Annotated in this window: 100 protein-coding genes, 1 tRNA gene and 2 pseudogenes (1 of these 103 cut by a window edge); 48 read left to right on the top strand and 55 right to left on the bottom strand. The window is 68.2% G+C overall.

Translation table 11 applies throughout. The features are described from left to right. Positions 1-3716, bottom strand: partial view of an FkbM family methyltransferase gene (locus tag ACIRQF_RS30705; RefSeq protein ID WP_404097031.1) — the 5' portion only. It extends 658 nt beyond the left edge of the window; only the first 3716 of its 4374 coding nucleotides appear in the window; its start codon is at positions 3714-3716; the stop codon falls past the left edge of the window. Positions 3717-4754: 1038 nt separating this feature from the next. Between ACIRQF_RS30705 and ACIRQF_RS30700 the strand changes: the two genes are divergently transcribed. Both ACIRQF_RS30700 and ACIRQF_RS30695 read left to right on the top strand, forming a co-directional pair. Then, positions 4755-5759, top strand: a complete 1005-nt coding sequence (locus ACIRQF_RS30700; protein ID WP_404097028.1) for an XRE family transcriptional regulator — start codon at positions 4755-4757, stop codon at positions 5757-5759. A 264-nt stretch (positions 5760-6023) separates the two neighbouring features. Next, positions 6024-7490, top strand: a complete 1467-nt coding sequence (locus tag ACIRQF_RS30695; protein WP_404097025.1) for a peptide deformylase — start codon at positions 6024-6026, stop codon at positions 7488-7490. Between the two features lie 50 nt (positions 7491-7540). Here ACIRQF_RS30695 and ACIRQF_RS30690 read toward each other — a convergent pair whose 3' ends face one another. From ACIRQF_RS30690 to ACIRQF_RS30600, 19 genes are all read right to left on the bottom strand, one after another. Continuing rightward, entirely contained in the window at positions 7541-8512 is a 972-nt protein-coding gene (locus ACIRQF_RS30690) for an endonuclease/exonuclease/phosphatase family protein (RefSeq protein ID WP_404097022.1), read from the bottom strand. Between the two features lie 130 nt (positions 8513-8642). Beyond that, positions 8643-11168, bottom strand: coding sequence for a Helicase associated domain protein (locus ACIRQF_RS30685; protein ID WP_404097020.1), 2526 nt, complete (start codon positions 11166-11168; stop codon positions 8643-8645). A 1094-nt stretch (positions 11169-12262) separates the two neighbouring features. Beyond that, positions 12263-13240: an endonuclease/exonuclease/phosphatase family protein gene (locus ACIRQF_RS30680; RefSeq protein WP_404097017.1), complete on the bottom strand. Its 978-nt coding sequence runs from the start codon at positions 13238-13240 to the stop codon at positions 12263-12265. A gap of 347 nt (positions 13241-13587) precedes the next feature. Next, positions 13588-14454 (bottom strand): protein phosphatase 2C domain-containing protein, encoded by an 867-nt coding sequence (locus ACIRQF_RS30675; protein WP_404097014.1) that lies wholly within the window; start codon positions 14452-14454, stop codon positions 13588-13590. A 66-nt stretch (positions 14455-14520) separates the two neighbouring features. Next, the gene (locus tag ACIRQF_RS30670) at positions 14521-16008 is read right to left on the bottom strand and encodes a tetratricopeptide repeat protein (protein ID WP_404097011.1); all 1488 of its coding nucleotides are present in this window, start codon (positions 16006-16008) and stop codon (positions 14521-14523) included. A gap of 158 nt (positions 16009-16166) precedes the next feature. After that, positions 16167-16721: a GntR family transcriptional regulator gene (locus ACIRQF_RS30665; protein WP_404097573.1), complete on the bottom strand. Its 555-nt coding sequence runs from the start codon at positions 16719-16721 to the stop codon at positions 16167-16169. A 135-nt stretch (positions 16722-16856) separates the two neighbouring features. Next, positions 16857-18125 (bottom strand): hypothetical protein, encoded by a 1269-nt coding sequence (locus ACIRQF_RS30660; RefSeq protein ID WP_404097008.1) that lies wholly within the window; start codon positions 18123-18125, stop codon positions 16857-16859. A 341-nt stretch (positions 18126-18466) separates the two neighbouring features. Beyond that, on the bottom strand, positions 18467-19360 hold the full coding sequence (locus ACIRQF_RS30655) for an endonuclease/exonuclease/phosphatase family protein (RefSeq protein ID WP_404097004.1): 894 nt from the start codon (positions 19358-19360) through the stop codon (positions 18467-18469). Between the two features lie 69 nt (positions 19361-19429). Further along, positions 19430-20827, bottom strand: a complete 1398-nt coding sequence (locus ACIRQF_RS30650) for a glutamine synthetase family protein (RefSeq protein WP_404097001.1) — start codon at positions 20825-20827, stop codon at positions 19430-19432. Continuing rightward, positions 20824-22329, bottom strand: a complete 1506-nt coding sequence (locus tag ACIRQF_RS30645; RefSeq protein ID WP_404097570.1) for an amino acid permease — start codon at positions 22327-22329, stop codon at positions 20824-20826. The genes ACIRQF_RS30650 and ACIRQF_RS30645 overlap by 4 nt, the downstream gene beginning before the upstream one ends. A gap of 1166 nt (positions 22330-23495) precedes the next feature. Further along, complete coding sequence (locus tag ACIRQF_RS30640) at positions 23496-23756, bottom strand: helix-turn-helix domain-containing protein (protein WP_404096998.1); 261 nt, start codon at positions 23754-23756, stop codon at positions 23496-23498. A gap of 246 nt (positions 23757-24002) precedes the next feature. Next, the gene (locus tag ACIRQF_RS30635; protein WP_404096995.1) at positions 24003-24515 is read right to left on the bottom strand and encodes a LuxR C-terminal-related transcriptional regulator; all 513 of its coding nucleotides are present in this window, start codon (positions 24513-24515) and stop codon (positions 24003-24005) included. Positions 24516-24963: 448 nt separating this feature from the next. Continuing rightward, complete coding sequence (locus ACIRQF_RS30630; RefSeq protein WP_404096992.1) at positions 24964-26196, bottom strand: acyl-CoA dehydrogenase family protein; 1233 nt, start codon at positions 26194-26196, stop codon at positions 24964-24966. A gap of 68 nt (positions 26197-26264) precedes the next feature. Beyond that, entirely contained in the window at positions 26265-26801 is a 537-nt protein-coding gene (locus tag ACIRQF_RS30625) for a GAF domain-containing protein (protein ID WP_404096989.1), read from the bottom strand. Continuing rightward, positions 26798-27427 carry a GTP-binding protein gene (locus tag ACIRQF_RS30620; RefSeq protein ID WP_404096986.1) on the bottom strand — a complete coding sequence of 210 codons (630 nt, stop codon included), beginning with the start codon at positions 27425-27427 and terminating at the stop codon, positions 26798-26800. The genes ACIRQF_RS30625 and ACIRQF_RS30620 overlap by 4 nt, the downstream gene beginning before the upstream one ends. Further along, positions 27408-27773 (bottom strand): DUF742 domain-containing protein, encoded by a 366-nt coding sequence (locus tag ACIRQF_RS30615; RefSeq protein WP_404096983.1) that lies wholly within the window; start codon positions 27771-27773, stop codon positions 27408-27410. The genes ACIRQF_RS30620 and ACIRQF_RS30615 overlap by 20 nt, the downstream gene beginning before the upstream one ends. Position 27774: 1 nt before the next feature. Next, positions 27775-28251 carry a roadblock/LC7 domain-containing protein gene (locus ACIRQF_RS30610; protein WP_404096980.1) on the bottom strand — a complete coding sequence of 159 codons (477 nt, stop codon included), beginning with the start codon at positions 28249-28251 and terminating at the stop codon, positions 27775-27777. A gap of 88 nt (positions 28252-28339) precedes the next feature. Next, positions 28340-29974 (bottom strand): ATP-binding protein, encoded by a 1635-nt coding sequence (locus tag ACIRQF_RS30605; protein WP_404096977.1) that lies wholly within the window; start codon positions 29972-29974, stop codon positions 28340-28342. A gap of 450 nt (positions 29975-30424) precedes the next feature. Continuing rightward, positions 30425-31639 carry a helix-turn-helix domain-containing protein gene (locus tag ACIRQF_RS30600; protein ID WP_404096974.1) on the bottom strand — a complete coding sequence of 405 codons (1215 nt, stop codon included), beginning with the start codon at positions 31637-31639 and terminating at the stop codon, positions 30425-30427. A 109-nt stretch (positions 31640-31748) separates the two neighbouring features. Between ACIRQF_RS30600 and ACIRQF_RS30595 the strand changes: the two genes are divergently transcribed. Next, positions 31749-32309 carry a flavoprotein gene (locus tag ACIRQF_RS30595; protein ID WP_404096971.1) on the top strand — a complete coding sequence of 187 codons (561 nt, stop codon included), beginning with the start codon at positions 31749-31751 and terminating at the stop codon, positions 32307-32309. A 147-nt stretch (positions 32310-32456) separates the two neighbouring features. On the opposite strand, the gene ACIRQF_RS30590 is transcribed toward ACIRQF_RS30595, so the two are convergent. Then, entirely contained in the window at positions 32457-32831 is a 375-nt protein-coding gene (locus ACIRQF_RS30590) for a hypothetical protein (protein WP_404097582.1), read from the bottom strand. Positions 32832-33196: 365 nt separating this feature from the next. Continuing rightward, positions 33197-34324 (bottom strand): MFS transporter, encoded by a 1128-nt coding sequence (locus tag ACIRQF_RS30585; RefSeq protein ID WP_404097567.1) that lies wholly within the window; start codon positions 34322-34324, stop codon positions 33197-33199. 289 nt (positions 34325-34613) lie between these two features. Between ACIRQF_RS30585 and ACIRQF_RS30580 the strand changes: the two genes are divergently transcribed. Further along, positions 34614-34985, top strand: coding sequence for a hypothetical protein (locus ACIRQF_RS30580; protein ID WP_404096968.1), 372 nt, complete (start codon positions 34614-34616; stop codon positions 34983-34985). A 105-nt stretch (positions 34986-35090) separates the two neighbouring features. Further along, positions 35091-35366, top strand: coding sequence for a hypothetical protein (locus tag ACIRQF_RS30575; RefSeq protein WP_404096965.1), 276 nt, complete (start codon positions 35091-35093; stop codon positions 35364-35366). A 648-nt stretch (positions 35367-36014) separates the two neighbouring features. Here ACIRQF_RS30575 and ACIRQF_RS30570 read toward each other — a convergent pair. The 9 genes and pseudogenes from ACIRQF_RS30570 to ACIRQF_RS30530 all read right to left on the bottom strand — a co-directional run. Beyond that, positions 36015-36377 (bottom strand): annotated as a pseudogene (locus ACIRQF_RS30570) (TniQ family protein); the annotation flags it as partial. Beyond that, entirely contained in the window at positions 36374-37519 is a 1146-nt protein-coding gene (locus tag ACIRQF_RS30565) for an AAA family ATPase (protein ID WP_404096962.1), read from the bottom strand. The pseudogene ACIRQF_RS30570 and the gene ACIRQF_RS30565, both read right to left, overlap by 4 nt. Then, positions 37512-39656, bottom strand: a complete 2145-nt coding sequence (locus ACIRQF_RS30560) for a Mu transposase C-terminal domain-containing protein (RefSeq protein WP_404096959.1) — start codon at positions 39654-39656, stop codon at positions 37512-37514. Before ACIRQF_RS30560 ends, ACIRQF_RS30565 begins: the two co-directional genes overlap by 8 nt. Further along, positions 39653-40384 (bottom strand): TnsA-like heteromeric transposase endonuclease subunit, encoded by a 732-nt coding sequence (locus tag ACIRQF_RS30555; RefSeq protein WP_404096956.1) that lies wholly within the window; start codon positions 40382-40384, stop codon positions 39653-39655. The genes ACIRQF_RS30560 and ACIRQF_RS30555 overlap by 4 nt, the downstream gene beginning before the upstream one ends. Before the next feature lie 221 nt (positions 40385-40605). Further along, positions 40606-42405 (bottom strand): annotated as a pseudogene (locus ACIRQF_RS30550) (glycoside hydrolase family 15 protein); the annotation flags it as partial. 110 nt (positions 42406-42515) lie between these two features. Next, positions 42516-43322 (bottom strand): hypothetical protein, encoded by an 807-nt coding sequence (locus ACIRQF_RS30545; protein WP_404096953.1) that lies wholly within the window; start codon positions 43320-43322, stop codon positions 42516-42518. A 457-nt stretch (positions 43323-43779) separates the two neighbouring features. Then, positions 43780-44349 (bottom strand): hypothetical protein, encoded by a 570-nt coding sequence (locus ACIRQF_RS30540; RefSeq protein ID WP_404096950.1) that lies wholly within the window; start codon positions 44347-44349, stop codon positions 43780-43782. A gap of 113 nt (positions 44350-44462) precedes the next feature. Continuing rightward, on the bottom strand, positions 44463-44756 hold the full coding sequence (locus tag ACIRQF_RS30535; RefSeq protein ID WP_404096947.1) for a hypothetical protein: 294 nt from the start codon (positions 44754-44756) through the stop codon (positions 44463-44465). Between the two features lie 396 nt (positions 44757-45152). Next, positions 45153-45662: a hypothetical protein gene (locus ACIRQF_RS30530; RefSeq protein WP_404096944.1), complete on the bottom strand. Its 510-nt coding sequence runs from the start codon at positions 45660-45662 to the stop codon at positions 45153-45155. A 208-nt stretch (positions 45663-45870) separates the two neighbouring features. Here ACIRQF_RS30530 and ACIRQF_RS30525 point away from each other — a divergent pair, with 208 nt between their 5' ends. Together ACIRQF_RS30525 and ACIRQF_RS30520 are read left to right on the top strand one after the other, a co-directional pair. Next, positions 45871-47271 (top strand): Tat pathway signal protein, encoded by a 1401-nt coding sequence (locus ACIRQF_RS30525; protein ID WP_404096941.1) that lies wholly within the window; start codon positions 45871-45873, stop codon positions 47269-47271. A 75-nt stretch (positions 47272-47346) separates the two neighbouring features. Further along, positions 47347-47841, top strand: coding sequence for an SAM-dependent methyltransferase (locus ACIRQF_RS30520; protein WP_404096938.1), 495 nt, complete (start codon positions 47347-47349; stop codon positions 47839-47841). 83 nt (positions 47842-47924) lie between these two features. Here ACIRQF_RS30520 and ACIRQF_RS30515 read toward each other — a convergent pair whose 3' ends face one another. Further along, complete coding sequence (locus ACIRQF_RS30515) at positions 47925-48440, bottom strand: hypothetical protein (RefSeq protein ID WP_404096935.1); 516 nt, start codon at positions 48438-48440, stop codon at positions 47925-47927. A 282-nt stretch (positions 48441-48722) separates the two neighbouring features. On the opposite strand from ACIRQF_RS30515, the gene ACIRQF_RS30510 reads away from it, so the two are divergent. From ACIRQF_RS30510 to ACIRQF_RS30500, 3 genes are all read left to right on the top strand, one after another. Next, the gene (locus ACIRQF_RS30510) at positions 48723-49577 is read left to right on the top strand and encodes a helix-turn-helix domain-containing protein (protein ID WP_404096932.1); all 855 of its coding nucleotides are present in this window, start codon (positions 48723-48725) and stop codon (positions 49575-49577) included. Further along, a complete protein-coding gene (locus ACIRQF_RS30505; RefSeq protein ID WP_404096929.1) occupies positions 49574-49816 on the top strand; it encodes a DUF397 domain-containing protein in 243 nt (80 codons plus the stop codon). The genes ACIRQF_RS30510 and ACIRQF_RS30505 overlap by 4 nt, the downstream gene beginning before the upstream one ends. Before the next feature lie 534 nt (positions 49817-50350). Beyond that, positions 50351-51112: a hypothetical protein gene (locus tag ACIRQF_RS30500; protein WP_404096926.1), complete on the top strand. Its 762-nt coding sequence runs from the start codon at positions 50351-50353 to the stop codon at positions 51110-51112. 208 nt (positions 51113-51320) lie between these two features. On the opposite strand, the gene ACIRQF_RS30495 is transcribed toward ACIRQF_RS30500, so the two are convergent. Further along, positions 51321-52226, bottom strand: a complete 906-nt coding sequence (locus ACIRQF_RS30495; protein WP_404096923.1) for a carbon-nitrogen hydrolase family protein — start codon at positions 52224-52226, stop codon at positions 51321-51323. A 371-nt stretch (positions 52227-52597) separates the two neighbouring features. Between ACIRQF_RS30495 and ACIRQF_RS30490 the strand changes: the two genes are divergently transcribed. From ACIRQF_RS30490 to ACIRQF_RS30475, 4 genes are all read left to right on the top strand, one after another. Then, positions 52598-53140 (top strand): hypothetical protein, encoded by a 543-nt coding sequence (locus ACIRQF_RS30490; RefSeq protein ID WP_404096920.1) that lies wholly within the window; start codon positions 52598-52600, stop codon positions 53138-53140. A gap of 322 nt (positions 53141-53462) precedes the next feature. Next, positions 53463-54587, top strand: coding sequence for a helix-turn-helix domain-containing protein (locus ACIRQF_RS30485; RefSeq protein ID WP_404096917.1), 1125 nt, complete (start codon positions 53463-53465; stop codon positions 54585-54587). A gap of 654 nt (positions 54588-55241) precedes the next feature. Then, on the top strand, positions 55242-55523 hold the full coding sequence (locus tag ACIRQF_RS30480; RefSeq protein WP_404096914.1) for an HU family DNA-binding protein: 282 nt from the start codon (positions 55242-55244) through the stop codon (positions 55521-55523). 116 nt (positions 55524-55639) lie between these two features. Then, positions 55640-55713 (top strand) — tRNA-Met (locus ACIRQF_RS30475). Positions 55714-55901: 188 nt separating this feature from the next. Here ACIRQF_RS30475 and ACIRQF_RS30470 read toward each other — a convergent pair. The 3 genes from ACIRQF_RS30470 to ACIRQF_RS30460 form a co-directional block, all read right to left on the bottom strand. Continuing rightward, entirely contained in the window at positions 55902-56024 is a 123-nt protein-coding gene (locus tag ACIRQF_RS30470; protein WP_404096911.1) for a hypothetical protein, read from the bottom strand. 71 nt (positions 56025-56095) lie between these two features. Continuing rightward, positions 56096-56314 carry a hypothetical protein gene (locus ACIRQF_RS30465; protein ID WP_404096908.1) on the bottom strand — a complete coding sequence of 73 codons (219 nt, stop codon included), beginning with the start codon at positions 56312-56314 and terminating at the stop codon, positions 56096-56098. A 13-nt stretch (positions 56315-56327) separates the two neighbouring features. Then, entirely contained in the window at positions 56328-57137 is an 810-nt protein-coding gene (locus ACIRQF_RS30460) for a hypothetical protein (RefSeq protein WP_404096905.1), read from the bottom strand. Positions 57138-57461: 324 nt separating this feature from the next. On the opposite strand from ACIRQF_RS30460, the gene ACIRQF_RS30455 reads away from it, so the two are divergent. Next, positions 57462-58388, top strand: a complete 927-nt coding sequence (locus tag ACIRQF_RS30455) for a hypothetical protein (RefSeq protein ID WP_404096902.1) — start codon at positions 57462-57464, stop codon at positions 58386-58388. Positions 58389-58404: 16 nt separating this feature from the next. Here ACIRQF_RS30455 and ACIRQF_RS30450 read toward each other — a convergent pair whose 3' ends face one another. Further along, complete coding sequence (locus ACIRQF_RS30450; protein ID WP_404096898.1) at positions 58405-59910, bottom strand: nuclease-related domain-containing protein; 1506 nt, start codon at positions 59908-59910, stop codon at positions 58405-58407. Between ACIRQF_RS30450 and ACIRQF_RS30445 the strand changes: the two genes are divergently transcribed. Then, positions 59909-60310, top strand: coding sequence for a hypothetical protein (locus tag ACIRQF_RS30445; protein ID WP_404096895.1), 402 nt, complete (start codon positions 59909-59911; stop codon positions 60308-60310). The genes ACIRQF_RS30450 and ACIRQF_RS30445 overlap by 2 nt on opposite strands. On the opposite strand, the gene ACIRQF_RS30440 is transcribed toward ACIRQF_RS30445, so the two are convergent. Beyond that, positions 60280-61335, bottom strand: a complete 1056-nt coding sequence (locus tag ACIRQF_RS30440; RefSeq protein ID WP_404096892.1) for a DNA polymerase thumb domain-containing protein — start codon at positions 61333-61335, stop codon at positions 60280-60282. The two genes, ACIRQF_RS30445 and ACIRQF_RS30440, sit on opposite strands and share 31 nt — an antisense overlap. A gap of 4 nt (positions 61336-61339) precedes the next feature. Beyond that, entirely contained in the window at positions 61340-64780 is a 3441-nt protein-coding gene (locus tag ACIRQF_RS30435; protein ID WP_404097564.1) for a DNA polymerase III subunit alpha, read from the bottom strand. Between the two features lie 394 nt (positions 64781-65174). Here ACIRQF_RS30435 and ACIRQF_RS30430 point away from each other — a divergent pair, with 394 nt between their 5' ends. From ACIRQF_RS30430 to ACIRQF_RS30420, 3 genes are all read left to right on the top strand, one after another. Further along, complete coding sequence (locus ACIRQF_RS30430; RefSeq protein ID WP_404096889.1) at positions 65175-66107, top strand: hypothetical protein; 933 nt, start codon at positions 65175-65177, stop codon at positions 66105-66107. Positions 66108-66266: 159 nt separating this feature from the next. Beyond that, positions 66267-67349: a Ku protein gene (locus ACIRQF_RS30425; RefSeq protein ID WP_404096886.1), complete on the top strand. Its 1083-nt coding sequence runs from the start codon at positions 66267-66269 to the stop codon at positions 67347-67349. 22 nt (positions 67350-67371) lie between these two features. Further along, the gene (locus ACIRQF_RS30420; RefSeq protein WP_404096883.1) at positions 67372-68340 is read left to right on the top strand and encodes an ATP-dependent DNA ligase; all 969 of its coding nucleotides are present in this window, start codon (positions 67372-67374) and stop codon (positions 68338-68340) included. A gap of 424 nt (positions 68341-68764) precedes the next feature. Here the strand turns inward: ACIRQF_RS30420 and ACIRQF_RS30415 are convergent, their stop codons facing one another. From ACIRQF_RS30415 to lexA, 3 genes are all read right to left on the bottom strand, one after another. After that, positions 68765-69202 (bottom strand): hypothetical protein, encoded by a 438-nt coding sequence (locus ACIRQF_RS30415; RefSeq protein WP_404096880.1) that lies wholly within the window; start codon positions 69200-69202, stop codon positions 68765-68767. Positions 69203-69346: 144 nt separating this feature from the next. After that, positions 69347-70174, bottom strand: coding sequence for an SDR family oxidoreductase (locus ACIRQF_RS30410; RefSeq protein ID WP_404096877.1), 828 nt, complete (start codon positions 70172-70174; stop codon positions 69347-69349). Positions 70175-70374: 200 nt separating this feature from the next. After that, entirely contained in the window at positions 70375-71100 is a 726-nt protein-coding gene (gene lexA, locus ACIRQF_RS30405; protein ID WP_404096874.1) for a transcriptional repressor LexA, read from the bottom strand. 395 nt (positions 71101-71495) lie between these two features. Here lexA and ACIRQF_RS30400 point away from each other — a divergent pair, with 395 nt between their 5' ends. The 4 genes from ACIRQF_RS30400 (at position 71496) to ACIRQF_RS30385 (ending at position 75019) form a co-directional block, all read left to right on the top strand. Further along, positions 71496-71942, top strand: coding sequence for a hypothetical protein (locus ACIRQF_RS30400; protein ID WP_404096871.1), 447 nt, complete (start codon positions 71496-71498; stop codon positions 71940-71942). Between the two features lie 306 nt (positions 71943-72248). Then, on the top strand, positions 72249-74180 hold the full coding sequence (locus ACIRQF_RS30395; protein ID WP_404096868.1) for a hypothetical protein: 1932 nt from the start codon (positions 72249-72251) through the stop codon (positions 74178-74180). A 151-nt stretch (positions 74181-74331) separates the two neighbouring features. After that, entirely contained in the window at positions 74332-74679 is a 348-nt protein-coding gene (locus ACIRQF_RS30390; RefSeq protein ID WP_404097560.1) for a WhiB family transcriptional regulator, read from the top strand. A gap of 157 nt (positions 74680-74836) precedes the next feature. After that, positions 74837-75019 carry a hypothetical protein gene (locus tag ACIRQF_RS30385; protein WP_404096865.1) on the top strand — a complete coding sequence of 61 codons (183 nt, stop codon included), beginning with the start codon at positions 74837-74839 and terminating at the stop codon, positions 75017-75019. 3 nt (positions 75020-75022) lie between these two features. Here ACIRQF_RS30385 and ACIRQF_RS30380 read toward each other — a convergent pair whose 3' ends face one another. Beyond that, on the bottom strand, positions 75023-75367 hold the full coding sequence (locus tag ACIRQF_RS30380; RefSeq protein ID WP_404096862.1) for a helix-turn-helix domain-containing protein: 345 nt from the start codon (positions 75365-75367) through the stop codon (positions 75023-75025). A gap of 79 nt (positions 75368-75446) precedes the next feature. Here ACIRQF_RS30380 and ACIRQF_RS30375 point away from each other — a divergent pair, with 79 nt between their 5' ends. Continuing rightward, a complete protein-coding gene (locus ACIRQF_RS30375; RefSeq protein WP_404096859.1) occupies positions 75447-78158 on the top strand; it encodes a hypothetical protein in 2712 nt (903 codons plus the stop codon). A 192-nt stretch (positions 78159-78350) separates the two neighbouring features. Here the strand turns inward: ACIRQF_RS30375 and ACIRQF_RS30370 are convergent, their stop codons facing one another. Both ACIRQF_RS30370 and ACIRQF_RS30365 read right to left on the bottom strand, forming a co-directional pair. After that, positions 78351-78593 carry a hypothetical protein gene (locus tag ACIRQF_RS30370; RefSeq protein ID WP_404096856.1) on the bottom strand — a complete coding sequence of 81 codons (243 nt, stop codon included), beginning with the start codon at positions 78591-78593 and terminating at the stop codon, positions 78351-78353. 106 nt (positions 78594-78699) lie between these two features. Beyond that, positions 78700-79554, bottom strand: coding sequence for a hypothetical protein (locus ACIRQF_RS30365; protein ID WP_404096853.1), 855 nt, complete (start codon positions 79552-79554; stop codon positions 78700-78702). A 170-nt stretch (positions 79555-79724) separates the two neighbouring features. Between ACIRQF_RS30365 and ACIRQF_RS30360 the strand changes: the two genes are divergently transcribed. The 5 genes from ACIRQF_RS30360 to ACIRQF_RS30340 all read left to right on the top strand — a co-directional run bounded on the left by ACIRQF_RS30360 (position 79725) and on the right by ACIRQF_RS30340 (position 85776). Further along, the gene (locus ACIRQF_RS30360; protein ID WP_404096850.1) at positions 79725-79916 is read left to right on the top strand and encodes a hypothetical protein; all 192 of its coding nucleotides are present in this window, start codon (positions 79725-79727) and stop codon (positions 79914-79916) included. 542 nt (positions 79917-80458) lie between these two features. Next, complete coding sequence (locus tag ACIRQF_RS30355; protein ID WP_404096847.1) at positions 80459-82978, top strand: DEAD/DEAH box helicase; 2520 nt, start codon at positions 80459-80461, stop codon at positions 82976-82978. Between the two features lie 4 nt (positions 82979-82982). Beyond that, positions 82983-83357 (top strand): hypothetical protein, encoded by a 375-nt coding sequence (locus ACIRQF_RS30350; RefSeq protein WP_404096845.1) that lies wholly within the window; start codon positions 82983-82985, stop codon positions 83355-83357. Between the two features lie 450 nt (positions 83358-83807). Further along, positions 83808-84845 carry a tetratricopeptide repeat protein gene (locus ACIRQF_RS30345; RefSeq protein WP_404096843.1) on the top strand — a complete coding sequence of 346 codons (1038 nt, stop codon included), beginning with the start codon at positions 83808-83810 and terminating at the stop codon, positions 84843-84845. Between the two features lie 727 nt (positions 84846-85572). After that, positions 85573-85776: a cold-shock protein gene (locus ACIRQF_RS30340; RefSeq protein ID WP_069934205.1), complete on the top strand. Its 204-nt coding sequence runs from the start codon at positions 85573-85575 to the stop codon at positions 85774-85776. A gap of 111 nt (positions 85777-85887) precedes the next feature. On the opposite strand, the gene ACIRQF_RS30335 is transcribed toward ACIRQF_RS30340, so the two are convergent. From ACIRQF_RS30335 to ACIRQF_RS30300, 8 genes are all read right to left on the bottom strand, one after another. Further along, complete coding sequence (locus tag ACIRQF_RS30335; RefSeq protein WP_404096840.1) at positions 85888-86475, bottom strand: hypothetical protein; 588 nt, start codon at positions 86473-86475, stop codon at positions 85888-85890. 335 nt (positions 86476-86810) lie between these two features. Continuing rightward, positions 86811-88673 carry a type IV secretory system conjugative DNA transfer family protein gene (locus ACIRQF_RS30330; protein WP_404096837.1) on the bottom strand — a complete coding sequence of 621 codons (1863 nt, stop codon included), beginning with the start codon at positions 88671-88673 and terminating at the stop codon, positions 86811-86813. 163 nt (positions 88674-88836) lie between these two features. Continuing rightward, positions 88837-90195 carry an ATP/GTP-binding protein gene (locus ACIRQF_RS30325; RefSeq protein WP_404096834.1) on the bottom strand — a complete coding sequence of 453 codons (1359 nt, stop codon included), beginning with the start codon at positions 90193-90195 and terminating at the stop codon, positions 88837-88839. 6 nt (positions 90196-90201) lie between these two features. Beyond that, positions 90202-91692 (bottom strand): SCO6880 family protein, encoded by a 1491-nt coding sequence (locus tag ACIRQF_RS30320; RefSeq protein WP_404096831.1) that lies wholly within the window; start codon positions 91690-91692, stop codon positions 90202-90204. Positions 91693-91737: 45 nt separating this feature from the next. Beyond that, entirely contained in the window at positions 91738-92976 is a 1239-nt protein-coding gene (locus ACIRQF_RS30315; RefSeq protein ID WP_404096828.1) for a hypothetical protein, read from the bottom strand. A gap of 2 nt (positions 92977-92978) precedes the next feature. Further along, positions 92979-93368, bottom strand: coding sequence for a hypothetical protein (locus ACIRQF_RS30310; protein WP_404096825.1), 390 nt, complete (start codon positions 93366-93368; stop codon positions 92979-92981). Further along, positions 93358-94152: a hypothetical protein gene (locus ACIRQF_RS30305; protein WP_404096822.1), complete on the bottom strand. Its 795-nt coding sequence runs from the start codon at positions 94150-94152 to the stop codon at positions 93358-93360. The genes ACIRQF_RS30310 and ACIRQF_RS30305 overlap by 11 nt, the downstream gene beginning before the upstream one ends. Further along, positions 94152-94475, bottom strand: a complete 324-nt coding sequence (locus ACIRQF_RS30300) for a hypothetical protein (RefSeq protein WP_404096819.1) — start codon at positions 94473-94475, stop codon at positions 94152-94154. The genes ACIRQF_RS30305 and ACIRQF_RS30300 overlap by 1 nt, the downstream gene beginning before the upstream one ends. Before the next feature lie 361 nt (positions 94476-94836). Between ACIRQF_RS30300 and ACIRQF_RS30295 the strand changes: the two genes are divergently transcribed. The 3 genes from ACIRQF_RS30295 to ACIRQF_RS30285 all read left to right on the top strand — a co-directional run bounded on the left by ACIRQF_RS30295 (position 94837) and on the right by ACIRQF_RS30285 (position 97009). Further along, a complete protein-coding gene (locus ACIRQF_RS30295) occupies positions 94837-95928 on the top strand; it encodes a M23 family metallopeptidase (RefSeq protein ID WP_404096816.1) in 1092 nt (363 codons plus the stop codon). 48 nt (positions 95929-95976) lie between these two features. Continuing rightward, positions 95977-96678 (top strand): hypothetical protein, encoded by a 702-nt coding sequence (locus ACIRQF_RS30290; protein WP_404096813.1) that lies wholly within the window; start codon positions 95977-95979, stop codon positions 96676-96678. Positions 96679-96802: 124 nt separating this feature from the next. Beyond that, positions 96803-97009, top strand: a complete 207-nt coding sequence (locus ACIRQF_RS30285; protein WP_404096810.1) for a hypothetical protein — start codon at positions 96803-96805, stop codon at positions 97007-97009. A gap of 259 nt (positions 97010-97268) precedes the next feature. On the opposite strand, the gene ACIRQF_RS30280 is transcribed toward ACIRQF_RS30285, so the two are convergent. Next, positions 97269-97433, bottom strand: coding sequence for a hypothetical protein (locus ACIRQF_RS30280; RefSeq protein WP_404096807.1), 165 nt, complete (start codon positions 97431-97433; stop codon positions 97269-97271). Positions 97434-97890: 457 nt separating this feature from the next. Here ACIRQF_RS30280 and ACIRQF_RS30275 point away from each other — a divergent pair, with 457 nt between their 5' ends. The 3 genes from ACIRQF_RS30275 to ACIRQF_RS30265 are packed head-to-tail and all read left to right on the top strand — an operon-like array spanning position 97891 to position 101147. Further along, positions 97891-98256: a hypothetical protein gene (locus ACIRQF_RS30275; protein ID WP_404096804.1), complete on the top strand. Its 366-nt coding sequence runs from the start codon at positions 97891-97893 to the stop codon at positions 98254-98256. Beyond that, a complete protein-coding gene (locus ACIRQF_RS30270; RefSeq protein ID WP_404096800.1) occupies positions 98253-99941 on the top strand; it encodes a hypothetical protein in 1689 nt (562 codons plus the stop codon). Before ACIRQF_RS30275 ends, ACIRQF_RS30270 begins: the two co-directional genes overlap by 4 nt. A 30-nt stretch (positions 99942-99971) precedes the next feature. Then, positions 99972-101147, top strand: a complete 1176-nt coding sequence (locus ACIRQF_RS30265; protein WP_404096797.1) for a hypothetical protein — start codon at positions 99972-99974, stop codon at positions 101145-101147. 81 nt (positions 101148-101228) lie between these two features. On the opposite strand, the gene ACIRQF_RS30260 is transcribed toward ACIRQF_RS30265, so the two are convergent. Further along, positions 101229-101795, bottom strand: coding sequence for a hypothetical protein (locus ACIRQF_RS30260; RefSeq protein ID WP_404096795.1), 567 nt, complete (start codon positions 101793-101795; stop codon positions 101229-101231). Between the two features lie 248 nt (positions 101796-102043). Between ACIRQF_RS30260 and ACIRQF_RS30255 the strand changes: the two genes are divergently transcribed. From ACIRQF_RS30255 to ACIRQF_RS30195, 13 genes are all read left to right on the top strand, one after another. Further along, positions 102044-103699 carry a hypothetical protein gene (locus ACIRQF_RS30255; protein WP_404096792.1) on the top strand — a complete coding sequence of 552 codons (1656 nt, stop codon included), beginning with the start codon at positions 102044-102046 and terminating at the stop codon, positions 103697-103699. Between the two features lie 2 nt (positions 103700-103701). Next, the gene (locus ACIRQF_RS30250) at positions 103702-104292 is read left to right on the top strand and encodes a transcriptional regulator (protein WP_404096789.1); all 591 of its coding nucleotides are present in this window, start codon (positions 103702-103704) and stop codon (positions 104290-104292) included. A gap of 72 nt (positions 104293-104364) precedes the next feature. After that, positions 104365-104889, top strand: coding sequence for a hypothetical protein (locus ACIRQF_RS30245; protein WP_404096786.1), 525 nt, complete (start codon positions 104365-104367; stop codon positions 104887-104889). Between the two features lie 221 nt (positions 104890-105110). Beyond that, the gene (locus ACIRQF_RS30240) at positions 105111-105623 is read left to right on the top strand and encodes a hypothetical protein (protein WP_404096783.1); all 513 of its coding nucleotides are present in this window, start codon (positions 105111-105113) and stop codon (positions 105621-105623) included. A 254-nt stretch (positions 105624-105877) separates the two neighbouring features. Further along, positions 105878-106408, top strand: coding sequence for a PH domain-containing protein (locus tag ACIRQF_RS30235; protein WP_404096780.1), 531 nt, complete (start codon positions 105878-105880; stop codon positions 106406-106408). Continuing rightward, on the top strand, positions 106405-107664 hold the full coding sequence (locus ACIRQF_RS30230; protein ID WP_404096777.1) for a PH domain-containing protein: 1260 nt from the start codon (positions 106405-106407) through the stop codon (positions 107662-107664). Before ACIRQF_RS30235 ends, ACIRQF_RS30230 begins: the two co-directional genes overlap by 4 nt. A gap of 348 nt (positions 107665-108012) precedes the next feature. Then, positions 108013-108834, top strand: a complete 822-nt coding sequence (locus ACIRQF_RS30225; RefSeq protein ID WP_404096774.1) for a hypothetical protein — start codon at positions 108013-108015, stop codon at positions 108832-108834. A 211-nt stretch (positions 108835-109045) separates the two neighbouring features. Next, complete coding sequence (locus ACIRQF_RS30220) at positions 109046-109966, top strand: hypothetical protein (RefSeq protein ID WP_404097557.1); 921 nt, start codon at positions 109046-109048, stop codon at positions 109964-109966. Positions 109967-110190: 224 nt separating this feature from the next. Then, positions 110191-111111, top strand: coding sequence for a DUF6197 family protein (locus tag ACIRQF_RS30215; protein WP_404096771.1), 921 nt, complete (start codon positions 110191-110193; stop codon positions 111109-111111). 171 nt (positions 111112-111282) lie between these two features. Continuing rightward, positions 111283-112227, top strand: a complete 945-nt coding sequence (locus ACIRQF_RS30210; RefSeq protein ID WP_404096768.1) for a hypothetical protein — start codon at positions 111283-111285, stop codon at positions 112225-112227. Positions 112228-112458: 231 nt separating this feature from the next. After that, positions 112459-113100 (top strand): DUF6927 domain-containing protein, encoded by a 642-nt coding sequence (locus ACIRQF_RS30205; protein WP_404096764.1) that lies wholly within the window; start codon positions 112459-112461, stop codon positions 113098-113100. A 263-nt stretch (positions 113101-113363) separates the two neighbouring features. Next, positions 113364-114164 (top strand): hypothetical protein, encoded by an 801-nt coding sequence (locus ACIRQF_RS30200; RefSeq protein WP_404096761.1) that lies wholly within the window; start codon positions 113364-113366, stop codon positions 114162-114164. Positions 114165-114466: 302 nt separating this feature from the next. After that, complete coding sequence (locus ACIRQF_RS30195; protein WP_404096759.1) at positions 114467-115054, top strand: hypothetical protein; 588 nt, start codon at positions 114467-114469, stop codon at positions 115052-115054. The last annotated feature ends 289 nt before the right edge of the window (positions 115055-115343 follow it).

Below are 115343 nucleotides of genomic sequence, written 5' to 3'. Positions count from 1 at the left end.
TGTGCCGTCGCACGGACTTGCCGCACCACGTCCAGCCCCAGGGTGAACCGAAGGTGGCGCGGGTGGACGCCCTGGCCGCACTCGGTGGGCCACGGTCGGGCAGGGACGGCGCCCACCGTGGCCAGGATGTGGGCGATCCTGAGGTCGAATTCGCCGCGCCGGTGGCGGTCGGCCACCGTGCCGCTGTAGTCGGCAAACCGAGCCGTCGGCAGGGTGGCGAGCGCGGACGGATCAGCGTACGCGGCGCTCAGGTCGCGGTGGATCAGATCCATCGACCAGCCGTCGCAGGCGCTGTGGTGCACCATGACGAGCAGCAGGTGATCCTCCGCATGCAGACGGACCGCGGTTGCCCGGATCAAGGTGTCCTGTTCCAGGTCGAAGGGAGCGGCGAAGAACTGCCGTGCCACTCGGCTGGCTTCCTCCCCGCGGCGCCCGTGCGGCAGTCTGGCCAGGTCGACGACGGCGAGATCGAAGCTGGCGGGCGGCAGAAGGCGCTGACGGAGCAGTCCGTCGTGTTCGGTCAACGCCGTGCGCAGTGCCTCGTGGCGCTGGACGACGATGGTGAAGGCCTCGCGCAGCCGAGCCGTGTCCAGGGAGCCTGTGATGCGGTGTGCGGACGGAATGACCTGGGCATTGCCGCCATGACCGATCGCTTCGGCGGTCCAGATCCGCAGCTGCCCCGGAGACGCCGGCGCCGGAGTACCGTCGTCGGCCGCTCGGTGGAGGTTTTCGGCGGGGGGCGCGGCTGGCGAGACCGGGTGCGCCAGACGGGAAGCCTGCCGAACGGTGGGCTGGCGCAGCAGGTCCGGGAGTGCCACATCAAACCCGTCCTGGCGGAGGCGGGCGCAGATGACCGCCGCGGTGAGCGAGTCGCAGCCCAGTGCGAACAGATCGTCCACCACGCCAATGGGCCGTACGTCCAGGACGTCCTCCCACACGGCGGCGATGTGCCGTTCGGTCGCTGTCTCGGGGGCGATGTAGACCGTGGACACCTCCCGTTGCGTGAGAGGGAGATGGGCCGTAGCGGCGGCCTGCCGCGGTGCGGCCGAGACGGGCCAGTGCACCCGCGAAGCCCGCTGCACGGGTGCCGGCCCGTCGGCTCGAGTCTGAGCCGGGGCCTGCGGAGTGTCGATCAGCTGCCAGTCGAGCTTCGCGAGACCGCCCGCGTCCAGCAGGACGTCCTCGCTCGGCGCATCCCCTGCGAAACCCGCGCGGGCAGCATGGACGAAGGCACGCGCGGGCACATTGCGCCCTCCGATGACCGCCTCCAGCCGGACGCCGGTCAGTCCGGCACCGATGGCACGCTGTCCCAGCGCGCGCAGCAGGTACCACTCGACGTTGCGGCCCATGGCCCGGCAGCTGAGGAAGAAGTCACCGACCAGCAGCACACTGCCCACGGCGGCGGCCGACGCGAAACCGACAAGGCCATAGTCACCGAACCGGTCCCGGACCCGGACGGTCACGGCCACCTCGGGGCCGTTGATGAGGCCACGAACGCTGGCGTGTGTGTGGCGGCGCAGGCTTACGTTGAACTGGGTGGTACGGGCGGCAAGTTGAGTGATCCGGTCCGTGTCGCTGGCTGTGGCATCGGCGACATCGACCACGAGGCCGAGGTCGCGCAGGTATCCGCTGCGGCTGGTGGACCGTGCCGCCACCGCTTTGCGCTCGACCTCCTGGGCGAACCCGCGGACACGGGCGCTGTCCTCCGCAGTGGTGGGAGTGTCCAGCGCCAGTTGCCAGGTGGCCCGCAAGGCCTCCACAAAGCCCTGCGGGTTGTCCGGTAACTCCACGACCGTCAGACCGGGGTGGTGATGGGACACCTCCGCCCGCTCGGCCGGGCTGTCGTCGATGAACACCAGGCTCTCCACGGCAGAGCCGAGTTCGTCGGCGATCCTCGCGACTGCGTCGGACTTCGCCCCCCACGAGGCGTGGATGCACGCGAAGTCGTCCAGCGTCAGCGGCATGTCCGGGTGCGCGGCAAACACGGCCTCCAGGTCGGCGCGGTTGTTACGCGAGCACAGCGCGAGCATCCGCCCGGCCCGGGCCTGCTCGGACACGAACTCCTGCACCAGACGGAACGGCCCGGCGACGTCGACGTGGTCCGGTCCGACCTCGCCGCACACCCCACCCCACAGCGTGTTGTCGGCGTCCACGACCAGGGCTTTGGTCACCGGGCGATCCGCTGCCGTCATCTGCCGGAGTACCGCCTCCGCCCACACCAGAACGGAGCCGTTGGCCGGCGGCGCCGCCCATGCCAGACTGCGCGCCTCCGCCTCCCTCCGGACCCGCTCGATGTCCCCGTCCGGCATGCCCGGCGCCGCCGTGACAATCACGGGAAGCGAGGACACCTCCGCCCAGCGTTCCGCCGCCTCGACCTGCCGAACGACCCAGGGTGCAGACTTCTGGAACCCGCGCTGCGGTCGCCACGCGTAGAGCATCACGATCTCCGAGCCGACGAACAGTTCGTCCTGCTCCACGAGCGTGTCGAAGCCGTGCCCGGCGAGCAGCGCGCGCAGCCTCCGCAAGCGCCCGGTGATGTCATGGACCTCGACGACCACCTGGTCGATCAATGGCCAGTGCTCCAGGTCAATGCCTGCGAGGACATCCTCTTCGGCCCGCTCCGCATCCACCTTCAGCAGATGGATCCGATCGACCGCCCGTGTGCGGATCCAGTCCGACAGACGCAGCACCGGAACGGTCAGCCGCTGCCGATCCGAGAGCCGGCCATGCAGCTCCGGTGCGAGGGCATCCGCGACTTCCTGGGACGGTAGCGACGTCGGCGCAAGGCCATCCGCCCGGTGGCGGGCGTACCTGCGGGCGATCGCCTCGTCGATTACCGGATCCGTATAGAGCCCGGACTGGAGGGACGACTGCGGGTAGTAGGTGAATGAGCTCTCACCCGCGGTGCACCCGAGCGCCGCCCGCTCCACGTCCGCCCGAATGCCGTAGGCGCGCACGTTGGTCTCCAGCGCCTCGGCCGCGGCGGGAACAGGTTCGAACGCATGGATGCGGACATCCGTGGCTTGCGCGGCGGCGTACAGGGTGAATAGGCCGATGTTCGCACCGACATCCACCACGAGGTCGCCATCACGGATCTCGATGCCACCCCGCGAGTAGCGGGAGCGCACGACGATCTCGTCGAACAGTTCCCGGGTTTCGTTCGGATGGAGATCGGCGATCGGGGTTCCGTCGGGGAGCTGCCCGGTCAGGCCGGCGCCGTCGGCAGTACCCCCCGCTGCCACCATGCGTCTCAGGCCCGCCAGGTCGCGCGCAACAACCATGAGGTTGGCGCCCCACGGCTGCAGCAGGCTTGTCGCCGGTCCACGGACCTGGATCTCCTCCCCTTCTGTGCGCCGCACGGTGAGAGGCAGGCCGATCTCGCCGCCCCAGACTCGCAATGAGTTCTCGAACTCTGCGAACCGGGCCGGGGCGACCACCTGGATCTCGAACGTCGCCTGTCGAATGCCCGACACCAGGTCCCCGAGCGTCGCGTCCGGATCCTCGCACGCGGCCTGTATCAACCTGCTCGCTTGGCTGGCGAGGGTCTCCAAGAGTGCCCCGTCGGCAATGTCCCGCCGTGCGTCAAGCCACCACATCACTCCGTCGTCCATCACCCGAGCCACACAGCGCAGCGGTAGGTCGACCGGGAGCTCTGACCCGATCGCAGCTTCGGGGGTGGCGAGAACGAAACCTGGAATGACACTGGTCTCGATCAATTGGCGTAGATCATCGAGCGGGCCGCCAGCCGACTCTGTGATGGCCCGTCCTTCCCAGCGCCGTAACAGACGGCCGAGTGTGGCTTGGGGATCTATCCGGATTCTGGCGAGCTGCACTGACCCTTCTCCAGACGCAGCGAAAGCTACGGAAAGGGGCTCCATCGAATTGAAGTTGAGCGACAGTACGGCTGCGAACAACGTCCTCAGGAACAGGGCCACGTCCGTCGTCGCCGGTGGTGTGCGGTTGTCCGCGCCAGTGGGGAACGACCGCGAATCTGTGGCGTTGGCGTGCTCGAGAATGCGCCGTACCGAATCTAGTGAACCGACCAGGTGCGGGCCGGACTCAGCTCGAGCGGGTGGCCCGCTGTGCTGAACTACCTGAACCGGATTGGTACGAACGGGAATGGCGGGCGGCGTGGCGGTGGCGTCGTGGCAGTGGTGCGTCAAACCGGTCACGAGGATCTCTCCCGTCGAGACGAGGGATGGCGAAGCGTTGCGGGACCTGGTGCTGACAAGGCGGGGCTAGCGGAAAGTCGTCGTTCCTTGCCGTGCGGGCCGAACGTCCCGACCGCCGTCGGGGCACGCCCTAGATCGCTGGAGTGATCGAGTGTCGAGCAACTGTGCGTGGCGCGAAAGAGGTTGGCGGTAGTCCCGCGGTAGTCCCGGCTGGTTCGTAGCTACGCTCACCGCAGGCACGGTTGATTGGATGGCGACGTGGCCGAGAAGACGCACCCTCTGACGCAGGCCCGGATCGCGCGCGGGATGACAGGAGTTGATCTCGCCCGGGAGATCCGCGGCGCTGCGGAACGCCGCGGTCTGAGATCGGGCGTCGACAAACAGCGCGTCCACAAGTGGGAGACGCAAGGCGTCACACCCGACGCCGACTCCCAGACTTACATCGCCGAGGTACTCGAGGTCCCTGCAGGAGCGGTGGATCCGCGAGCGTGGCCGAATTGGCTGCCGGGCGTCGGCGGCATGGTGATCCCACTCGGTCCAGCAAGCCCGGTCCCGGCCCTCCGAGAGGCATTGCGAACAACCATGGAACGCTCTTCCCGCCGTACCTTCCTGACCGCGATCTCCGGTAGTGCCCTGGTCACGCTGGCCAGCACCTGGGCGTCGACCGATACCTGGGCCATGACGGCCGAGTCGGTGCAGGGCTCCAAAGCAGTCGGGGAGGAACTCGTCGCCCTGCTCGAAGAAACCAGCGCCCGCCTGACCGTCCAAGTAACCGAGCAGCGTCAGCACACCGCACCCCTGGTTGACGCGCTCCTGACCACGGTCACGGACATCATTGAAGGCAGCCGCTACAACCGGCCGGTCAAACTGCGCCTCCACGCACTCGCCGCGAGCCTGAGCCAGACCGTGGGCTGGCACCGGTTCGACTACGGATTGCACGCCGAGGCGAGCCAGTACTGGATCGCCGGCCTGCACAGCGCCCACACCGGTGGCGACCGCGACATGGGCGCGGCTCTGCTCGGCGACCTCGCCTACCAAGCCTCCTGGCGGGACGATCCGCGCACGGCCGCCGGCATTCTCGAACGGGCCCTTTCCGGGACCCGGCACCCGGCCGCCCGCTCCCTGCTCCAGCTCCGTCTCGCGCGGGCCCTGGCGGCACGAGGCGAGCGGCGAGCAACTCTGCGCGCCCTCACGGCAGCCGAGCACCTTCTCGATGCCTCGTCCGGAGAGCCGGTGCCGGCGTGGTGCGCCTGGATGTCCAGCGCCGATCTGGCCGTCGATTCGGGGCAGGCCCTTCTCGACCTGGGCGACACCCGCCGCGCCCACCAGCTCATCCGGGAGGGCAGGAAGTTGCTGCCGCCCAGCCGCGACAAGACCAGTAGTGTCTTCCGCGCCTACGAGGCCCGCAGCCACCTCGACCTGGGCGAGCCCGAACGCGCGGCCGCGGCCGCCCTGGAAGCACTTCAGGTCGCCCAGCGCATCGGCGCCCCCCGGTGCGTCGAGCTGGTGCAAGGGCTCGTTCCTCGTTTCGAGGACCACTCCAGCGTCGAAGGAGTGCCTGAGCTGCTGGCCCTCGCCGCTGCCTGATACACCGACGGTCTTCGTGAAGGTTGCCAGTCGGACGCGCGCTGCAGATACAGAACGAGTGGCGAAGTGACGTGATGCGAGGCGTGCCCGGCGCTTCAAGTACCCGACCTCCCGCAGGGACGAGTGAAGGGTGGCCGCTGGCGCGCGCCAATCAGGACACCACGCCCGCCTGCTAGCACTATTGAGCTCTCGCCGGGCAGGATGAGGCGACGGTGAGGGGCACTCACTCACGGTCTTGCCCAACTCCTGGAGAGAGAAGGCGCCTTGGAGAGCGAGGAGCGCGGCACGTTCGCCGCTGAACTCACGCATTGGCGCACTGTTCGCAGTCTGTCCAAGAAAGCTTTGGCGGCGCGACTCAACGTTGACCCCTCGTACGTCAGCCATCTCGAGGCCGGACGCGAGCATGGCAGTTCCCACTTCGCTCGCCGAGCGGATGCGGAGCTCGATGCCGGTGGCGCGTTGTGGGTTGCGTGGCAGCGGACCGACACGTCTTCGACGAAGGCTGAGCCTGTCGAGCTCTCTTCCCATACAGCTCTGCTGGTGTTGGAAGACGATGCGGCCCTGGAGCTCGACGGCGGTACCTTCCACCTGCGCATGCGTCGGCTTCTGCGTAATGAGGGTGCTGATCCAGTCACCAGATACCTCGTCCGCATCAATGTGGATCGCTACCCCTCCGAACCCGAGCGCTCCAACGCCCTGTACCGGCGCCACCCGTTGACCTGGGAGGAGCTCGGGCTGGAAGCCCACTGCGGCGACGAGCCCATGGGATGGACCGTCAAGCACGACCGCGACGCGTTCAAGGAGGTGTGGCTTCAGTTCCAGAGCGCCACCAGCCGTTTCCCTCTCTACCCGGGCCAGGAAACGGAGATCACTTACTCCTACAGCGTCAGCGCCGACAAATGGGGCCCCTGGTTTCAGCGGGCTGTGCGGCTGCCGACCCGGCGCCTTTCCGTGGAACTCGCCTTTCCGACCATGACCGCGCCGACAGTCTGGGGGACCGAGACCTCCATGAGTACGGACTTTGCGCCTCTGCGCACGCCGCCTCGACAGAGCGTCAGGGGTGACCGGACGGTCTTCGCCTGGAGCACGCTGGACCCACCTCTGCATGCCCGTTTCCGCTTGGAATGGCGTCTGAGGAATCCCGACACGAAAGAGAACAGCCCTGTGAGCACCCTCTCTGCGAGCCAGGCCATGGCGAATGCCGGCATCGTCCAGGAAGGCGCCCCTGTCCTCACGAGCCCGGTCCGTCCGTTCGACCTGCCGGCGGAAACTGCTGAGGCGCAGCGCATCGTCGGTGAACTCCTCGGCGCGATCGAACGGGTCCGCGAACTGCACACGTTCGGCAAGGGCATGGGCATCGCCGCCCCTCAGCTCGGTATCGACCGTTCCGCAGCCGTGGTCGTCCCTCCGGGTCCGGAGGCCGAGCCGATCGTGTTGCTCAACGCCACCATTGAGGAGACGTCCGCTGACCAGGACGAGCAGTTCGAGGGATGCTTGAGTTTTTTCGACGTCCGCGGCCGCGTACCCCGCCCCCTCACTATCGTCGTCGCGCACAGCGACCTCGACGGAAGCCCGCGGCTTTCCCGCTTCACCCAAGGGATGGCCCGTCTCGTCGCCCACGAGCTCGACCACCTCGACGGTGTTCTCTACCGCGAGCGCATGCGCCCCGGTGTCGAACCGATCCCGGTTGAGGAATACCGGGGGACCGGAGCACAGTGGAAGTACGGCTGAGCCAGGCCTCGGCGGCGGCAACTGAGCCAGCGGGTTGTAGAGCGGTATCTTCACGAGGCCAGCTCCCACGGCTCGAGCGGGGCGAACTCGCGACGGAGGGCCTGGATGAGCTTGCGGCGAGACAGGACGATGAGCACGATGTGGTGGTCGCTGATGCCGGACATGTCCAGCACCTGTACGTACTTGACGGCCTGAACCGTGAAGCCGTCCAGGTAGCCCCGGTCGATCCGGCACATGCCGCCCTGGCCGGCGGCACTGGGAGCGAAGCCGGCCGTGGGGTCCAGCGCGTGCGGTTGGTCGCAGTGCAGCGCGGCGAACCGGGCGGCATCGTGCATGCCACTGTCCATCATCACCTGGTCCACGGCCGTTCTGCTCGCCCAGAGTCCTTGGAGTCCTGCCGACTGCTTGACGGCCCGGTGGCAGCGGTGCACGACATCCGTGACGTCCGGGGAGTTCCAGGGGATGTCCGAGAGGCCCCACGGCTTTTGGTTCCAGTCGCCGAGAATCCAGGCAGCTGACCATTCGAGATCGGGACCGGCCGCACAGTGGTCGTCGACCTTGTCGACCACGGAGGTCAGCTCGTATGCCTCGAGCTCGTTCTGAGGCGGGTTGCAGTACGGCGCGTGATGCGAGAGCACGTTGATCGGAACTCGCGGCACATCGGGCAGGCGGACGACCACGTGGGTGGGTGGGGTCCGGTAGATCCGGGTGTAGTGGCGCTGAGGTTCCCGATCGAGGAGGAACGAGCCCCTGCGCACGAACAGACCGGTCGAGTTGCGGGCCTGGCCCTTGTCGGCCCGGAAACCGTGGCTGTCGAGCGTGCGTTTCCCGGCTGTGAACCGCCGGTTGGCGGCCCGCTTTTCGGCCCAAGGCGCATCAGGTCTGGTCTGGGAGAATGTGAACTCGGTGACCGCGACCAAGTCTGTTTCCAGCGGGACCAGGATTCCTTCGTACGCCCGGTACCAGCAGTCCGGAAGGCGTCGACGGGCTGGTCGGGGGCCGCCGTCGTTCGTGAGGTTCATGATGACGACGGTTAGATCGTCCGTGTCCGTGTGCATTCTGTCCTCCTCTACGCAATGGGTGGCGTCTCCTAGCGCAACCAGGGGCGACCGCACCTGGTAGCCCGCTGTGACTTCGTGCCGCCGGGCACGGCTACTGCCCTTCGGTCTGGTGCCACAACGGATCGATCGCGGAAAGGCGTTGTTGTGCCGGTTCAGTGAGTTTCCCTAGCCGAAATTTCTTGCGCTGCTGGTACAGCCAGGAATGCAGTTGGTCGCCGCGGGGCACGTTCAGGTGGCCATGAGTGGCGTGAAATTGCGCCAGTTCGGTGCAGCGGGTGTCCCAACGTTCCTGAGTGGGATCCCAGGAAAATCCGATCGCGTCCAGCAGGGTCTTGTTCTCCGTGCTCAAGGTGCCCGCCTTGTGGGTGGCGCGCTGACTCCTCGACCAGGAACGGACATTCACGCCGTCGGCAGTGCTGAGGTCACCGGGCACGTCGCAGTGCCCGTGTTTGGCCTGGAATGCCTTGAGTACGTCGTAGGTGTTGCGCCAGGCGGCTTCCCGACGGTCGGTGAAGTCGATTCCGACCTTCTTCATCAGTGCGATCTGCCAGGAGGCGAGCCGGCCGTTTCGGTGGGCGACGCGCTGATTCTCCAGCCAGACGGCTTCTGGATCAGCTGCGGGGAGACGCAGGAGGCTCTTGCGGCGGTCGTAGACGGCCTTGAGTTCGAGGTACCGGCGCATCCAGCGGTCCTGGGCGGCGTCCCATGGGAAGCCGATAGCGTCGAGCAGCTCTCTACGCTGCTCGGAGACCTTGCCTTGGCGTCGACGGGTGCGCTGCGTTTCGCACCAGTTCAGGACGACCACGTCGTGAGGCGTTTTGATGCTCGCATCGAACACGAAGTGGCCTTGTTCGGCCGCGAGTTTCTTTACCACCTCGTACGTGGCCGTCCACGATGCGTCCAACTGGTCCCAGACCATGCCGGCCTGTTCCAGGCGTGTTCGGCGTTCCTCCAACAGTTCGCCGGCGTTGTGGGCGACGCGTTGCTTGGTCCACCAGGCACCCAGCCGCAGTCCTTCGGAGGTGACGTGGTCGAGGGGGATGCTGGTGTGGCCGTTGGCCTCGCGGAAGGCCAGGGCGGCGCCGTAATGCTCCTCCCAGGACTGCGTGGAAGTCCGGACGGTCTGCACTGTGATGGCGTTGGCGAAGTTCGGTGGAACCGGTATCCCGGTGATCCTCAGCCATTCCGGCAGCCCCAGCGGGTCCCTGTCGTCGGAGCGGAAGGCGTCTTTGAGGTCTTGGTCGCGGGCCCTTGGCCGGGCGCCGAGGTCTTGCCGCATTTGGGCCAGGCGCTGGCCGAGGCCGTCGTCGTGCGCGCACAGGGCCCGCACGACCTGCCACACGGGGGCGAAGCGGGATGTGCTCAGGGCCGCCTCGGGGTCCTCGCCGGGCTTGAGCAGCACGGGAACGATCACGGATGCGGTCTTGGGGCCGGCTTGCTTGCCCCGCCGTAGGGCGCGGCCGACGGCCTGAATGCAGTCGATCGCGGAGCCGCGGTTGTCGACGAAGGCGACGGAGTCGATGGCTGGCACGTCGATGCCTTCGCCGAGGACGCGCGCGTTGGTGATCACGACGAGGGAGTCGTCCTCGGCCCGTAGCCGGGCGAGGGTCCGCTGACGGTCGGCGAGGGACTCGGAGCCGTGGACGTGTCCGACGACGAGATCCAGGGGACGCTCGGAGGGGGCGAGGTGGGCGGCGGCGTGCGGCAGCGTGTTCGCGAACCAGCGGGCGGTGAGCACTCGGTTGTGGAAGGTGATCATCCTGCGGAGGCCGTACTCGTGGGCGGCGCGGAGGATGGCGATTTGTGTGGCGAGCACGGCTGGGGACAGCGCGGAGCGGCCGCTCTGGTAGAAGTCGCCCTCGGGGTCGGCGGCGGCGGCCCTCACCTGGTCGTCGGTGACGACGGGCACGATGATGCGGTAGTTGGCCAGCAGGCCCAGTTCGATCGCGCGCGAGAAGCCCAGTCGGTAGGCGACATCGCCGTAGATCTTCGTGTCATCCATGCTGACGGCGTCGTCCCCGCCGCCCGCGATGATTCTGGGGGTGGCGGTCATGTACTGGCGGCGCGCAGCGGGAATGAACGCGTTGCTGTGGACCATGGCGGACGTCTTATCCGCGCGGCCGGCACTGCGGTGGGCCTCGTCCAAGATGATCAGGTCCCACATCGGCAAGCCGTGTTCGTCGTGGGCTGCGGCAACGGCCGGAAGGCTCGCATACGTGACGGCGACAGTGACACGGCCCGGTCCCTCCGTCTGCCGGGCGAGGTCCCCGGCACTGGTGGTTACCGTGGCGTGCTGCGCACGCAGATGCGGCTGTTCACGAAGGACGTCCTTGTCCGAACAAACTGCCACGATGCGGCCCATCCCCGCGTCGCCGAGGACCGCACGCCACTCCCTGAGCGTCTGTGTGATCAACTCCAGGAACGGCACGACGACCAGGACCCTGGTTACCTGCGACCGGTCGGCCAGCACTTGGACGCTGGCTGCGGATATTCGAGTTTTGCCGGTTCCGCACGCCAATACCGCCGTGGCGCGCTCGGCCTTGTCGAATGCAGCCGCCAGGGCCTCGACGGCTTCTTGCTGGTGGGGCCATAGGGCGGCCCTGGATGTTGTCGGCACTACTGTCCTTGAAGAATGCGTGTAGGAGTCGCGGTCATGGGGCTGGCGAGGAGGCCCGTGTCTGGCAGCCGGTGCGTGTCGTCTGGCCTGTCTCTGCTCGGTAGTCGGGGACGGGCGGTGCGGCCGTCAGGCTCTGCGGAGCCAGCGGAGCTCGAGGACCGCGATGCGCCCGCGGCGGCGAGCGCCGCCGTGGAGGGGTGACGGCGTTGACGCGGCCGCCGGGCGGACCGACGCCGTGCGTGCCTGCACGGGGCCTTCGGGTTGGGTCTGCGCCGAGCATGCAGCAAGTAGGGGTAGACGACCTGCTTGCAGGAACCGCATCGGGTCTTCCAGGGGAAGGAGACACCTGGGTAGGGCGCGAGGGGTTCCCCCACGTAGAGGCGCATGTCCGCTTGGGCGATGGCTTCGGGGAGACGTGCGCCGCGAGAGCTGTGAGCGCAGCGGGCTCCGGGGTGGCCCTTGATGACGTCGGCCAGGCGAGGTAGGCGAATGCGATGGCAGACGGTACACATCGATCGCCACGGTGCGCTGGGCCGGCCCGGATACGCCGCCAGGGGTTGATATCCATAGGCGTTCATCACGAGGATCGGGTCCAGAAGCAGTGCTTCCGCGAGTAGGCCCTGCCCGTGCTGGACCCTTGGGCGAAGGCCGGCGGCCGCGCACGCACCGACCCCCGCGACAGTGGTCGCATCGGCACGTGACGGTGAGCTGGGTGTGGTGGCGCGCTTTGGGCTAAACGGGCTGAGGTGGAGGGCGCCGAGCGCGGATGCGCGCTGCGAATCCGTCTCGTCTCGTCGGGGTTCGGGGTGAAGCACGCTCGGCCTCTTCGTGGGGTGGGTGAGAGTCAGTCGAGGGCGCCGAGGGAATTTGTGACCCGCTCGGCGTCGGGCGCGCTGATGGGCTCGTACAGCGCTAGAGCTCGTTGGAAGTGGCCTCGTGCATCCGTAGTTCTGCCTAGCAGGGCGATTACGTCGCCGAGCATTTCGAGGCTCCGGGCGCTCCAACGGGGCGAGCCTGCCGTGGCGAATTCCTGATTGGCCTGGAGGAGACAGCGCCCGGCCCCGGCAGATCCCGTTGCCGCGTGAACGAGTCGTCTACGCGGTCCATTTACGATGCGGTGCCTGATTGGTGAGGTCGATCGGCGCCAGCGGGGTGATCTCTCGGCGTAGGGCTTGGGCCAGCCTCTTGCGGGAGTAGACGACCTTGACGGCGTCGTGGTCGGTAAAGCCGCTGGTGTCTATGACGGCGACGTCGATGACGGCGTTGACGGTGTGTGGGTCGGTGTAGTGGCGATCGATCCGCCGTAGACCGCCCTGCGTGGGCTTGCCACGTCCGGCAGTGGCCTCCAGCGCGTGAGGTAAGCCCAGTGTGCATGCGGCGTACCGGGCGGGATCGTGCAGACCGGCTGCCAGGAGGGTCTCGTCGGCGTAGGTACAGCTGACACGCGCTCCGCCAGGACCGGCGTTCGTACGATGCATCATGTGTGTCCTGTCAGTGATCTCCGGGTTGGTCCAGTCGATCGGTGGGACGCTCTCTCGTGAGGGATGGGGATATTCGTTGCAGTCGCCCGCTCCGATAAATGCCGCCCCTTTGTTGATCTTGTCGGCGAGGGCGAGGATCTCGTCCGTCTCCCGTTCCCGCCCTCGGGAGGAGTTGAAGGCCAGATGCCAGCTCACCAGCACGATGGGAACTTCGGGTACCTCGCGCAGGCTGACGACGATGTTCGTGGGCGGCGTACGCCATAGCCGCTCTTGCTCGAATTCCTGGTGGACATCGAAAACGTCCGGGCGTACGAACAACCCCGTCGGGTTGCGGCCCGAGCCTTGAGCCCCGAGAAAGCCGCGCATGCCGAGGGCACGCTCGGCTTGGTGAAGACGGCGTTGGCCCTCGGATCGGCTGAAGGTCATCTCCTGCCGCATCAAAATGTCGGGACGGTGTTCGTTGAGCAGTGCGTGTGCGTCATGCCACCTCTGGGGCGGTCTGCCATGTACATCGGGGCCTCCGTCGTGCTCGATGTTGGCAGTGATCACGGTAATGACGGGTTCGCCATAGGGGTCGCGCTTGCTAGTCATGTGTCCTCCGTAGAACGGGTGTTCATCAGGGCTATGGGGTTCTGACTCGGCTGGCGCCCGTGCGCGAGAGGACCCTGCCCAGGGCCAGAAGGGCGGAGAGCGTTGCTTCGCGCCGCTGCGCGAGTCCCCACTCGCCTCGCCGGACTGCTTCCCGTGCCAGGGCCTCGGCCTCGAACCACCGCCCCTGCTCACAGACGGCCTCCGCTGGGAGACCGAGGGCCTCGACGACATGTTCGTTGCCGGACATAGCCGGCAGGCAGGCTGTCACCCCGCCCGACGTTCAGCACAGATTCTCTGGCGCTCGGCCGGGCCCCCGTCGATCGCTGACTGGGCGGGGCGGTGCCAGCTCATGCGGCGACCGCGCGGTCGACGGTGGCGAACCGAAGGAAGGCGAGCGCCTTGTCGTCCGAGACCTTGTAGCGCGGCCAACGCCGACCGTCGGGGTCGTTCGCCTCCGCGTCCTGAATCGCGTGGACGACAGTGGCGGGGCTGCCGGTGAGGCAGGCTCGGGCCAGGGCGTCCCAGGTGGGGTACAGCCCGTACTCCTCCACTCCGGCGCTCACCCCGTCCGTCATCACGAGGATGTCGGCGATGCTGGCGGTCGGCCAGGACCGCACCACCGCGTGGCGGGCGGCTTCCGGGACGGCTTCGGCGACCCAGTACCCGCCCGGCGCATCGTTGTTGACATGCCGTAGCTGATGAGCGCGGAGTTTCTGGAGCACGGCCCGGTGATCCGTCGCCTTGAAGCCGCGGCCGGCCAGCAGCCACTTCCGGTATTCCTCGTACGCCGGATGCCGGGAGACCAGTTGGGCGAGGCGGTCGTCGCGTACGGGGTCGAGCTGCCCGCGGATGGTGCGTGCGATGACGGGAGTGTCGGCCAGGACGAGCGCGTCGATCGTCTCGTCGCGGTGCCGCACGATCGAGACGGTGGCAGCCGGGGACGATCCGGCGACCAGGTCGTGCTCGCGGACGATCGCCCAGATGGCCTGTTCGAGCACCTGCCGCAGGTCGGCGTCCGGGTCGGCGGCCAGCACCGAGGCCACCTGGTTGCCGAGGACCTCGGCGTACCAGCCGCCGCGGGGTTCTTCGTCCGAGACGGTCGAGACGCCGTCCAGGACGATGACCGCTCCTGGGGCCTGCACGATGCGGTCCTCGCTGGGGCGGCCTCCGCCGGAGAGTTCCCCGGTGGTCAAGGAGAATCCGAGATGGAGCATTCGGTGATCGTCTTTCTGCGACAGGAGACAGAGGAGGAAGGGACGGGGAGCAGGGGGGCGGGGTGGTCAGCCCATGGTGATTTCCTGGTGAATGGTGCGGATTTGGATGGTGCCGTGCGCCTGCTCCCCCTGGGCGTGCACGCTCGTGGTGAGGGTCTGCTTGGCGATGACCGCCGCTTCGTCTGTGCGGCCGGTGCGGTGCAGTAGGAGGGCGATCTGGGCGCGGAGCAGGAGGGTGTGCGGGTGTTCCGGCTCCCGCGTGGCCTCGCGGATGGCGAGCAGGTCCTCGGCCTGGACGGTCGCTTCCTCGAAGCGCTGCTGACCACTTAGGAATTCGACCAGCAGGTGCCGGGCGGCCAGGGTGTCCGGATGGTTGAGGCCGTGAACGGCGTCGAGAGTCTCGACGAGGGGTCGGAGCAGCGACTCGGCGTGGGGCTCGCCGGTTGAGGCGAGCACCCATGCCATCGCCAGACGGGCTCCCAGGGCCGCTTCGTGCATGTCGGGGAGCGCGCGCTCGGCGCGGCGGAGGGCCTCCCGTGCCAGGGCCTCTGCCTCCACCCATCGGTGCTGCTCGCCGACGGCCTGGGACAGCCGGGCTACGGCATCGATCACGGAGGCCGCGTCGGGGCCTGCGAGCTTTTCCCGGCCCGTCAGCACACGCCGCAGGCGTGCCTCGGCCTGCGTCCAGTGCCCCAGCCCGTAGGCGACGAGGGCGTGATCACGCAGGATCTGGAGGTGCCACAGGTCACCTGCGCAGGGGCCAGTCTCTACGCCGGCAAGTACTGCGGTGTACAGCTCGTCGGCCCGTTCGAACGCGCCCTTAATGGCGGCGAGTTCGGCAGCCTGCAGCAAACCGTCGATTGCTTCCACGTCAGCTGCATCCACGTCAGCCCGAGCAGGGCCGCTGGTTTTGTGGGGGTGAGCGGAGCCTTGTGCGGTGGTACCGAGGGGAATCCGGGCAAGAGGTTGGCCCCAAGTGATTCTCTTGTTCCGGGTGTCGGCCCGCACATTCACCAGGTGCACGGCGTCGATGGTCAGGGGAGCGTGACCGGGCTCCACGCGTCGCAGCTTGCGCTGGACCAGGTCGGAGTCGGCTTCGCCCGTGGCGTATGCGTGGGTGAGGTGCAGTACTCCAGTGTCGAAGGTGCCCGTGTCCGCCCCGAAGACGTCCTCGACCACCTCGCGCACCCGTCGGCCGACCTCCACGAGTGGTCCGGCGGCGCTCAGGTCGTAGATGGTCCCAGTGAGATAGCTCAGGCAACTGCCTACCATGACGGTGACCGGCTCCACGTCCCGTAGCCGCCCCGTCAGCCCGGACACCAGTTCCTCCCGCTGTGCGGCGGAGAGACTGCCGGCACTGTGTCCCACGATCTGCGCCAGGGCGATGTGGAGCCACTGGTCCTCGACGAAGGCGAGAGGGAAGTCCGTGAGGGCAGCGCGCTGCGCGGTGATAAGCCGGGCGAGCTGCGGATTCCGCTCAAGGTCAACGAGGGCGTACACGTGGAGCAGTTCAGTGCCGTCAGACCACTGTTCACTGCCATGCATGAAAGTCATCGCTTGCACAGAAGTACCTTTCCGAGAGCAGGGTGGTTTGTCGTACGGCCGGTGTCCGTGCGTACGACGGCGGGCAGTGGCCCGTGGACGCAGGTTGGCTCAGGCGGCCTCGCCCAGATGCACTTCGTGGTCGCGCGTGAACCCGTACCGCCCCCCGCTCACCGCCCACCACCGGGACGGCGCGTTGTCTGCCCCGCGTTCCTCACTTCTGCGACATCCGGGCACACGAAGTGACCCTTGGGACTGAGGGAGTACAGGAAGCCCTCCCCTTTGAGTACGGCAACTGCTTCTCTGGCCAGCCACGTTCGACAACTGAACTCCTTGGCGAGCTCGGCCACGCTGGGTATCCGGCCGCCGGGCTGGTACGTGCCGTCAGAAATCCGCATCCTGACGGCCCGCGTGATGCGTTCGACCGTGTTGCGGGTCGAGCCCCGGCCGGGCCATATCTCGCACCCGCCCTCGCTCCTTCGAGCGAGGACCTCCGATCCTGTCGGCGGGTCTCGCGGATCGACGACCACCGTCCCGCGCCCACGCCCAGGAACACTGACCAGGAGCCCGCGTTCTCTCAGCGCCCGGCAGGCTTGATCGACTACCGAGCGGCTGACGCCGAGTTCTTCCACAAGGCGAGGGCGCGGAGGAAGCACCGAGCCCGCCGGATACGTGCCGTCCTCGATGCGGCCGTGGATCAGGGCAGCGATCCGGGTAGGCAGCACCTCTTTGCCCTGCGCGGGCGCCGACGTGAGATCCGTTCCGCTCACGACGCGCCACCGGGGCGCCGGTCCAGCACGACCGTGAACACTGCGTTACCTACCAGCAGTCCATTACTTGCAACCTCCCTGCCGATGACGTCACGCCAGCCAGAGTGGATGCTCATCCCAAGAACCTCCTGACCCTGAAGGGACGGGGACGTCACGCAGGACATTGCCTGGCACTTCGGCCGTCAGCAGCCGCAGGTCGTGACGGGCGGCGGGAGCCACGGCTCTGTTCTCAGTGCTCCGGCCGGCGAGGAACTCGCGCAGTCCGATGTCCCCGCCCCTGGCCATGGTGTACGGCGGTACCGAGTGGCGGGACAGCACCAGGGCTCCGGGTTCCGCGCCCCCTGCGGGCCCGGAAGCGAACAGGTGCCGTACGTCATAGAAGTGGCGCTCCTGCAGGCTGCCAATGTCGATCACCGTGGCGTTCTCCGGTGCTGGCTCGCCCTTGCTCAGGGCAAGTGGCACGGCTGCGCGGTCGTGCACGAGGACGTGGGCGGCCGCGTACCGCAGCGTCTGCTCATCGGCGGTGGCGCCGCCCTTGCCAGCGAGCCGATCGAGCACGCGCTCGCGCTGGGCGGGAGTCAGGGCGGTCACCAATTGGTGCAACGCGGCGAGGACATCGTCAGTATTGGGGGGCGTGCTGTAGATCCCGTAGCGGCCCGGTGTCAGGACCGCCAACATCCGGTCGAGCGACTTCGCGAGGACGGCGGTCTCCTCGGAGACATCACGTTCGGCAAGAGCGTTGATCCGGCAGCCTAGGGAGGCGGCCAGGACCACCTGCAGGTAGGGGGCGCTGCAGCCGGATGCGCTGAGGCGGGTCGACATCAGCACGGCCGGCAGGACGTAACTCAGTGCCCGCAGCGGCACCTGAGTGCTGGCCCCGTAGACGACACGCAGTACCAGCGGAGTGCGGACCGCCTTGTCGACGGCCTGTAGCAGAGGCCTGACACCCTGGGCGGGTAGTCCGTGTAGGTAGCCGGTCCGCCGAGCCTCGGGCCCGATCACGGCCGTCAGCAGGCGGGGTCGCATCCGGTTGGTCTCGCTGGCCTCCACTACGCTGCTACTAGCGGGAAGGACACGCAGTGCGTTGCGAACCACCTCGTCATTCCTCATGTAGCTGGCGGACTGGGTGCGATCCAGCAGTGGTATGCCCCGGAGAACGGCTGTCAGCAGGTTGGTCTGCTTCCTGCCCAGCGGCGGGATCTGCCCGGGCCTGTTCAGGAGTGCGCCAGCTGGCGTGTCGGGCAGGTCGGCTGTGCCGCCCGTATCTGGAGGTGCGGGCACCGTCTCGCTGAGGTGGCGGATGCTTTTAGAGCTCGCGTAGCGGGCGTCTGCCTCGTCGAGTGGGGCGTAGGCCGCCATGAGAGGTCCTTGCTTGGTGGGATGGATCGGTAGTGGGCAGCTGAGGCGGGATACAAAGTCGGTGTTCTTCGAACTCAGTGATGCGTGTCTTGGAGCTGGGAGGTTTTCCCCCACCGGGTAGGTGCCGTCGGCTATGAGGCCTCGAGGTTTGGCCTTCACACGCTGTTGGTCGTCGAAGGTGGCTGTGGCAGTCCGGCTGCGAGGCCGCAGGTCTCGCTGGTGGCCGCCCCGCTCATGCCGCGCGTCCGCCGTGTTGTGGAGAGCATGAGCGGTTCCATGGGAGCGGCCGTGGCACTTGCTGGGCTGATGGATCGGCCTGCTGGCCGATGACACTGTTCGCTTCATGCGGCGCTGCGCTTCGGCTGCTTGCGGGGGTGGCGGTGCAGGCGGATGTCGAGCTGGACCGGAAGGTGGTCGGAGAGCTTGGTCAAGTCCGGAGCCTCGGGCTTGAGCGTGCGGTAGTCCACGACCTCGATGCGAGGGCCGGTAACCATGATCTGGTCAAGGCGGAGAGGCACCTTCTCGTTGTCGTACCAGTAGCCCACGGTCGGCTCGCGCTGGACGAGCACGTCGTTTTGCGGGTCGCGCCAGCCGGACTTGAGGAGCACACGGCGGGCGCGCCGGTCCCAGCCGCCGAAGGAGCCGTCGGGGAGGACTTCGCGGTGGCGATGCCACAGGTACTGCGGCACCCGGGACCAGTCGTTCAGCTCCGGGTCGTTGTCGTCAGGGGCGTTGGCGTCCATACTCAGGACCTTGTCCTCTGGCCAGCCGGGGAAGTGCCCGCCGTAGTCGGCCAGGAAGTGGGCCTCTGCCAGCCGGGCTGCGCCGCTGGCGAAGGACAGGTGCGTGCCGAGAGCCATGAGTGGGATGCCGTCGACGTCGAACACGTCGCGCGAGACACCGTGATAGAAGGCACCGCGTGCGAGTTCGGTGTGCGGCCTGCTCGGGGTGAGTTTGTCCGCGTTGTAGAACATGATGCTGTGGTTGCGTCCGTCGCCGATGCGGCTTGTCACGGGCGGTAGCGCGGTCAGACCGGTGATGTTCTCAACGTCGTTGATGCGCCGGCCTTCATGCCAGCTGGTGCCCTCCATGATCCACAGCAGGTCGAGGTCGTAGAACGAGTCAAGAAACTCCAGCTGCTGAATACGCCGGTCCTCGCTGGTGCCGTCGATGCCTCCGTCCTTCACGTTCCACGCAACTTGGGTGAGCTCGATGCTGCTGTCAGCCGCGGTCATGCGTTCTCTTTCCGGATGGGTTGGCGTGCGCGGAGGCCTGGGCTGCGCCGGTGTGTGGGGGAACAGGGATCACTGGAGAGCAATCTCCCGCCGCCGTTCCTCGGGGCTCACCACGACGCGATGGGCTTCGATCTCGTGGTGCGCGGACAGGGCGTAGTGCTCGACGACCTCTGGGGCGAAGAGCTGGGCGGGGAGTTCGCTGATCCGCATGAGCTGTAGCGCTTCCTCCAGCGATCGGGGGACGAGGGGTAGGTCGGTGGCGGTGACCGCGTTGCCGTCCACCCGTGGTGGAGGGACGACCTTGCTGTCGAGTCCGTAGCCGGCCGCCGCCAGGACGGCGGCGAGGGCGCGATAGGGGTCGGCGTCGGCCCCCGGCAGCCGGATCTCCAGATGACGCCGGGCACCGGTGCCGACGACACGGATCGCACAGGTGCGGTTGTCGAATCCCCAGCTGTAGTTCACCGGCGCGCACGTACCGGGCGTGAGCCGTTTGTAGGAATTGACCGTGGGAGCCCAGAACGGGGCGAGCACGGGCAGCGCGGTGAGGAGTCCGCCGATGACGTGCAGTGCCGCTTCAGGCAGTTCCGTCCCGTCACTGCAGAAGAGCGGCCGTTGCCCTTCGGAGTCGTGGAGGGAGAGGTGGATGTGCAGGCCGCTGCCGACCCCAGTGTCGGGAGCGGCCATGAACAGGGGAAGCACGCGGTGGGTCGCGCCGATTTCGACCGCGGCGTGGCGCAGCAGCATGTGCTGGTCAGCGGCGTGCAGGGGTTCCCCGTGGGGGAAAGTGATCTCGATCTGCCCGGAAACTCCTTCGCCCTTGACCGCTTCGAGCGGCAGATCGGTCCCGGTCAGCGCCGCGTGAAGGGCTGCGAGGTACTTGCGCAGCGCGGGAGATTGGTGGAGCCCGTAGTCCCGGCTTCCCTCGAACAGCGGCGTGAGGTCCTGATATCCCGAGCGGGCCGCGCTCTTGCGTGTGCCGTGGTAGAGGACGAACTCGGCTTCCAGCCCGACGCTGGCGGCGATCCCGCGCCGTTCCCAGTGCTCCAATTGCCGCTTGAGGATGTGGCGGGGAGCCACGGCCACCGGCTGCTGGTCACCGGTGACGGGGTCCGCGAGCACCAGCGCCGTGCCCGGCATCCATGTCGGCGTGCGCAGCGTCGCCAGGTCGGGAACGAACCGCATATCGCCGTACCCGGTGTCCCAGGAGGCGATGCCGAAGCCGTCCAGGGGACGCATGTCGGCGTCGGTGGCGAGCAGGTATCCGCACCAGGATGTTCCATGCTCGGCGACTTCGTTGAGGAAGTGCGTGGTGCTGTAGGTCTTGCCTTTGAGGCCGCCCTGCATGTTCGCCGTGGCGAGCATGACCGTGGTGACGGAGCGGTTCCGTATCAAAGTGGACAGTCGGCCGAGGCCACTGTCGGAACCGTCCGGTGTGGTGCTGGGCCGGTAGGGGGCGGTGCCGGTCATACGATGTCCTCCGCCATCTGGTCGCGCTCGCTGGCGGTGCCGTACTCGGGGACGATGTCGTGGCGCAGGCCCCAGTGCCAGGCCGCCCAGGCCAGGGTGAGCATGACGACGAGGGCGACGGGCGCGTAGTTGAACGTGTCGACGGTGATGGGGGACACCGAGGGCAAGCAGAGCAGGATGGTGACGAAGGCGACCCAGATCACGGCGATCCAGCCGATCGGCTTGCTCCAGCGGCCCAGGTGCCATGTGCCGGGCTTGAACTGCTTCCCGCGGCGCAGCCTCAGGAAGATGGGGATGGCGTAGGCGGGGGTAATACCGATGACGTTGATGGTGGTGATCGCGGTGTACGCAGTGGTGGAGAACAACGCGGGCGCGGCCAGCAGGAGGGGGACGACGGCGGCCAGCCACACGGCGTTGACCGGGGTCTTGGTGCGAACGCTGGTCCGCCGCAGCTTCTTCGCCAACGGCAGGGCGCCGTCGCGGGAGAACGCGAAGATCATCCGGCTGGCGGAGGTCATGCCGGCGTTGGCACAGAAGATCTGGGCGATGATCACCACGAGCAAGAGGATCTTTGCCATGGACGGTCCGAGGGCGTCGAGGAAGATCTGGGCCGGGGGGACTCCGGTGGCACTGTTGATCGTTCCGTCGTAGTCCTGGATCGCGAAGAGCAGTCCGGCGAGCAGGATGAAGCCGGCGACCCAGGACCAGAAGATGGAGTGGACGATGCCCTTCGCCGCGGCGGTCTGGGCGCGCTCGGTCTCCTCCGACAGGTGGGCGGAGGCGTCGTAGCCGCTGAAGGTGTACTGGGCCAGGAGCAGGCCGAGCAGCCCAACGTACAGCGGGTTGCCCCAGCCGGTGTTGTTGGTGAACTCGCCGAAGACGAAGCCGGCCGACTGATGGTGGTCGGGTATGAACACGAGGGCGGCGACGATGACGGCGACTCCCCCCAGGTGCCACCACACGCTGATCGAATTCAGCACGGAAACCAGGTGCACGCCGAAGAGGTTCATCACGGCGAGCAGGAGCAGCAGACCGGCGAAGATGAGGAAGGTCTTCACCGGAGTGGGAGTGAACCCGTAACTCAGGTTGAGCCAGGCCCCGATGAACAAGGCGCATCCGTACGGGCCGGCGGCCATGCCGCCCAGCAGCCCGAGCAGGTTGAACCAGCCTGTGTAGTGCGCCCAGCGGGGACCGCGGAGCTTGCCGGCCATGAAGTACAGGGCACCGGCGGTGGGGTAGGCGCTGGTGACCTCCGCGAGGGCCAGGCCGACGAAGAGAACCATCAGCCCGACGACGGTCCAGCCCCAGATCATCACGGCGGGCCCGCCGGTGTTGAGGCCGAAGCCGTACAAGGTCATGCAGCCGGACAGCACCGAGATGACGGAGAAGCTCAACGCGAAATTCCCGAAGCCGCTCATCCGTCGGGCGAGCTGAGGCGTATAGCCGAGCTTCTTCAAAACCTGTTCGTCGGCAGATGAGGGCGGTGCGGCAGACACGGGCAGTACCTCCAAAGCAGGGGGACAGGGGACGGGGGTTGCGTTCTGGGCGGCCGGGCGCGGGGTGAGCCCTGGCGGATCACATGAGGCCTCCTGCACGAGGCGGTCCGCTGTCGCGTAGTCGCAGGAGACGAGCTTGGAGAAACTCCTCTTGCCAGTCGCGTCCGTCGGGAGCAACGTCCTGCCAGGGGGCCCGCGTGACGCAATTTCCGATCGCTTTGAACACGTCGCGTGCCGGGTAACCGCCGTGGTGGAGAGCCTGAGCGAGGTAGTTGAGATCCAAGGGCGACCAGGTCGTGTCGTCCGTGTGGCGAAACCACTCGTCAAGTGCCCGCAACGTGTAAAACGAGATCACTGAAGGGGCCCAGTGCAGGCGGGGCGTCTCATCGCGGTTTGCTCGGCGGCGGAATCTTTCCAAGTGGGTATACAGGGGGAGAACGATGACCGCCGATCCACGAGGGGCGGCTTGCGCTGCCCACCGGCTGTAGACGACGGCACTGCGTGCACTGTCCTCATAGGCGAGCAAGGCGTGCATCGCGCGATGCCAGGCCTCCCGGTTGTACGGGTCTCGCCGATGGGCAGCCCACAACAGGCCCCAGGGTCCTGGCGGGAGGCCCGGTTCCCAGCAGGTCTCCCGGTTCTCCGGTCGCCTTTCCCATGGGCGTGGAGAGTCGATTGGTGCCAGCGCGAGCCATGCCACCCACGGCACTGGGTCATCGGGCATGAGTCTGGACGCCAGGTCGCACGCTTTTCGAGCCGCGTCGGCGAGGAGGAGCGCGTCGTGCAGCTGCCCACTGCGGTAGGCATGGAGGGCGCGCTGGACGAGCACTCGGGCCCACATCATGCGGTACTGGTGGTCCTTGCTCTCCCGACCCCACGCTTCCACGGCGTCGCACTGGGCTGCGGCGGAGGCCAACACCTGACTTCGGAACGTGCGCTGAGCTGATGAGGCCGTTTTGTCCAGCAGCTCGCGGGTGGAGCGCCATCTGCCGATACGGATGTCGTCCAGTGCTGGGCGTAACTCGGTGTCGAAGCCCGCGGGATGAGATTCGAAGACCCGCATCAGTACCACCCGCCAGCCTGTCGACGCGCAGGGTGGCAGCGGTTCGATGCCGCGACTGCGTGCAGGGGCGCCAGACGCGTGCCGAGCCGCGCCCCGTGGGCCCCCGGGGTCATGACGTGCCCTTCTTGGCCCCGGTCGGGTGGGCGTAGCCGCGCCCCCTGAAGGTCACGCGGCCAGCGAGGAGCTTGTGGATTGAGCCGTAAGACCGACCAGTGGCCCTACGGATGACCCGAATCGAGGCACGCCGCTCTGTGTAGGCCGCACGGACCTTATGCTGAAACTCCTGCGCCTCGGCGCCTTGGAGGTGCGTTTTGGGCGGGATCCACGGCAGATCCAGGGGCGGGTCGAAAGGTGCTCTCGTGGGGGTCATGCGAGCTCCGGTGCGGACGTGGGGCGTGGGTTTCGTGGAGGGGGAGGGCGAGGGAGTCGGTCACGGCGCAAAACTGTGGACCTGTCCCCTTGGCCGGACAGGGCGGGCAGTCTCAGCTGGCCCTGTTGTCGTGCGACTCGTACATCGCCGCCTGCCGGTGTCGGACGGTGCGCAACCCGGATGAGCCCTGAGCGACGAACGCCCCGGAGCGCCCTTGCTCCATGCGATGTACGCAGGTCCTGGTCATCACTGGACTCCGCCAGGTTCGGTCGCCCCCAGGTCGGCAGTGCTCGCTTTGCTGCCCCCTGTGCCCAGGAGTCCCCAAGCGTGGCCGAGGCCGATCAGGTGGGTGTCGTTGTCCGCCCCGGCCTTGTCAACCAGTTCCCTTATCCGAGGGCGGACGTCGGCTGGAGGTATCCCGGCTGCTCGGGCGATGTCGTGGGTTTCCGGGTGCTCGGCGAGGGCACGAAGCAGCCGCCGTTCGTCGCGAGCGAAGTCCGGTACGACGGCGGGCGCTTGGGGCGGAGCAATCTGCCCGCTGGCCAAGGCGGCGTGTGCACGGGCGGCCCTGCCTTTTCGGCTGGTGATCTGAAACTTCCGGCCGATACTGCTGACGTGGGCGGCGAAAGTTCCGGTGCTCATACCCAGGTCGTGGGCGCCTTGGGCGTTGGAGACACCAGCGATCATGGCTTCAGCTACCAGCTTTTCGGTGGGGGTGAGCTGGGTCAGCTCGGTAGCTGTCTGGATCCTGACGACCATGGCGCACTTTCTGGGGTGGGCGTGGACAGTGGGTCGGTTTCGCAGCAGCGGGACCGAGGCACATGGGGAATTGCAGATGGCCGCGGGTGGTCCCGCTCGGCGGTGGCCGAGGCCTCACCTCGGGCAGATGCGTGACCTGCCGGTAGTACTCGCGGCCGGCGCCAGGTTTGCCGCAGTGGCGACGCTTGTGTGAAATGAACCCCGGCGCGAAATCCCACCACTGGTCGTCGGTATCGACCAGTGAGGTATGCGTGTCGGCATCAGCACAAGGGACAGACGAGACGCCTCGATTTGGGATGCCGTCCAGTTCCCGCCGAACGACAGCCAGCGAGCCTGGTGTCTCGAAGTCAGCCGTAGACACGGCGGGAGGTGCGCTCATGGTGGGGCTCCGTGCTGTCACTGAGTCGGTTGTCGAGTTGCTCGGTGCCTGGCGGGCACCGGGGGTGAGCTATGCGGCTGTGCTGGTGGGGAGGAAGAGGGAGGTCTTGGCGGCGAGCCTTTCGGACCACTGGATGGCAGGCGCGCCAAACTCGGTCTCGGCCAGGCGTTGGCGCTGGACTTCGCCGGTCCCGGCGGGCGCGTAGGTGTGTTGGATGTCTCGCCACAGCCGCGACAGGATGTAGTCCCCGCGGAGTGCGTGGGCACCGTGCAACTCCATGGCATCCTGCCCGGACTTTACGGCCAACTTGTGGCTGAGGTATTTGGAGTTGATGAGCCTGTCGTCGCAGCTCTGACCATGGTCGAGCATGCGCGCGGCCTGGTGGGCGAGGTCGAGGCTGGCTATCAGCCGGGACTTCATCGCGCCGACCCGGTCACCCAGGACCGCCAGGTCGGAGAGGGTGCCCTTGTAGCGACGCCGTCCGCTGAGGAACGTGGTGGTGCAGTCCAGGATCGCTTCGTGGATGCCAAGGGACACCGCGGCCAGGTTGGGCCGGCCGTAGAGAATGCTGCTGCTGTAGGCGATGTCCTTGCCGTCGCCCACCTCTCCGATCACATTGGCATCGGGGATGCGCACGCTGTCGAACGAGAGTTGGCCGAAGCTGAATCCGTGCAGGCCGAGGGCGGGCCGGTGTGGTTCGACGGTCAGGCCCTTGCGGTCGTGTTCGACGAGAAAGGCAGTCAGGGCACGGGATCCGGCCTGCTCGGCGGAAGCAGTGCGCGCCACAACGCAGTGGACGTGGGCGATGTGGCTGTTGCCGATGTGGACCTTACTGCCGTCTATGATCCAGTCGCTGCCGTCTCTGCGGGCTGTCGTCTCCATGCCGAGCACATGACTGCCGGTCTCCTCTTCGGTGACCGCGATTGACAGCAACGTGTTGCCGGAGGCGATCTGGGGCAGCAGCAGGGCCTTCTGCTCGTCGCTGCCGTAGTGGATGATCATCGATACGGGCAGTTGGCTCGCCTGCAGGATGGCGCCGGCCGCGCCCGAGGCCCGCGCCATCCTTTGGATCATGAGGGTCTTGGCTAGATGTCCTGCATGCATGCCGCCGTACGGAAGGCGGGGGATTGTGACGCCGAACCATCCCTGCTCGGCCATGAGCAGGGCCAGGTCGCGTTCCACGGCGTTCGGGTCGGACTCCATGTGCTGGACTCGGGGGGTGACTTCCGCAGTGGCGAACTCGTCGAAGTGCTGGACCAGGCCCTCGTAGTCGGGCGTGAGATCCGGAGTCGTGGACGACATCGTGGGCATCGTTGGCTCCCCCTCAGGGTGGGTGGTCGCGAGTGGTGCGGCCGGGCGCGCGGGTGCTGCTACGAGCTGGTACGTCGGTAGAACTCGGCCATGAACAGGTCGCGGTAGTGGTCGATGAGCGTCCACAGGGGGCGGCCTTCCGAGCGGTCTCGTGGCTCAGTGCCGACCACGCAGACCGTGCCCCAGACATGGTTCGTGCGGTCGTCGATGAGCGGGGCACCGCCGTACACGCGGATGCCGATCTCGTCGACGACCGCGTTGCCGGCGAACTCGTCGAAGTCGAGGACGTCGGTCAGCACCAGCGAGCCCCGGCGCTGGACGACGTGCGGGCAAAACCCGTGCGTCAGCGGCATGGTGCGCCCCACCACGGGCAGTTCACTGCCCGCCGGGTTGGCGAGACCGAGGAAGAACTGCTCGCTGCCAACCCAGTTGACCATGGCGTACGGGGTGCCGGCCGCGTTGGCGACCTGCTGCGCGAATGCGTCGAACGCACCCACCGGCGGAGCCGTGGGGTCGAAGAGGTCGGGCAGGTGGCTCTGCCAGTCGATGTCGTGGCCGGTGGTGGACAGCAGGTTGGACGGAGCGTGGGGGTTCACGGCTGTGCTCCTTGAAGAACGGCGGCGGCAGGGGCAGATGGGCGGGTGAGCGTGTGGTCGATGAGGCGGGCGAGGACGCCCTTCACATCCGCCCTTTTGCGGGCGTCGCACAGCACGACCGGAACGGTGGCCGGCAGGGCAAGAGCGGCTGAGACTTCGTCGGCGGCGTAGCGGCAGGCGCCATCGAACTCGTTCACGGCGACGATGACGGGAAGTCCCTTGTTCTCGAAGTAGTCGACGGCAGGGAAGCTTTCGTCGAGGCGGCGGGTGTCGACGAGGACGACCGCGGCGAGGGCTCCGCTGCTGAGCTCGTCCCACATGAACCAGAACCGGTCCTGCCCGGGAGTGCCGAACAGCATCAAGACGGTGTTCAGCTGCGGGAAGGTGATCCGGCCGAAGTCCATGCCGACCGTGGTCGCCTTCTTGTCGAACAGCAGCGTGAGGTCGTCCACGCCCTCGGAGGCGGCCGTGATCACGGCTTCGGTACGCAGCGGGGTGATCTCGGAGATGGCGCCCACGAACGTGGTCTTGCCCACGCCGAACCCGCCGGCGACAACGATCTTTATGGAGGTGGCTTGCGCGCCGCCGAGTCGGCGGGGCAGCCCGTCAGAGCTTGAGGAGTCCATCGCGAACGGCCTTCAGGAGATCAGTGTTGGGAAGGTCAGTAAGGCCTGCGGGGGTCGTGGCGCTCAGCGCGCCGAGATCGATGAGCCGGGACATGAGGATCCGCGTGATCTGGAAGGGCAGCCCGATCCGGGCGCCGATCTCAGCGACGCCCAGGGGCTTCTCCCGGCACAGTGCCACGGCCTGTTCGGCTTCCGGCGGCTGGCCGGCGGGGAGTTCCCGCTCGGCCCACAGCAGTGTCTGGACCTGCAAGGTGTGCGTGGGCCTGGTCTGGCCGCCGGTCAGGACGTAGAGGCTGGGGGCCTCGGTGTCTTCGACGGTCCAGGCCGGGGCGCTTGAGGCCGCCATCTCACTGGCCGTCACCGGAGGGGGTCCCGCCCACGCGTGCCTGTGTGGCCAGAAGCTCGCCCATCCGCTTGATCAGGTTGACCATCGCGAAGCCGACGGCGCCCTCGTCCGCCCGCGTGCTGGTCAGCACGCCCAGGACGCTTTCCACCTTCGCGGGGTCGCGTCCGATGTTTCGCGCCAGCGCGGCTGGTGGGCTCCCCGCGCTCATGATGAACAGCAGGAAATTGCTCTTCCTGATGAGGACCTGTTCAACGCGGCCCTGGCCGTCATCGACTCCGTGGGCAAGCGAGTAAGCGCCGTTGATCACGGCGGCCAGGCGGTCCGGCAGATCGCCGTCCATGCTCGGTCCCGCGTGCGCCAGCCGCAGGCCGTCCTGCGAGGCGAGCAGGGCTCCGGTCACGTCGGGCAGTTGGGCCAAGTCGTTGAGGAGCTCGTCCACAACCACTTCCGGCTGGACCGTAGTGGAATCGGGGGTCATTCCAATTCTCCGTATCTCCGTACGTCGTACGGACCGGTGCTCCGGCGCGAAGCCAGGCACGAAGGGTGGGTGGGGCGCGCTGCGGGTATCAGCTCGCGCTCCCCCCGGGCGGCTGGACCTCGCCGGCTGTCCCGCCGTCCTCCGCGCGCTGCACGCCTTGGGTGAAGTTCCTGAAGAAGGCGGGATTCGGTGGTGCCTGCGGGGCGAGTGAGCTCTCGGGTTGTGCGGGGGCCGCGGATTCACGGGTCGTTGCCTGAGGTATCCGCTGTGGCAACCGGGGGCGCGTGTCGGGTGCGGCACCGAGCGCAGGCGCTGCGGCGGGCGGTCCCGAAACGGCGAGGCGCTGCGGGGCGATGGGCTGCGTGTCACGGTGAGGCAGTTGGCCCGTCGGCGCTGGGAGCGGTGGACTTGGTCGGGGACCGCCGGCCGGCCGGGGGCCGGGACCGGTCGCAGCGTGTGGTGCGGGGCCCGGAACAGCGGCAGCGTAGGCGTGCGCCGGCGAGGGGGCTGCCGGTTCGTTCTGCCAGAGCAGGAGTCTGTCCGGCACCACCACGAGCGCGGTGATCCCGTGCATGAGGTTCTTCTGCAGCCGCACGTCGATGCCGTACCGGCGGGCGAGTTTCGCCACCACGAGCAAGCCGGTCTGGCGCTGGGCGAGTTGCTCCGCCAGGTGAGTGTCCTGGGGATTGGCCAACATCTTGTTGTAACGGTCGAGTGCGCGCACGCCCATGCCTACGCCACGGTCCTCGATCTCCACGGCCAGACCTGCGGTGACCCTGGTCACGCGGACGACGACCTTGGTGTCCGGCGGCGAGCTGAGAGTAGCGTTCTCCTCCAACTCAGCCAGCAGATGCATCAGATCGGGGCCGGCGAAGCCGGGTATCTGCACATCGAGCGAGGCCGTGTGCATGCGGACTCGGGCGTACCGCTCGATTTCCCCCGACGCGCCGCGCAGCAGTTCCATCAGCCCGATCGGCTGGGTCAGCGTGCGCGCCTTCACGCCCCCCAGAACAGCCAGGCGCCCGGCCGACCGCCTCATCCGCTTGAGCAGGTTGTTGACGTCGAACACGCGGTAGAGCACGTCCGGGTCCTGGACCTGCTTGGTCAGTTCCGTCACGATGCCCAGCGCCCGTACGAGCAGCAGAGTCAGGCCGCCAGCTACATAGACGAGCGCCTGGGCCAGCTCCGCCTGCCGCCCGCTGACCACGGCCCGCCAGGCTTCCTCGTGCAGCTGAGACAGCGCAGCCTCGGCCTCGTTCCAGGGGTTGTTGTCTGTACTCGTCTGTGCCGGTCCGAAGTCGGGAGGGGACGGCCGCTCACCCTGGTCGAGCTGCTCCAGAGCATCGCTGATGCTCTTGCGCCCTTGGTTCGCGCGGGAATAGAAGTGACCAAGCCATCCGTGCACAGAATCGCTGTATTCACTTCGCTGTTGGTGCAGGTCACCCGCGATCCGTACGGCCAGCCGGTCTGCAACGATCAGCGAGGCCAGCCCGGCTGCCGCCGCTGCCCCTGCGATGATCCAACCGTTCGCGGAGACGGGGGCCGTCGTGGCGACGGCAGCCGCCGTGCCCAGAGCCGCCGTGGTCACGAGGGCGGGCACGAGCACGAGAAGCCGCAGCCGCAGCCGCAAACCCTTCTCGGTGCGCAGTGGCTCGGCACCGTGCGCGCGCCGACGCTGGCCACGACGGCGAGCGTTTGGCTGCGAGCATGACAGATTAGACATTGCTGACCTCGCGGGACCTGGTCCTGACAGGGCGGACGGAACGGTCGACAGAGATAGGACGGGTCGCGCACCGGCGCAGAGCGGGGGAACGACCGCGACTACGCCGAAGCTCGGGCAGGAGTGAACGCCGGGGCACGCACACCAGACCGCAGCCGACTGGGTGGGCGGCGCAACGTTCGGGGCACGTGTGACAACCGTAGAAGCTGTTTTGAAGAAGGGGTGGAACAAAGTGTTCCACCTCGTTTTCGAGCCGAATGGCTGGACATCGGCCATGGCATCCTGCCGAGCGTCCCGAGCATCCACCGGCCGGTAACCCTCCGTTGGTTCCTCGCGAGGTACCGCAGGGGCGAGTTCGACCCTGGTATCTGGCACGAACAGCCTGGCGTACAAGGGCGGCCGAGGCGGACGCTGCGTGAAGAATGGCAGGGCCAACGGCCGGGCCCGCGCTGGCTATGGCAGACCGAGTCGCTCTGCCAGGTCAGCGAATTCATCATCCAACGGGTGGGTCTGGCGGACTATTTCCGCAACGAGCCGCCGACCGTCTGGATTGAAGGCGATCGTTTCTGCAGAGGCTCTCGCGGACTCCAGGAGAGCCCCGCGGGCAGAGGCGCGATCTCCGTCCTGGTGGTGACTGCGCGCGAGGTCAATGAAGTGCTGGGCTCGCCGGTTTGTTGACGGCATCCGCTCCGGATCCAGCTGCGCAGCACTCGCGACAGCGGCAGAACTCCGACCGCACTCAACGTTCACTGCTACGGCGTAAATCCCGACGTTGGTCGCGCTGAACATGGTCTCCACGCCAACATGCCCCCTGAGGCTCGTCGCAGCCTGCTCTGCCGCTTCCCAGTACCTCCAGGCGTCACCAGCTCGTCGGTCGCTGGCAGCCCCCATGGCAGCAAACAGCAGCAGAGCTCCGTGCAACGACTGCTCCTCGACCGAGGCCGGACGCGCGACATGGCGAAGCGCAGCTAGGGCGGTTGCTTCTGCTTCCTGTGGCTGCAGAGCCGTCAGAGAAGTCATTGCTGAGCCCCATCCCGCAAGGGCCATGAGGTACGGGTTCTCGGAGGAATCAGCAGCCAGTAATGCTCTATCTGTGAATTGAGCGGCTAATTGCATTGCCCGTACGCCGTAAGCAAATCGCTGGCCGAGAAGGTACACGCTTGTCGCAATCTCGTAGGCTTCGCGGCGCTGGGCACCCGAGGCGGCCCGAGTCAGCGCGGTGGTATCTCGCAGCAGGCCTGGGAGCAGCAAGCCGAGTTGCGTGTTCTGCGTGCGCGAAACATGCCACGTATCCCATGCGTGTCGGACTCGGCCTTTCAGACGGTCCGTCGAACAGGGTGCTATTTCCGGTGCTGCAGTCAGTAGCGTGTGGGTCAGTACCTTGCGAACCTCCGGGACGGCCGGATGTTCTGGCATCTCCAACCCAGTGGCGGTGAACCTCCGCCCGACCAGCGAGCTGAGGTCATCGATACGTAGCGCCCGGGCAAGGTCGATCAGGTTGTCCAGACGCAGCGCCCCGCGTCCCTCCTGTTCGAGCAAGCTCACCCACCGTTTGGTGTGCCCCACCAGTTGAGCCAGTTCTTGCAGCGACAGGCCACGTCGGCGTCGGTGCCACCTCACTCTGCTGCCTACCAGCACAGCGAGATCGTCACCCCCAGACTCCGGCATACAGCGTCACCCCCGTGGCAGAATCAGGGTGCGGGGCCATCGCGCGCAGTCGAAGGTGAAGCAGTGCACCGGGCCCAACCGTTGTTCCGACGAGAGCGGAGAAGGCTACGTGGGTTCCGCAGAGGCCAAGCAACAGGTGCTGTACGTCGTGGCGTGCGGCGGGTACCCGGCCGAAGGCCTCCCTGCTCTGGTGAAGTGGGCCCAGGACGAGGGTTGGGACGTCTGCGTTATCGCAACGCCCAAGGGGTTCGAGTTTCTTGACGTTCCAAGGCTTCGCCAACTGACTGGCCATCCGGTCCGGTATGACTACAAGCAACCGGATGACCCCGATGTCCTTCCGCCGGCGGACGCCTTTCTGATTGCCCCAGCCACCTTTAACACCATCAACAAACTGGCCGCCGGGGTTTCGGACACTCTGGCGCTCGGTCTCCTCAATGAGGCCATCGGATTCGGCAAGCCGATTACCGCTGTCCCCTGGCCCAACAGGGTGCTGGCGCAGCGACTTCCCTTCCGTAACAGCGTCGAGAGCCTCCGCAGCGAAGGCGTTTCGTTCGTCTTGGACTACGACCGCCTTCCCGCTCCTGCATCGGGGCGGCCCGGGGCGAAGACGTTCCCCTGGGACCAGGTCCACGAGGAACTCACGACTGTGCATCACCGCCTGACAGGTTGACGGCCAGGTATACCTGCTGCGCCGAGCCCAGCCGACGGCACATTTGTGTACCTCGTGAGGAACGGCGAAGGCGGGCACGGAGTGGGCCTTTGGTTTGGCCGGGCGCGTGCGGTGTGGGGTGCTCATGGTGACTCCGTGAGGCAGCGGTCAGATGCGGGTCTCGGTGCGTGCCAGCGTGAGGAAGCCGCCGCGTGCCCGGATAGCGGCCAGGGTGCTTTCGTAGACCTCGTCGAATGTGCTGATGTCGGTCCGGGATGCCGCAACGATGCCGTGTATCTCGCCGTGGCAGAGGGCCGTGAAGAGGCGGGCTAGCTGCGGGCGTAGCGCCGGATCGGTCATGCCGGTGCTATCCCAGGTGGTGATGCTCGCCTCCCACCTCCGCCGGCTGACGACGTTCTGGGTCTGGGTCAGTCGGCAGGCGGGGTCCTGGTCCGGCTCGATCAGGGTGTACTGACCGACTCGTACCAGCGTGTCGGCGGCAGCGAGCCGCTCCAGAGCCCGGTCGACATCAGCCTCGCGCATGACCCGCAGGCGTGCGGACCCCCTGGCAGGTCGACCGGATCCCGTCAGCACTGGCAGGAGCGACCGCCCAACCGTGCGGAGCGTGCCACGGTGCGCGGCGGCCTTCTGCGGGTAAGTCGTTGACAGGGTGTTCACAGGACTTCCTGGGGGTGAGAACGGGCAGCGAGGGGGCTGAGTCGGCGTTACCGGGGTCAGGAATTGGGTCGTCAGCACAATGTAGGTTCCGGTGAGCCGTGTCATCCGGAGACTGAATGACCTGTGTTTTCGCGGCTCGATTCCGCGGTCGTGTCGGCGGTGCAGTCCCGTCTTCGCGTCGTTTTCCTCAGCGGACGAGAAGCAGCACCGGCCGCCCAGTGACGGTGGCTCTAACCGGCGGACTCCGGTCCGAAAACTCGCAGCAGCCGCCCGCCAAGCAGCACTGCGCCGGCCCCGACAGTCAGTAGCCCGCCGAGGAGGAAGGTGCCCCGCACGCCGGCGAGCGGCAGGACCAGTCCGCCGAGCGCGGCGCCCGCTGCGATACCGGCGTTGTATGAGCCGGAGTTCGCCGCGAGTGCGATATCTGTGCGGCCCGGTGCGCAATGCAGCATCGCGTTCTGGGTGGTCATGAACACCGGCCCGAGTGCACTGCCCATCAGCGCCAGGAACACCACCGCGGCCACCGGCTTGGTGCCGATCGCATACAGACCGAGCATGCCCACCGCCTGTGTAGCAACGGCAGTGGTCAGTGCGGCCTGCGGAAAGCGGTCCAGCAATGCCCCGGTGATGCTCACTCCGGCCAGACATGCAACCCCGAAAGCCACGAACAGGGCACTGACCGCGCTTGAGGAGAACCCGCTCACGTCGCCCAGGAACTTGACGATGTAGGTGTATCCCGCGAAGGCCCCAGTAGCGGATAGGGTCCCGGCCGCCAGCACGATCCCGAACCGGCGGACGTCGGGACTGGTTCCGTAGGCGGCGTTCTCCTCTTCCGGACGGGAGGTGGGCAGCAGAACCGCGATGGTCACCAGAGAGACAAGCCCCAGAGCCGCGAGCAAGGCGATGGGCACCTGCCAGTGGCTCTGCTGGCCCAGCCAGGTCCCGGCAGGAACACCGAGCACGAGGGCGAGCGAACCGGCGACGGACAGCGCTCCGACCACACGTCCACGGACCTCGGGCGCGAACAGGCCCACCGCGACCGGCCCCATCACGGCCCAGAACAACGCTTGGGCGAGCGCGGTCAGCAGCCGCGCGAAGAGGAGCACCCAGTAGGAGGCGGCCAGCGCCGCAACCAGGCTGGACACGACCAGCGCGGCCAGCAGTCCAGTGAGCACATGGCGTCGAGGCACGGCCCGCATGACGTAGGCGAGCGGTAATGACGCGACGGCCACTGTCACGCCGTAACCGGTGACCAAGAGACCGACCGCTGACACCGACACCCGGAGGCTTTCGGAGATGAGCTCCAGGAGGCCGATCGGCAGATTTTCCGCGGTGTTGAGGGTGAAGGCGGCCAGCATCAGGGCTGCAAGCACCGCCAACCTGTGCCACGGAGGCGGATGCATCGTGACCTTGCGGTTTCTTCCTGACCTCGTCCATTGCGCCTGCTCCGTGGCACCGTTCATGTAGGTAGCTCACCGGGCTGCCCGGTCCCGCCGCAACCGAATTCATCTGCCGTGTAGGGAACTCAGAGGGCAACTGGCGCATCGCGAGATCCTCCTGACCTGGGGTTTCACGTATCGGTCCCACCTCTGTGTCCTTGGTTTTGTCCCGTGGTGCTGCCGTTTTCCTCAGCGCCATGGGTGCGGCATGTGGATCGTGGGCCACGGCTTGGTGTGCCGCGGCGGTGAGCGAGTAGTAGGTGCGTCGGCGTGCGGCGCCTGGTCGTTCGGCACGGGTTTCGAGGCGGCTTGTGAGCCAGCCGGCTGCTTCCAGGCGTTTGAGCTGCTTGTAGGCGGTGGCGAACGGGATGCCGGTTGCGGTGTGGATCTGGCCTGCGTGGGTCTCGCGGCCTGGGTGGGCGAGGAGGTGCTCCAGGAGAGGCAATACAGGAGGAGGGATATGGATCCGTTCCCCGAACTGGAAGTGAGCGTGAAGACTGGTCAGCGCGCCGCGCTCACCATCGACGACGGCGACTGCGGCGTCGACTGCGTCCTGGTCGGGAATCGCCTCGATATTTGATCCGAGCGCGTCGTGCATGAGTTTCTCGACGTCATCGCGGTCGAGGTCCTGTAGGAGACGGGCTCCTCGCCTGGTTGGCTTCTGTGGTGTGTGTCGGACCGAGCGGTGGAAGAGTTCAGCCCCGACGGCGCATTCCAGCTGGTCGAGCTGCAGCGTGAGCGCGCTGGGCACGAGTCCGAGATAGGCTGCGCTGGTTTTGAGTGTGGGGAAGAATATGCTGATCTGGAACCGGCGCAGGCGGAGCCAGCCGTGAAGTGTTTCTTCTGCTGCTGTCCGGATATCGAGTGGCACGGATGCTTCGATTTTGGTGATCAATTCGTGCCTGCTCCGGCCGGACGGCCGACGGGGAATTCGGAGATGGTCCAGTCGGCGACGGACTGATTCGATGTTGGCTCCGGTCTCCTGAGCGATGTCGGCCCCAGTCCTTTTCCGTGCAACGTATTGTTCGCGGAGCCAGTCGTCGTCGAAGACGTGCGGGCGGTTTCCGCGGAAGACCGTGATGCCGAGCTCCCTGGCGTGCCGGACGACGTCCCGCCTCGGGAGTCCGTGAGCATCGGCGATCACGCTGAGGGGGGTGCGGCCTTCTGTGTATTCGCGCTGGAGGAAGTCGGGGGTCAGGACGGTTCGCCGTCGTTCCTGCAGTCGCCAGCCGCCGAGCCCGCTCGTGGGGTCGGTGACGTCGGCGAGGGCTTTCTGCCAGGCAGCTCGGGCAGCATCGCTCAGAGCCCGGAGATCCGAAGCGGTCAGTGACTCCACCAGCGGTGAAAGGCGTTTGTCGGCCTCCGCGAAGGTCCGTCTGGGGTCCACCCGCCGGTGGACGGGGAGCGAGTCGAGCTGTGTCTGGGCCCGCAGCAGCGGGTGTCGTGGGGGTAGAGCGAGGGCAGGGAGGTCGCCGAGTCCGGTCCCGCAGACGGTCCTGTAGCCGCTGGGGCGCATGCAGTGCCCGGGCGGGTGCAGGTGAACGGGCTTGGGCAGGAACACGCGGGGTTCGGTGCGGCATCCGGGGCAGTGGCCGTGCAGGAGCACCTGGTGTTTGGCGCAGGCGAAGGTCCAGGGCAGCCACCAGCGTGTCGGAAAGCGTCCTTGGTCCTCGGTGAGGCACTGCGGGCAGAACCGCCAGTGGGGTGCCCGGTGCCCGAAGAGGGCGGCCGGAACGGATGAGTGGTCGAGTGCCTCAGCTGGCAGGTTCAGTTGCTTGTTCAGCCGCTGGAACATCTGCGGGGACAGGTTCACGAGGAGGGAGTGGGTGCGTTCTTGCGCGGGCAGCCCGAGGGCGTCCAGCAGCGCGGACAAGGGTGTCCGGGAGCGGCGGGCGAGGGCCTCCAGCCAGCTGTCCAGGCTCTCGCCCGGCTGCGGGAGGACGCGGATCGCCAGCGTGCGGAGTTCACTCACGACGCCTTCTCCCGGTTCTGTCCGGGCCGGCTGACGAGCCGGCCGGCGCCGAGGGCGTCGTGGTACTCCTGTCGGGCCCGTTCGGAGGCGGCGTCGTTCTTCACCTGGTCCAGCAGCTTCGTGTCCAGGCGCTCGGCTCCGGTCCGTACGGCTCTCTGGCAGCCGCGGTTGACGAGAGTCATGAGCGAGCCGATGTGGCCGGTGCTGCGGGCGAAGAGGTAGTCGGACAGGTCGTCCGCGATCATGCCGGGGTACTTGTTCGCGAGGATGACGCGTTCCTCGATCGCGAGGAGGGTGTCGCGCCAGCCGCGGCGTCCCCTCTCGGTCTTGATGTCGAACGGTTCCATGCCCAGCCGGGTCGTGCGGCGTCCGGTCTGGGCGAGGACCGCGTCCTCGTAGCTTGCTCCCTCGCTGAACAGCCCCCGGTTTTCCAGGCCGACGCCGACCATCAGCAGGGTCACCGGGAATTCGTTGGCGATGTATTTGAAGTGGTTGCTGACCTCGATCCCGCTCTTGTTCCGCCATTTCAGGAAGTGTAGATCGTCCACGATCAGCAGCTTTGTCTCTGCGGACAAGATGGAATCGAGTGCGCGGTAGCCGAATTCGGCAGTCGTGCCGCGGTGGCGGCCGGGGTGGCTGAAGTACTCCAGAATGGCCCGGTTGAAATCGCGCATTCCGGTGTTGCTGGTCAGGCCGACGCGGCAGACCGGCCAGCGCTCGTGGCCGTCGTCGGTGTACTTGCCTTCTTCCTTGATGATGCGGCGGTGGAGCTTGCGGGCAAAGGCGAGCACTGCGGTGGTCTTGCCCAGACCAGGGAAGGCGTCGAGGGCGATCCCGCCCTTGACCTTGTCGCCGTCCTGGTCGTTGCTGTCGAAGATGTCCCAGAGGTCTTCGTGCAGGGCCTGCATCTGCCAGGTGTCCAGCGGGCCGAGGTTCGCGTGCCATTTGCGGCGGGCGCGGTTGTATTCGGCGAGCGCCTCCTCACGCAGCTTCTTTAGCTGCCGGCGGGACAACATCTCCGGACGGATCCGGCGAGGGGCGTCGGCGAAGCGGGCGAAGCCTTCCTTGCGGGACAGCGTGAGGTGGTCCAGCCGGGATCGCAGATCGGCTTCCTCGGCCAGGGCCCGGGTCGTCTTATTCATCATCATCGACGTCCTTCAAAGCCGTGGCGTAGAAGTCGAGTTCCTCGTCCAGCTCCTCCAGAGCGTCCGCGTCGCCATCCCCCTGCTCGGCCTCACCGGACTCGATGGCCGGCGCCGAGGGCTGTTCGGGAAGGGAGAGCACGCGGGCGACCGACGGCAGGACGTCGACCTCGCAGACCTCGTCCTTGGGCAGGTCCACGGCGGCCTGTTCGCGAGAGAGCCGCAGGGCCATGCGCCGCTCGACCAGGGAATTGCCGAGTCCGAGATTCCACCGCTCCAGCAGCAGCGCGACGGCGAGACGGTCGTTGGGGTAGGTGTACTGCTTCGCGGCCAGGCGCCGGGCGAACTGCAAAGCCTCCTCGCTCAGCGGCATCTGCAGGCTCGGCGCGTGTTCCCAGCGCAGTGTGTGCCATGTGCGCTCGGCGTCGCGGAAGTAGACGCGGGTGACGTCATCGGGGTCGGCGAAGAACTCAAGCCGCCGCTGGGACAGCGAGATGTCTGATCCGGCCATGTCCCGCAGGCCGTCGAGCCCCGGACCGTCGTAGCGGCGTCCCTTGATCTCGACGCCGTAGTGCTGGACCGTCCGCATCGTGACCTCCAGGAACTCGTAGGCCAGATCCGGATCACGCGGCACCTCGATGTAGCCGGCCCGCGCGAGCCCGTGCTCGAACATCGCCGCCGGCGACAGGTCCACACTCGGCAGGTGCGGATCGATGAGACCACTGTGTGGCCTGCGGTGATACACACAGGCCACCCACTCGCGGATGATCGCCTCAAGCTCGTGCAGGAAGAAGAAGGCGTCCTTCTCGGGGTTGAGCCCCCGCGAATGGATGTCGGGGCCCTTGTAGCCGGGCAGCAGCTGCAGCACGTCTTCCCGCACGGTCCTGAAAAATCTCTCCAGCGGGCCCTTGTCCCGGCCCGTCCGCAGCCGGGCCGGCTGGATCGACATGCCCATCCGGCGGCAGACGCTGGTCAGATGGGCAGAGAGATAGATCTTGCCGTGGTCGACGATGACCGTCTCCGCCGCCAGTGCCGGGCCGACGGCCCCCGTGACGGGACCATGGACCGCATCGGCATCCACCAGGACACTGCGGGGAATCCCGTGATCGGGCCAGGCCGCTTCCTTCGGCCAGCTCTCGGGGACGGGCCGCGGCCGGTAGGTCTGGAACAGGACGGCCGCCGCGTCAACGGCCTTCGTCGACACCGGCGTGACGCGGATGCCGGTGATGCAGCGGGTGTACCAGTCCATCGCGACCGTCAGCTCCGCCTGCACCCACTTCAGCGTCACCGGGTCGAAGGCGAAGACATCCAGCCGCGTCGTGTCCATCAACACGTACTCGCCCGGCCGGGTGGGCCGCAGCTTCCCGTAGACACCAGCGGGACGAGCCGCGATGTCGCGGTTGCGTTTCGTACTCAGCCGGAACGTCGGATGACGCCGATCAAGCTCGTGCATCCACCGATAGCCCGCCGTCCGCTTCGGCAGCGGCACCACATTGGGCCCGAAACGCTCCTCCAGCCTTGCCTCCACCCGCTCCAGCACGAGCGTGATCGAGGGCCGGGACTCCTCCTCGTACTCGCCCAGAACCTCTTCAGCCACCTCCACCCAGCGCGGATCGGCATGAGACAGCCCGCCTTCGGCCTGAGCCTTCTTCGGGACGAGCCCCACCTCACCGCTCTCGACAAACGCGCGTGCCCAGCGCTCCACCGACCGCACGGTCACACCCAGCTCGGCCGCCTTGGCCGCATACCGCTTCCCCAGCGAAAGTCCGGGAGCGTACTCAGGCCGCGGCTCACCGGGCCTCGCCCACTCCTCGGAACCCGAGCGGTAACCCGTCAGCGTCTCCCGGACGTGCCCGGCCCGTTCCGACACGTCCTTGCGTTCCTCCTTGGTCAGCCGGGCCAGCACCACGGAGACCAGGTCCCCGTCATCGGCGGCCGGCCCCGAGTCTGTGGGGATCACCTCGGCTCGGTCCGAGGTCAGCAGTTCCCGTACCGAGATCCGCACCAGCCGGTCACGGGCGTCCTTGAGGATGACCTCCATGCCCGTGGCCAGGCTCGCGAACTCCACGACCTCGACCGTCTCGCCGTCGAGCCGGAAGCGTGTGCCGACACCGAGCCGCGTTCCCGCCCCGCTCATGCGGCCCTCCTCAGCACGTGCCCAGAACTGAGCGGCCGGTCCAGCTCGGTCGTCACGTGTCCTGACCACAGCAGGTGCAGCACCGCCGACTTCACCAGCGGCCGGGGGCAGCCGGGCAGCAGCCGGAAAGCCTCGCGCAGCGAGAGTCCCTCCAGTTCACAGGCCCGCAGGCCGTTCAAGAGGCCCGGGTCGAACAGCCAGTCCCTGCGGTAGCCGGAGAGGAAGCGGACGTTCTCCAGCTCATGAGGATCCGGCTCGCTCCAGACCTCGTAACACCATCCGCGGGAGGCGACCGCCGCACGAGTCCATGCGAACGTGAACGCGACCTTCGGCCGTTCCAGCCGATGACGCGGCTTGACGTCCACGATCACCGGTCCGTCATCGGTCAGCAGCAGGTAGTCCGGGATGTGCCGCCGCAGCCTGCCCTCAACCACTGCCTTGAGCAGGAACGGCTGAGCGACGACGTGCCGGACACTCGGCGTGAAGTCCGCGAACAGCAGCCGTGCCAGCTCCAGCCGCGACTCGTAGATCACGTGGTCGCGTACCGTCGCCGCCCAGTACGTGCCCGAGTAGTGCTGCTGGCCCTTGTACCAGCGGAACGTTCGCCACGGCTGTGCGTGCCGCAGGAGATCGAGTGGCGCGGACGCCCACTCCAAGTCCTCCACCACACACTCGTCGGTCTGCCGGACACTCACCTGTACCGACGTGGCCAGATCTGTTGCGCTCACCGGACCCCCAGCCTTGCGTTCTCCAGGGCGGCTTGATCGGCCGCCGAACGCTGCTGGCATGCCCCGGTCGTCTGAGTTGATGACGACCGGGACGGCCTGGTACACGAAGAGTGGAACCGCTTGAGTTAGAGGCATGAATCCCGCTCACCTGTCGTATCCGACACGGCTACGACATCCCCCCGCGGAATCCGACACGGGGAACGGGATCCCACACACAACTCCCCGCCATGGGAATCCAGCGCCCCGACCTTGAGGGCCGTGTCAACGAGCGCCACATGGCTGAACGCCTGTGGGAAGTTGCCGACTTGACGCTGCCGCCGGGAATCCCACTCCTCGGCAAGCAGGCCGAGGTCGTTCCTCAGCCCGAGGAGCTTCTCGAAGAGGGCACGGGCCTCGTCGAGGCGACCGATCATGGCGAGTGCGTCGGCGAACCAGAAGGAACACGCGAGGAAGGCACCCTCGTCGCCCTTCAGCCCGTCGACGCCCGCGCCGGAACCGGCAGTTGGGTAGCGCAGGATGAAGCCGTCCGGGGTGGACAGCTCGCGCTGGATCGCCTCGATGGTGCCGATGACGCGCTTGTCGTCGGGCGGCAGAAAGCCTATCTGCGGGATGAGCAGCAGCGACGCGTCGAGCTCGCGGGAACCGTAGGACTGCGTGAAGGTGTTGCGTTCCTTGTCGTAGCCCTTGTCGCACACGTCGCGGTGGATGGTGTCCCGCAGATCCCGCCAGCGGTCCACGGGTCCGTCTGTCTCGCCTGACTCGATGAGCTTGATCGTGCGGTCGACGGCTGCCCACGCCATGACCTTGGAGTGGACGAAGTGACGGCGCGGACCACGGACTTCCCAGATCCCCTCGTCGGGCTCCAGCCAGTGCTGCTCTAAGTGCTCGATGAGCCGCAGTTGGAGCGCGGAGGCGTAGTCGTTGCGGGCGAGGTTGGTCGTACGGGCGATGTGAAGGGTCTCGGTGACCTCGCCGTACACGTCGAGCTGGAGCTGGTGCGCGGCGCCGTTGCCGACTCGGACCGGGGCGGAGTTCTCGTAGCCGGGCAGCCAGTCCAACTCGGCCTCGCCCAGTTCGCGCTCTCCCGCGATGCCGTACATGATCTGCAGGTTCTCCGGGTCGCCGGCGACGGCCCGCAGCAGCCACTCGCGCCAGGCGCGGGCCTCCTCGCGGTAGCCCGTGCGCAGCAGTGAGGAAAGGGTGATGGCCGCGTCCCGCAGCCAGGTGTAGCGGTAGTCCCAGTTGCGGACGCCGCCGATGTCCTCCGGCAGGGAGGTCGTCGGGGCCGCCACGATGCCGCCCGTGGGGGCGTACGTCAGCGCCTTGAGGGTGATCAGCGAACGGATGACGGCCTCGCGGTAGGGGCCGTGGTACGTACAGTGCTCGACCCACTCGCGCCAGAAGTCCTCGGTCGCCTTCAGCGACTGCTCGGGCTCCGGCAGCGGCGGCGGCTGCTTGTGCGAGGGCTCCCAGGAGATGGTGAACGCGATCCGGTCACCCGGGGCGACCGTGAAGTCCGAGTACGTCGTCAGGGCCTTGCCGTACGTCTCGCAGTCGGTGTCGAACCACACCGAGTCCGGGCCCGCCACGGCGACCGTGCGGCCCTCGTGCTTGTGGACCCAGGGCACGACCCGGCCGTAGGAGAAACGCATCCGCAGGGCCGAGCGCATAGGGACGCGGCCCGCGACGCCCTCCACGATCCGGATGAGCTGGGGGGCGCCGTCACGCGGGGGCATGAAGTCGGTCACCCGGACCGTGCCGCGTGGGGTGTCCCACTCGGACTCCAGGATCAGGGAGCCGCCGCGGTAGGTGCGCCGGGCGGCGGTGGGGGGTTCGGCGTCGGCCGCGTGCGCGGGGCCGAGCCGCCAGAAGCCGTGTTCCTCGGTGCCCAGAAGGCCGGCGAAGATGGCATGCGAGTCGAAGCGGGGCAGGCACAGCCAGTCCACCGTGCCGTCCCGGCAGACCAAGGCGGCGGTCTGCATGTCTCCGATGAGTGCGTAGTCCTCGATGCGCACGGGCATGAACATCCGTCTCTTCAGGGTGCTACCCGCGGTATCCGGCAGGGCAGCACAGGGCTCATATGCGGGTGGGGAAAGGGGAAGCGGATCCGTTCCGCTGCCGGGTGAAGCGGTCAGACGGCCGGCGTGCCGGCGCTCGAGGTCGCCCCGGGAGCGGTGGATCCGGCAATGGCGTCGGCCAGAAGCAGTGCCTGCTCGGGGGAGGCACTGCCGAGGGTGATGCGGTGCGGCCGACTGGAGATACACCCCTGGCATGCCGGATTGGGTGTGCTCGCGAGAAAGCCGCCAGAGGCCTTACTCACGACGGGCCCCAGGAGTTTTGCCAGCGTCTCCACATCGCGCCAGCAGTCTGGATCCCAGCGATCGTCCAGGTCGAGCTCGTCGAGCTCTTCGCTGTGACCGCCGTCGAGGACGGCGTAGAGGGCGAGGGCCTCCTGGATATCGATGTCACCGACGAGAACGGCGCCGTCGGCAACGAAGATGTGCGCTTTGCTGATGCCTATTCCGCTGAAGGCAGCCTTCAGCCGCAGAGCGGCGGAGTGGGCGTCAGAGCGGCGGTCGATCACGAGGGCAGCGAGGCGCACCGCGTCGTCACCGGTGGCGAGTTCTACTTTGAGTGCCGTCCCCGGACCGAACTCGACGACCTCGACTCGGGCGTTGATGCCATGCTTCTTCAGCACAAGCCGAAGCGGTGCCGCCGCGTCGGGAGACGGGAGCCCTCGGCCGATCAGGAACCGCTGCACTTCCGGCTCGTCCAGGGGGATGGTGACGATCACAGCGGCCGAGCCGGGGGGCATCCCGGCCTTGGGCATGGCGAGGACGCCGCTGTCCCGGAACGCTGTCCCCAGAGTGCGGAGGGCGGCCTGGCGTTCCTGGTTGGCGGTGTCGTCGAGGGGCGCGTCGACTTCGGCGTTCGGCATGGTTTCTTCTCGCTATGGTGGAGTCGCGGTCTGCTCAGCGCGGCAGTTCGGCAGCGATGATGACGGTCAAAGGGGCTAGGACCAGGACGCCGATGCGCAGGTAGCTCGTGAGTCTGGGGGACATGGACCAAGTCTCAAGTTCGGGGCCGGAGCGAGGCCTGTGGGCTGGGCGTGGGGGCAAGACGGACGACGATGCGACGTGGTACCTGGGACTCGAGGGTGGCAACCGGGTAGAGCTCGGGCTCAAATGGCCATGCATTGAGGAACTGGGTTCCGTACTGCTGGTCGTGGCCGTTCAGGACGCTCACGCGGTCCTGAAGGTGTGCCAACTGTGCCCACGTTGCCTCGCCACACTGGGCTGCGGTAGTGATCAAGCGGAGCAGTGTGTTCCTCGTAGTACGTATGGCGGAACCAGCGGGGTGCGGATTCCGGGGACGTCGGCACTGGCTGGAGCTCCTCACTGCATGACCCTCCGAGCGAGATGCGCGGTCAACGGCTCGTCGATGGAACAGCCATTCAGGACCCGGACCATCTGGGCGGCGAGGACCCAGGCCACCGCGGGGTCTTCGTAGCTCACTGTCTTCGGGCCGATGGCGGCCAGACCGTTCGGGGAGAGCCGGTACTCGGTCCCGTACACCCCGTACAGCACGGGCCGTTTGACGCGCACAGCGAGACCCCCGATCAGGTGAGGACAGAGCGCTGCAATGAGTTCGACGCACTCCTCGCATACAGGCGGGTGACGGTTGGCCATCGCCTCTGGCCAGCCGGGCCAGTCCGCACGGGCATTGGGGAGAAGAAACAGCCAGCCGCGCGCGTCGTGCGCGGCCTCTTTGCCGCAGACCTGGCACAGCATCTCTCTCATCAGCTCGCACTGGCGCAGCGGATGAACCCGGATGAACTCCGGTCGACGGGGGCCCGGAACGACCCTCATCCGAGGCCACAGGGCATAGTCGTCGTCCCGGTCCGCGCTGACCTCATCCTTGTACGTGAGGCCCAGCCGGACCCGGGCGATCAGCGCAGACTTCACGGGCTGCTCGTTGCTCCAGGCCGTGATCACAGGGATCACTCCGGGCCGGCACGCAGGAGGCGACACCGTCGACGTGGATCGCCCTACGCTCAGGGCAGGGAGCGAGGAGTGGTTCATGCCGGCCCCTCACCGCCGTGGAAGATTACGGTGAGCGGCTCGCCGACGGTGAGGTTCCCCGTCTCATGCCCGCGGAGCACGGCGTGCTGATCCGAACAGGCCTTGAGACGATGGCACAGGAGTTGTGCGAGTTCCTTCGCCTCCATCTGGGTCAGGCTCGCTTCGTACTCGTAATGAGGGAGCGACAAGCCGCTGGCCCAGGCGCGCAGCAGGTCCAGCTGCCACGGAGGCAGATCGACGTGGGCGGTGCGGTTCACGGGAACGAGACCGTTTTCCACCGCGAGGTGCACGATCCGAGTCCAGCGGACCGGTTCCCCGTCGGCGAGGGTTCGCCCAAGTGCCGCGACTTCCCGGCGGGCGTCTCCGCAGGTGAGGTACACACCTCGGTTGCGTAGGACGCGCTCGTCCGCTCCGCGGGCCAACAGAGCGAGTGCTTCGAGACCCGTCGGTGAGATGAGCGCCGATGGGCGCGGGGCCGTGATCCCCGGTTGCTCAAGGCACAGGCCAGGTGCGTGCACAGGCGCTTGGCGGTTGACGAGATGTTGGCTGCCCACCAGTACGCGACCTCCTGTCGCCAAGCCGCCTCGACGACCCTGCCGCGCACCTGGGATGGCGGTGCCTGTCTGGGGGAGCGGCATGAGGACCTCCAATGCGACGGGAAGGGTGGAGTGGACGAGGAAGGGCCGTCAGGAATGGCCTCGGTGAGTTCGCAACGCTGTGGCGAGGCTCTTTCGAAGGTCTTGGGCATGCGGCAGTTTCAGCGCCGTAGGGCTGTCGGCGTAGATGTCCCAGGGCGGGGTATCCCACCGCAGCCCCGGCGTCGGCGGCAGCGGAAGCGGCACCAGCGCACCGGTTCCGATCCGGGCCTCGGCGATATCCGCGAGGCATGCGCCGGTTCCTGCTTCGACCAAGAGGGTCACTACGTCGTTCCCGACCCGAAGGCTCGGGAACGTGACGCGGCCGCGGTCGACGTTCAGTAGAACGTCTGAGCCCAGGGCCCGCGGCACGGAAACGGTGTCGAAGCCCTCGCTTCGCGTCTGTACGACGGCGCTCGGGGTGCGTTCCATGAGTTCCTCGGCTTGCTCGGGCGTCACGGGGGCACCGTCGATCAGCAGCGGCCAGCGCAGCACGTCGACGTAGGCGTGCGCGAGCGAGGCCCCGTCACGCGTGGTCGGCGGCCAAGACCTCGTCCTCATCACGTCCTCCTGGAACTCTGGCGCTGAGCAAACGGCGCTGAAATGTGGGCTGTGTACAGCTGAGCTGGCCGAACTCCGCGACATGAGACAGGGGTTGGCCGATACCGTTACGTAGAGCGAACCTTGGATCGCCGCTAGCGGCTATGCCGGGCGAGGCACGGATGCCGCTAACACCGCTAAAGATCATTCCGGAGGGAGGGGGCGCATCATGGCACGCACCGTGCGCACACCTAACACCCATCTGAGAGCCGTCATTCAGGAACTTGGCTGGTCGCAGGATCAGTTGGCGGCGCGCATGCGCGTGGTTGCGGCCGAGCACTCCATCCCGGAGCTGTCCCTCATCACACGCTCGCACGTGTCCCAGTGGGTCCGCGGCGTCCAGCCCAGCGGCCGAACTCCCTCTATCTTGTGCGAGACGCTCTCGCGGGGACTCGGGCGCCGCGTCACTCCATCTGAAATCGGACTTGCTCCCATGGAGTTGACCTCGCCCAACACCCCTGAGTGGGACGTCGACACGTTGACGGCACTGGCCGAGCTCGGGAGCATCGAAATGAACGTGGAACGCCGACAGGTATTGGCGAACGCGGCCTACGCCACGGTCGGCCTGGCTCTTCCCGCGGAATCGTGGTGGGACCAGACACTGGAGCGGGCCCGATCCAGGGCCGCCCTCACCAAGCGCACGGTCACCATGGACGACGTAGAGAGCCTCCGTGAGATGGCGGCCTTCTTCAGCCGCCGAGACCAGCGTCGCGGCGGCCGCGCTGGCCGCAGCGCCCTGGTCGCCTTCCTCCACACCGACGTAGCCGAGTGCCTCGCCAGCCACACCCTGTCTGAACAGGTGCGTCGCGAGCTGACCTCCGTCGCCGGTGAGCTCCAGTACCTGGCCGGATGGATGGCCTTCGATTCCTCGGAGCACGTCCTCGCGCGCCAGAACTTCATGACGGCCTTCCACATCGCGGCGGAAGCCGACGACGCCCCGCTCGCCGGCCACATCCTGCGCGCCGCAGCTCACCAGGCCGTTGACCTCGGACACCCCGGCCTGGCAATGGAGTACGCCCAAGGCTCCCTCGAACAACGCCGGTACTCCCAGGCCTCCCCCAGGGAGAAGGCACTGCTCGGCGTTGTCCACGCCCGCGCCCTCGCCGCCGATGGACGCAAGCAAGAAGCCCTGGTTGCGCTGCGCCGTGCCGAAGACGACCTCACCGACGCCGGCTCCCCGGCGACCGGAGAGCCCGGACGTGTCTCCTTCTTCACCGAGGCCGCCCTCGCCCACGAAACCGCGTGCACCCTCCGAGACCTCGGCGACCTCAAGGCCGCCGAGGCCGAGTTCAAACGCAGCGTCCGCACCCGCCGCAGCCAATCGCACGCCCGCACGCACTCGGTAACCCTCAGCTACTTGGGCGCCGTCCAGGTCCAGCAAGGACACCTCGAAGCGGCATGTGCCACATGGTCGCAGGCTCTGGACGCGATGAGCGGCGTTCAGTCCGGCCGAGCACGAGAGGCCGTGATCCAGATGCGTCGCGCGCTCTCGCCGGTCAAGGGCCGCGGCGGGAGCCCGGCAACCGCGCTCGACGAACGCGCACGGGCGACTCTCCACGACGTAGGCTGACCGGGATAAGACGACAAACGCCGGAGCAAGGGACCGCGGGGTGCTCCTCCAGTTCCGACAAGAGGGAGTAGTGGCATGTCCGTGACCTTGGAGATCGTGTCCGTCGCGACGGTGGTAGGAGGCCACACCCAGCCGGCGGACGACTACCAGGGCGGCGTGGAGTCGATCATCCGGCTTCACCCGGACTACCCGGCCGAGACCCTCATGGGGCTCGATGAGTTTAGCCATCTCCAGGTGCTCTGGCACTTTCACAAGGGTTCGCCCGACGACGTTGCCCTGCACGCGCGCAGCCCGCGGAACAACCCCCAGTGGGAGCCGAGCGGCACTTTCGCGCACCGCAACCACCGCCGGCCGAACCGCCTGGCCATCTCCCAGCCGCAACTCCTGCGCATTGCCGGCCATGACTTGTACGTCACCGACCTCGACGCGGTCGACGGCACCCCGGTCTTCGACTTCGCGGGATGGTTCCCGCCCATGGGCCCCCGCGGACCGGTCCACGCACCGAAGTGGGTAAGCGAAATGCTGGAGGACTACTGGGCCAACGCCGATGAGCGCCCCGATCACGGATAACGCCACGGCCGGATGGACAGCGCCCGTTCCTCCTGTACGCGGCGTGGGTAAACCGCCGTGCTCTCGGTGGATGCTGCGGGCGGTCACCGCTGACCGCCCGCAGTCTCGGCCGTCACGAGGGCGACGAATCCCAGATGATGCTCGATCAGTTCGAGTTGAAGCGCGTACTCGTCCAGATGAGGGCTGATTACGGAGTGGGTGAGCGCTACGACCCCATCCGCGTACCCGGCACGAATCTGATGGCGGACCAGGGACCAGCCCGTCCGCGTCAGCGGGTCGGTGGCACCGAAACGGTCCGTGAAGTGATGGTGGACGCTGACCTGCCAGTTCTGTTGTAAGGCAAAGTCACGGGCCGCGGCGAGGGAGTGCGTCGGTTCCTGCCCGTCTACAGCCAACGCGTACACGCACACCCGCGGCACCCGGCCCGATTCTTGAAGCAGCGACAGACGGTGGTCGAGGGCGCTGGTGCGGGCACTCAACAGCCGCACGAGAGGGTCTGTCCCAATGCGGACCTCTTCGGGATGAAGTTCCTCACGGAAGGCGCGCTCCCGGTCCATCCACTCGTGCCCTTTGCGTCGGGCGGTGGTGATCTGGCGCATTGCTGTCCCCGGCTTCGTCGGAGGGGGCGAAGGGTCCGCTGCCTGCGACGGGGGGAGCGCAGACAGTGGACCCTTCCGGCCGGGATGGCGCCCCGACCAGCACGGCCAGCGGTAGCAACTATGCGTAACGGGCGAACGTGAGGTGATGCACAGTCACGTCCCGCTGGACTCTCAGCATGCTCCTTTTGGCGGTCCGTACGCAATACTGTCACCCGCATTGCCAAAATGACCGCACGCATGTGCCCATAGCTACGAACGTCGACGACGTGTCAAACTGCGTCCATGACGCAGAAGCGAGCGACGCCGACTATCAAACGGCGCAGAGTTGGCGGTCAGCTGCGTCGCTGGCGCGGCACCATGAAGTCCGGCGACGCCGCCAAGCTCATGGGCTGGGACACCACTCGCCTCAGCCGGATCGAGAGGGGCACCTACCGGATCTCGGGCGATGAGGTGCGGAAGTTCTGCGGCAAGTTGGCCGTAGAGGACCCGGCCGGCGTGGAAGAGGTCGCAAGGGTCGCCGAGGAGCCCATCGGCGAAGGATGGTGGGCGGCCTACGCGGGTCGCATCGGTCAGAACTACCTCGACTTCATCGAGTTGGAAGCTGAGGCGGAGACGCTCCAGATCCAGCATCCGGTGATCGTTCCCGGCCTGCTTCAATCTCCGGGGTACGTGCGAGAAATGATCACTCGTGCGCCTACCGCGGTCTCTCCGGCACACGCCGAGATGCTGGTTTCGATCAGGCTGGCGCGGCAGGCGGTGCTCAGCAAGGCGGCCAGGATCCACGCTCTCGTGCCCGAATCAGCACTACACGCCAAGTTCGAGTCGGGACCTGCGATCATGCGGGACCAGATTCGCAAGCTCCTCGACGCCTCGGAGATGTCGAACGTCGAGCTTCAGCTCATCCCCCTCACTGTTCATCCAACCTACGGGTCGAACGGCGCCATCACCGTTCTGTCCTACAAGCACCCTTGGGCGAAGGTGGCCAGCGTCGACAACCCCATGGGCGGGAACCACACCGACGACGTACAGCAAGTGGGCTTCTTGGAGAAGGAGTTCGCTGCCATCGCCGAAATCGCGCTTCCCGTCGACAAGTCGCGGGATGTTCTCAATGAGTACCTGGAAGGACTGCGTAAGTGACCACCAACAACGGACGTGCTCTCATGGCCTCTGAGCTCGAGGGTGCGGTCTGGAAGAAGTCCTCCTATAGCGGAGGCAGCGAAGGGCAGTGCATCGAGTGCGCTGATGTGATGCAGACCCACTCCGGCATCGCCGTCCGTGACTCGAAGAACCCCGAAGGTCCCGCTCTGCTGTTCGTGGCCGCGGCGTTCATCGGGTTCATCACAGCAGTGAAGGATGGCGGGATCAACGCCTCCTGACCTGTCTCTTGATAGAGCAGTGGCCCGTCTCCCCCCGCCCTTAACAGGGGGAGACGGGCCACTCTCGTACAGCCGTACCTTGGGTTAGTGGAGCGTACCCCGCGCATCCAATGCACGGAAGGCGGCGCTCCGGCCTGCTCCCAGAGCACTGATCACAGAGTCTCCGTGGATTCGCGACAGCTTGGGAGCCCGAATCCTCGCGCTCGCCGTACCTCGACATCGCGATACCGGTACACCAGTCCGCCGGTGGCGGGGAAGACGGCTCGTAGTGTTCTGCGCTGAGCTGGACGTGAATCGGGGGGAGTGCCGTACGACACGAGTACGTACATCCACCGAATCCTGTCGAAGTGGTGCGGTGCACGTTGTATCCTCTCGGCGGTTGTCCACGCAGCCGTGCTGGGATGTCGCCCCCCCCGGAAGCCGCGACATCGGGAAGGCAAAAGCCAACGTGGAGAAGGCGTGACCGAGAGGCTGGCCTGCCCCCCCTTTCTCCTCTTCTTGTGCATTGACCGGGCAGTGCAACAGGGAGTCGTCATGCGCGAGACGTCAACCAATCCCGCATTGGGAGAGATGGTCCGTCTGCGTCAGCTCGCGACCAACGAGACATACGCCCAGAGTCAGCAGGGGCATTGGGCGAACCCGCACCCGGGGCGTGCCGTACCGAACCCTTCCCTGGCCCAGCAGCGGTGGGAAGTGCAGATCGTCGAACTCCTGGCTGAGGAATTCGGGCGACATGAGGTTAACGCGGACACGGGCCTGTTCGGCATCCTCAGCATCAGTCCCCACCCCGACCGCCTGGTGATCCGCGTCGACCGCCGAGTCCTGCCCCGTTGGGCACGTGCCCTGGTCGGCACCCCGGATCCCCGCGGCCAGCACCGGCTTGCACACTTGCGGTGGAGCGCAGAGGCAAAGGCTGTTTACCTGGTGGACGCGAGCGGCGGCGCGATGGTGGTTCTCGACCGTATCTTCCCGCGCGGTTGGCAGTCTGCTCTCGACGACCTCACTGTGCCTGAAAGGGCCGGCGCCCAGAACACCGCACTCGCTGACTCACCCTACGGCTTCGAGGCCTCCGTGCTCCTGCGCAGGGCCCACCTGGCGAAACAACTGGCCAAGAAGCAACGGGGAGTTCTGCATCTCGCAGTACGTGACGCGGGAGACGGCCGCGCTCGCCTCTTCGACGTCTCGGTGGATGAACCGAACCGTGCTGCCTGCTTCTTGGCGCTCAAGGACGCTCCGAAGGCCTTGTGGTCGTGGCCGGGAAGCGACCGTCGAGGCGCGGTGGCCCAGACAGGCTAGGACCAAACGCGACGTGCGTGCGGCGGCGCAGTGGATCGGCCGCGGCAACGCCGACGGCCTCTTCTCAGCCCCGCCGACGGCGACTCTGCCTCCGTATGGTGCTCCCGCCGCGCATCACCCACGCCCCCAACGCCAGCGTTCCGGGCGTGAGCCGAGGGGGTCGCGGCACGGAGCCACCTTCTGCCGCGAACCCCCTCAGCTTTCTGCCCTAGAAGGCTGCAGTGCGATCTTCGCTGCGCAGATCGGTTACCTGGTGCCCGGCGTACACCCCCGACCGCGCCCTTCGACGCCAGGGACGTGCATAGGTTACTGATTCGGCGGCGGCCTCGGAGCCGTCGTTGAGGTCTCCGACCGCCACTGACGGCGATCCGTCTGCAGGGCACCGATCAAGCCAGTCGCCGTTGGGGGCGATGATTCCCGATGGAGCGGTGACGCTGTGCTGCGTCGGCACCGAGAAGCTGACCCAGTAGCTGTTGGCCGCAGCGTGGCCTTGGGCTTGGACAGCGGCGTTGCCCGGGGAGACCCCAGTCGTGGAGAACAGGACACAGTCGACGTCCAGCTTCTCGTACTCGGCGAACAACTCCGGGTAGTGGATCTCGATGCCGAGCAGGCAGCCGAAGCGCACACCGTCGACGTTGAAGGTCACCGGCGACGTGCCCGGTGAGTACATGTACGACACCTTCGTGTTCGACAGCATGCGCTCGTCGTAACGCGTGACTACGTCGCCGCGATCGGAGAGGACATACAGGCTGTTGTGTGGACGGTTCGGCCGGGTCAAGCGGTGCGCCGAGGCGATCACCGTCCACAGCCGCAACTCCCGTGCCAAGCCGCCGATCTCAGCCAGCTCCGCTTGAAGAGCCGGCCACTGGCACCGGTCCCAGTCCGCCGGCCCGACCGCGGCCGGACCGTCGACGGACATGACGAGTTTGTTGGGAAAGCAGATCGAGCCTTCCGGGAAGTGCACGATCCTCGCGCCCCGAGCGCTCGCCTCGCGCATCAGCGTGCGCACCTGACGGCCGCTCTCGCGCAGTGCACCAACATCTCGGGGATCCTCGCGAACGGGCGTCTGCGCGACGGCGAGCCGCACGCTCTTGGGATTCCTTGCTTCCGACATGACGTCTCCAGTTGGAGTCGGACGGAAGTGCCGGAGAGCAGACGTGTAGGACTCGCCAGTCTTGGCGGCACGGGCGCGCACCTGGCGCTTGAACTTCCTGCGGGCTGTCATCGCGGCCTTCCACGCCTTGAGCGACAGTTCCCCAGCAACCTCGCCCGAGGCGATCGGGCTGCGGCAGCGACCTGAGACGGCTAGTCCCTTTGCCCCCGATGAGAGACCGTGCTGGGGACGGTCGCGGGAGGTTCGGCGTAGGCCACGCCATCCCTCATGGTGCCGTCGACCGCGGGCTCCGTCAACATGCCCCGCGCGTCGGCGAATACAACTGACCCCAGGCGGGCGCCACCTTCGGCCCGGACGGATAGGTTGGGAGTATGGCCGCCGCCCAGTCGCGCAGACCCCCCTTCCGGACCGCTGCCTACTGGGCAGCCCTCGAGGCGATCGCGGACGACTTCGTCAACATGGCCGTGCCCCGCGCACAGCCCCGAACCGGGGACGCGGGCGGTGCCCTCAAGAGCTTGTCGAGCCGCGGTTTCGGGCCCTTGAGCCTCTTCGACCTTTCTGCCGTCTTGGTCCTGGCCGAGCCCCGGCCAGTTGCAGAGCCTGCCGACGCCAGCCCCCGCCTTCCCGCGATGCTGTCGCCGGCCGAGCCGACGGCACCAGATGCCAACCCGGTCACGGAAATCAAGAGAGGCCCCGTCACGGTGGCCGCGCACCCCACCCAGCGTCACATGGAGCACCTGCGGGAACTCGAAGCAAGCGTGGCCGAGGCCTTTCTGATCAGCCCGGACCACCCCAGAGCGCGCAGCGCTGTACGCCGCGCACTCATGGCCCGGGGCAGCACTGTCCAGGACGCGACCGTGGTCTACGGGATCGTCTGCGAGCTGCTCGGCCGTGCACCTCGAGCGACTTCTTGAGACCCGACTTCCAGCGACGTAGGCCCCCTCGATATCCTGCGCCGGAGTTGCCAAGGTTGCGGTGGGCGCACCCCACACTCCCGGCCTGCGGCCAGCAGGACGGCCGGAAGTCGGAAGCCGCTGACCTGCAAGGGAGCTGTGCGCGGTCTGTTCATGGGCTCTGGACAAGCCGTCGGCCAGCCATGGATGTGACAAAACCTGGTCTGGCTTCGTTATACAAGCGTTCCCTACGCTGTGACCGTACGGGGCAGCAGCACTGTCAGTACAGCGCCGGTGGAACACCCGTCCAGGGTGATGAGCTAGCCGAAGTCAGGAGCTGAGCATGGTGATCGCCACCCTCGGGGACGTTGTCGCGGTCTACCGGGCCAAAGCTGCTCTCGATCCCGCGCATGTGGCCGAGCGGGCAGGTATCTCCATAGCTCAGTACCTCGCGCTCGAGCAGGGCACCGCCTGGCCGGGTACCGAAGCCGCCGAGGCAGTCATCGAGGCCCTGCACATCCCTGACAGCCACCGAGCACGCCTGGCCATGGCCGGGGCTCCGCTCGACAAGTACCTACAGCGCCTGCTGCACGGCTACGACATCCCGGCCCTCATCTTGGACAGCGCCTGGCGCACCGTGGAGGCGAACTGCTTCGCCCGCATGCTGCTGCCCGACTCGGCCCTGCCAGGCTGGAATCTGATGCGCTGGATCCTGGTCGACGACGCCGCGCGAAGACGACTCGCCAACTGGGACGACGTCGCCCGAGTTTTTTCCGGTGCCCTCCGCGACGCCGTCACCGCAGCCCCGCGCAACGCCGAATTGCTCGCCATCCGCAAGGACGCCGCGAAGCTAGGGCTTACCGCAGCGGCCTCTTCAAGGGACTGCCCCGACGGTCAGGCATTCGTCTGGCGCACGGATATCGGTGCGCACCCGATCTCCGCCTGCCTGATTACCGTGCCCAGCGGGCGGCCAGACCTGCGGCAGGTCACTTTCGTGCCGCGAAGCAGTCAACCGGTACCCGTCCTCATGGCCCCGCAGTCAGGCCCCGCTCCCTGGTACGGCCCTCTACTGACCGATCTGCTCTCCTGCGGACTGTGCGGGCTGCTCCTGACCGCCGGCGGCCGGCCGACCTCCTACAGCTGCGCCACGGGGTGTCTGCCCGAACTCTCCGCCGAGGAGCTGGAGCTCCGCATCGCACGGAAGGCACTCGCGCACGCCTTCCCTGCCCAGGAGTGCCGCAAGCTCGGCATCGCGCAGGAGATCCTCACGGCCGAGGGGATCGAACTGGAGCTGAACGTTCCCGTCTCGCCCCAACACGCCTTGGATCAGTGGCAGCGCTCGATGACCAACACACAGCGCAGGGGCATCCTCACCACAACTCTGCGCTCCGCAACGGTCTACCCCACACCGAGCTCAAACGGATCGCAAGACGTCGACATCGACTACAACTGGCGCGAGCTGCCCTGACCACGACATGACACGCCCGGCACCGATGCCCAGTTGCCGGGGCAACCGCCCAATCCGTCACGACGGGGCCATCCAAACCCCCAACGGCCGCCCCGGCACCACCCATCGTCTCAGCTCGCCTCCGGTCGCCGGAAGCGAATCCCGCAACGGCCCTGACTGGGCCTCGCCCCTCCCCGTGCCCTGCGAGAGCCCTGCACCGGCCGTCCCGCGAGACGGGGCACGCCGTCCTCCTGGCGGGGCGCGACCGGTCCAGGTCCATCTGTCCGGTCCGGCGCCGCCTAGCGTCCATCTCCTGCGTATCACGCCCCCACCGCCAGGAGAATCTGATGGGCCGCAGGAAGCCGACTCGCAGTCGTCGCCCCGCCAGGGCAGGGCCACCACACGGGACCGGGAACGCACCCCAGGGGCCCTGTTCCCGACGGGAGCCGTCATTCAGATCCTCGCCGACTCCGCCGCGCAGATCCACGCCGTACCGCAGCCAAGACTCGCGGATCCCCGGCCGCCTGCCTTCCCTCGGTCGCGGCCGTTGAACTCACGTCGACGACGCGCTCGACGGTGCCAGCACCACGGCTGTCAGTGGCAGATGGGAGGATCACCTCAGTCGCGTCCCGTTCGCTGAGCGGTCGGGATGATCCACGGATACGGAGTATGAACATGAACCGCAGTGAGCTGGTGGCCGCGCTGGCCGACCGCGCCGAGGTGACCCGTAAGGACGCCGACGCCGTTCTGGCCGCGTTCGCCGAGACCGTCGGCGAGATCGTCGCCAAGGGCGACGAGAAGGTCACCATCCCCGGCTTCCTCGCCTTCGAGCGCACCCACCGCTCCGCCCGCACGGCGCGCAACCCGCAGACCGGTGACCCGATCAACATCCCCGCCGGCTACAGCGTGAAGGTCTCCGCGGGCTCCAAGCTGAAGGAAGCCGCCAAGGGCAACTGAGCCCCGTCATACCTCTGCGCGGCAGCCAGAGCAGACACCAGCCGTACTGACTGGGCCGGAAGTGCGACCACCTGGCCACTTCCCGGCCCAGCCCGCTGTTAGAGTGGTACCACCGACGCGGGGTGGAGCAGCTCGGTAGCTCGCTGGGCTCATAACCCAGAGGTCGCAGGTTCAAATCCTGTCCCCGCTACGAGGAGGAGGGGTCCGGCAAGAGCGCCGGGCCCCTCCGTCATTCCCTGCTTCCGGCCCCGCCTGCCCTCGGCCCTCTGCGCGGCGGCCGCGCCGGCCCTGGTGCAGGCAGGGGTCACTCCAGCCGCACGACCTGGGCAGGGGTGGGGTGTCTCACCTGGAGGATGGCCACAGCAGCCAGAGCGGCGCTCACCCCGGCATGCCGCCGATGACGACGCGTGCCTCGTCCAGCGTGCTGAGAAGGGCATCGATCGCGGCACGGAGGCCGACCACCTCTACCTCGAACCGGCCCTCGGCGTGCTGGCGCACCACGTACGTCTCCGGGCGAGCTCGCCCTTCCACACCCCGGGAACGGCCTCGGCGAGATCGACGCGCGTACGGACCTAGTACAGCGGCGTGATTGGCACCTCCGGCGGGGGCTGAATCAAGGACTCGAAGCGGCCGTCCTCGACCAGGCGCCCGTCGCGGACGACCAGGGCGAGGGCGGCAACCTCGGTGGGTTCGGCCGGGCGTCCCGCCGAGGTGAGCGCTTCGAAGTCGATCACCACGAAGGTTGTCCCGCGCACGTTGTGCATGAGCGATCCCACCACCGTCACGGCCACCGAGCGCGTCTCCTTACACGTGGGCTGTGGCCCTCTGCTCATACAGACGCAATCCGCGTTCGACCATCCGCACCGCACAGTGGGTGACGTGGAACAGCAGGGAGATGGACCCTGTGATCTGCGCCAGCACAACGGCGCCGTCCGATTCGAGGATCTCCCGGTCCAGGAACGCCAGAGTGCCGGTGCTGTCTCCATGCGCGAGGGAACTGCACGCGCTCCACACCAGTTCGGCCAAGTCCTCGCCCATACGTATTTCCGGGCCGGCTTCACGGATGATCCGCTTGTACGAAGGGCGAGCCTTCAGCGCCTTCCGCGCGTCCTCGGAGGAAGCCCCGGCTGTAACCAGGAGGTCCTCAAGGACCTGGAGGCGCTCCTCCTTCGTCTTCAAGCCGGGCGACTGGGCCAGCTCCCGTACCCGATGCCCGTGCTCGACTTCCTTCGCCTGGAGGCTCAGGCGCCGGGTGAGACGCTCAAGGCGGTTCGCCGGCCCCAGCAGCCACACCGCACGGGCCGAGTTCTCGAAGACACCCCGCACCAGCGAGGCCTGCGCGTGGGTGTGGATGACGGTAGAAGCGTGCGTTGCGCTGCGCTCGGCGAGGACGGAGGACCGCAGGCACTGGAGGTGATCGACGGCCACGGTCAGGGCGTGCCACGCGCTGTGGGACACCTGGTGCGGGTGGCTCTTGGCGTCGTCGCCCGCTAGGGAGCTGCGGGGCTGAACCTGCCACTGGCCCTTGTTCTCGTGGGTGTACGCGTCAAACCGTCGTGTGCCGTCCAGAAGGGCCAGCAACTGACGGAGGTACTGGTCCTCTTCGTCCGTCATGCCCCTGATGGTATGGAGCGGGGGCGTGGCTGTCGGGCTATTTTCCGCTGCGCCGATCCAGGCGTTCTGCCTCAGGGGGTCGCCGCTGATTCGCCCTTTGTGGCTGGTGACACGGTTCTTACTCGGTCGTGGGCCATGGCGCTCCGCCCGCCCCTGTGATGCGCTACTGTGCTGCCTGCGGCAGCACGCGCCTGCCAGACTCCCGGCCGGGAAAGTTCCCACGCGCCCGGGACGCGGACAAGGGTCTCAGACTCGCGCGGCTCCTCTCCTTATCGTTGTGACCCTGCTGCGGCATGGGCGTGGGCATGCCGTGGGAGGACCGTCGTGACCAAGGACAGGAAGCGTAAGGCTGCCATCCGCGAGGTGCAGCGCAGCACGGGCGGCCGCTACGCCCGCCTCGCCCGCGAGTTGGCCGTGCCCCGTGCCGGCCGGACCTTCCGGCTCGCCGCACTGCTCGCCGAGTGCGCCACTTTGCCCCCCGCGTCCGTGGAGTGGGACTTCCCCGAGCACTACGCGCCCGCCGTCTTCGACTCGGGCCTGATCGGCACGGCTGTGCCGTACGGGACGGTGCTGGAGCTGGCGGGGGCCCTCGCGCAGGATGGTCCCACCGCCCAGATCACGCTGGAGTCGGCGGATTCCGGCTCGCAGGCGATCGTGGTGTGCCGCGGGCGCCGCTTCCAGCTCGTCCTGACCCAGGACATGGTCAACGAGCTGTGCCAGAAGCCGGGTTGTGACGGCTCTCCGGACTGCTGGGCTGTTACCCATTGCCCCCGCCACCTTGCCGAGTGCGACACCAACGCCCTGGTCTCCATGGCCCGGAACTGGGGGCACGGCCGACGCGACGAGTTCGAACACGACCCCGAGCGCCTCGGGGGAAGCCTTGAGGCCGATCTCCTCATCAAGGCCGCCGTCGCGGGCGGCTCCTTCGAGCGTGTCCGGGCCGTGCTCCTCGACGCGTGCTTCGGCGATCCCAACCTGTTCGACGACATGTACTGGGACGCATCTGTGTCGCTCGCCATGCAGCATGCGCTCGAGCGCGAGAGGCTCCGCCTCTACGAGGTCGCCCAAGCCGAGGCGAGGCGTATTTGTGAGGCGACCGGGGCGTGCACGACGTGCGGCGTCGGCCTCGTCGGATGGAACCCCGGCGTCCCGCCGCAGTTCTGCTTCACGTGCGCGCCGCCGCCTCCGGCAGAAACCGTGTCTCCCGCGTTCGCCTGGGCGTCGGCCCTGCCGGACCCCGCCCAGGAGTAGACGCCGGGGCGGCACATCAACCCGGCCCAGGACGCGGCGCGGCAGCCCCCAGGCTGCCGCCGGCGGAGGCGTGCTCGGTGCCCCAGGGGGAGGTCTCCCACGCCTGGTCCAGGATCGGGTTGATAGCTGTCCGCCCGCCTGCGAGGTCCCGCAGGGACCAGCCGCCCGGCGGCGGCCGCCCGATCCGGGACACGATCCCCTCCTCCATGCCCGGGTCGGTCGCGACGACGGCGTCCTCCAGTTCGCCGGCCGAGGCGACCACCGTGGGCACCACCGTCTCCGGCAACAGGCCACGGAAGTCGGGGGCGTTGATCAGGTGGTACGGCTCCATCGTCACCACGATCCCGAACACGGGCCGGTCGTCGGGGATGTGCGCGAACGCCGGGTGCCGGTGCTCGATGAGCTTCGCGGACTTGTTGATCTGGGTGAACGCCTTGCCCAGCTTCTTCGTCAGCTCGCCGCCGAACTGCTGCGGTCCCAGCCGCAGGCCCGCCGTGGGCCGCGCCGACTTGACCTCGACCAGCAGGATCAGGCGGGGCAGCACGACAATCCAGTCGACGCTCTTCTTGTTGTCCTTGTCGTAGACGATCTCGGAGTGGACGTCGGCGCCCGGCAGCAGCCGCAGGTGCCGGCCGACGTATTGCTCGAACAGCTCGCCCAGGTCCCGGGTGAAGGCCTCGAACCGCTCCCCGTAGTGCTCGTTGCCCGTGTAGTACAGGCCCATCGGGCTGACCTTGCCGAGCACGGCGGGCGTCACGGGGATGAGGTAGTCGCAACCGAGGGACCGCACCAGCGGCCTGGAGCGCAGCGGGTTGGGGGTGTAGCGGCGTAGCCGCGGGTCGGACGCGAGCAGCCCGCCCGCCGCGCGAGCGCGTTCCTGCGCCACGTCCGTGGCGAAGTGCCGCTCGAGCACCGCGGTGACCGCGGCGTGGGTGGTCAGTTCCTCGAAGACGGTCAGCTCATGCTCGGGCACCCATGCCAGGTCGAGGCGGCCCTGCCGGTGCGTGGCGACGGTGTACAGGAGCTGCGCGAGGCCCACGTAGTCCGCCAGCGGGCAGCCGAGCAGGTCACGCTCCCAGCCGTCGACGAGGACCTCCAGCGGCCTGGTCGGCTTCGTGTGGACCAGCAGGGCCAGGCTGCGGGCGAGCTCGGAGAAGTCGTCTTCCTGCCAGGTGAACTGCTGCCCGGCGACGCGCAGTAGGAAGCCCTCCAGCCGCTCGCCGACCGGGAGGCGCCGGTAGATGTCGTCGAGTGCGACGTACTGGGCGAGGATCTCCGCCAGGTCGCCGTCGGTGGCCAGCCGCTGCCGGTACTCGTTGCCGCGGGTCAGCGACACCCAGGCGGCGTCCGCCAGCCCCCAGGGCCGGTACAGGCCGGAACCGTCCTGCCTCCAGTCCTCCTTCGTCGGCCACCGCGAACTCACGGCCGCGATCAGCGGCAGCAGGGAGCTCGGCGGGTGCCGGCGGACCCGCTGGACGTACTCGCGGTCGGGGACGGGGAAACGGAAGAACGAACGGACCATGCGGACGATTCTGCCCGCGCCGCAGGGTCGGGCAGACCTCAATTTCTCCGCCCGCCGGCTCGCGGCCCTCGCCCCGTGCGGCCTGCGGCGCGACTGCCCGCAGGTGTTGCGCGGGCTCCGGAGCGCCGTCACCGCGCTGTGCGCCGAGTTCCCGGTGCGGGGCCGCGGGGAGGACGGCAGCGAGCTCGCCCCGTGCGCCCTGTTCCTGGAGGAATTTGAAGCCCGGGTTCCTGCGCCCGGCGCTGGCGAGGTCACTGTCGCCATCCGCGCTGATCCGGAGTGCGTCGGGGTCGATGCGGGACAAGGTGGCCAGGTGGTGGGCGTCGGCCAGCAGCGCCAAAGGGCTGGGCTATCGGCCATCAGCGCAGATCACACCGAGTCTTCGCCGGCACTCCGGTAATCCGCCTGGTGCCGGCGTCGGGCAGCTGGGGCAGGGGAGATGATGGCCAGAGTGGCAGGGTAGAGCATCTGGCGCCCATACCGGGCCCGGGCTCGGTCGGCGACGGCTTCGAGTGCGAGAGGTTTGTCTTCTCGGGCGTCGAGGGTGAGCTGCCGGGTGGCCCGGCTGGCGGGTCGAAGGGTGTCAGCGCGCAGCGAGATGCTCCGCACCCGGGCGCGCTGGAGTCCGAGGGATTCGTAGACCGCGTACGCCGCGCGGGCCAGGAGCACGGTGTGCTGAGTCGCCTCGGACAGGACACGGCTGCGGCGGGTGGAGCTCCGGTCGGCGTAGTGGATGGTGCAGGTCAGACCACTCGCGATCTGACCTGAGGCACGCAGCCGGGACCCGAGTTCGTCGGCGAGGCCAATCAGGGCGCGCCGGTGGGCGGCCGGGTCGAGCTCGTCGCGGTCAAATCGGTGCTCGCTGCCGATACTCGCCGGGGTCGGGGTGGGGTCGATGACCTGGGTGTCGCGACCTTGAGCGTGTTCGTGGAGGGCGCGGCCAGCCCGGGCGCCGAGCAGACGTTGCAGCGTGAGCTGGGGGACAAGGGTGATGTCGCCGACGGTGTGCAGACCGTACTCGCCGAGCGTCGCGGCGGTCCGCGCGCCCACACCGGGCAACTCGTGGACCGGACGCGGGCGCAGGAAGGCGGCGATCGCGCCGGGGGAGTCGTCGACGACGGTTCGCTGCCCGGGCGGGGTGAGGGCGCAGGCCATCGCGGCGAGCATCCGGTTGGGGGCGCACCCCGCCGAGCTGCGCAGGCCGAAGTGCGCGAGCGCACGCAACTGCACCAGCTCGGTCAGGCCGCGGGCGTCCCGTTTCCAGTACGGGATCGCTCCCGTGAGGTCGAGGGCAGCTGAGTCCGGCCCGATCATCTGCACGCGGGGCGTGACGTCCTCCAGCAACCGGCTTAGCTCCTGCGGGAGTTCGCTTTCCTCGACGGCTGGAACGTCGAAGCGGAGATGGAGGATGTGGTGCCCGCTCATCGTGTCACCCCGCGCTTCCCTGACTGCGGTGCCCGAGCCGGCGCAGGTCTGCCGACCGAGTGCCGGCGGGCTGGAGGTCGGCGTACGGGTGGAGACGAGCGCCCGCGGTGCCATCGGCAAGGGTGCGCTGCGGCGCCGCTGGGTCGGCCGGAGTGGGAGCCGAGGTAGTGCGGCCGAGCAGGTGGAGGGCGGCTTGGGGGCCGTGGTCGCGGCGGGCGGCGGCCACCTCGTCCAAATCCCAGGCCATCTCGCCGACCACGGTACGACGCGCTCCGCGGGACTCTACGGTGCCGCGCACGAGCAGCAGACCGGAGTGGAACACGGTGTGCGCGCAGGCCTCGTGGGAGTTCTCGAAGAAAGCGAGATCGACCAGGCCGGTGCCGTCCTCCAGGGTCACGAAGATGATCCTCTTGCCGGACGGTATCGGCGGGGTCTGGGTGGAGGCACGGACTCCGGCGACCAGGACCTTCTGTCCGGGGATCATGCCGCGCAGGTGCGCGGCGGTGGTCGCCCCGAGTTCGTTCAGCAGCCGGTGGTGGTGCTCCATCAGGTGATGGGTGACGTCGATCCGGAGCGTGTCCAGCTCCGCGCTGAGCTTGTCCCGGCTGGTCATCTCGGGCAGCCCGCTCGGGACGGAGGTCACCAGCTCGCCGCCGAGCGGCAGTTGGCCGTCGGTGGCGGTGCGAGCGCGGGACTGCCGGTGGAGCTCGGTCGCCTGCAGCAGGAGATCTCGCCGGGTGAGGCCGCCCGGGACCGACCCGAGCGCGCCGATCCGGATCAGCCGCTGCCCGATCGGCAAGGAGGGGCGGGCGCGCTGCCACAGGTCCTGCAAGCCGCTGTAGGGCTGGCCGGCCACGAGTCGCGCGACCTCACCTTCGCTGATCCCCTTGATGTTGGAGAAGGCGAGGCGCACGCCCCAGCCCTGCTCGGTCTGTTCGACCATGTGCGTTGCCCGGGAGTAGTTGACGTCGACCGGCAGGATCGGCACGCCGTGGCGGCGGGCATCGGACACGACGAGCCGTCGCGGCCACATCCCGGGGTCGTGCTCCAGGAGCCCGGCGTACAGGAACGCCGGGAAGTGCGCTTTCAAAAAGGCGCTCTGAAGTGCAGGAACAGCAAATGCGACAGCGTGCGCCCTGCAGAAGCCGTATGCCCCGTGGCTGGAAATGGTTTCCCAGACCTCGTCCAGCACGGCCGTGCTGTAGCCGCGCTCACCGGCCGTACGACGGAACCACTTCTCGACGCCGGGCAGCCGGTCTGCGTCGGCGAGGGCGCGGCGGGCGTACTCGCCGGCAGCACGATCGCAGCCGGTCAGCTGTGCGAACGTCGCGATGATCTGCTCGTGCCAGATGGTCACGCCGTACGTGTCCGACAAGATCGGCTCCAGGTCGGGGTGCGCGTACCGCGGCGCGGCGCCGTGCCGGGCCGCTATGAAGAGCGCGGGCATGCCCCCAGCCACCGGCCCTGGACGGAACAGCGAGATGTCGGCGATGACGTCCTGCATGTGCCGGGGCTGCAGCCTGGACAAAAGATCTTGTTGCCCAGGCGACTCCAGCTGGAACAGGCCCACGGTGTCCGAGGCCTGGATCAGCTCGAAGGCCAGCCGGTCGTTGAGGTCGACGTGGTCGGGATTGTCGAGATCGAGGACTCTGCCTGTGGCACGGCGGATCTCCGCTACCGCGTGCGCCATCGCACTCTGAAGCCGAATTCCGAGCACGTCCAGCTTCAGAAGGGCGTAGCCACCAAGCTCGATGTCGTCCTTATCCGCCTGAACCATTTTGTAGCTGGCCGGGGTCGGCTGCACCGGCAGCCGGTCCAGCAGTGACGCGTCGGACAGGATCACCCCGCAGGGGTGCATGGCGTAGCCGCGGGGCAGCGCGTCCAGGCCCTCGGCGAGCTCCCACAGCGGCCCGAACTTCTCTGCCTCTGCGGCGAGTTGCCGCAGCTCAGGCAACTCGGCCAGGGCCGCGCGGATGTCCCGCGCCCTGATATGCGGGAAGCTCTTGGCGATCTCGCCCACGACCTGGGGCGCCATCCCGAGGGCAAGCCCGGCGTCGCGCAGGGCGTGCCTCGCCCGGTAGGTCTCGGGCATGCCGGTGACCGCGGTCCGCTCCGTGCCGAACCGCTTGATGATCGCGTCGTACACTTCCAGGCGCCGCTCGGACTCCACGTCGAGGTCAATGTCAGGGAGCGACGTCCTGCGCTCATTCACGAACCTTTCGAACAACAAATGATGATCAAGTGGATTGGCCGTGGCGATGAACAAGGAGTGGTTGACCATGCTCCCGGCGCCGGAGCCGCGCGCGGCGACCCGGATCCCCAGCGCCCGGGTATCGGCGACCACCTGGGCCACGGCGAGGAAGTACGCCTCGAAGCCGCGCCCGAGCCGGCTGATGACGTCCAGCTCGTAGTCGAGTTGTCGTACGGCGCGTTCGTCGCGCTCCAGGCCGCGGGCGACCATCCCGGCCTCGCACCGCTGCCGCAGCAGCCGCATCCCGGAGCCGGGCTCCGGGCCCGCGCCCACGACGGACGGCTCGGGGAAGTGCGGTGTGCCCAGGCCGAGATCGTCCGGGGTGAGGGTGCAGGACTGCCCAGTGGCCTCGGTCTCGGCCAGCAGGCGTACGGCGCGGGAGGACCCGTCGCCGACGGCCTGGGCGATCCGCTCGGCGACCGCGGACATGGCGGCCGGGCCCTTCAGCCACCGCTCCCCGCCGTCCAGGCGACGGCGGTCGATCGGCCGCAGCAGCCGGGCGGCGTCGAGGACGTCGGCCAGCCGGTGCTGGCCGGGGTAGGCGTAGCGGACGGCGTTCGTCAGCACGGCGCGTACGCCGAGCTGGTCGGCCAGACCCATGGTCCGCGCGGCCAGCCGCAGCGATCCCGCGCCAGTGCCCGCCCGGCCCAGATACACGCTCTCCAGCCGCAGCCGCTCTCCCACCAGCTCCCGCCACGGCGCGAGCAGCTGCTCGGCGACGTCGGGGCGGCCGGCTGACAGGGCCCGCACCGGTTCGGAGGACGGGCCGAGCAACACCACCAGGTCCTCGTCGGCGTACGCGCGCAAGACTGGCCAGGCCACGACCGGCGCCGCGCCGTCGGTCTCGGCGTGCGCAGTGGACACCAGACGGCACAGCCGTGCCCACCCGGTCGCGTTCTGCGCGAGCAGGGTGATCCGCAGCGGCGGCTCGATCACGTGCGCGCCGCCGCGCGCAGGCGTACGCAGTCGTCCGGCGGCAGGATCCGCAGGGGTGAGCGGAGCGACGGCGACGTTGACGCCGAAGACAGGACGGATACCGGCCGCCGCCGCAGCGGTGGCGAAGCGGACCAGGCCCGCCACGGTGTCCCGGTCAGTCAGCGAGAGCGTCGTCATCCCGCGCTCGGCAGCGCCCTGCACGAGGGCGTCGGGGAGGGAAGCGCCGTAGCGGGCCGAATAGCCGGATGCGACATGCAGATGAGTAAATCCACCGCTGCGCGCCTCCCGACTCTCGTCTGTCCCTCCGCTGACCTGTGTCCCCCACGGCCTCCACCATAACCGAAAATTTGTTCGAAGTCGTTCTGTGGTGCTCTCCACGTGTCGCCCAGGTGACCCGACGGGCTTCGGCCTGCTGGGCGGGATCGGGAACTCGCCTCGGCCGGGATGCGGGGCGGTGAGGCGCACGTGAGGCTGGTGCCATGTCGGAGCGCCGTGTGATGGTCCACTCGCCGTCTGGGACAGCCGGCCGCCGGGTGTGCATCGAGGATCAGTTGCCGGCCTACAGCCTCCACGACCGCACGGTGCTCCTGCACGCAGGCCTGACCGGTCACGAAGAGCCGGACGTCGTGGAGTCGGCAAGGACCGAGTGGCCGTGGGGACACTGAACGCGCGCAAAGGCCGCCGCAGCGGCGGAGGGCAGGACGTCGAAGCCGTCCTTGACGAGCTGTACACCACGCCGCCGTCCGACTTCGTCGCCCGCCGGGAGACGCTGACCGCAGCAGCGAAGACGGCCGGCCGGGTGGACGACGCACGCCGGATCCATGCCGCCCGCCGCCCCACCCTCGCCGCGTGGGCGGCGAACCTCCTGCTGCGCTCCCAGCCGGAAGAGAGCCGGCAGTTCCTGGAACTGGGACAGGCGCTGCGCGAGGCCTACCAGGCCCTGGACGCGGAAGGACTCAAAGATCTCTCCGCGCAGCGCCGCCGTGTCGTATCCGCCTTGTCGCGGCAGACCGCCCAGCTCGCCCGTGAGGCCGGGCACCGGCTCTCGCAGTCGGTCCAGCAAGACCTCGAAGCGACCCTGCGCGCCGTGCTGGCCGATCCGGATGCAGCCGACCAGTGGGCGGGCGGCCGTCTGGTCAACGCCCTCACTCCTCCGTCCAACCTCCGCCCCAGCACCGCCCGGTCGGCCGAGAAGCCGGGCACCCGGGGCCGCACGGCGTCCTCTCCTCCGGCGCGGGCCAAGGACGAACTCTCCGAGCGGCGCCGCGCCCGCCAAGAACAGCTGGCCCGGGCGAAGGAGGCAGCCGAGGCGGCCGAGCAGCGCTTGCGTGAAGAGCGCGCACGGCGAGCGGACATCGACGCCAAGCTGCAAAGGGCCCGCGAGCGCACCGAGCAGGCCCACAAGCGGATGTCCGCCGCCGAGGAGCAAATGCAGCAGGCGCGCGAGGAGGTCCAGCGAGCCGAGAACAAACAGCAGGAAGCTGAGGAACAGAGCCGGTCCGCCGCCGACGCCCTCGCCCACGCCGAGCGGGAAGCACGCGAAAGCGCGCAGCACGTACGCCGCATGACCGCAGGCACCACGTAGGCGGCACCCGATCACCAGGCCGCAATGCCCGCCCTTTCCCCACGGCATCTGATCTTCCCGCCGCCCGGCGCGCGCCGCTGGTCCAGGAGTGACACCGTGGTCAGCAGGCGCCCCTGCCGGGGACGCCACCAGCAGTATCAGGCGCGGGAGTGAACGGTCATGGCACGCTCGATCTGGACCGGTGTGATCACCTTCGGGCTCGCCAGCCTGCCCGTAGGCCTGTACACGGCGACCGAAGACCACACCGTCCACTTCCACCAGCTGCAGCGAGGCACCGCCGACCGGATCCGCAACCGGCGCGTCAACGAACGCACCGGCAGGGAAGTCCCGTCCGAGAACATCGTCAAGGGCTACGAGCTCGCCGAGGGCGAGTACATCGTCGTCGAGCCCGACGAGCTGGACCAGATCGCGCCGGGCCGCTCCCAGACCATCGACATCACCGACTTCGTCGACCTGGCCGACATCGAGCCGGTCTACTTCGACCGCACCTACTACGTCGCACCCCGCGGCAAGGAGTACACCAAGGTCTACGAACTGCTCCGCGCGGCGCTCGCGGAGTCGGACAAGGCCGGGATCGCGACGTTCGTCATGCGCGGCAAGCAGTACCTCACCGCCCTGCGCGCCGAGGACCGGTTGCTGGTGCTGCAGACGCTCCACTGGGCGGACGAGGTACGCGACCCCGGCAAGGAGCTGCCCGAGCTCCCCTCGAGCCGCGCCAGCAAGGGCAAGGAACTGACGCTGGCCATTCAGCTCGTCGACGCCCTGAGTGCGCCCTGGGAACCCGGCCGGTATCACGACACCTACGAGGAGAAGGTCCGTGAGCTGGTGCAGGCGAAGGCCGAGGGCCAGGAGGTCGCGGTGGCAGAGGAGGCGCCGCAGGCCACCAACGTCATCGACCTGATGTCCGTCTTGCAAGGGAGCCTCGACCAGGCCCGCGGCAAGAAGACGGACGCCGAGCCACGGCCGACCAAGAAGGCGCCCGCCCGTAAGACCGCACGCAAGCCGGCCGCGAAGGCGCCGAAGAAACCAGCTGCCCGCAAAGCGCCGCCGAAGACCGCACGGACCACTTCGAAAGCCCGCCAGCGCAGCGCAGGCAAGGACAACCTGCGGCAGCTGAGCAAGACGGAGCTGTACCAGCGGGCGACCGAGCAGGGCATCGAAGGCCGCTCCAAGATGAGCCGCGAGCAGCTCGCCGACGCACTCACCCATGCCGGGCACCGCCGCAAGAAGAGCGCCGCCTGACGTCCGCCCGAATGCCGCGCTCATGACCTGGACACTTCCCGAGCCGATGCTCGCTGCGGCCGTGAACAGCCCCGACCTGCCGCAGGAGTGGGCGGCCGAACCGAAGTGGGACGGCTTCCGCGCCCAGCTCTCCACAGAAGCAGGGCACGTGGTGGTGCGCTCGCGGCACGGCACGGATCTCGCAGGGATGTTTCCCGAGATCGTGGCGGCAACGGTGCAGCTGCCGGACGCGACGGCGCTCGACGGGGAACTGGTCGTGTGGGAATCCGGGCGGCTGGCGTTCGAGCGTCTCCAAGGCCGACTGCAGCGGCGGGGAACGGGGGCGGTAGATGCCTCCGCGACATGGCCGGCCCACTTCGTTGCCTTCGACGTGCTGCGGCTGGCCGGCACCGAGACGACGGCATGGCCGTACCGTCGGCGCCGGAGTGCGCTGGAGGACGTGTTCGCCGAGCGCCCGCTGTCGGCGCCGTGGGCGCTGTGCCCGTCGACCACTGACCCCGACACCGCGGCCGAGTGGCTGTCATGGACGGCCGTCGGCATGGAGGGCCTCTGCTTCAAGCGACTCGATGACCCCTACCGGCCGACAGTGCGCGGATGGCGCAAGTACAAGGTGCGCGAAACGCAGGAGGCGATCATCGGCGCGATCACCGGCCCCCTTGCCGCTCCCCGCAGCCTGCTGCTGGGCAGGCTCGACGCCCGCGGGCTCTTGCAGTACACCGGCCGCACTACCACGCTGGCCCGCGCTGCTGGCACGCTCTTGTCCAGGCTGCTCGTCCCGGCTAGGGCCGGACATCCGTGGACAGGGTGGACGTTCTCCGCCGGGTGGGGCACCAGAGAGACCCTCACCGTCACCCTCGTGAAGCCCGAGGTAGTGGTGGAAATCGCCGCCGATGTCGCCCGGGACAGTGCCGGCCGCTTCCGTCACCCGGCCCGACTGCACCGCGTCCGCACCGACCTGACACCAGCCGACACGCCCTTGTTCAAAACCTGATGAACAGCAGTGGCTGGAGGGAGCACCCCATGCCGCGGTCCACCACCGCAGTGCTGCTGCCCGGCGGGCGTACCCTCGTCATCGCTCGCCCAGGTGCTGCGCAGGATGAGCGAAGCCGACTGCTAAGCCCTAGCGTCGTATTGCCTTGCGCTGACAGGACAGCAGGGCCTGGGCGGCCCCGGCACCCCGCGCCCTGGGCCGGGCGCCGCCCTCCACCTAAGCCCGTTCGAAGTGCATGTGTGCTGTGTGAGGGTCGTCGATCAGTGCACCCTCCCGTCAGCCCCGTGATCTCAGAGCCTGGCCAGAAGAACGAGCCGGGCATTCGAACGGCGTGCGGCCGTCGACGGATGACGACGCCGCTGGAGACTTCGGAGGCCAGACAAGGCCTCGGGCCCGGTCGGGCAGGAACGGGCCCGAGGATCGATCAGGCCGCTCGCTCGACGCCGTCCTGGTCGAGGGCGGGTTCGTCCTTCTTGCATGTTGGTACGGCGCCCTCGGCGTGCTTGAGAGCCTGCCGTGCGGCGACCAGGGCGAAGCCCTCGACGCCGTGCTTCTGGCAGAGCTTCCAGTGCTCGTGTCCCTGCACGGCCTCGGCCGCCTTGCGGAGGTCCTCCCACAGGCGGTCGTACGTCTCGGCGTCGCCTGCCTTCCAACCGGTCGTCTCCGGACGCCCACGACGGTGCCATCGCTCCGGTTCCTCCGGCCAGCCGTCGTCCGGCTCACGGGACCAGGGAAGCTGGGCCTGATGCGCGTGGAGTGCGGCGTACAGTTCGGCGAGTTTCAACTGAGCATCGAGCAGGTCCTTGGGGAATTCTTTCGGATCGAACGGCTGGTCCTCGGCTGCGGGGGCGGGAGTGCTCATGTCCTGGATGCTAGTTCGACCCACTGACAACATTGCGCACCCAGGTCTCCGTGACAGCGGCTGCCGAGGACCAGAGCGGGGAGACCGAGGCGGGCGGGCATTCCGCTTGCACGCGGTGACTTGCCTGGCGGCTTCTGGGGGCGCTCACCCTCCTGCGGCCAGGAACTGGCGGGCGCCCCGCAGCGTGGTGAGCAGCCTGCGCTGGGTGGCGCGGCTGTCGAGACGCAGGTCGAGTGCCCCAGGGAGTGTGGTGTCGGCCCTCAGGCCCGCGGACAGCCGGGAAGCGTCTAGCCCGTCTCGCCTGGCGACGAGGACCCCCAGCTCGTAGCGGCTGACGGCGTCGGCTCCCCCCAGATGATGAACACCGTGCGCGTCGTCGAATGCGAGCTCCAGTAGGGCTGCAGCCAGGTCGGCGACATGCACCGGACATCGGATGTCGTCGGTGAACAGCACACCGCTGCGGACGCCGCCCGCAAGGTCATGCACCGCGCGTACGTGCTCGGACCGCCGGTCGCCGATGATCAGCGAGGTGCGGGCGATGACAGCGTCCGGGTGCACAAATCGGACAGCCGTCTCTGCTGCCGCCTTTGCCGCACCGTAGGGGGTGACCGGGTCGGGAAGGCTGGTTTCGTCATAGGTGACTTGGGCCCCGGAGAACACGGCGTCGCTGGAGACGTGCACGAAGCGGCAGCCGCTCCTGGCTGCTGCGATCGCCAGGCGGGCGGGGCCTTCGGCCGTGACCGCCCATTCCGCTTGAGCGCTCGAAGTATTGACGATGACGCGAGGGGCTGTTGCGGCGACGACTGCTTCAACACTCTCCTGGTCCCGAAGATCGAGGGCCTGCCAGGCGACCTCCGGGATGTTGCTGGGCTTCGTCGCGAAGGTTGCCACCGTCTCGTGACCCGCTGCTACCGCCTGGCGAGCCAGCTCACTGCCCAAGAATCCGCTGCCGCCGGCAATCAGCACTCTCATGACGTGACACGTTAGAGGCTCCGCGCCCGCGCAGTCCGGTGATCCCATTTCAAGCGAACCCCTTTGGCGACTCCCACGCAGGTCCTGGACCAACTGCCCTACCAGGGCCAGTTCGCCGTCTCGGCCTGCTCCGTCGCCATGCGGGCAACCTCACCGACCGAGGACGTCCGCCTCTGGCGCCTTGTCGGCCTGCGGTCAGGTCAGATCCGTCGCATGACGGCGGTGACGATGCCGAGGATCGTGGCGTCGTTGCCGTTGATGGGTTCGTAATTCTTGTTGTCCGGCATCAGCCACGTGTCGGTGCCGTTCCGCCTGAGGCGCTTCACCGTGGCCTCCCCGTCGAGCATGGCGACCACGATGGCCCCTTGTTCCGCAGTTGGTTGCGCCCGCACGACGACAAGATCACCATCAAGGATGCTGCCTTCGCCGGCCATGGAGTCCCCGACCACAGTCAGGACGAAGAGTTCACCAGACCCCACGAGCTGCCGCGGCAGAGTGAGGACGTCGTCTACCTGTTGGTCCGCAGTGATCGGGACGCCGGCGGCGATGCGGCCGATGAGTGGAATGTCCGTCACGGCCGCAGAGCGTTCAGCTTCTGCAGCCCGGGCGGTGAGCTCAGCGTCGCTGGGATTGGGCTCAGCGTCCTGGACCAGGACGTAGGCGCGCGGTCGGTGTGGGTCGCGCCGGAGGAGCCCCTTCTTCTCCAAGGCCTGGAGTTGGTGGGCGACCGATGAGGTGCTCGACAAGTTCACCGCCTGCCCAATCTCGCGCATCGACGGCGGGTAGCCGCGCTGCTTGACCGATTCGCGAATGCAGTCCAGAACCTTCCGCTGCCGCACGGTCAGTCCGTCGGCGCCAGTCCGGATGCCGGGCGGGCGCCCGATGTGCCGGTAGGTGTTTGCGATGGCCTCCATGCGGCCCCCCATCGTTCATGATCTACCGACAAACGGTATCCCGACCCAACGACAATACGCACGGACATTCGATCTATCGGCTTGACCTCGGAGAACTCCAGGGCCGGTGTGGCCGCAGGTCAGCTCTGACACGGACGAATGGGTGCTCGCCCTCATCGACGGTGTGTGCCAGGGCAGGTCGGCCACCCTCGGCGCCGAGCGCACCGCCGACTGCGCCTGTGACCGCCCGTACAGTCCTGGAAGTCGCCGCTGTACGATCTGTGGCGGGCAAGTCGCGCACGCCTCCCGCCGTCACCGGCGCCCACGTCGCCAGGTGATCGACCGGCCAAGGTCCTCCGGGGCCCGCGTCCCCTTCGGTATGCCTTCGTCCGGCGGGAGCGTGGGAGACCGCCAGGGACGAGCAGCAGATGCCCAAGAAGCAGTCCACCGCCGCGCAGAGGGCCCGCACGTGGCAGGCGGCAACAGGCGAGAAGTACACAAACGCACTGCGGGCCGCGCAGTCCGGCCGACCGGCCCGGTTCCTTATGGCGGCTGGCTGCTGCGTGGCGGTTGAGGCATTGGCCTCGAAGGTGAGTGACGAGTTCGACCAGGGCGGGGTGCCAGCGCTGCTGGCGACGCTGGAGGAACTACGGGGGTCGATGTGGTCACGCAGTGCGCACTACGACATCTTCAGCGGCCATGGGGTGGTGCTTGCCGTGGAGTCGGTTTGTATCCCGCTGCTGTTCAGGGTGCGGGTGGCGGGCGTCTGGTCGGAGCCAGTGCTGCCCACGGCGCAGCGGCGACAGGTCCGGCAAGCCATCGGCCGACTGGAAGGTGTGCTCTGCGAGGTGGCTGCGGAAGAACTCCGCGGCTGACAACTCCGCGTCCGAGCGAAGCTGTCCCCGAGAAGGTGGGGGTTGCCCCGGCCCGAACCCGGCACCGGCCCGGAACCGGCTCAACGTTCGTTCGACAGGACGGATACGGGCGCCCAAGTGCCCGGGCCACGAGGACGGGGAAGGACCGCTTCGACCTCCCCAGGTGTGGCGGCCCTTCCCCGGGCATTCACCGCCTACCCCGGAAGCCTGCCCCTGTTCCAGGCAGCACTCGATCTCGCCCTCAACGTACGGCGTAGCACGGCACCTTGTCCTTGGTGACCTTCTCAGACACGGGAACACCTCTTGATGTCGTTGAAACCGGTTCACGCGGCGCTCGAGACGACGGGCACGCACACCTGGGACGTCGGACGGCCTGCTTATCCACGAACCGATAGCGTTGGTCGCGTGACCGACAGGAACCCCGACGCCCCCCACCACCCCTCTGCAGGCCGGGTGATCGGCCCGCGGGCGGCTGCCGACCAGCTGGACGACGTGGAGACACGGCTCATCGGCGACCTCCACGCAGCCGTTGAACGCCCTGTCGGCAGGCCGGCCTTGCGTCCCCTTGGCGGTCTGGGCACGTATGAAGGCGAGTTCGTTGTCGACTTGGCCGCCTCGCTGTGCGGGCGGGATGTCCGCGACGCCCGTGCGGTCCTGAAGCGCGCCGAACGCTGGGGCGTTGGTGTACGCGAGCTGACGAGCCCCCTCGGCCTCACCGAAGGCGACACCGCCGACTACCTGAACCGACTCGTGAAGGTCGGGCTGCTCAGCGGCCCTCACGGCGAGGACCGTCGCGACCGGCCATGGGGGCATCAAGACGACCGCCTGTGGAAACCGACCGAAACAGGCCGGCTCCTCGCCTCTGCCTCGGGCCGCAGGCCCTCCAGCCCCCGGCGTGCCCAGGCCCTGGCCGCCACTGTGGTCAAAGCGGCCCATGAGGTGAACACCGACCCAGACAAAACCCTGTACTGGGTCGAGGAGATCCGTGCGCTGGGAGCACTCGCGGATTCGGCGGCCGAGCCGATGCTCCATGTCGACCTGGCCGTGACTCTGCGCCCGCGACTGTCCGACCCGCTGGAGCAGGCCAAGGCGGAGCACCGGATGCACGATGCGGCCCAGGACCGCGGCGAGCGGGACCTCGTACGGGACATGATCGGCTACGGCCACTGGAAGACCCGCCTCAAGCTCGCCGGCCACAGCAAAGCCGTCCGCCTGTTCAAATCCGATGACACCGTGCAAGCCCCCGTCCTCTTCCGCGAGCAGCGCGACCTGACGGTGGACGCCGCGCCGACCGCCCCCTACACCCGGCCTGCCGCACCGGAACCGCTGTCACGCTGCTCCTGGTGCCGGAAGCCGGGCCCCGCCGAACGGGTCGCCGCCCCCGGGCATGAGCACAGCACCTCACCGATCGGGCTGTGCCAGGACTGCCTCATCCTGGGCGGTGCCGCGGCACCGTCCGCGTACGACTTCGACGGCGGCCGAGGCGCCGCCCGACGGATCGTGTCCGCTCTGACCGAAGAACCAGGCCATACCAATGGGTGCTCCCTGTGCGGCAGGACCGCTCTCACCGAACACACATGGTGGCCTGAGCAGGGCGACGACTCCGCCGGTGAACCGCCCGGCGTCCGGCTGCGCCTGTGCCAGCTGTGCCCAGGACTGCTGCACCTGCACGACGACCCGGCCCGCCAGCGTTGGTGGCAGTCCCGCTTCCGGGCCGCCTGTGTGACCGGCATGCACGCGACCCTCCGGCAGGAAGCCGGCTTGCCAGATCCCGCGGCCCGCACATCCAAGCCCCGAAGGCCAACGCGTCTCACCGACGCCCACCAGGAGATCCTCACCGAGATCCGGCGGTCGGGCGTCATGACCGTCATCGACTTCACACGCGATGCCCACCGGGCCGGAACCCACCCGCGCCGCCGCTGGTCGTGGTGGGAGACCCGCATCGGGCACCTCCTCGACCACGAGCTCGTCGCGCTCATCACCAACGACCACGATAGGCACCCAGAGACCACCGTTCGGGTCATGGCTGACGATGAGCGTGACCTAACCCGCCGGGTCTTCGACCTGCATGTTCCCGGCCCGGTGTGGGACGGCCTCCGGGTCACCGAGCCCGAGCCTCCCGAGGGATGGACCGACCTCTACACCGAGCTCACGGCACTTCGCCACCATCGCGACGAGGAAGCACGTCGCGTGCGGGCCAGGACCCGCCCCACCGAGGACCTTGTCGGGATCTCGTAGCTCATTTTGCGCCTGCGCTCCACCATTTGCTGGTCCGTGCTGTCAAGAGGAGCGTCACCCGAAGGGATTGATCCGCAGGACGCGTGTCCCATGCCCCACGCTACTTCCGTAGCGTCGCCGAGATCGTCCTCCGTAGGCTGGAGGCGGTGGGCTGGATTGGGGAGAGGACGGCGCCGGAGTGATCGCGAATGATCAAGGATGGGGTACGCGGGCGATATGCCGCGCCAGTGACCCAGATGAGCTCTTCGTCGACGGCGCAGCCCAGAACCGGGCGAAAGCCATCTGCAACGGCTGCCCCGTACGCACCGAGTGCCTCGCCTACGCCCTTGACGCCCGCATCGAACATGGCGTGTGGGGCGGCATGACGGACAGGGAACGACGCGCTCTGCTGCGACGGCGGCCGACCGTCACCTCCTGGCGTCGCCTGCTGGAACAGGCCCGCAAGGAGCATGACCGGCAAGCACGTCCAGTCGACAGCGAATTGAGCAAGGCCAGCTGAGCAAGTTCGCGTGCATCAACCGAGGCCGGCGTCTTCTGCGGACGGTGGGTAATGTCCGTCATCGACCCGGACCTGGGAATAGCAGTCGGACCGAACCTCGACATCGGGCCGGCCGACACCCTCACCATGGCCCCACCCCGACGCCCCCGGCCGGCAGATGATCGCCGTCACCGGCGAGGTGCCGGTCTTGCCCCACGAGGAGGCGGTGAGGCTCTTGGCGGAGCACGGCTTCGTCGTGAAGGCCGCCGCCCGCGACGATGCCCGAACCGACGAAGGCTTCATTCAGACGGCATGCACGGAGTGGACCGTTCCCTGCCAGCCCCTCGCCGTTCCGTTGTGACGCTCATTGCCGCGGCAGGGTCTCGTCACCTGGTCCCGGGCTTGGATCAGTGATCGAACTGTTCAGGTCGCGGAAGAGCTCTCCCACGTCGACCCCCAGCGCGTCGGCCAAGGCGAACACTTTGTCCAGCGACACGTTGCGCCGACCGCCCTCGACGCCGACGTAGAAGACGCGGTTCATGTCGGCTGACTCCGCAAGTTGCGCCTGAGACAAGCCTGCTCGCACGCGTAGATCCTTCAGGCGCCTCCCGAAGGCCTGACGACGTGCCAGAAGAGCAGCAGTGTCATCAGGTGCTTTCGGCATGAGCAAACCGTATCCGACCTGAAGCATGTTGCCTATAAGCGACATCAAATGTAGCTTATAGGCAACATGGCGGTTTGGGTGCCCCAGCCCACCGCAGCTGCATTCCAACCTTGGGAGTACCGCTGTGACCGACAACCTTCCGGCTGCGCGGCAAACAGGGCCCGCCCAGGACCCAGCGGCCGAGATCGCCCAGCTCACCGCCGAGCTCGCTGAGCTGGGCGCTGAGGCACAGCGACTGACCGCCGCGGCGGAGCCCGAGTCTGGACTGGCCGAACCCGGGGCCGCACTGGTCCCGGCTGCTGGCCAGCAGGCAGTCGAAGCCAAAGCCGGCATGGTCCGACAGCTCGCCCGCCTGCAGAACCTGCAAGAAGACATCGCCAGGCGAAAGGGACGCCTCCGGGAGTTAATGGAAGCCCAGATGCAGGCGGCCAACCGGGTGCTGGAGCCGCTGCGGGCCCAAGCCGCGCGCATGCAGGAGGGGATCACGGCCATCACCCTCTACCTCGGCATCGAGGAGGGCATCGAGACGCTCCGGGAAGGCGAACCGGCTGCGGCGAACACGCCTGTGGTGTTGCGGCAGATGGTCCTCAGCGCGGATCAGGAGTGCATGGTGGCCGCCGAGAGCGGCGGCCTGGACGTCGAAGGCCTGGACGACTTCTTCGGCTGGCTGCTGGCCGACGACAGGAACTTGGACCAGGTCCTGCCGGAACCCAAGGGCATCGTGGCGCTGGTACCCAGCCGCACCGAGCGCCGCTATGCGAGGGATCCTTGGTTCAACGCCGCGATGAAGGAAGCGAACGCTGCGACGTTCTTCCTGGTCCGCAACGGCGAACGTCTCTACGCGGTGTTCAACGAGCTCAAGCTCGAGCGACGGCTGTTCCCCGCTGCAGACGAGTTCGTCAACCTCTTCCGCGATCATCGGGGCTGCCCGCTGGAGCCGGGCAGTTTTCAGTGGAAGAAAGCCGAGGAGAAGGCCGATGCCACCCGGCGGCAGTACATGAAGGTGGGGCTACTGCTGCAGGGGCTGGTCGACCGCACCACGATCCTGCACCCGCACCCGGAGCAGGGGCTGAACCTGCTCGACCAGGAGGCCATCGACGCTGGCCGGGTGGTCTTCATCCCCGACGCGGAGGACTCCTACGCGCTTGGCGACGGCAACGAGCGGTTTGTCCACTGGCAAAAGCGCGTCAATGCACAACTGCGGCCGGGCATGCGCGTCATCGTGGCCAGCAGCAGCGAAGCCTTCCGTCAACTGGCGTACGGCCGCGATGACTACCGGCGCGGGCATTCCCGCCTCCACCCCGCAACAGCCGACGCCCCCAGCCCCGGCACGATCTACACAATCGAGCAGCGCCGTTCGGACGGAGGACTGGTCATCCGCTACGAGCGCACGGACGAGGTTTGGACCGACCAAGGCCTCCGTCCCGCGAGGGTTCGCGCCTCCTGCACTGTGCGCGCCGAGGATCCCTTCGTCCTTGCCTACGACGCAGCGGATCCCGAACTCCTGCGCACTTTCCTGGGCAACCGGGTCGACCGGGAGCACTACCTGGACATGGTCCCGGTGATCAACGCCGCCCTCAAGGCCAAGGAACAGGAGCGGGCCGCCGAGGCGCCCTTCCGGCAGATGGTGGTCGGCATGCTGATGCAGCAAGCCGACGCGAGCGTGGCGGAGGCCGAAGAGGCTGCCGTCGGCCTGATTGACTGGTGGAAGTTCGCCAACCGGGTCCACCGTCCGCTGACCGGCCGCGGAGCAGAGGCGGACGCCAAAGCCGCCCGGGACATCCTGGCCGAGTTCCGGCGCCGGCAGCGCACGGAGCACAGCCGCGCCTCCCAAGCGGTCCTCAAGGCGCTGTCGGCCGAACACCCGAATGCACTACTGATCGCTCAGACTCATGCCGGTCACCTGGTCGTGCTCACACCGCATGCGAGCGGCCCGTTCGTCGCCGAGCACACCTACAACCGGCGTGGACAGCCGCGCGGCAGCCGGGAGTGGGTGCTGCCCGGGACGCGGCCGAACCGATGGACAGCCCTTCGCAGCACATCGGAATGGGCGAGCTGGGACCGTGGCGCCACCCTTGCCGAGCACCTGACCGGCCCGGAGCGCGAAGACCTCGCCAAGGAGGCAATCCGGCTCGCCCGTGCCGAGTTCCCCGACCGGGAGATCGCCGCCGTCACACTCCAGGGTAGGCACGACGTGATCGCGTGGACAGTCAGCTCTTGGGGTGAGGTGGATGAGGATCACCCGGCTACCGGCAAGGCAGAAACGGTCATGCTTGAGGGGTACGGCTTCTCCTGGCACCGGAACCGCCGCCAGCAGGCAGTCGCTGGACAGCGCACCATGTCCGGCCAGCGCAACTGGGATCGGTTGGCAGGCCACCACCCTTGGGAGGCTGCATGGGGTCAGGTGGTCAGCGTCCTGATGCTGGATACAGACCTCGTCCGGCGAGCCGAAGCCGCCCACGCGCGCTACGAGGCGGTGGCGCGGCGCCGCGGGGAGATCCGGGACGCCGCCCGAGCTGCCTACCGTGCGGCGGAGGCCACTTGGAACGAGCGCCAGGAGCAGGAGGCCTACCGTGCCTTCCTGACCGAATACGGGGAGCCGAACCTGTGGGAAGGCCACCGCAAGACGCTCAACCTGTCTCCGATGCCCGAGCCTCCCGACCAAACCCGCGGCAGCTCCAGGCGGCTCGGCACCTCCTGGTTCACCGCCCTCACCGCCCTCATCGAAGCTGGTGAAGACGTGGCCAACTACACCCTTGGACAAGCGCTCGAGACCCAGGGCGTATCCGACATCCCCGCAGACCTGTTCACGCTGCCCCTGCACCGCCCTGCCTGACTGCTGAGAGCAACGGGGATTCGCGTAGGGGGCCCCGTGTACCTCGAAGATGTGACCACCGACGCGCCTGTCGCCGCGCCCCCGCTATGCAGTACGTCGCGGACGTCCGAGTGATCGAGCTCGGAGGAACGCACCGAATACGCCCAGCGGACTGATTCCTTGTTCGGCTCACCGGGCGGAGCGGGCTGTGCGTCAGATCTCTGACAGGGAGGTGAGGTAGTAGCCGGTCTTCCTGCGTGTACCCCGCCCCGTCCGCGCCGTTTCGTGGAAGTAGCTGGTAGGGATGTCGTATTGGCGGGAGGGGTGACGCTCGTCGTAGACCCGGACGGTCGTGCTCCCCGGCGTGTACTGGTCGACGACGACGGTTTCCGGGTAGGCGGACGTCGCTCCGCCTCTGCACGTCGTGTAGACCTGCTTGCTCGTAATACGGTGCACGCTGCCCCTCTCGACGGGGCAAGGCTATCCGGATGCCGGGCTCCTTGATCGCGGTGCGATCCCGATGATCGCTCGGCCCTTCAGTCAGGGATGCCGGCAACACCACCTACGGGACCTGAAGTTCATCCCACATGGGGTCGAAGACGACGTCGATCGTAAGGGCGAACCGGGGCCGGGTGGTGCGGCCAGTGCCCTGCGCGGCCCGGAGCGTCTTCTCGTTGTTGCTTCCAAGCCACAGACCCACGATCAAATCAGGCAGATACTGCTCCATGGGTATAGCGGTGTGGCGGACCGCCGTGTAGCCGACAGTGAACTGTTTGGAGGAGGGGCGCGTGGTCGCTCCTTCGATGGCGGCGAGCATCTTCGCAGGAACAACCAGGATGTCTCCGGTGGTGCGGATCAGCCAGTAGACCGCGCTGGCGCTGTGCTCCAGCAGGTCATGCAGCTGGCGGCGCTTGATGGTCCACGTGTCCTCTCGCCCGCGTCTCGGGGCCTTCTTGACCTGGATGAGGTCTCCCGTCCGCAGCTGGAGCTTCCCCGGTACGCGTACGTCGACGACGACGCCGATGTCGGCGCCGTTGGTCTTCTCCTCCTTCTTGGTCACGGTGCGGTGGCCCACCCGCAGGTGCGGGCCGGCCACACCGGCCAGCCGCGTGTGGGCGGGCAGGGCGGCGAACTCAGCGACGAGACCAGCCAGCAGGGTCGCGGTCAGGTGTTCCTCCTCCGCGGCCCCGAGGTCGTCCATGGAACGGGTGAAACCCGCTACCGCGCGGCGGGTCGCACCCCGTACGAGGTCTTCCAGACCGTGATCGGCAAGCCAGGTGGCCGACGGTGCCGACAACGGCCGCGGAAAGTCCGCACGGCGTGCGTCGACCGACGCGGAGATGACGCTCAGCAGCCGTTCCTCAAGCGGAGCGGTCGTCTCTACGGCGGCCCGCATCCCAGATGCACGCAGCTGCACGGTAAGGATGGTGCTACGGCAGCAGCGGCTGACGGCCCGCCGGACCGTGGGGTGCTTGTCGCGAGAGCGACGGTGAGCGCCGCGTCCAGGCCCTCCGACTGGCCTCCCAGGAGCAGGATCCACTCCAGCGAGCGCGCCCACCGCCCCGGCCGGGCCAGCCTCTGCACATTATGGCGCAGCCCCGCCGCCGCGACCGGATCACGCTCCTCGGCCAGGAGAGCCAGATCGCGCCACAACTGCGCCAGGGGCTGGTCGACATGGGGATCGAGACGTTGCTGGACGCGCGACGTCCACATCTCGTGGCGGTTGAGCACCCCCTCGCGCTGCCGGTGCGCCCGGGCAAGCCCGGCAGCCACCGCTGACGGCACCGGCAGCACGCCGGCGACCTCGGGAGTCGCCCACGAGGCCCAGCGCACCACAAGCGGGGGCCCGCCGGGGTAGGCCCACCTGAGGAGCGGGTGATGGGAACAGTCGGCGAGCAGGAGGCTTTCCACCCAGGCACTGTTCTCCTTGGCGAACGCGACGAAGGCCTCCGGCGAGAGTCGAGTGAGCTCTTCAACGTCGGCCGGCTTTGCGCTCAGTGCGTGCCGACAGCAGTCGAAGCACCTCGGGTCGACGCGGTAATGGGCGGGGCAGGACTTCACCCGGCGACTCTACGACCCCCGCCGTGAGCACCCCGCAGGACAGGACGGCCGAGGGCGAGGGACAGCCGGGCTGAGGACCGTTCCAAGAGTCGGGCGGAGACGGCGGCGCAGGCCGTGACACCTAACGGGATCGCGCTTGCTCTGCTAAACCGACAGAAGAACAACGGTCTGGCCAGCAGGTTCGTGAACTCGCCCCCGTCGGAGGATCATTGTCTTCGCCAGCGGCAAAGACGCCGCCCGGGGGAAAAGGGGAACACGTCATGGGGCTGGACTGGAGCCGCATCGGTACGGGAGACCGGGAACCCCTGCTGCACCCGCGGGAGATCTTTGCCGCGCTAACCAATCGGCCCTGGCCCTATCTGCGCCAGGAGCAGGGCGAAGTGCTGGAGGGATGGTTCCAGCGCAGGAACGACCGCGATGTCGTGATCAAGCAGAACACCGGCGGCGGGAAGACCGCCGCGGGCCTGCTGATCGCGCAGAGCACCCTCAATGAGGGCATCGGAAAGGCCGTCTACCTCGCACCGGACACCTACCTGGCCTCGCAGGTCCGCGAGGAGGCGCGCAGGCTGACGCTGGCGACCTGCGACGACCCGAACGACATGGCCTTCCGTTCCCAGCAGGCCATTCTGGTCACGACCTTCCAAAAGCTCATCAACGGCATGTCCGTGTTCGGCGTCGTCGGCGACGACAGGGAGAGGATCGACCTCGGCCTGGTCATCGTTGACGACGCGCATGCGGCGCTGGCGACCACCGAGGGCCAGTTCCGGCTCACCATCCCCGCCTCGCACCCCGCGTACGCGGCGCTGCTGAAGATGTTCTCCGCAGACCTGCAGCACCAGTCGGCCAAGGGCTGGCAGGACATCCAGGCCGGCGACTACTCCGCGGCCGTGCGGATCCCGTTCTGGTCCTGGGCCGACCGGCAGAGCGAGGTCATGGCCCTGCTCCACCCCTATCGGAAGGACAAGGGCTTCAAGTTCGAGTGGCCGCTGATCGCGGAGGACCTGAAACTGTGCGCGGCCACGGTGACCAGCCGCGGTGTGGAGATCCGCCCACCGTGCCCGCCGATCCACATGATCCCGGCCTTTGCCCGGGCGGCCCGCCGGGTGTACCTGACCGCCACGCTCTCCGACGACAGTGTCCTGGTGACCGACCTGGACGCCGATCCCAAGCTGGTCGCCCGGCCGGTCACGCCCGGCCGGGCCTCCGACCTCGGCGACCGCATGATCCTGGCCCCGATCGCGCTCAACCCCTCCCTCGATGACGAAGCCGTACGCGTCATGGCCGGTCAGTTCGCTCTCGGCGACCGCGACGGCGACTGGGTGGCGGACTCACCGCCGATCAACGTCGTCGTCCTCGTGCCCAGCGACAAGGCAGCCGAGGCATGGAAGCCCTACACCGACCGCATCCACCACGTCGGTCAGATGGCGGCAGCAGTCGCCGAGTTGAAGGCCGGCCACGTCGGCCTGGTGGCGCTGGTCAACAAGTACGACGGCATCGACCTCCCCCGCGAGGCCTGCCGGCTGCTGATCCTGGACGGCATCCCCCGCCCGATGGACGCGGTCGAACGCCGCGAGGCCGTCGCCCTGGCCAACAGCCCGGCCCGACTCGCCCGCGAAGTCCAGCGCATCGAGCAGGGCATGGGGCGCGGCGTACGCGACAGCGACGACCACTGCGCGGTCCTCCTCCTGGGCGCCAACCTCGGCGTGGCCACCAGCGACCCGCTCCACCTCAGCCTTTTCTCCCCCGCCACCCGGGCCCAGCTGGGCCTGAGCCGGGACATCGCCGACCAGATCAAGGGCGAAGGACTGGACGGCATCCGTGCCGCCCTGGCCGCCTGCCTTGGCCGCGACCCTCACTGGCTGGAGCGCAGCCGCCGGGTCCTCGCCGAGGTCCGCTACGCCGAGACCAGCCTCGTGCGGCCCGAAGCCGTAGCCGCCCGCGAGGCCTTCGATCTCGCCTCCGCCGGACAGACCGGCGCCGCCGCCGAACGGTTGCAGCGGACCATGAACGATCTGCAGGATGACGCGCTGCGCGGCTGGATGACGGAGCAGAAAGCGGCCTACCTCCACCTGACCGACGCCGGGGCTGCTCAGCGCGTTCTGGCCGGCGCGGTGCACGACAACGGCTTCGTACTGAAAGCCGCTGCCGGCACCCCGCCCGAGAAGATCCGCGCCGCCGCCGTACAGGCCCGATCCGCCGCACAGTTCCTGGGCAAGACCTACGAGGACGGCAGGCTGCTGGTGCTGGGCGTGCGGGCACTGCTGGAACACATCGTGTGGGACGAGGAGCGCACCAATGATGCCGAAGCCGCCTGGCAGCGGCTCGGCGAGCACCTCGGGTTCACCAGTACCCGCCCCGAGAAGCTGTACGGCACCGGCCCCGACAACCTGTGGGCGCTGACCGGCGACCGGCACGCGGTGACTGAGCTGAAGACCGGCTGCACCACTGACACCATCGTCAAGAAGGACCTCGACCAGCTCGGCGGCAGCGTCCGCTGGGACCAGGAGCAGCACCCGGGCGTGGACGCGCTGGCGGTCATGGTCCACCCCAGCCGCGCCCTCGACCCGAAAGCGATCGCCGTCCCGGGGATGCGCGTGATCACCCCGCCGAAGCTGGACGACCTCAAGACGGCCGTGGTGGCGTACGCGGTCGCACTCAGCGACGGACCGGGCCGCTGGAAGGACGAGCAGGCCGTGGCGGCCCAGCTCAACCACCACAGGCTCACCGCCGGAGCCCTGTTCCAGGCATACGCCGAGGCCCCTACGGCAGCGGGAGCGTGACACCGTGAAACGCGGAGACAGCGACTACGCGGCCGCCCTCCAAGCCGTCGTGGAGATCCTGAAAGACCGGGCACGCAGCGGCTGCCGGCCGATGACCTACGGCGACCTGAGCGCGCTGCTTCTCGCCGACCATCACGCGGTTCCCGCCCACCAGGGACCGCTGCCGTTCCTGCTGGAGGACGCATCCGTCCAGGAGAGCCCCGGCGGAGACAAGCCCCTGATCTCAGCTCTCGTGGTTCTGCAGGACGAGCTGCGTCCCTCGACAGGGTTCTACAAGCTCGCCAGACGGCATCCGTACGCCGCGACCCGAAAGGGCGACAACGAGACCATCTGGATCAATGAACTGGATGCTCTCCGGCGGGAGTACAACACCAACTGACTGGCCTAAGGCCACCCAGGGCGCGCAGCCTCAGGGGGAGCCTGCTGACCTCGAGCCCCCGACGTAGAGGACGAAACAGCCGCGCAACAAGTGGGGTTCTCCAGAGATGCGCGGAGGGTGTGGAGGTGACTGCGGCGCCTGTTCCGGCCTCCGTGCGCGCTGATGGCGCTGCACATCGATCACGAGCGAACCACATATGCCGAATTCTTGATCAATAACGGCCATATGCCTGGCCACTAGTTGCCAGTCACACTGCAAGTCCACCAAACTGGCGTTGAGCGTTCAGGTGCGCTGTCTCGCAGGCCGCCCTTCCCACCGGGGCCAGTCACGAGAGAACCGGGTACCCCTCGGATCCATGTTGCAAGTGACGTGATTGGCGTGCCCAGACGACGGTCCGCGGCAGCACCGGGGTGGGACGGTGCGGATGCGGACCGGACTCAGGAGCACCGCATGACCTCCGCCCTTCCCCCTGCCGCTAAGAACACCTCCAGCAGGGCAGGACGCCCGGGCGAACTCGCCCTTCGGCTCAGCGCAGAGACGCACATCAGCTACCAGAAGGCGCTGGACGTCGTGCGCCAGGCGAGCCGTGAGGGACGGCTGCCAGCGCGCCTGGATGACGCAGGCGTCGACCTGGCCCTGCGTGTCCTCCTCGGCCAAGAATCCGTTCAATGGGCACCCGGCCTGGCAGGCTCCCCTTGGCCTACGAGCTACGAGCCGCTCATGTCCACGCTCCCTGGCATGCGTACGGAGTACGGCCGTCAGGCGCTGGCTATGGCCACGGCCGCGCCCCGACCCGGTGAGCCTGTAGAAGCCGACTGCGGCTTCTACAGCCCCGAGTACCTCGCCCTGGAAATCGGCGCACGACGGGACATCGTGCAGGACAAGCAGGACGGCATCGAACGCGATGTACTCAGCTGGCTGCTGGAATGCCTCGACGCACGGTGCGCGGAACGGCCGCAGCAGTTCAGCCTCCCCGATCCCCGGGGCGGACACCGAGTCGACGAAGCAATCGGTCTCGCCCGACGAGGTGACATGACACGAGCCGAAGCGGTATTGCACCGTGCTGTCAAGGCACAGCCCTGGGACATCGACGCATACGCCCACCTGGGAATTCTCACGCTGATGCGCCACGACGACGGTGAATACGGTGACCCGCTGTCGACCGCCACGTCACACGCCAGGCGCCTGTGCCTGGATGAGGCGCTCGGCTACTTCGAAGCAGCAGTCTTCGTCGGTGAGGCACTCCTGCCGCTGCCCTTTACCGGTCTGCTGCCGAAAGACGACTGCAGCAACAACGCTTTCTACCGGGCCGCTGGCGGCTTGGCGCACACGTTGTGGCGGCTTGGCCGCCACAACGCGGCGGAACGCACGCTGCTGTCCCTGCTGTACATCAACCCGTTGGACAACTACGGCGCCCGCTATCTACTGCCGCTCGTGCGTAGCGGCCAGCGCTGGACTGCAGACCTCGGCGACAAATACGGGTCCTAGGTAGCTTGGAGGGGTGAGCGCCCTGGTGATCGCTTCGGCCCCGTCAGTCGCGAAGGCTCTCCACAAGCCCCGCGGCTCCGGCACCCCGGCGTGGGATGATGCGCACAGGCATTCGACCTGGTCGGGCGGCCGGAGCGACGAACCATCGCAGTGGCTGGATGCTGTGCGGATCCGCGCCGAAGTGCCATGGCACGGCGACGATGTGCACGGGCGCGGTGCTGGTTGGCGAGTGCGGCCTACATCAGGAAGCAGCCCGGCTCCCCACCGCCGTCCTTGAACTCAGCGCGCAGCACCTCGGCCGTCTGGCGTACCCCATGCCGTCCTGCGCGCTGCCCCCGAGTCACCGGGCGACGGCAACGACCATCACGCCGAACGAACGTCGATGGCAGGCACCGCGTCGGCCTCTCCTACACCGCCGGGTTCATCCGCCAAGACCCTTCCGCCGTCGGTCTACGCCGACGACACCATCAGCTCGAACAGAGGCCCAAGACCGGGCGGCCGACCGGTTTCTGGATGGGCCTACACGGGGGGTGCCGGTGGCCCGGTGCGGACTGCGGCTTTTCTCTCTGGTGAAGGACCATGCGCCGTGTAGGGTCGCTGTCAGATGTCGTGGTTCGCAGTACCTGCCCGCGCTGTGCGCGGGCGCTTTGCTGTGCAGTGCCGGACCAGGGCGATCACCTCCAGGGCCGCGCGGTGCGGCTCCTGACAGCGAATGAGAGGCACGAGCATGGCCAGCGGAACCGTCAAGTGGTTCAACGCCGAAAAGGGCTTCGGCTTCATCCAGCAGGATGGCGGCGGGCCGGACGTCTTCGCGCACTACTCCAACATCAACGCCTCCGGCTTCCGTGAGCTGCAGGAGGGCCAGGCGGTCACCTTCGACATCACGCAGGGACAGAAGGGTCCGCAGGCGGAGAACATCACGCCGGCCTGACCCTCGGACGTCATCAGGCGGCGCTCTCGCTTGCTCTCACCGGTCCGGACCCCGTGGTCCGGACCGGTGAGAAGCAGGGCTGCTGGCGGTATTGTCGAGCGCAGGATGCCGCTAAGCAGCCTTGGGCTTGGCCGGACCACCGCCGACGGGTCCGGGAGGCCCGGCTTCGATGATCTTCTTGCGGTAGGCGGGGTCGGTGCCCCAGACCGTTCTGGACTTCTGCTGGTGGTAGCCGTTGGTGCACTCGCCGAGCCACGAGCGGCCGATCCGTTCGATGCCCCGCGCCCACGCGTCATGCCACAGGTAAGGCCCGGCGGCCGCATCCTCCTTGTTGTTGTACGTCGACTCCCAGCCGGTCCACAACGCGGTGAGTTCGGCCACCACGGCGCCGTGCTCCCACCAGCAGGCGTGCGGGAGCTGCTCGGTGGTCAACTCATAGGTGTCGGCCATGCGGATCACCCACGCGGTGAACTCGCCCCACAGTTCCTTGCGTTCGTCCTCAGCAACCTTGTGCCACGCGACGGGTGTGCCGGGAACGCGCTTGTTTTCGCTGCCGCCGTCTTCACCGGCCGCGCCCTGTTTCGCCGCGCCGCGCGCGGCCCCGCCGTCTTCGAGTCTGGCAAGGCGCGCGGCGAAACCGGTGAGTTCTCCGTTGATGGACTCCAGAGCGTCGAAGAGTGGACCAAGCGGATCAGGCACGGGGCACCGCCTTTCGCACCCGGCGGTTGCGCGCAGCACGCACGGTCACGTCTGAAGCCCTGGGGGAGCTCACCAACAGGGGAAAGCGGGGCCGGCGCCGCCCCCGGGGCCCGGCGTCCTCAAGACGGGCCAGACGGTCGGCGAATCCGGTGAGCTCGCTGTTGAGAGAGTCCAGGGCATCGAAGAGCGGGCCCAGAGGATTGCGAGGGTCGTAGGCCGGGGGGCGAGGCTGCGCTTGCGCGGCACTGGGCCTGGCGTCTTCCTCCAGGCGGGTAATGCGCCGTGCGAGGCTGGCCAGTTCTCCGTGCATCGCCTGCAGGACCTCCTCGGACCACTCAGCTGCTGGCGACATGGCTGTTCACCTTCTTCAGGGCTTCCTTGGTGGCTTCGCTGATCTCCTTGGCGCGGGGGCCTTCGTGGATCCGCTCGAACTTGACCCGGGTGACGGGGGTGCGGCGGTGGACGACCAGGCCTTCGCGTTCCTTGATCTGCCGGATGTCGCCGGGCTCGAGCACGGCCCGGCGGCGGGTGGAGATGCTGATGGAGGCGCGGTCGCCGTCGTCGGAGATGCTCTCGGTGTCTTCCTCGAACTCGCCGGCGAGCTGGGAGTAGGTCTTGAGCTCCTGCTCGTCTGAGACACCACCCAGAATGACCTTGATCGTGGCGGCCGCGAACATTTTCCTCACGCCCAGCTCTCCCCACCTCTCGTGGGCCTGGGCGAGGTTCTGGAGCACGGCGACCATGAAGATGTTCTGCGAGCCGGAGACGGACATGAGGCTGGGGATCTGCGGCAGGGGTGCCACGTTCGCCAGCTCGTCGCCGAGCAGTGCGAGCGGTGGGTCGAGGCGGCCGTTGGGCATTCTGGCGGCGATCACCTTGGCGGTGTCGAGGATGGCCCGCGAGAAGGCCGCCATGATGGGTGCCAGGCTGGAGCCCTCGTCTTCCTCACCGATGAGGAACACGGTGCCGCCCTCGGTGAGCCACTTCGCGATGGAGAAGTTCTTCTCGTCGCGAGCGGACTTGCCGAAGATCGCGGCGACCTTGTGGTCGTACAGGGCGAGGATGGACTGCTCGGCCGTGCGCCAGCTCGCCGAGCGCTCCTCGGGCGCCGCGGCGTGCTGGGCGGCCAGGGCACGGGCGAGGTTCTCCTGGCCGTGGGCGGCGAGGATGTCGACCGGCTGCCGTTCGGTGGGGGCGGTCGCCCAGCGCAGGATGTCCATCCCGCTCAGGCCCTCGAGCGCGGCCGCGTGCAACCAGCACGTCATCAGCATCTGGGCGTTCATGACGAAGTAGCCGCCGTTTTTCGTCCCCTCATCCGACTTGGTCGTACCGGTGAGGGTTTCGGCGCGCTTGCGAGCGACGGTGAAGTCTTCGCAACCGTCCACGAGGCTCCACTGCAGCTGGAGCGGCCAGTTGGACAGGCCGGTCGGGTCGAGCACCATCACCGGCCCGTACTTCTCGCGGCTCTTGGCCGTCGCGTAGAGCACGTCGGTCTTGGAGGAGGTGGCCAGCACACTGCCGGGGAAGTCGAGGATCCACGGCATGATCAGCTGTGACGTCTTGCCCTCACGAGGAGGGGCGACGATCAGGACGGTCTCCTCGAATGGGATGTACAGCTTCACCCCGGTCGGGATCGCGGTGCCGCAGAACACGGCGACCTCGGTCACCGGCACGTCGGTCACCTTCGGCGGTGCGCTGGTGCGCCACGGAAGCGCCCGGGGGCCGGCCGTCTTGTCGAGGGAGGGCCGCGGTGTGGCCAGGCTCGGGCGCAGCGCGCCGAGCCGGGACAGGGCCTTGGCCTCGCCCATGGCCTCTTCGAGCTGGCCGCTGGTGGCCAGTCCGTCGGTGCCCTCATCGTGCATCGAGCGCCAGCGCCGCCATCCGGCGCGGGCTCCCCAGCAGGTGCCGGCCGCCACGGCGAGGAAGGGCGGGTAGAAGGCGAAGGGCCCGCCCACCCCGGACCCTGCCGGGTACACGTCTTGCGGTTGCAGGGGATGGGCCAGCAGGGCGGGGATGGCGGACGCCGTCTCGTTCCACGACACTCGGGCCAGGGAGGCATGCGCGAGCAGACCGGAGACGACGGCGGCCACCCAGGCCCACAGGGTGAGAGCAACTGCAGTGATGCACAGGGCGATCCACCAGGCGTCCTTGTAGACGTGCAGGCGGTTGCCCGAGTGCGGGGTGACGACCTTGGCCACTACCGTGCACCCCCACCGATAGATATCGAGCCGCGGCCGACCGGCCGACGGGCGGTGTGCTGCACACTCGCGAAGGTGCCGCGATTCGGTTGGCCTTGCTGCCGGGTGGACGGGGGTGTGGTGTGCCGAGACGGCGCGCGGTCGGTGTGGTTCGAGGAGGTCATCAGGCTGCGCTCTTTCGCATCGAGATGAGCGGTGCCGCGGGTGCCTGGCTCCCGGAACTGGCTTCGGCCATCTTGCGGTTGGTGTTGGTCAGCTCCGACTCGGTGGCACTGCGGATGTGCTCCACCAGGTGCATCCGGTTGCCTACCTGCCACACGGCCCGGCCCGGTGAGCAGCGGCTGGCGCCGTCGACCAGGGCTTCGCGCGCCCAGTCGGGCAGTTGCAGGTAGTCCGCCGTGAGGTCGGCCTCGGCCTTGTCCATGTGGTAGAGCACTCGGGTGGCGGTGAGTTTCAAGATGGCCGCGGCCTCGGGTGCTTCGTCGACCATCAGGTCGCCGAGGTGGTGCAGGATCGCCCAGAACGACAGACCAAGCCGTCGGCCGTAGCGGACGAATTCTTCAAAGAGCCTGGCCACAGGGCGGTGGGAGAGGATGTGCCAGGCCTCTTCGACGATCAGTGTGCGTTTGATGCTGTCGCCGGGCTTGATCCACGCGTAGCGCAGCCACGGGCCGATCACACTCATCAGCAGCGGCATGGCCTCGCCTTCACGAGGCAACCGAGTGAGGTCGAAGACGATGAGCCGCGCGTCCAGGTCGATCCCGGGCGTGGTGGGGCCGTTGAACAGTCCCGCCAGGTCCCGGGTGGGGCTGCACAGTTGGTCCATGGCGAGGCTGGCGGGCTGGCCCCACTCGACCATGTCCTCGACGCCGACCTGGCGTCGGCCGAGCATGGCTGGCTCGGGGTTGGTCAGCGCGTCATGGATGTCGGACAGGACCGCGACCCGGTCCTCGGCTGCGGCCCTCACCTGCGCGGCCGCGTGGGCGACGGAGAGGGAGAACTCACTCTCACTGGTCAGCGGACCGCCGATGATCTCGACCATCGAGCAGAGGATCTTGAACTGGTACTGGGCGGGGATCCGGGGGTCGAGCGGGTTGAGCCGCACCCCTTCGCCGTCCTCGCCGCCGTAGATCAGGCGGATCGGGGTGACGCCCAGGGCCCGGGCGATGCCGTCCCATTCGCCGACGCCGTCCTCGCCCTGGGCGTCCAGGATGCAGAACGAGCGGTCCCGAAAGCGCAACTGCCGCAGCACGTAGCACTTTTCGAGAGACGACTTGCCGAACCCGGACTTGCCGAGCACGAGGGCGTGACCGCTGGGCAGGCGCTCGCGGGCGGACGGGTCGTAGAGGATGAACGGGTCGTAGATGTAGGCCTTTCCGGAGTAGATCTCCCGGCCGATGATCACGCCCCGGGGGTCCGAGGACGGGGCGCCGACTGCGGGGTACAGGCCGGAGGCGGTGGCGGTGGTGGTGCGCAGCGCGCGCCGCCTGGTCTGGGACTGGCGGCGTATGAGTTCGAGCATGGCGCCTCAGTCCTTCAGCAGTCCGGTGACCATGGGCAGGGTGTTGGCGAAGGCGCGGTACTGCTCGGAGTCGCACCACTCGAGCGCCAGTTGCGACTTGACCGCGGCCGCCCGCACCGTGTTGCGGTGCTGGACGAGGAGCTCGGGGTCGGGGGCGGTGACGGTGACCCACCCGGTCAGGCGCACGCCGGCTGCGCCGTTGGCCAGGTCGTGCATGGTGGAGGCGGATGCCCCCAGCTCGCGCTCCTCGCGCGGATCGGCGATCTTGCCGGGGTGGTTGTCTGCCTGGCCCGCCTCGTTGGTGACGTCCGCCATGGCGTCCTCGAGGGCCTTGTCGGCCGGCAGCAGCCGCATCGTCACCCCGACCGTGAGGATCACGTCGCTGACGTACAGCAGCAGCGGGGCCATGAAGTTGATGCCCACCGGCAGCACGGGGAACTGCTTGATCCACGCCGTGCTCGTGTACCAGGGGTCGGCGCCCTCCCAGCTGCGGGCCGCCATGCGGGTGGGCTCCCTCGCGTCCATCTCGGCGGGCCAGCAGCTGGCACGGTCCATGCCCCTGGTGTCGTTGATCCAGTGGTCGGGCGCGTAGGAGTGGTGGATCAGCGAGGCGAGCGCGGGCTCGTCCAGGTTGCGTACCCAGCGCAACTGAGCGCCGCCCAGGCCCCGGATGAACTGCTCGATCTCCTTGCCGAGGACCTCGCCGTACCCGTCGTGCAGGGTCTTGTAGGTCAGGGCCTCGGCCGACAGCTCCTGGGTGTAGGGGATGCCCAGCACCAGGAACAGCCGCCGGTCCTCGGCGTAGACGGAGACCATGTCGACCAACTGGTCGTAGGAGTCGCTCAGCCAGGAGGGCGCTGCCGGATCACGCCGCGCCGCGGCGTCGTGCGCATGGGCGTTCGGGTCGGTGGGCAGCAGTCGCGCCAGCCACTGCACGTACTGGATGCGCCCGCCCGACTCCGCGGTCTCCTTGAGCAGGTACTCGTAGGCGGAGATCAGCGCTTCCTTGTCCGCGCCGTCCAAACCGCCGAAATTCTTGGCTCCCTCGACCTCGATGCAGGTCACGAACATGGACTCGGTGGGCTGGAGCAGTACGGCGATGTCCCCGTACGCGGTCCTGGCCGTGATCCATTCCAGCGACTCGGGGACGCCCACCGGCTGGGCCACTGGCACCGGTGTGCCGTCCCTGCGGCGCCCCGCGAGCGGGGCCGTGGACTTGTACAGGAGCTTGCCGTCACGCAGCAGCCGGCGGTGGGTGCGGCGGATCTCGTACCAGCGAAGGAAGGTACGGCCCTTGTAGGGGACCATCGTGACGTAGATGCACGTTCCGGCAGCCCCGAGAGCACCGAGGATCTTCAGAGGGATCCCGGGCAGTCCGGCCAGCAGGCCGACGGCCAGGACGATGCCGCCGAGCAGAACCAGCTGCTCGTCCATCTCGAAGCGGCGCCCCAGCAGACCGCGCGGCCGCGGTCGGGGGAAGCTGAAGACGCGGTCCATCGCGACTCCTTTCTCAATGCGTGAAGAGGGAGGTGAGCGCTGCCGCTAGCTCGTGGGCGGCGGGGGCGGGGGAGCGGGGGCCGGAGGCGGGGGAGCCTGGCCGCCCTGCCGAGGCGGCGGCGGAGGAGCACCTCCCGGCCTGGATCCGGGCGCGCCCGACCGCGGAGGCGGCGCGGGCGCCGGCCGGCGGGCTCCACCGGGGGCTCCGCCGCGGCCGCCACCACCGCGCGTTCCTCCGCCTGACCCGCCGAGGCCCCGGCCCTTGCCGGACCCGCCGCCCTGCTGGCCACCGCCACCGCCACCGCCGCCGCCGCCACTGCCGCCGTCGCCGGAGGCGTTGTTGGCGCCGTCCTTCGCGGCCTGGATGGTCTGGTCGCGGGCCTGGTCGATGCCTTCCTTGACGGCCATGGCCGCAGCCGCAGGCGGTGCGGCCTTGCTGGCCACGCCTGTGGCGCCGCCCACGCCGCCGGACTTCGAGGCGGCCTGCGTCTTCATGTCGTCCTGTTTCTGCTTCACGGCCTTGGCCCGCTGCCCCGCCTCGTCCTTGACCTGGGCCATGGCCTGCATCTCGTCGCCGACGAAGGGCAGCCACTTCGCGACCTGGAAGGGCATGAACAGGGCGATGAACAGCAGCGCCAGGAACGTGAGGCAGGTGCCGATGGCCTGCGGCAGGGTCATGCGGTTGCCGCTTTGGGCGACGCCGTCCAAGAGGGCGCCCGCCAGGGCGAGGGCGAGGTAGATGCCCAGCTTGCTCGCGATGATCCCGCCCATGACCCCGACCCACTTGCGGGTATGACCCCACAAGTCCTTGTCGACGAGGCCGGAGAAGACCAGCGGGCCGAAGACGAGCCCGAGCAGGATCAGCGCGTTGCGCACGATGAGCATGACCCACAGGCCGAACACCGCCAGCAGGATCATCAGGGCAATCGGAATCGCAATGACCACCCCGACCCCGGGCAAGAGAAGCGAGATGGCTGCCAGAGCGGTGAAGATCACCATCCCGCCGACGAATACCTCAGCGATGTAGTCACCGAGAATTGCTTCCGCGGAGGTGTCGACGAAATCGACTGTGTACGCCACGGCCACCGGCATGAATCCCGCCACGGCCACGGACAGCAGCAGGTAGCCGACGTTCTCCATAGCAGCCTGGCCGAGAGGAACGCCTCGGACCACCCGCTTCACCACCGATATCAGCCACTGGACCATGGTGAAGACGGTGGCGAGGGCGAAGACGAGACCGTACAGCCGAATGAACCCCGGGTTTCCCCAGTCGATCTCCATCATGGCTAGTTCCCCTTCCCCGTCTCGGCCGGCGCGGGACTCTTGCCGTTCTTCGGGGCTGCGGGCTTCTTGCCAGTGAGTTCCTCACCAAAGGCCGAGAACATGCCCTTGGTTCCGGCTCGCAGTTTCTGCTCCATGTAGCCGAGCGGGTCACTCGCGAAGTCAGCGGCCGCGCTCACTCCGTCGACGACGGAGTCGGCGCCCGAGTTGTCGTAAAGCCACTTCGCGCCGGCCTCCGCTTTGTCGCACACCCACTTGCCGCCAGGTGCGTTGCACGGGTTGAAGCTGATCGCCTGGGCTTTGGGGGCCGCGGGCCCGGTCACAACGAGGGAGGCAGCGAACATGGCGGCAACAAGCCCCTGCGCCATACGCCGCCGCACGAATTCAGCCTGCATAGCGGGGCGCCTCGAATTCCTTGTTGGCCAGGCGCATGTCATCGGTGGACGACGCCGACTCATCCGGCGCGACGAGCGGGGTGGGACCGTCCGCCAGGTCGATCGTCGCGACCTTCCAGTCGCCGTCCTGCCACTGCAGGATCAACGTGTAGGTCGACCAGGTGCCCGAGACGGGCATCTTCGAGTTCTCGGTGGGGACGCCGACGACCTCGCTCATCCAGACCCTGACCGTCGCGGTGTCCTCGGAGTACGAGCGCACGCTGGTGCCGAGAGAGGCCGCCCGCATCACCATGTCCGGCGCCGTCTGCTCGGTCACCCCGAGCGATGCCATCAGCCCCTTGGCTGTCTGGTCGTCCTGCGCCTCCTGCTGGGACAGCGCGGAGGACGTCATCACCGTCTTCAGCACCTGGTGACGCAGCGCCGGGTCGGTGAAGTACCCCGGTGAGGAGCGGGCCATCTGGTAGTTGACCGCGGCCGCTGCGGCACCGTCCTTGGTGCGCGGATACCCCACAGGCACACCGCTCTTGACGGAGCTTGCCTTGGCGCCGGGCCCGCTGCCGCCGGCCTGCGAGGTGGGCGTGGAGTCAGCGGGCGTCTGAGGAGTCCCGCTGCCGTTCTTGCCGCCGCCGAACAGGATCAGCGCCATGCCCAGCGCGAGGACGACGCCGAAGATGACCGCGCCGATCTTCACCCTGCGCCACGGGGATTCCGGTCCGGTCCCGGGAGTCTCCGGCGCCTTGGCCGTCAAGCTCCGCGTACCGGTGTGCTTCTGGTTGACGGCCATTAGATTCCAAACCCGTAGACGATGCCGAAGAGCGTTGACATGGAGGCGACCGCGAAGAGTCCAAGAAGGGAGCTGGCGACCATCGTCTGCCCCTTCTTTGTCTCCATCGTGTTGTGCTGCTGATTGCCCACTCGGATGTGAACCGCTCCAACGATGGCGCTACCGAGGAGGAAGAGAACTGCGCCGGCCATCACGACACCGACGATGATCTTCGCCTTTGTTCCGATGGCGCCGAATACATTCCAGTCCGGCTTTATGCCGTCGGTGATGCTGCCTATGCCGCCGTTTGCGGCCAGCTCGACAACTTGCTGTGTTACCTGCACGAATCCCTCCCAAGCTGCGAAAGCCTGCCCCAGTCCGTGAAGGACCTGGACAATCGGTCGTCGACAGCGAGGAATTAGCGCGTCACGCCGAAGCATCTGCAGCCGAATACAGGGAGGCGGCTAAATCGCCCTCCCGGCGGATGTGTTGACGCATCCGCGATTCGATGCCTTAGAATTCAGCGCGAGTTGTCGATTCCCTGCTGCTTTCACTCGGCGCAGACGCTAGCCGCGCAATGTGCGGCTATGTAGTGGCGCATTCGCAGCCCTGGGACGCCCGGGAAAACGGGCTCACCCCATGGCACGGGAATTGCGGTTTCCGTCCCTCGTGGCGGGATGCGCATCGACGACTGGGGATCGAGACATGAGCACAGCCATACGCATCGCCGCGGGTGGCGTCGCGGCGATGTGCGGTGGGGCGCTCTGCCTGCCGCTGATGCTGGGTGCGGGCGGGTCGGACAGCGGACCGGCTTGGGAGGACGCCTGCACACCGAACAACTCGGCCATGCAGGTGGCCAGCAGCAAACAGGAGATCCCGGCCGCAGCGGCTGGGGGACAGGTCACCGTGCCCCTGAACCCTCAGGGCAAGCAGCAGAGCGTCAACTGGACCGAGGAACAGAAGCGCAACGCCAGCGTGATCACCAACGTCGCGCGCAGCCGCGGTATGCCGCCCCGCGCGGCTGTCATCGGCGTGGCCACCGCGATCCAGGAATCCATGCTCAAGAACATCCGGTACGGAGACCGCGACTCCCTGGGCCTCTTCCAGCAGCGCCCCTCCCAGGGCTGGGGGACCGTCGCGCAGGTCACCGACCCGATCTACGCGAGCAACTCGTTCTTCAAGCGCCTGGCCAACGTCGGCAAGTGGCAGACCAAACCGCTCACGCAGGCAGCCCAGAACGTTCAGCGATCTGGCTTCCCGGACGCATACGCCAAGTGGGAGAAAGCGGCCGGTGACTTGGTGGTCAAGAGCTGGGGCAAGAACGCCGTGCTCTCCACCACTTCCGGCTGCGATGCGGTGCAGAACGCCGCCAACACCACTGACGCCAAGGGAGCCTGGGCGCTTCCCGTGGAGAACTCCCACGTCAGCACCCCCTACCGGTCCGGCGGCGGCATGTGGTCCTCCGGCTACCACACCGGAATCGACTTCCCCGTGGCCACCGGCACCCGCGTCCAGGCCGTGGGCACCGGCACCGTCGTCGAAGCCGACTGGGGCGGTGCCTACGGCAACAACGTCGTGATCAAGATGAGCGACGGCAAGTACACGCAGTACGCCCACCTCTCAAAGATCACCGTGAGCCAGGGCCAGAGCGTCAAAGCCCGCCAGCAGATCGGCCTCTCGGGCGCCACCGGCAACGTCACCGGCCCACACCTGCACTTCGAAGCCCGAACCGGACCCGCCTACGGATCCGACATCGACCCAGTCGCCTATCTCCGCAGCCACGGACTCTCACTCTGACCACCCGAAGGAGGAGCGCCCGCGGCACCATGCCACGGGCCGCACACCATGAACACCAGCACGCGCTACCAGGTCCACATCAACCGCGACGGACAGCTCTACATCGAAAACGAACCGCAGGTCGTCCCCGACGGAGTCGACCCCTCTCAGGTCGTCGTCCAGGTCCTCCACATCGAGGCCGCCGGCAGCGGCATTCCCGTACTCGTCCAGGTCCAGGACGAGCGCAGCAACTCCCACTTCGACATGCAGGTGATGCCCGACGGCTCCACCCAGGCCGCAGGACCCCAGCTCGCAACTCCCCAGCCGGTAGCCCGCGGGCAGAATGCCCCCCTCTTCGAGCGGCTCGCCGCCGCCCAGGCCGCCGGCCGCGCCCACGACTTCGACACGGCCATAGCGGCAGCCGACGACATCCTGCAGCAGCTCACGGCCGAGCAGGGCGACACGGCCCCCGGCACCCTCGAGGCCGCACAATTCCGCGCCGACCTGGCCTATCTGAGCGGCGAGTACGCATTCGCCACCGCCTCATGGATCTGGCTCGCCCTCGCCTGGTTCGACCGGTTGGGCCCGGGCAAGCGGCGCACGCAGGTGGCCGCGCAGAATGCCGCCCACGCGTGGATGCAACTGTCCCCGCCGGAGGCGGGTCCCCTGGCGACCGACCTGGTCAACATGCTCTTGGAAGTAGCAGCCCCGGAACGCACCGCAACCATGCGCGCCCAAATCACCGAGCGACTCGGACAGGTCAACAACTAGGGGAAAGTCAGTGCCCGTCGGGCCTTGACAACCTTGCAACATCATCAGACTGCTACAGTTTTTCTGTCCGGAGCACAACAACCCTTACGTGCGCAAGAGCTTCGACGGCAGAGGAGGCAGGATCATGCGACGCCTGACGGTGTTCTTCCAGGGAGTCCTCACGCTCGGCGTCGTCGTCATGCTGCTGGTCAGCTGCCTGATGCTCGTCGCCCATGGCGGCCCCAGCATCGAGCTGGCCCAGGCAGTTGGTCTACTCGCCCTGTTCCTCGTGCTGCTGCTCGTAACCGAGCGCCGGACAACCGGGCGCTGGTTCAGGTGGTCACGCCGCTGAGGCCAGCGCCCACCCGGAGCTCTTTCGCTCGAGTCCGCCGCGGCGCGTTTGCTGATGGCTGCCGCTGCAGGGCCCAGCTGGAGAAGACGTATGCGAGGCCCGCCCGTCGTCCGCTCCCCGGGCGGGCTTCGTCACTCTGGGCGGTGCCGCCCCAGGACACCGGTCTCATACCCGATGGCGGCGGCGTGCGGAAGGGTCCGGGCCCGGAGTGAGAGCCGGGATCCGCACAGCAGTCGGTCGGCGGACTCTGGCCTGACCTTCAAGATCGTGGCGATCTGGCTGTGTGGCCACCGTCCAAGGGGCGCTTCATGAGCGGTGAGTTGCGGCTGTCAGGCCATCTGAGGATGGGCCGGTCGATGTGCCGACGCTCGACCTCGACGCCGCAGCCGACGGCGCGAAGCCGGGCGGCGAGTTCCTCGGCCACGGCAACCGACCGGTGCCGGCCTCCGCCGCACAGGGACCGAGGCCGAGCAAGGTGGGAACAGCCTCCGCCGGGACTGCGGCCCTTGGCCCATCCGAGGAGGGACGGTGCCGGAACAAAAAAGAGAGACCAGCCATACCCGCACCCGCGAAGGCGCAGGATTTCGAATGCCCAACTCGTCGGATGGGCCTTTGAGATGGCTGGTCTCGCATTCAGTTAACCACACATTCCACGCCGGCGGTCAAACCACCGGCCCGGAGGCCGAGTGTGAACCGGCTCGCCGTCGCCCTTGAACTCGCCACACGAATGCCCGATTCCCGCAGGGTGGGACGCCGAACGAAGATTCCGCAGCCATCGCACTCACCCCTTGGACCGCACCCCGGTTCCGGCTTGTTGGACCGGTGGATCACGACGCAGCCTGCCTGGAGTCCACCGTCCTCGTCCGAAACGGGAGCCGACCATGGCCGAGCCCGGCAACACCACGGTCACCTGGGCCGAACGCATGGAGCTCCTCAAGGACTCGGCACAGCAGCGGGTCCTGAACGCACCGATGCCCACCGCGGCGATGGAGCAGCTCCTCGCGGACGGAAAGGCCGACGCCCTGGGGCGGTTCGAGGGCAGCCCCGTGCGCTACATGGACCGGTGGTGGCGGGTAGACGAACCCGGTTGGGTGGCACTCGACGAAGCCGCCTCTGCACAACTCGACCTCCACGCCGAGCGCTACCGGGCCGCGACCGCGGCCACCACACCCGCCGGCGCAGCTCCGGAAGAGGACGCCAATCCCGCCGAGATACCGCCCGCCCGGCCCGAGGCGGGGGCAGCATGAACAACGAACAGTACGGAGCGCCACAGCACGAGCTCAACGTCATCAGCAGTCTGCTGCGCGACAGCTCCACAGTGAACCAACTCGTCGACTGGAACCGACCAGAGCCCCAGTACTGGCTCAGGACCGACCACTTCCAGACAACCTGGCTCGGCGATGCCTACGAGGCACTTCTGACCGGTGGGTTGGGCGACATCGAGCAGCGGCTGCAGGCCTACCCCGGTGCCGACCGAGCCCAGGCCACAGCAGACGCCGTCACCGCCAGGATGATGACTCTCTACCAGCAGCGCGCCGCGGCGGGCGACGCCAACGCGCAGTGGGCCGTCAACCAGGCGTACTACACCCACTCGGACTTCTGGGCAGGCCTCCACGGCGCCATCCGCCAGATGGCACAACCCACCTGGCCGGCCAACCCAGAGCACGCCCGGCATGACGCCTACGTCACCGCTCGCGCAGCCCAGCACCCCTCCACCACCGAGAACGTCCCGTTCGAACTGACCCGCCCACGGGGCTACGACAATGACGCGCGCCATCGGGAACTGGCGGTCATCGGAGCCATCCTCAACAAACCGGCGCGGGCACAGGACTTCTGGTACTCCCCACAGAGCCCGGACGCATCGCCCTACTGGCTCCAGCCCCAGGACTTCGGCGACCCCGTAACCGCCGAGATCTGGGATGCCCTCGTCACGGGCCCAGACCCTGCCATCGCGCTTCCGGCGGCCACCGACCCTAACCTCACGCCGCAACAGCGGGCCGCCGCGATGATCCAGCACATCACCACACGCCTGACCTACAACGACCACCACCGCTCCACCGGCGACCCGGCGGCCCAGGCCCGCCTGGACGCCAACGTCAACCAGCAGATCGCCACCTACCTGGCACAGGCGAGTGCCCCCGACTTCAGCCCGAACCCCGACAACGCCGCCCGGTATGCAGTCACCTTCATCCTCGAGCCGAGCATTCCCGCCGCGGTAGAGGACCTGGCAGGCCGCGTCCGCGATTACGGACTGTCCGACGCCTCTCTGGGCCAGATCGGACTCGAACTCCGGACCAACGAGTACGCCCTGAACCAACTCGCGGACCGTCTCGATGCCGCGCCCCGCACCCTGGCCGGCTACAGCACGCCGAACCAGACCGCAGCACCCGCAGCCGAGCAGCGCGAGGGGCAACCGAGCTACACCTCCGTGCCCACCGAGCGCCGGGTCCTGATCTCGCTCATGCAGAATCCAAACCAGCTTCAACAGGACGGCCCCACCCGCTCCCTGGCCGAACAGGACTTCACCCAACACGAGCACCGCTACCTCTTCAAGGCCCTCCAGTCGCTGCCACCGGACGCCGCCCAGGATCGCTGGCTGCTGCAAAGCCAGGCCCAGCAGCTGGCCCGATACGACCAGGCCCCACCGCTGAACGCCGAAGAGCTCGCAAGGATCGAGCAGGGCGTGCGCGACCTGAAGGTCGCCCCAGCCGACCAGGGGGCCAGCCACCTGGTCACCATGACGGTCCGCCGCACGGCACGCGACGCCAGCACCGCGGTCCAGACAGCCGCGCGAGAAACGCTCGACCCACGCGTCCTCATCGACCAGAGCCGCGAGCAGTTCCAGCAGGCCACCCACGAGGCGCTCCGGTACCACGAGCAGTCCGTGCCCGAGCCCACCCCCTACGGCACCCATCAGGCGCACGTCGCGTGATCCCGGCAAGCGCAACCAAGGGAGCACCCCGTGGCTGCTGACGAACCCGACGCTCAGCGGCCGGGCGGAGACGCCGCCCGGCCGTCTGAAAACACCATCCAGAACGCCATCGAGTGGTTCTCATCGGACCGCTCCCGTACCCGACAGACCATCGAACACCCCGACGGCCCGATCGCGCCAGGAAAACTCCTCGACTCGGCCCGCTTCGACGTACAGGTCAACCGCCTCCTGGACGGAGAAACAGCCGAACAGGCCAAGGACCTCGTCCGCGCCCAGGCCGAGTGGCTCATCCGGTGGATGCCGCGCGACCACCAGCCTCTGTCCCTCGACAGCGCGCAGCAAGCCGGCCGAGCCTGGGGAATCCTGATCACCTCGGACACCGACACCCTGCCCGACCAGGACGTGCTGACGGAACTCGCCGCGCGGACCGGGATCTCCAGGCGCGCCGCGGACGAGATCCGAAACCAGGCCCGCAGAACCAGCGCCGCATACAACCGAGCCGACCTGCTCAGTCCGTACGACAGCGCCCCGGAAGAGGTCCTCATCGGCGACTGGAACCAGCTCGCCGCCTGCGGCACCGAACTGCCTGAGGCCGCAGAGCGAGCCCAGGACGTTCTGGAACTATTCACCGCCCGAGTCACTGGCGCCGAAGAACACGACTGGATGCACGCCGCAGCGCAGCACGCCGCCCAGGTCTACGCCAGCGTCATCCGCGCTCAACCACTGCTGGCCACCGTCGCCGCGGTGATCCCCAACCGGAACCAACCCGACGCCGCCGACGACCAAGCACGCCTCGTCGAACTCGCCCAGCAGGGCCACCTGACCACCGCAGCCACTGCGGCAGCCCGGGCGCGGGCTGTGCAGGAATGGGTCGGCCGAGAGAGTGAGGCCGCCCCGGACCGGACCAGAACAGTAGAGGCGGCAGCCCCCGGGACGCGCACCCTGCTCCACCTGAACAAGACCCTCGCCGCCCTCGACCCGAGGCGCGGCCCGTCCACGTTCCCCCCGATGGATCCCCAGCGCATCGCCCAGGTCGTCGAGGCGATCGGCCAGCTGTCCACCAGGATGAGCACGGTCCTGCGCCCGGCCGGCACCCTCCCGGCCACGCCAGGAGAGCACGCCACCCTGCAACGACCTCAACACCAGCAGCATCCGCCCACCCCGGGCCAGAGCCCCGGCGGAAACACACCAAGGGCCACGCCCTGAGTGGCCCCGCTCATCACGATCCACCGCCTGTACCGCACCTTCGAGCCTGGCGATGGCCAGCGGCGAGATCGGACGAGTGCATCAACGGGCGTCCCGTGATTGGCTTCCGATCGTCTCGACAACCTCGCTGACGATGCCGAAGAGGGCGGTAGCCTCGCGGACGCCAGCTCCCTGTTCCGTAAGGCTGCGCCGGACGCTGCGTCGGGCCTTCGCGTGCCCGGCCCGGGTGCGCAGGGCCTCACCGACCGTCGCCTCCAACTGCTGGATGAGGACGATCTGCTGCTCCGCGGCGCTCAGGTCGGTCGCGCTGACGTGGCCGCGGTCGAGCTGGGCGTTAGCTGCTGATGCCGTCTGGATCGTGGTGAGGGCTTCCGCCTGGCCGCCGATGAGCTTGGAGATGTCCGGGCGGCCCTGCTCGTCGCGCAGTTGCTGTGGACAGCGGTCGATGGCGTCCAGTACGAGCAGGGTGGTCAGGTCGATTAGGCCAGCGGTGCCGTACGGGCGCAGCCGGACCATCACCTGCTGGGCATCGGTCCAGTCGCCGGGCATGCTCGCACTGCGGCCGCGCGCGTAGGCCGAGGCGATGCTCTCCAGGACCGACCAGTATGCGGGAGTTCCTGCCGGGGGAATGGACGAAGTGGCTGGCATGCCGTAGACGCTACCGGTTTCCTGTCGTCTTGCGGTCGCACGCCGGGTGCCGAACTCCCCACGCCCGCACATGGTTTCTGCCCTTCGACGTGATAGTCGAACGCCATCCCGGCAGAGGAAAGGTGACAACACAGGGCTTCGCGTGCGGTCCCGCTCGTTGTGCCTTTCACGGGGTGCCGACCCATCACGCCAGTTGCCTTCAGTGCAACTGAGTTGCATTGAAGGCAACAATAGGCTAGGGTGATCGCATGCCAAACGACCAGACACCGAAGAGCACTCTGGAGACTCTGCGTGGATCCGTAGACGCCCTGCTCACTGTTGCCGGCCAGAAGCAGAACCAACTGGCCGAAGGAATTGGCCTGCCCAACTACGCCGTCAGCCGTCGCCAGTCGGGTCGTTCCCCGTGGAGCTTCGACGAAGCTGACGCCATCGCCCGGCACTTCGGCATCCCGCCGCTCATGCTCCTCGCCGGCGCGGAGAACGCCTGCGAGGCCTACGCAAGCAGTCGGGGAACTACGGTGACTGCGCTTGTCACTGCCCCCAAGGAGACGCCGAGCGCCGCCGAGGAGACGCCGGTGGCTTCCGAACCGGCCCCGGCCGAGTCGCCGGAGCCGCAGAGCAGCGAGTCCGCACCTCCTGCGGCCGACGACGTCACCGAACTGCCCACTCCGGCCCCCTGCGTGCTGTGCGGGCTTCCGGCCGCCACCGAACTCGAAGGCTTCCCGCAGCACGTCTCAGCCGACGACTGCGAAGCAGCGAAGAGTGCGGCCCGGCCGCAGACGACGCCCACTGAGGTCCAGGAGGACTCCGAGACGCGCCAACCCGCCCCCTCTCCGGGCGGCGTTACGCAGGAGCCCCCGCGTCGGCGGACCTCCCGTGCAGGGGGGTCGGCCCGGCCGCGACAGGAGCGCAGCGACACCAAAGACGCGGGCGTGGCATTCCTGCGCAGCAACATCGAGCACGCACTGCAGGAGCACGACGGCGACATCGAGGCGGCACAGGCCTTCCTCGTCCGCAAGGCCATTCCCCACGCGATGGAGCTGCTCGACATCACCCGCCGAGGCGGCCGCTACGACGTGGTGGCTTTCCCCTTCCTGCCGGACATCCTCAGGAAGCCGACCAAGGACAAGCCCGATCAGATCTGGGAAGCCCGCCCCAAGTGGAGCCGCGCATGGGACAGTCTGCCGCCCGGCACTCACACCATCGACGAGTTGGACATCAACGGCGCCTACCTGAGTGCCCTCAAGACGCACCTTCCGCTCGGCGAACTCGTGCACAGTGAAGGCCCCATCGACACCATCAAGCAGAAGCGCTCCGGCTTCCACCTGGTCACACCGGGGGAGTGGACACACGCGCATCTGCCCAACCCGCTGGGCGCACGCGAGGAGGAAGGCCCGCTGTGGATCGGGGAACCCACCCTGCGCCTGCTGAACCGTGCGGCCTCCGAGAAGTACGGCCGGCTGTGCGCCCCTCCGGAGATCCACGAGTCCTGGACGAGCGGAAGCACCGAGCACCTTCTGGAGTACGTGCGCGTCGCCCTTACCGAGGTGCGGGCCGAGGCGATCGCCAACGACGACACCGTGGCCCTTGAGTACGTCAAAGCGATGTACGCCAAGCTGGTGTCGACCATGGGTGACTCGAACTACAACCGTGACCTGGACCGGCCCGACTGGATGCACATCATCCGCTCGGCTGCGTTCTCCAACCTCTGGGAGAAGGCGTTCAAGGCGAACGCCGCCGGGCTGCATGTGGTTAGGGTCAGTGGCACCGATGAGCTCCACCTGATCGGAGACTGGCGCGCAGCCGTCGGGGCGGGGGGCCGTCGCATCTTTCCCGAGGGACGAGGCGTGGCAGAGGTCAAGCTCAAGAACCAGCGGACGATCACGATTGACTCGGAGGCGTAGCGGTGCCCGGAAGGAATATCGACTTCGGCCAGTACGGTGCGAGGGGCGAGCGCAGCAGCATCGCTGCTGCGCACATCCTGGACCGCCTTGCGGGCGGTATCACCTCTCCGGTGACCACGCGCCGCGGCCTCACCGCGCGCCTGCGCTACATGACCCGTTCCGCCCACGCCCGCAGCCTCATGGTCAGCGAAGGCCTCAACCCGAGCCCCAAGACCCTGGCGAAGTGGCTGGACGGAACTCAGGAACCCAAACCGGCCAATCTCGACTTGATCGACCAGATCTACCGGCGGATGCGCCGCCACAACGTGGCCCGCTACCTCCTTCAGCGGCTTAACGGCCGCGGCGGCACCCGGGTGGAGATCCACCCGGCCGATGACACGTTCGTCCAGGACCGACACCGGCGCCCCGACAAGAGAATGCGCAAATTCAATCTCAGGCGCTGGGACAAGATTGTCGCCGCCTGGGCCGACGGGGCCTGGGAGAAGGGCAACGAGGAGCCGCTGCACGACGTCTGGTGCCAGATGCTCAGCGATGAGCTGGGGTCGGACTGGGGCGCCTACGAGTATTGCAAGTCGATCGGGTTCAACGCCTGACACCGGTCGGCCTCGCCCGACATCCGGAACCGGCAGGCACCGCCTCACAACCGCCGCGAAGGACTCCGCGCCATGATCCTCACCTACATCAGCGCCCACGCGACGGCCCGGCAGCTCGATCCGCAGATGCCGGACCGGCTTACGGCCGCGCTCGTCGAACTCGGCCTTAGCGAGCCGATACCGGACAGTGTCCGTCACGCTCTCGACCGCCCCCAGTGGCGCTACCGGCTGGTCTACCGGGCCACGACGGTGATCGTCGAGTGCGCGACCGCGCACCGAGAGCACGCGGAAAGCGGCACTTTGTACCTTGAACCTCTCGTCCGTGCCAGCCGTCTGGCGTGCGACGACATCAGCCGCGTGCACTGGATGAGCGGCACCATTCCCTTCGACCGGCGCCACCGCAGTAACGCCGTACGCGCTCACGCCCGCCGCGTCGTCAACCGAGTCCAGTGGGCCGAGACGAGTCTGGACGCAGACCCAGCCGCCAACCTCCCCGTCCACGCCCGCCGCTGGCTCACCATCGCCGACCGATACCTTGTTGGCCGGATCGGCGCCCTCCTCGACGATGTCGAGTGGTCGACACCGCGCCGTACCTAGGAGCCCGCGCCGCCACGGCCCGCACGAAGTTCCTACACGGATGTGCGGGCCCTACTGCTCTCTTCCTCAGCGGAAACGCGGACCCTCACACCTTCAACCGTCCAACCAGTCGACCGGATTGGATGGTTGCGCCGCTTGGCAGGCGCCCTTCGACAGTGCGCTCCACCGGGCCACCACTCCACGGTGCGCCCTTCGTCATCGAATGACGCCAAGGAGCCCACGTGTCCTCACAATCACCCCTGCAAGTCATCCTCTACGACTCTCCCGAGCACGAACACCCCAGCGTCAGCCGGGCCATCGAGGCCTTCGGCCTCGCCACGGATTGGGGCCTGCCCGGCGGTCTCGCCAAGAGGCCGACCGGCGGCGCCCCCAAACAGGTCATCGTCCACCTCGGGCAGGTCTACGGCACCCACCACGCCCCGCTGGGCGCATCTGACGAGCTGGCCGCACGACTGCGAGCCGACGCGCCGGGCACCACGTTCCTGCTGTGGCAGGACCCATACTTCGAGGAAGCCGACGGCCACTATGTCGCGCACGTCCCCGGCGTTGGGGACTTCGAGAGCTCGTGCAACGCCAACGGGGCCCCTCACATCGCCGTGGCCGAGCTCACTGCGAGTCTGCGCGAGACACCGGATCTCACCGCCGAGCAGTGGCTCGCCGGCCCCGGGGAGACCATTCTCGGCACCCGCGTGAGGAAGGCCATCGACGCCTACGAACAGCCCGACGTGGCCTAACCGCACCAGGGAGAAGCATCCGTTCACCAAGGCGAGGGCCGTCCCGCAACGGGACGGTCCTCGCCGCTTGCTCGCCGTGAGCACCCCACACCGCGGCAGGAACTCCCGTGGTGTGGGCGAGGAGCGGGGTTGCGGCGCTAGGTCACCGCTTCCGCACTGTGCGGCCCGTCGGGCCGTGCCCGGCCAGCGGCGAGCCGCCCCCGCAGCAGGACGGCCCCGCTCCCCGTCCATCCCATTCCCCTTGGAGCCTCCCCATGAGCGAGACCCCACCCAGCGAGCCCCGCGCCCTGTTCCAGCCACCCGGCGCGACCTTCACCCACCTGCCCCGCAAGGCCCTGACCCTGTGGCGCCTCACCCTCGTGTTCTGGACCACGGTCGGCACCCTCTTCTTCGGGGCCGTCCCCCTCGGGCTCGTCCAGCTCCTGCACGCGGATCTCACCGTGTGGCCGTTCTGGACCCTCGTCACCACCTTTGCCGCAGGGGCGGCCTTAGTCTGGCAACGCCTCGGCGCCCGCTGGCAGGCGACGGGATACTGCCTGACCGACGACGAACTCCTCCTCCGTGGCGGACTGCTCCACCAACACCTCACCGCGATGTCCTACGGGCGCATCCAGACCGTAGAAGTGTGGTCGGGGCCCGTCCAGCGCCACCTCGGCCTCGCCACGGTGCACGTCAGCACCGGCTCCTACCACGGCTCAACCGTCAAGAACATCGACACCGCCAAAGCCGAGGAGATCCGCGACGTGCTCACCCGCCTCGCCCGGCAAAAGCAGGTCGCGCTGTGACCGACACCCTTGAAGGACGCCTGCACCCCATCACCCCCTGGCGCCGCGCATGGGCCATCACGGCCACCGTCGCGATGTTCGTCTTCCGCGACCTGCCCGAACTAGCCGAATCCGCCAGGGAGTGGCCCCGCTGGCTGCTCGCTCTCCTGATCGCCGGGGTCGCCCTTCTCGCCGCCGGCTACGGGTATGGCTCCTGGCGCAAGACCTCCTACCGGCTCACCCAGGACGCCCTCCACTACTCCTCGGGCATCGTCTTCCACCGCCGCCGCCGATTCGAACTGGCCCACCTGCAGGCAGCCGACATCCGGCGCCCGCTACTGGGCCGACTGATCGGAGTGTGCACTCTGCGCCTGTCCGTAGCCGGACAGAGCAGCGACCTTGCCTACCTGGGCACCCGGCAGGCCGCCATCCTGCACCGCGCCCTCCTGTCCAGCATGGCTCGCGACACCATGCCCGAATCCAAGTCGCACAACGAGGACACCGCACGCACGCTGATGTCCGTTTCACCGCGCATGCTGACCCTCGCCATCGTGCTCGACGCGCGCATCATGATCAGTGCCGCAGGAATGCTGCTGGCCGGCCTCATGCCCTACCTGCTGTCCACCGAGCCACTCGCCCTGTTCTCCCTGGCCGGGGTTCTCGCGCCGGTGTGGCGCATGACCGCGCGAGCCTGGATCCATTGGTTCGGATGGCGCGTCACTCAAGAACCCGGCGGCTACCGCACCGAGTTCGGACTGTTCGACACCCAGCACCACACACTGCGACACCAGCGAACCCAGTCCCTCCTCCTGGAGCAGCCCGTGCTCTGGCGCCGCAAGAACTGGGTCCGCATCAGCGTCGCCACCGCCGGGCACGCCCCCCAACTGCTGGCGCCCGTCGCCACCTACCAGGAGGCCCAGCACCTGGTTCGCGGCCTGTACGGGCAGGGGGCCGTCGACGCCATGGAGACAGCCTGTCCGGCACCACACCGGGCCCGCTGGGCAACGCCGTTCAGCCGGGCCCTGTCCTACCGAGCGGCCTCCGGCTTTCTCTGCGTCTGGCGGGGACTCTTCCTGCGGAACGTCGTCCAGCTCTGCCCCGCCTCCAAAATCCAAGGCGTCGGACTGCTTCAAGGCCCATGGCAGCGTCGCCTCCGCCTGGCAACGGTTCGGATCGAGCTGGCCGGCGGTCCCCGGCTCAAGGCCCGGCACCGCGACGCTGACGAAGCCGCAGCCATCGCCATGGCCGCGCGGGTGAGCAGCATCCGCGCTCACTGACCGGGCGGATCCTACGGGCCCCGGGCACCGCACCTCTCGCGGCCGCCTGGGCCACGACGGCGGCCGAGAAGTTTGCCCGCAGCCAGCGCATCGTTCCCGCCCGGCCGCAGCCACCGCGGCTGATCTCCCGTCGCGAAGCAGCACTCCGTTCCCGCCTCCGACCCAGCAGCTTCGGTCACCACCAGTGTCCCGGCACGGACCAACGGTCCGTGCCGGGACACTGCCATGCCCGCTCTTGCGGCCCTAACCCCGTGCCCGGCCATCGTCCGTGGCGTCAGCGCCGGGACGGCGCACCCCGATGCCCCCGTCCCGCCCCCATCGCGCCGCCATGCCGAAAGGGCATCCCACGTGAATACTGCACACCTGATCACTGCCGCCCGTGACGCCCTCACCACCCGCCGCGCCCACGAGCAGACCGTGAACACCCTGACCATCACCACGACGCACGACACCGCCCGCCACACGCTGACCTACGACAGTGAGAACGTGGCCGTACGCCATCACGACGGCACCCTCGCCTACGTCGACCTGACCAACACCGAGTTCGCCGAAGACCTCGACGCGCACGCGGAGGACCGTCTGGCCGCGTCGGGTTCTCTGCGCCCACTCACCCTCCGCCTGGGGCCCGGACCCCTCATCCGACCGCCCGTCGAGTTGGACGCGCGGAGCCGTCTGTTCATCCTCTCCATCCACGCCCGCGCCGCGGCCCATCGTCCCGGCTTGGGCGGAAACCAGGTCCTCGAACTCGCCAACCTCGCTTACGAGGCCAACGATGTCGCCCGCCACGACCACACCCGCTCACTGCCCCCGATCGAGTCCTACGCACGTCAGGCGGCCGCTCGGGAGCTGCCGTTCCCACGTGAGGCCACCGCCGCGTTCCTCACGCAGACCGTCCGCTTGGCAGTGCGCACCATGAGCCACAACATGCAGCCCTGCCCGCTCGCCGTCGAGATTCCCGCCGGTCACGTCGGGGACATCCCCGCCTGGCTCGCCCGCCAGGCGGTAGCGCGCTTCCGGGACGGGGCGACGAGCCGCGAGCCTCGCTACGACACCCCCGCCCTGCGGGCCGTCCTCCAGGCGCTCGCTGGTCTTCAGACACCTGCTGCAGGTGACTGGCTCAGGCTGTACCTCACCCATCTCCCCACTTCTCGCGGTTGCACCGCTAGCTGACGGCCCGGGCACTGTCGGCCAACGGCCGGAGAAGGGCAACCGCCCCATCCCGCCGGCCGAGGCACGCCGCGACGGCGCAGGCATTCCGCCCTGCGACCACTTCACAGCAGCGTGCCTCGGCCTCGTCGACGCCGGCCCGCGTTCGGTGACGACCAGCCGCATGCCGCCGCCATCCAGCCCCCAATGCCCTCAGGAGACGTTCGTGCTCAGCATGCCCAGCATCCCGCCAGATCCCGTCGTGCCTGTTCCAGCACTCCAGGACTGCCTGCCAACCGACAACCTCGGAGAGATCCCCACGGCGACGCCGTGGTGCCAGCGGTGGCAGAACAGACGGCATTCATTCAGACACACGAGTGACGGAGGTTTTGACCCGCGCCACTTCCAGCTGGAGCCGCTTGCCGTCCGCAAGGCCAAGGAGTTCGTACTCCGGCACCACTACTCCGGCTCCTTTCCCTCTGCCAAGAAGACGTTCGGCCTGTACAACATCTCCGACAGCGAACCGCGACTGAGCGGAGTGGCCGTGTTCGGTCTCTCCGTCAGCAGGGCCGTTCTCGAGCGCGCACTGCCCGGCCTGGAGCCCAACGTGGCCTCGCTGGAGTGCTCGCGTTTCGTACTGCTGGACGAGTGCCCGGCAAACACCGAAAGCTGGTTCCTGGCCCGCTGTTTCGACGAACTGCTCGCCTCGAACGTCCGGGGGGTGGTGTCCTTCGCAGACCCCGTTCCACGCATTGCAAATACTGGCGAACTGGTGGCAGTTGGACATATCGGTACGATTTATCAGGCTTCGAACGCCGCCTACACCGGCCGCGCCACCGCGCGGACGATCAAGCTGCTGCCCGACGGCACCGTCCTCAACGACCGAGCCGCCCAGAAGGTGAGAAAACAGGAGCAAGGGCATGAATACGTCGAAGCCAAGCTCATGTCGCTCGGAGCACCGGTACCTCGAGCCGGCTGCAACCCGGCCCTCTGGCTACGAGAGGCCTTGCACGCAGTAGGCGCCCGGAACGTTCGCCACCGGGGCGCACACCGCTACGTGTTCCGGCTGGGCAAGAACCAGCGCGAGCGCGATCGCATCGCCCTCGGATATCCAGAGATCAAGCCCTACCCCAAGCGCCCCGACTCCTGCGTATAGCCCGCATCAGCAGCTCAGACACGCCATCTACCGCACCTCGCCCGGCGCCCCAGGTGCGAGCTGGACAACAGCGGCAGCAGCCAGCAATTGCAGGCCTAACTGGGCCCTCGCCCAGGGTGCCGCTCGCCGGGGCCACGAGACGCCCCCCCCCACGATCCGGCGCACCGGGCAACGGCGACATCCCGCCCCCGCTCCAGCCCGGCCACACCTCGTTGGAGTCCCCTATGACACTGCGCTACAGCACCGAGAGCACCCTCTTGCCGACGAACGCTCCTGATCTGCTCGACTGGGCGGCCGCCCACATCGAGAACCGCGGCTTCTACGACGGACGCGAAGGCGGCCTTTTCGCGAAGGGCGGCACCACCACCCGGTTCCTCGTCCCCAGCATGGTCGGCGCCTTCAACGTCGCGGCCGGTGACGGGCGCCGCAGCACCGCCCGCACCTACGACTATCCGGCCCTGTATTCCGCCGAACGCCTCGCGCTCGACGTGCTCTCGGACTTTCTCGCGGGCGGAGCCATGCCACATGACCCCCGCTTCGAAGACGAGAACCATCGCCGGTTCATCCTGCAGGACTGGGGACGGCGGGAAGTCCGAACCCGCGACGAAGCAGCAGCTGCCTTCCGCCACGCCGCCCGCCTCGCCGAACGCGCCCAGAGCACCGCTACACGGCCGGGGCGCCCACCCCGGCCACCGCACCCCGTCACCGCATCCGGCCTCCTCGAATGGGCCGCCGCACAACTGACGGACGTGACCATGAGGCCCGGCGGACTCACGCACGACCCGGACGGCTTCGCGGACACCGCCCCGTGCACCCTGCTGCACGCCGTCGACCGGGCGCTGCGCATCGCGCAGCCGATCCCCGCCGACAGCCACCTTCACTTCCGCGCCTTCCACCAAGCCCGTGACCGAGCACTGCAGGAACTGTCCGACCGCCTGGCCGGAGAGGACATCACCGCAGGACCTGACGAACCCGCCTACGAGGTAGCCCGGCGCCGACGCGAAGCCATCCTGACGTGGGGCAACCACCCGGACCGAACCGAAGGCGAGGCGGTCGAAGCACTCCGTGCCGCGGCCCTGGCAGTGGCCGAGGCAGCCGACGAAACCGAACCAGAGCAACAGCCCGGGGAGGGCGTGCTGTTCTGACCCACCCCAGCGCCTCCGGGCCGGGCGTCACCCTCCGCGGGCGCCCGGCCCGGAGGCGTTGCGGGGCTAACCCGGCCGCGAGCCACGGTCTGCCTGCCCGGCCCACCCGAAGCCGCACCACACCTTCCGTGAGCGGGCAAAGCCCCTGCCCACCACCCCCGAGAGAGCACCATGACCCAGGTATCCCCCCTGCCCACCGCCGCCGAGCTCGACCGCCAACTACAGCGTCTGTACGCCGTCGCCCGCCGGGCACGCACCATCGCCGGCATCCTGGCCCACCCGCAGGCAACCGGTGACGGCGTCGAATACGCCTGCGCCCGCATCCCGCGCGCACGGTCCGCAGCACGGCGGCTGCTGGCCCTGCCCGGCGTCGCGGACCACGAGGAGACGCCCTACGCCCTCTCCTTCCTCACAGCCGCCGAGCGCCAGTTGAACGCCCCGTCGACCGGGCTGCTGCGCATCGCCGCCGCAGCCCGACAGGCAGCAGCTCGCGCCGATGCCGCCGACGACGACTTCGGCGTCGTCGTCTTCCGCGACATCGAGGAGCGGTGCCGCCTCCTGGTCGACGCCGCCGTGGAAGCGCCGGTCCTCGGCCGGCGAGGCTGGAGCGCGCGCGACCGCACGGCCAGCGACGCACTCCAGCAGCAGGCCGCCCACTGGGGACTGACCAAGGGGGCCGACAGCGCCCGTGCCACCGCGCCGTCCCTGGCCGACCTCGCGCCGACCGTGTCCACGCACCTGCTCCAGCAAGCCGCCGCGCGCGCCGCCGCCCGCACCCGATGCACGGCCGGGATTCGCTGCACCGAGTCCACCTGCCTGTCCTACGGGGCTGTCCAGGTCACATACCTGGTCGACAGCTGGCTGTGCGCCGACTGCATCAAGGCCGCGAACACCCGGCTGACTGCCGAAGGGCACGCTCCCGACATCGTTCGCCCCGTTCCCGAAGGCACCCCCGATAGCGGCCGCTACACCGTCACGCTGTACAACGCCACCGGCAGGGGAGCCCGATCGGTGGAGTGCTCGAGCCCGCAGCGAGCCCAGTTCATCGCGGAGACCGAGCGCCCGTTCAACAACACCGGCTACACGATCCGGGTCGCCGCACCGTCCCGGAACTGAGCACCCCATCCGCGCCCCTTGGGCCCGCCCCGCCATTCGCCGTGGGGCTGGCCCAAGGGGCGTAGTCGGCTTCCAGGAATCTAGGCGTCCCCCACCCCTGATGAAGGCGGGCCGTCACGTACCTGACCGGTCTGTCTCGTCTCGCACGGCATTGCGCCGCTTACCCTCCGCCTCCCCACGCTGCGCCGGCGGCCGGTCGACGGAACCGGCCCCGACTGAGAGGCCACCCTCATGGGATGGACGTTCTACCGGCGCGACAAAAGCGCCGAGACCAACGCGGAACACTTCGCGGCCAAACTCGACCCCCGCTACAAAATCATCGCGCACGGCACCGTCGAAGACGTCTTCTACGCCGCCATCCGCGACCAGACCACCAGTGACGTCACCGCGTACGTCGCCCTGACCCGCTGGACCCGCGACCCTCTCTACAACTTCGGCTACAAGGACATGGACGAAAACTGCCTGCCCGGAGATCACAAGGCGCCAAAGGACGTGCTGAATGCGCTCACCCCGACCACGCACGAGAATGCGCTCACCTGGCGTGCTCACTGCCGCAGCCACCACACCCAACGCGACTTCCTGCGCGCGCACTTGAAGCCGGGCATTCAGGTTCGCCTCACCCACACAGTGCAGTTCACCGACGGCACCCGCACCGACACCTTCACGTACATCCGGCGCGGCAACGCCCCCGGCTTCCTGGCCCTTGACAGGCGACGCTGCCGCATCCCGAACTGGCGCGACAGTGTTGCCGCGCTCATCAGCCCCGACCAGCGGGAAACCCCCACCCCCGTGGGGCAGCAGCGGATCGCCAACCACGCCGCCCCGACTCACGACGCCGAACCGCAGCCGAAGGCCGACGCCCCCCGCGCCTGAAAACCCCTCTCCGATCGCCCGCCGCCCGGTCCCGCCCCGTCCGCAGGGGTGGGACCGCTTCTGTGCGTACACACGGAGCCGCACCGACCTCCACCCCGAAACTCTCACAACCGCCGCTTCACATGCCCGAGCCGTCGAGCGCAGACAGTTGCGGGGCTTACCGGCGCCTCGCTCAGGGTCCATCCCGCCGCCCCGCCGCTTGCGGGACCGCACCCGCCCGGCACTTCTCCCTGGCGGGTTCTCCACTTCGGGAAGGACCCCGCGTGTTCACCACACACGACGACCTCCACCAGGCACTCACCGCCACCGGCACCTTCAACGGCCTCTACACCGCGCTCATGGCCTCCAGGCCAACCCTGTCGTTCCGCAAGCACGCTGACCAGCCCACCGGCGTGGTGTTCTTCGAAGAGAGCCCCCGCATCCGCAACAGCCCGATCAACGGCACCGTCACCTTCGACCTCGAGTCCGGCGGCATCCTCCTGCACGCCAATGGCTACACCGGCCCCCAGTGGCACACGGCCCTGGAGCGCCTCGCCACCACGACGACCGCTTGGGCATGGGAGCCTGCACTCGACCGCAAGCCGGGCACGCTCAAAGGCGTCCTCCAACTCAGCGCGAACATCACCGCCGAGACTTGCGTCGGCGGCTCACACCACCAGGAAGACGCCGCAGACGCCCGGCTCGCTCTGACTCCCGCCGACCGCACCGCCTGCGAGCCCGCCTGGGCCCTGGCCGTCCTCACCCTGGGCGTCCTGGTCACCAAGGACCCGGCATACCGCTCCCCGGTCCTGCCCGCCCCCGACCCCAGCGCCCTCACAGCCCCCGCCACCGACTACCCGGCCGCCATCACCACCGCGGTGGGTGCCCTTGAGCTCCTGGACGAGAACGAGGACTTCGACACCGCCCGCGACCACGATCCGAACTGGCCCACCAAGGCCGAAGCCGCAGCCGTCCGAGCCCTACGCGACTTCCGGGACGCCCTCATCCGCACCAACCCTTCCCAGGAGCCCAGCTCCTCCAACCGCGGCAAGTGCTGCGACTGCCCGCACGAGATGGATGCGTAGCTGTCATGACGATCACCACCAGCACCGGCCCCTAGTACGCCTTCCCTGCTCCGGCCGCCGCGCCCGTGCTGAACACGGAACCGGGTCGCCGACGGCCGCAGGAGGGCGTGGGTACGTGGATCTTCAGCTACACCGTGACTCCTGCCCCGACCTCCGTCGAGGCTCGGGACCAGCCTGGAGGGCCCCCGACGCCGCCACTGCCGCCTCCTGACCACCACTGCCGCCGGGGCATCCACGCCGATGCCCCGGACTCCATCACGCCACCCGTCGCATACCCGTCCCAACTCGGAGCCCCGATGCCCATGCCCACCATGATCCCCGCCGACCGGGCGATCGTCGCCGCCATGACCGCTGGCGAACTGGATGACCTCGCCACCGCGCTCGATGCCGCTCGCACGCTCGTCGACGATGTCCGTGACGAGCGATCTCCCCAATCCCACTGCGGACGGTGGGACCACCCTGGCCACCACTGGACCCGCTACGGACGCTCCCGCTACTGCTGGGGCGACGGCCCATTCCTGGACCGTGAGGCCCGCGGCAGGTGTGGCGCCGACTGGCCACACCCCGGCCACGACATGGGAGATCACCGCGCGGCCTGCCCCGGTGTGGCCGCCGACCCCCAAGCCACCCGCTACCGCCACGTCGTCCAATGGCAGCCCGGCAATCTCGCGACGGCGAGGATGCTCATCGGTACCCTCGTGGCCGAAGGCATCGACGTCCGCCATCCGTCCGGAACCGGAGACACGACCACCTTGCTCCTCCAGACCCCGCAGGGTGACCTGCTGGCCGACCCGGGCGACTGGCTCGTGCGCCCTGACGACGGCAACTGGCGGGTGATGAAAGCCAGTCCTCTCGCCACCGAGGAGCCCGTCACGCCCCGTGACCGCTGACCCTGCCTCACACGGCCGGCCCCGGTACCCGCCCGGCGGCCCCGGGGCCTCGTCGTTGCGTGACCTGCTATGTGCGTGCCGTTACCCGCCCCTCGGACTCGAGTGCGCGCAAACCACAGGCAGGCGGCCTCGGACCAAAAGGGCCACACCGAACGGGCTGTGAAGTCAGCCGTGCCCGGATTCCACCTGCACCTCGCGGTGGGGGGCGGCCCCCCCCCCGCGCCCCCCCCCCCCCCCCCCCCCCCCCCCGGGGGCCCCCCCCGGGACCCCCCCCCGCCCGGACAGGCGG

The sequence above is a fragment of the Streptomyces sp. NPDC101191 genome (assembly GCF_044767915.1).
Taxonomy (GTDB): Bacteria; Actinomycetota; Actinomycetes; order Streptomycetales; family Streptomycetaceae; genus Streptomyces.
The sequence above is the reverse complement of the archived record's forward strand: the minus strand, read 5'-3'. Positions and strand labels throughout refer to the sequence as shown.

Coding starts and splice junctions, on each gene's coding strand:
- ACIRQF_RS30400 (WP_404096871.1), top strand. CDS start 71,496: ATGCCCAAGAAGCAGTCCACCGCCGCGCAGAGGGCCCGCACGTGGCAG.
- ACIRQF_RS30325 (WP_404096834.1), bottom strand. CDS start 90,195: ATGCTCGAACTCATACGCCGCCAGTCCCAGACCAGGCGGCGCGCGCTG.
- ACIRQF_RS30275 (WP_404096804.1), top strand. CDS start 97,891: ATGGCCGAGCCCGGCAACACCACGGTCACCTGGGCCGAACGCATGGAG.
- ACIRQF_RS30605 (WP_404096977.1), bottom strand. CDS start 29,974: ATGTCTAATCTGTCATGCTCGCAGCCAAACGCTCGCCGTCGTGGCCAG.
- ACIRQF_RS30580 (WP_404096968.1), top strand. CDS start 34,614: ATGTGGATCGTGGGCCACGGCTTGGTGTGCCGCGGCGGTGAGCGAGTA.
- ACIRQF_RS30445 (WP_404096895.1), top strand. CDS start 59,909: ATGCGGACGATTCTGCCCGCGCCGCAGGGTCGGGCAGACCTCAATTTC.
- ACIRQF_RS30520 (WP_404096938.1), top strand. CDS start 47,347: ATGTCCGTGACCTTGGAGATCGTGTCCGTCGCGACGGTGGTAGGAGGC.
- ACIRQF_RS30395 (WP_404096868.1), top strand. CDS start 72,249: ATGTCGTTGAAACCGGTTCACGCGGCGCTCGAGACGACGGGCACGCAC.
- ACIRQF_RS30340 (WP_069934205.1), top strand. CDS start 85,573: ATGGCCAGCGGAACCGTCAAGTGGTTCAACGCCGAAAAGGGCTTCGGC.
- ACIRQF_RS30485 (WP_404096917.1), top strand. CDS start 53,463: ATGGTGATCGCCACCCTCGGGGACGTTGTCGCGGTCTACCGGGCCAAA.
- ACIRQF_RS30295 (WP_404096816.1), top strand. CDS start 94,837: ATGAGCACAGCCATACGCATCGCCGCGGGTGGCGTCGCGGCGATGTGC.
- ACIRQF_RS30500 (WP_404096926.1), top strand. CDS start 50,351: ATGCGCGAGACGTCAACCAATCCCGCATTGGGAGAGATGGTCCGTCTG.
- ACIRQF_RS30490 (WP_404096920.1), top strand. CDS start 52,598: ATGGCCGCCGCCCAGTCGCGCAGACCCCCCTTCCGGACCGCTGCCTAC.
- ACIRQF_RS30210 (WP_404096768.1), top strand. CDS start 111,283: ATGACCCAGGTATCCCCCCTGCCCACCGCCGCCGAGCTCGACCGCCAA.
- ACIRQF_RS30215 (WP_404096771.1), top strand. CDS start 110,191: ATGACACTGCGCTACAGCACCGAGAGCACCCTCTTGCCGACGAACGCT.
- ACIRQF_RS30380 (WP_404096862.1), bottom strand. CDS start 75,367: ATGTCGCTTATAGGCAACATGCTTCAGGTCGGATACGGTTTGCTCATG.
- ACIRQF_RS30385 (WP_404096865.1), top strand. CDS start 74,837: ATGATCGCCGTCACCGGCGAGGTGCCGGTCTTGCCCCACGAGGAGGCG.
- ACIRQF_RS30410 (WP_404096877.1), bottom strand. CDS start 70,174: ATGAGAGTGCTGATTGCCGGCGGCAGCGGATTCTTGGGCAGTGAGCTG.
- ACIRQF_RS30425 (WP_404096886.1), top strand. CDS start 66,267: ATGGCACGCTCGATCTGGACCGGTGTGATCACCTTCGGGCTCGCCAGC.
- ACIRQF_RS30650 (WP_404097001.1), bottom strand. CDS start 20,827: ATGACCGGCACCGCCCCCTACCGGCCCAGCACCACACCGGACGGTTCC.
- ACIRQF_RS30560 (WP_404096959.1), bottom strand. CDS start 39,656: ATGAGCGGGGCGGGAACGCGGCTCGGTGTCGGCACACGCTTCCGGCTC.
- ACIRQF_RS30530 (WP_404096944.1), bottom strand. CDS start 45,662: ATGAGGACGAGGTCTTGGCCGCCGACCACGCGTGACGGGGCCTCGCTC.
- ACIRQF_RS30415 (WP_404096880.1), bottom strand. CDS start 69,202: ATGAGCACTCCCGCCCCCGCAGCCGAGGACCAGCCGTTCGATCCGAAA.
- ACIRQF_RS30510 (WP_404096932.1), top strand. CDS start 48,723: ATGACGCAGAAGCGAGCGACGCCGACTATCAAACGGCGCAGAGTTGGC.
- ACIRQF_RS30675 (WP_404097014.1), bottom strand. CDS start 14,454: ATGCTCCATCTCGGATTCTCCTTGACCACCGGGGAACTCTCCGGCGGA.
- ACIRQF_RS30615 (WP_404096983.1), bottom strand. CDS start 27,773: ATGGCGGCCTCAAGCGCCCCGGCCTGGACCGTCGAAGACACCGAGGCC.
- ACIRQF_RS30700 (WP_404097028.1), top strand. CDS start 4,755: ATGGAACGCTCTTCCCGCCGTACCTTCCTGACCGCGATCTCCGGTAGT.
- ACIRQF_RS30565 (WP_404096962.1), bottom strand. CDS start 37,519: ATGAATAAGACGACCCGGGCCCTGGCCGAGGAAGCCGATCTGCGATCC.
- ACIRQF_RS30670 (WP_404097011.1), bottom strand. CDS start 16,008: ATGACTTTCATGCATGGCAGTGAACAGTGGTCTGACGGCACTGAACTG.
- lexA (WP_404096874.1), bottom strand. CDS start 71,100: ATGGGGGGCCGCATGGAGGCCATCGCAAACACCTACCGGCACATCGGG.
- ACIRQF_RS30495 (WP_404096923.1), bottom strand. CDS start 52,226: ATGTCGGAAGCAAGGAATCCCAAGAGCGTGCGGCTCGCCGTCGCGCAG.
- ACIRQF_RS30205 (WP_404096764.1), top strand. CDS start 112,459: ATGGGATGGACGTTCTACCGGCGCGACAAAAGCGCCGAGACCAACGCG.
- ACIRQF_RS30355 (WP_404096847.1), top strand. CDS start 80,459: ATGGGGCTGGACTGGAGCCGCATCGGTACGGGAGACCGGGAACCCCTG.
- ACIRQF_RS30440 (WP_404096892.1), bottom strand. CDS start 61,335: ATGAGCGGGCACCACATCCTCCATCTCCGCTTCGACGTTCCAGCCGTC.
- ACIRQF_RS30420 (WP_404096883.1), top strand. CDS start 67,372: ATGACCTGGACACTTCCCGAGCCGATGCTCGCTGCGGCCGTGAACAGC.
- ACIRQF_RS30245 (WP_404096786.1), top strand. CDS start 104,365: ATGATCCTCACCTACATCAGCGCCCACGCGACGGCCCGGCAGCTCGAT.
- ACIRQF_RS30220 (WP_404097557.1), top strand. CDS start 109,046: ATGCCCAGCATCCCGCCAGATCCCGTCGTGCCTGTTCCAGCACTCCAG.
- ACIRQF_RS30590 (WP_404097582.1), bottom strand. CDS start 32,831: ATGCGCGAGGCTGATGTCGACCGGGCTCTGGAGCGGCTCGCTGCCGCC.
- ACIRQF_RS30195 (WP_404096759.1), top strand. CDS start 114,467: ATGCCCACCATGATCCCCGCCGACCGGGCGATCGTCGCCGCCATGACC.
- ACIRQF_RS30610 (WP_404096980.1), bottom strand. CDS start 28,251: ATGACCCCCGATTCCACTACGGTCCAGCCGGAAGTGGTTGTGGACGAG.
- ACIRQF_RS30545 (WP_404096953.1), bottom strand. CDS start 43,322: ATGCCGAACGCCGAAGTCGACGCGCCCCTCGACGACACCGCCAACCAG.
- ACIRQF_RS30635 (WP_404096995.1), bottom strand. CDS start 24,515: ATGGTCGTCAGGATCCAGACAGCTACCGAGCTGACCCAGCTCACCCCC.
- ACIRQF_RS30255 (WP_404096792.1), top strand. CDS start 102,044: ATGCCAAACGACCAGACACCGAAGAGCACTCTGGAGACTCTGCGTGGA.
- ACIRQF_RS30480 (WP_404096914.1), top strand. CDS start 55,242: ATGAACCGCAGTGAGCTGGTGGCCGCGCTGGCCGACCGCGCCGAGGTG.
- ACIRQF_RS30360 (WP_404096850.1), top strand. CDS start 79,725: ATGGCGCAGCCCCGCCGCCGCGACCGGATCACGCTCCTCGGCCAGGAG.
- ACIRQF_RS30680 (WP_404097017.1), bottom strand. CDS start 13,240: ATGACTAGCAAGCGCGACCCCTATGGCGAACCCGTCATTACCGTGATC.
- ACIRQF_RS30600 (WP_404096974.1), bottom strand. CDS start 31,639: ATGCCGGAGTCTGGGGGTGACGATCTCGCTGTGCTGGTAGGCAGCAGA.
- ACIRQF_RS30460 (WP_404096905.1), bottom strand. CDS start 57,137: ATGACGGACGAAGAGGACCAGTACCTCCGTCAGTTGCTGGCCCTTCTG.
- ACIRQF_RS30310 (WP_404096825.1), bottom strand. CDS start 93,368: ATGCAGGCTGAATTCGTGCGGCGGCGTATGGCGCAGGGGCTTGTTGCC.
- ACIRQF_RS30305 (WP_404096822.1), bottom strand. CDS start 94,152: ATGGCCGTCAACCAGAAGCACACCGGTACGCGGAGCTTGACGGCCAAG.
- ACIRQF_RS30320 (WP_404096831.1), bottom strand. CDS start 91,692: ATGGACCGCGTCTTCAGCTTCCCCCGACCGCGGCCGCGCGGTCTGCTG.
- ACIRQF_RS30655 (WP_404097004.1), bottom strand. CDS start 19,360: ATGACCGCGGCTGACAGCAGCATCGAGCTCACCCAAGTTGCGTGGAAC.
- ACIRQF_RS30285 (WP_404096810.1), top strand. CDS start 96,803: ATGCGACGCCTGACGGTGTTCTTCCAGGGAGTCCTCACGCTCGGCGTC.
- ACIRQF_RS30660 (WP_404097008.1), bottom strand. CDS start 18,125: ATGGCGGCCTACGCCCCACTCGACGAGGCAGACGCCCGCTACGCGAGC.
- ACIRQF_RS30270 (WP_404096800.1), top strand. CDS start 98,253: ATGAACAACGAACAGTACGGAGCGCCACAGCACGAGCTCAACGTCATC.
- ACIRQF_RS30450 (WP_404096898.1), bottom strand. CDS start 59,910: ATGGTCCGTTCGTTCTTCCGTTTCCCCGTCCCCGACCGCGAGTACGTC.
- ACIRQF_RS30585 (WP_404097567.1), bottom strand. CDS start 34,324: ATGCTGGCCGCCTTCACCCTCAACACCGCGGAAAATCTGCCGATCGGC.
- ACIRQF_RS30620 (WP_404096986.1), bottom strand. CDS start 27,427: ATGGACTCCTCAAGCTCTGACGGGCTGCCCCGCCGACTCGGCGGCGCG.
- ACIRQF_RS30690 (WP_404097022.1), bottom strand. CDS start 8,512: ATGAACCTCACGAACGACGGCGGCCCCCGACCAGCCCGTCGACGCCTT.
- ACIRQF_RS30525 (WP_404096941.1), top strand. CDS start 45,871: ATGGCACGCACCGTGCGCACACCTAACACCCATCTGAGAGCCGTCATT.
- ACIRQF_RS30640 (WP_404096998.1), bottom strand. CDS start 23,756: ATGACCCCCACGAGAGCACCTTTCGACCCGCCCCTGGATCTGCCGTGG.
- ACIRQF_RS30260 (WP_404096795.1), bottom strand. CDS start 101,795: ATGCCAGCCACTTCGTCCATTCCCCCGGCAGGAACTCCCGCATACTGG.
- ACIRQF_RS30630 (WP_404096992.1), bottom strand. CDS start 26,196: ATGTCGTCCACGACTCCGGATCTCACGCCCGACTACGAGGGCCTGGTC.
- ACIRQF_RS30315 (WP_404096828.1), bottom strand. CDS start 92,976: ATGATGGAGATCGACTGGGGAAACCCGGGGTTCATTCGGCTGTACGGT.
- ACIRQF_RS30290 (WP_404096813.1), top strand. CDS start 95,977: ATGAACACCAGCACGCGCTACCAGGTCCACATCAACCGCGACGGACAG.
- ACIRQF_RS30345 (WP_404096843.1), top strand. CDS start 83,808: ATGACCTCCGCCCTTCCCCCTGCCGCTAAGAACACCTCCAGCAGGGCA.
- ACIRQF_RS30515 (WP_404096935.1), bottom strand. CDS start 48,440: ATGCGCCAGATCACCACCGCCCGACGCAAAGGGCACGAGTGGATGGAC.
- ACIRQF_RS30235 (WP_404096780.1), top strand. CDS start 105,878: ATGAGCGAGACCCCACCCAGCGAGCCCCGCGCCCTGTTCCAGCCACCC.